General features: G+C 63.5%; 103 protein-coding genes (2 of these 103 cut by a window edge). 54 read left to right on the top strand and 49 right to left on the bottom strand.

Annotated features, from left to right (window positions below; all coding sequences use genetic code 11):
- The 3 genes from pdxR to SA496_RS03820 form a co-directional block, all read left to right on the top strand.
- Positions 1 to 449, top strand: partial view of a MocR-like pyridoxine biosynthesis transcription factor PdxR gene (pdxR, locus tag SA496_RS03830; protein WP_120652679.1) — the end only. The gene continues 1048 nt to the left of window position 1, outside the view; the window shows 449 of its 1497 coding nt (coding positions 1049–1497); its start codon lies beyond the left edge, outside the window; the stop codon is at positions 447 to 449.
- 125 nt (positions 450 to 574) lie between these two features.
- Positions 575 to 1642, top strand: coding sequence for a sugar phosphate isomerase/epimerase family protein (locus SA496_RS03825; RefSeq protein WP_377673004.1), 1068 nt, complete (start codon positions 575 to 577; stop codon positions 1640 to 1642).
- Between the two features lie 49 nt (positions 1643 to 1691).
- Positions 1692 to 2951 (top strand): MFS transporter, encoded by a 1260-nt coding sequence (locus SA496_RS03820; RefSeq protein ID WP_120652680.1) that lies wholly within the window; start codon positions 1692 to 1694, stop codon positions 2949 to 2951.
- Between the two features lie 60 nt (positions 2952 to 3011).
- Here SA496_RS03820 and pbpG read toward each other — a convergent pair whose 3' ends face one another.
- The 3 genes from pbpG to SA496_RS03805 all read right to left on the bottom strand — a co-directional run bounded on the left by pbpG (position 3012) and on the right by SA496_RS03805 (position 4976).
- Complete coding sequence (gene pbpG, locus SA496_RS03815; RefSeq protein ID WP_120652681.1) at positions 3012 to 3959, bottom strand: D-alanyl-D-alanine endopeptidase; 948 nt, start codon at positions 3957 to 3959, stop codon at positions 3012 to 3014.
- 177 nt (positions 3960 to 4136) lie between these two features.
- Complete coding sequence (locus SA496_RS03810; protein ID WP_330115064.1) at positions 4137 to 4523, bottom strand: DUF488 domain-containing protein; 387 nt, start codon at positions 4521 to 4523, stop codon at positions 4137 to 4139.
- A 12-nt stretch (positions 4524 to 4535) separates the two neighbouring features.
- Complete coding sequence (locus tag SA496_RS03805) at positions 4536 to 4976, bottom strand: thioesterase family protein (protein ID WP_330115063.1); 441 nt, start codon at positions 4974 to 4976, stop codon at positions 4536 to 4538.
- 96 nt (positions 4977 to 5072) lie between these two features.
- Between SA496_RS03805 and SA496_RS03800 the strand changes: the two genes are divergently transcribed.
- The gene (locus tag SA496_RS03800) at positions 5073 to 6032 is read left to right on the top strand and encodes a GlxA family transcriptional regulator (protein WP_120652683.1); all 960 of its coding nucleotides are present in this window, start codon (positions 5073 to 5075) and stop codon (positions 6030 to 6032) included.
- Between the two features lie 96 nt (positions 6033 to 6128).
- Positions 6129 to 6884 (top strand): SDR family NAD(P)-dependent oxidoreductase, encoded by a 756-nt coding sequence (locus SA496_RS03795; RefSeq protein WP_330115062.1) that lies wholly within the window; start codon positions 6129 to 6131, stop codon positions 6882 to 6884.
- A gap of 52 nt (positions 6885 to 6936) precedes the next feature.
- On the opposite strand, the gene SA496_RS03790 is transcribed toward SA496_RS03795, so the two are convergent.
- Complete coding sequence (locus SA496_RS03790) at positions 6937 to 7815, bottom strand: SDR family NAD(P)-dependent oxidoreductase (RefSeq protein WP_120652685.1); 879 nt, start codon at positions 7813 to 7815, stop codon at positions 6937 to 6939.
- Between the two features lie 112 nt (positions 7816 to 7927).
- The gene (locus SA496_RS03785) at positions 7928 to 9685 is read right to left on the bottom strand and encodes an FAD-dependent oxidoreductase (RefSeq protein WP_330115061.1); all 1758 of its coding nucleotides are present in this window, start codon (positions 9683 to 9685) and stop codon (positions 7928 to 7930) included.
- A 233-nt stretch (positions 9686 to 9918) separates the two neighbouring features.
- Here SA496_RS03785 and SA496_RS03780 point away from each other — a divergent pair, with 233 nt between their 5' ends.
- The 4 genes from SA496_RS03780 to surE all read left to right on the top strand — a co-directional run bounded on the left by SA496_RS03780 (position 9919) and on the right by surE (position 15540).
- Positions 9919 to 11556 carry a DUF1302 domain-containing protein gene (locus SA496_RS03780; protein ID WP_153922420.1) on the top strand — a complete coding sequence of 546 codons (1638 nt, stop codon included), beginning with the start codon at positions 9919 to 9921 and terminating at the stop codon, positions 11554 to 11556.
- A gap of 23 nt (positions 11557 to 11579) precedes the next feature.
- Positions 11580 to 12956, top strand: coding sequence for a DUF1329 domain-containing protein (locus tag SA496_RS03775; protein WP_120652688.1), 1377 nt, complete (start codon positions 11580 to 11582; stop codon positions 12954 to 12956).
- Positions 12957 to 13036: 80 nt separating this feature from the next.
- A complete protein-coding gene (locus tag SA496_RS03770; protein WP_218569238.1) occupies positions 13037 to 14413 on the top strand; it encodes a DUF1329 domain-containing protein in 1377 nt (458 codons plus the stop codon).
- 137 nt (positions 14414 to 14550) lie between these two features.
- Positions 14551 to 15540 carry a 5'/3'-nucleotidase SurE gene (gene surE, locus SA496_RS03765; RefSeq protein ID WP_153922418.1) on the top strand — a complete coding sequence of 330 codons (990 nt, stop codon included), beginning with the start codon at positions 14551 to 14553 and terminating at the stop codon, positions 15538 to 15540.
- 266 nt (positions 15541 to 15806) lie between these two features.
- Here the strand turns inward: surE and SA496_RS03760 are convergent, their stop codons facing one another.
- The 8 genes from SA496_RS03760 to SA496_RS03725 all read right to left on the bottom strand — a co-directional run bounded on the left by SA496_RS03760 (position 15807) and on the right by SA496_RS03725 (position 22805).
- Positions 15807 to 16577, bottom strand: coding sequence for an SDR family NAD(P)-dependent oxidoreductase (locus SA496_RS03760; protein WP_330115060.1), 771 nt, complete (start codon positions 16575 to 16577; stop codon positions 15807 to 15809).
- Between the two features lie 133 nt (positions 16578 to 16710).
- The gene (locus tag SA496_RS03755; protein ID WP_120652691.1) at positions 16711 to 17922 is read right to left on the bottom strand and encodes an NADH:flavin oxidoreductase; all 1212 of its coding nucleotides are present in this window, start codon (positions 17920 to 17922) and stop codon (positions 16711 to 16713) included.
- Positions 17919 to 19004 (bottom strand): 3,4-dihydroxy-2-butanone-4-phosphate synthase, encoded by a 1086-nt coding sequence (gene ribB, locus SA496_RS03750; RefSeq protein WP_330115059.1) that lies wholly within the window; start codon positions 19002 to 19004, stop codon positions 17919 to 17921. Before ribB ends, SA496_RS03755 begins: the two co-directional genes overlap by 4 nt.
- Positions 19005 to 19015: 11 nt before the next feature.
- Complete coding sequence (locus SA496_RS03745; RefSeq protein ID WP_120652693.1) at positions 19016 to 19942, bottom strand: alpha/beta hydrolase; 927 nt, start codon at positions 19940 to 19942, stop codon at positions 19016 to 19018.
- A 10-nt stretch (positions 19943 to 19952) separates the two neighbouring features.
- Entirely contained in the window at positions 19953 to 20768 is an 816-nt protein-coding gene (locus SA496_RS03740; protein WP_120652694.1) for an SDR family NAD(P)-dependent oxidoreductase, read from the bottom strand.
- Between the two features lie 88 nt (positions 20769 to 20856).
- A complete protein-coding gene (locus SA496_RS03735) occupies positions 20857 to 21831 on the bottom strand; it encodes an NADP-dependent oxidoreductase (RefSeq protein WP_153922412.1) in 975 nt (324 codons plus the stop codon).
- A gap of 13 nt (positions 21832 to 21844) precedes the next feature.
- The gene (locus tag SA496_RS03730; RefSeq protein ID WP_120652696.1) at positions 21845 to 22483 is read right to left on the bottom strand and encodes a Dabb family protein; all 639 of its coding nucleotides are present in this window, start codon (positions 22481 to 22483) and stop codon (positions 21845 to 21847) included.
- Entirely contained in the window at positions 22473 to 22805 is a 333-nt protein-coding gene (locus SA496_RS03725) for a hypothetical protein (protein WP_120652697.1), read from the bottom strand. The genes SA496_RS03730 and SA496_RS03725 overlap by 11 nt, the downstream gene beginning before the upstream one ends.
- Before the next feature lie 180 nt (positions 22806 to 22985).
- On the opposite strand from SA496_RS03725, the gene SA496_RS03720 reads away from it, so the two are divergent.
- From SA496_RS03720 to SA496_RS03685, 8 genes are all read left to right on the top strand, one after another.
- Positions 22986 to 24032 (top strand): Rieske 2Fe-2S domain-containing protein, encoded by a 1047-nt coding sequence (locus SA496_RS03720; RefSeq protein ID WP_120652698.1) that lies wholly within the window; start codon positions 22986 to 22988, stop codon positions 24030 to 24032.
- 108 nt (positions 24033 to 24140) lie between these two features.
- The gene (locus tag SA496_RS03715; protein WP_120652699.1) at positions 24141 to 25271 is read left to right on the top strand and encodes a LuxR C-terminal-related transcriptional regulator; all 1131 of its coding nucleotides are present in this window, start codon (positions 24141 to 24143) and stop codon (positions 25269 to 25271) included.
- A 192-nt stretch (positions 25272 to 25463) separates the two neighbouring features.
- On the top strand, positions 25464 to 26048 hold the full coding sequence (gene nudE / locus SA496_RS03710) for an ADP compounds hydrolase NudE (RefSeq protein WP_153922408.1): 585 nt from the start codon (positions 25464 to 25466) through the stop codon (positions 26046 to 26048).
- 44 nt (positions 26049 to 26092) lie between these two features.
- Positions 26093 to 26266, top strand: coding sequence for a hypothetical protein (locus SA496_RS03705; RefSeq protein WP_153922406.1), 174 nt, complete (start codon positions 26093 to 26095; stop codon positions 26264 to 26266).
- 246 nt (positions 26267 to 26512) lie between these two features.
- A complete protein-coding gene (ccoG, locus tag SA496_RS03700; RefSeq protein WP_120652701.1) occupies positions 26513 to 27928 on the top strand; it encodes a cytochrome c oxidase accessory protein CcoG in 1416 nt (471 codons plus the stop codon).
- 81 nt (positions 27929 to 28009) lie between these two features.
- The gene (gene mapR, locus SA496_RS03695; protein WP_153922445.1) at positions 28010 to 29431 is read left to right on the top strand and encodes a GntR family transcriptional regulator MpaR; all 1422 of its coding nucleotides are present in this window, start codon (positions 28010 to 28012) and stop codon (positions 29429 to 29431) included.
- Positions 29432 to 29733: 302 nt separating this feature from the next.
- Positions 29734 to 29931 carry a hypothetical protein gene (locus SA496_RS03690; RefSeq protein ID WP_028628576.1) on the top strand — a complete coding sequence of 66 codons (198 nt, stop codon included), beginning with the start codon at positions 29734 to 29736 and terminating at the stop codon, positions 29929 to 29931.
- A gap of 154 nt (positions 29932 to 30085) precedes the next feature.
- Positions 30086 to 31558, top strand: coding sequence for an inorganic phosphate transporter (locus SA496_RS03685; protein WP_120652702.1), 1473 nt, complete (start codon positions 30086 to 30088; stop codon positions 31556 to 31558).
- Between the two features lie 112 nt (positions 31559 to 31670).
- Here the strand turns inward: SA496_RS03685 and SA496_RS03680 are convergent, their stop codons facing one another.
- Complete coding sequence (locus tag SA496_RS03680) at positions 31671 to 33164, bottom strand: helicase HerA-like domain-containing protein (protein ID WP_153922402.1); 1494 nt, start codon at positions 33162 to 33164, stop codon at positions 31671 to 31673.
- Positions 33165 to 33288: 124 nt separating this feature from the next.
- Here SA496_RS03680 and SA496_RS03675 point away from each other — a divergent pair, with 124 nt between their 5' ends.
- Entirely contained in the window at positions 33289 to 35166 is a 1878-nt protein-coding gene (locus SA496_RS03675) for a methyl-accepting chemotaxis protein (protein ID WP_120652704.1), read from the top strand.
- A gap of 58 nt (positions 35167 to 35224) precedes the next feature.
- Here the strand turns inward: SA496_RS03675 and SA496_RS03670 are convergent, their stop codons facing one another.
- From SA496_RS03670 to purU, 3 genes are read right to left on the bottom strand one after another with little or no spacing between them, the layout of a single operon-like run.
- A complete protein-coding gene (locus tag SA496_RS03670) occupies positions 35225 to 35401 on the bottom strand; it encodes a hypothetical protein (RefSeq protein ID WP_330115058.1) in 177 nt (58 codons plus the stop codon).
- An 11-nt stretch (positions 35402 to 35412) separates the two neighbouring features.
- The gene (locus SA496_RS03665; RefSeq protein WP_120652705.1) at positions 35413 to 35838 is read right to left on the bottom strand and encodes a CBS domain-containing protein; all 426 of its coding nucleotides are present in this window, start codon (positions 35836 to 35838) and stop codon (positions 35413 to 35415) included.
- Between the two features lie 48 nt (positions 35839 to 35886).
- The gene (gene purU, locus SA496_RS03660; RefSeq protein ID WP_120652706.1) at positions 35887 to 36738 is read right to left on the bottom strand and encodes a formyltetrahydrofolate deformylase; all 852 of its coding nucleotides are present in this window, start codon (positions 36736 to 36738) and stop codon (positions 35887 to 35889) included.
- A 325-nt stretch (positions 36739 to 37063) separates the two neighbouring features.
- Here purU and mvaT point away from each other — a divergent pair, with 325 nt between their 5' ends.
- Positions 37064 to 37444, top strand: coding sequence for a histone-like nucleoid-structuring protein MvaT (mvaT, locus tag SA496_RS03655; protein ID WP_120652707.1), 381 nt, complete (start codon positions 37064 to 37066; stop codon positions 37442 to 37444).
- A gap of 80 nt (positions 37445 to 37524) precedes the next feature.
- Here mvaT and sbcB read toward each other — a convergent pair whose 3' ends face one another.
- A complete protein-coding gene (sbcB, locus tag SA496_RS03650) occupies positions 37525 to 38955 on the bottom strand; it encodes an exodeoxyribonuclease I (protein ID WP_120652708.1) in 1431 nt (476 codons plus the stop codon).
- A 320-nt stretch (positions 38956 to 39275) separates the two neighbouring features.
- Here sbcB and SA496_RS03645 point away from each other — a divergent pair, with 320 nt between their 5' ends.
- Genes SA496_RS03645 through SA496_RS03620 form a run of 6 tightly spaced genes read left to right on the top strand, consistent with a single transcriptional unit; the run spans position 39276 to position 46145 of the window.
- Positions 39276 to 40010 (top strand): RDD family protein, encoded by a 735-nt coding sequence (locus SA496_RS03645; RefSeq protein WP_330115057.1) that lies wholly within the window; start codon positions 39276 to 39278, stop codon positions 40008 to 40010.
- On the top strand, positions 40007 to 40987 hold the full coding sequence (locus tag SA496_RS03640) for a stage II sporulation protein M (RefSeq protein WP_153922400.1): 981 nt from the start codon (positions 40007 to 40009) through the stop codon (positions 40985 to 40987). The genes SA496_RS03645 and SA496_RS03640 overlap by 4 nt, the downstream gene beginning before the upstream one ends.
- Positions 40974 to 42557, top strand: coding sequence for a DUF4129 domain-containing protein (locus SA496_RS03635; protein ID WP_120652710.1), 1584 nt, complete (start codon positions 40974 to 40976; stop codon positions 42555 to 42557). Before SA496_RS03640 ends, SA496_RS03635 begins: the two co-directional genes overlap by 14 nt.
- On the top strand, positions 42554 to 43795 hold the full coding sequence (locus tag SA496_RS03630; protein WP_120652711.1) for a DUF4350 domain-containing protein: 1242 nt from the start codon (positions 42554 to 42556) through the stop codon (positions 43793 to 43795). The genes SA496_RS03635 and SA496_RS03630 overlap by 4 nt, the downstream gene beginning before the upstream one ends.
- Complete coding sequence (locus SA496_RS03625; protein ID WP_120652745.1) at positions 43792 to 44817, top strand: AAA family ATPase; 1026 nt, start codon at positions 43792 to 43794, stop codon at positions 44815 to 44817. The genes SA496_RS03630 and SA496_RS03625 overlap by 4 nt, the downstream gene beginning before the upstream one ends.
- Positions 44814 to 46145 (top strand): DUF58 domain-containing protein, encoded by a 1332-nt coding sequence (locus tag SA496_RS03620; protein ID WP_120652746.1) that lies wholly within the window; start codon positions 44814 to 44816, stop codon positions 46143 to 46145. Before SA496_RS03625 ends, SA496_RS03620 begins: the two co-directional genes overlap by 4 nt.
- 99 nt (positions 46146 to 46244) lie before the next feature.
- Here the strand turns inward: SA496_RS03620 and rhlB are convergent, their stop codons facing one another.
- The 5 genes from rhlB to SA496_RS03595 all read right to left on the bottom strand — a co-directional run bounded on the left by rhlB (position 46245) and on the right by SA496_RS03595 (position 52900).
- On the bottom strand, positions 46245 to 47720 hold the full coding sequence (gene rhlB / locus SA496_RS03615) for an ATP-dependent RNA helicase RhlB (protein WP_120652747.1): 1476 nt from the start codon (positions 47718 to 47720) through the stop codon (positions 46245 to 46247).
- Between the two features lie 98 nt (positions 47721 to 47818).
- Complete coding sequence (locus SA496_RS03610; RefSeq protein WP_120652748.1) at positions 47819 to 48976, bottom strand: dipeptidase; 1158 nt, start codon at positions 48974 to 48976, stop codon at positions 47819 to 47821.
- A gap of 84 nt (positions 48977 to 49060) precedes the next feature.
- Entirely contained in the window at positions 49061 to 49999 is a 939-nt protein-coding gene (locus SA496_RS03605) for a GGDEF domain-containing protein (RefSeq protein ID WP_120652749.1), read from the bottom strand.
- A 310-nt stretch (positions 50000 to 50309) separates the two neighbouring features.
- Entirely contained in the window at positions 50310 to 52211 is a 1902-nt protein-coding gene (locus SA496_RS03600) for an acyl-CoA synthetase (RefSeq protein WP_120652750.1), read from the bottom strand.
- A gap of 29 nt (positions 52212 to 52240) precedes the next feature.
- Positions 52241 to 52900, bottom strand: coding sequence for an alpha/beta hydrolase (locus tag SA496_RS03595; RefSeq protein WP_120652751.1), 660 nt, complete (start codon positions 52898 to 52900; stop codon positions 52241 to 52243).
- A gap of 478 nt (positions 52901 to 53378) precedes the next feature.
- On the opposite strand from SA496_RS03595, the gene SA496_RS03590 reads away from it, so the two are divergent.
- The 4 genes from SA496_RS03590 (at position 53379) to SA496_RS03575 (ending at position 57584) form a co-directional block, all read left to right on the top strand.
- Positions 53379 to 54407 (top strand): amino acid ABC transporter substrate-binding protein, encoded by a 1029-nt coding sequence (locus tag SA496_RS03590; protein WP_120652752.1) that lies wholly within the window; start codon positions 53379 to 53381, stop codon positions 54405 to 54407.
- Positions 54408 to 54516: 109 nt separating this feature from the next.
- Positions 54517 to 55704, top strand: a complete 1188-nt coding sequence (locus tag SA496_RS03585; protein ID WP_120652753.1) for an amino acid ABC transporter permease — start codon at positions 54517 to 54519, stop codon at positions 55702 to 55704.
- A gap of 10 nt (positions 55705 to 55714) precedes the next feature.
- Complete coding sequence (locus SA496_RS03580) at positions 55715 to 56812, top strand: amino acid ABC transporter permease (RefSeq protein ID WP_120652754.1); 1098 nt, start codon at positions 55715 to 55717, stop codon at positions 56810 to 56812.
- Between the two features lie 10 nt (positions 56813 to 56822).
- Positions 56823 to 57584, top strand: a complete 762-nt coding sequence (locus SA496_RS03575) for an amino acid ABC transporter ATP-binding protein (protein ID WP_077522538.1) — start codon at positions 56823 to 56825, stop codon at positions 57582 to 57584.
- 219 nt (positions 57585 to 57803) lie between these two features.
- Here SA496_RS03575 and SA496_RS03570 read toward each other — a convergent pair whose 3' ends face one another.
- The 5 genes from SA496_RS03570 to SA496_RS03550 form a co-directional block, all read right to left on the bottom strand.
- Positions 57804 to 58580: an ABC transporter substrate-binding protein gene (locus tag SA496_RS03570; protein ID WP_120652755.1), complete on the bottom strand. Its 777-nt coding sequence runs from the start codon at positions 58578 to 58580 to the stop codon at positions 57804 to 57806.
- Positions 58581 to 58942: 362 nt separating this feature from the next.
- Positions 58943 to 59392 (bottom strand): molybdopterin synthase catalytic subunit MoaE, encoded by a 450-nt coding sequence (gene moaE / locus SA496_RS03565; protein ID WP_120652756.1) that lies wholly within the window; start codon positions 59390 to 59392, stop codon positions 58943 to 58945.
- 1 nt (position 59393) lies between these two features.
- Positions 59394 to 59642: a MoaD/ThiS family protein gene (locus SA496_RS03560; protein ID WP_120652757.1), complete on the bottom strand. Its 249-nt coding sequence runs from the start codon at positions 59640 to 59642 to the stop codon at positions 59394 to 59396.
- Positions 59643 to 59644: 2 nt separating this feature from the next.
- A complete protein-coding gene (gene moaC / locus SA496_RS03555; RefSeq protein ID WP_280359425.1) occupies positions 59645 to 60115 on the bottom strand; it encodes a cyclic pyranopterin monophosphate synthase MoaC in 471 nt (156 codons plus the stop codon).
- A gap of 81 nt (positions 60116 to 60196) precedes the next feature.
- Positions 60197 to 61588 carry a PhoH family protein gene (locus tag SA496_RS03550; protein WP_120652759.1) on the bottom strand — a complete coding sequence of 464 codons (1392 nt, stop codon included), beginning with the start codon at positions 61586 to 61588 and terminating at the stop codon, positions 60197 to 60199.
- A gap of 418 nt (positions 61589 to 62006) precedes the next feature.
- Here SA496_RS03550 and yaaA point away from each other — a divergent pair, with 418 nt between their 5' ends.
- The 15 genes from yaaA to SA496_RS03475 all read left to right on the top strand — a co-directional run bounded on the left by yaaA (position 62007) and on the right by SA496_RS03475 (position 81486).
- Complete coding sequence (gene yaaA, locus SA496_RS03545; protein WP_120652760.1) at positions 62007 to 62786, top strand: peroxide stress protein YaaA; 780 nt, start codon at positions 62007 to 62009, stop codon at positions 62784 to 62786.
- A gap of 785 nt (positions 62787 to 63571) precedes the next feature.
- Positions 63572 to 64882, top strand: a complete 1311-nt coding sequence (algD, locus tag SA496_RS03540; RefSeq protein WP_120652761.1) for a GDP-mannose 6-dehydrogenase — start codon at positions 63572 to 63574, stop codon at positions 64880 to 64882.
- Positions 64883 to 65138: 256 nt separating this feature from the next.
- Entirely contained in the window at positions 65139 to 66620 is a 1482-nt protein-coding gene (gene alg8, locus SA496_RS03535) for a mannuronan synthase (protein WP_120652762.1), read from the top strand.
- A 29-nt stretch (positions 66621 to 66649) separates the two neighbouring features.
- Positions 66650 to 67810, top strand: a complete 1161-nt coding sequence (locus SA496_RS03530; RefSeq protein WP_120652763.1) for an alginate biosynthesis protein Alg44 — start codon at positions 66650 to 66652, stop codon at positions 67808 to 67810.
- Between the two features lie 13 nt (positions 67811 to 67823).
- Entirely contained in the window at positions 67824 to 69197 is a 1374-nt protein-coding gene (algK, locus tag SA496_RS03525) for an alginate biosynthesis TPR repeat lipoprotein AlgK (RefSeq protein WP_330115056.1), read from the top strand.
- Between the two features lie 15 nt (positions 69198 to 69212).
- Positions 69213 to 70658, top strand: coding sequence for an alginate export family protein (locus SA496_RS03520; protein ID WP_120652765.1), 1446 nt, complete (start codon positions 69213 to 69215; stop codon positions 70656 to 70658).
- 29 nt (positions 70659 to 70687) lie between these two features.
- The gene (gene algG / locus SA496_RS03515; RefSeq protein ID WP_442965073.1) at positions 70688 to 72247 is read left to right on the top strand and encodes a mannuronan 5-epimerase AlgG; all 1560 of its coding nucleotides are present in this window, start codon (positions 70688 to 70690) and stop codon (positions 72245 to 72247) included.
- Positions 72248 to 72258: 11 nt separating this feature from the next.
- Positions 72259 to 73683, top strand: coding sequence for an alginate O-acetyltransferase (locus SA496_RS03510; protein WP_120652766.1), 1425 nt, complete (start codon positions 72259 to 72261; stop codon positions 73681 to 73683).
- 14 nt (positions 73684 to 73697) lie between these two features.
- Entirely contained in the window at positions 73698 to 74795 is a 1098-nt protein-coding gene (locus SA496_RS03505; protein ID WP_153922381.1) for a mannuronate-specific alginate lyase, read from the top strand.
- 175 nt (positions 74796 to 74970) lie between these two features.
- Positions 74971 to 76464, top strand: a complete 1494-nt coding sequence (locus SA496_RS03500) for an MBOAT family O-acyltransferase (protein WP_330115055.1) — start codon at positions 74971 to 74973, stop codon at positions 76462 to 76464.
- 12 nt (positions 76465 to 76476) lie between these two features.
- Positions 76477 to 77625 (top strand): alginate O-acetyltransferase, encoded by a 1149-nt coding sequence (locus SA496_RS03495; protein WP_120652769.1) that lies wholly within the window; start codon positions 76477 to 76479, stop codon positions 77623 to 77625.
- Between the two features lie 67 nt (positions 77626 to 77692).
- Entirely contained in the window at positions 77693 to 78337 is a 645-nt protein-coding gene (locus SA496_RS03490; protein ID WP_120652770.1) for an alginate O-acetyltransferase AlgF, read from the top strand.
- 134 nt (positions 78338 to 78471) lie between these two features.
- The gene (locus tag SA496_RS03485; RefSeq protein WP_120652771.1) at positions 78472 to 79914 is read left to right on the top strand and encodes a mannose-1-phosphate guanylyltransferase/mannose-6-phosphate isomerase; all 1443 of its coding nucleotides are present in this window, start codon (positions 78472 to 78474) and stop codon (positions 79912 to 79914) included.
- A 119-nt stretch (positions 79915 to 80033) separates the two neighbouring features.
- Positions 80034 to 80498, top strand: coding sequence for a multidrug transporter (locus SA496_RS03480; protein WP_330115054.1), 465 nt, complete (start codon positions 80034 to 80036; stop codon positions 80496 to 80498).
- A gap of 157 nt (positions 80499 to 80655) precedes the next feature.
- Entirely contained in the window at positions 80656 to 81486 is an 831-nt protein-coding gene (locus SA496_RS03475; RefSeq protein WP_120652773.1) for an SDR family oxidoreductase, read from the top strand.
- Between the two features lie 26 nt (positions 81487 to 81512).
- On the opposite strand, the gene SA496_RS03470 is transcribed toward SA496_RS03475, so the two are convergent.
- Genes SA496_RS03470 through bufA2 form a run of 3 tightly spaced genes read right to left on the bottom strand, consistent with a single transcriptional unit; the run spans position 81513 to position 83424 of the window.
- Positions 81513 to 82280 carry an HvfC/BufC N-terminal domain-containing protein gene (locus tag SA496_RS03470; RefSeq protein ID WP_120652774.1) on the bottom strand — a complete coding sequence of 256 codons (768 nt, stop codon included), beginning with the start codon at positions 82278 to 82280 and terminating at the stop codon, positions 81513 to 81515.
- Positions 82271 to 83116, bottom strand: coding sequence for an MNIO family bufferin maturase (bufB, locus tag SA496_RS03465; RefSeq protein ID WP_120652775.1), 846 nt, complete (start codon positions 83114 to 83116; stop codon positions 82271 to 82273). Before bufB ends, SA496_RS03470 begins: the two co-directional genes overlap by 10 nt.
- 47 nt (positions 83117 to 83163) lie before the next feature.
- Positions 83164 to 83424, bottom strand: a complete 261-nt coding sequence (gene bufA2, locus SA496_RS03460; RefSeq protein WP_028628621.1) for a BufA2 family periplasmic bufferin-type metallophore — start codon at positions 83422 to 83424, stop codon at positions 83164 to 83166.
- A gap of 174 nt (positions 83425 to 83598) precedes the next feature.
- Here bufA2 and SA496_RS03455 point away from each other — a divergent pair, with 174 nt between their 5' ends.
- From SA496_RS03455 to SA496_RS03445, 3 genes are read left to right on the top strand one after another with little or no spacing between them, the layout of a single operon-like run.
- On the top strand, positions 83599 to 83967 hold the full coding sequence (locus SA496_RS03455; protein WP_120652776.1) for a hypothetical protein: 369 nt from the start codon (positions 83599 to 83601) through the stop codon (positions 83965 to 83967).
- 21 nt (positions 83968 to 83988) lie between these two features.
- Positions 83989 to 84525: a GNAT family N-acetyltransferase gene (locus SA496_RS03450; RefSeq protein WP_218584192.1), complete on the top strand. Its 537-nt coding sequence runs from the start codon at positions 83989 to 83991 to the stop codon at positions 84523 to 84525.
- 60 nt (positions 84526 to 84585) lie between these two features.
- A complete protein-coding gene (locus tag SA496_RS03445; RefSeq protein ID WP_120652778.1) occupies positions 84586 to 84819 on the top strand; it encodes a hypothetical protein in 234 nt (77 codons plus the stop codon).
- Here SA496_RS03445 and SA496_RS03440 read toward each other — a convergent pair.
- Together SA496_RS03440 and SA496_RS03435 are read right to left on the bottom strand one after the other, a co-directional pair.
- A complete protein-coding gene (locus SA496_RS03440) occupies positions 84816 to 85136 on the bottom strand; it encodes a cupin domain-containing protein (protein WP_120652779.1) in 321 nt (106 codons plus the stop codon). The genes SA496_RS03445 and SA496_RS03440 overlap by 4 nt on opposite strands.
- Positions 85133 to 86038, bottom strand: a complete 906-nt coding sequence (locus tag SA496_RS03435) for a DMT family transporter (RefSeq protein WP_120655266.1) — start codon at positions 86036 to 86038, stop codon at positions 85133 to 85135. The genes SA496_RS03440 and SA496_RS03435 overlap by 4 nt, the downstream gene beginning before the upstream one ends.
- Before the next feature lie 147 nt (positions 86039 to 86185).
- Between SA496_RS03435 and SA496_RS03430 the strand changes: the two genes are divergently transcribed.
- Positions 86186 to 87058 (top strand): AraC family transcriptional regulator, encoded by an 873-nt coding sequence (locus SA496_RS03430; protein ID WP_330115053.1) that lies wholly within the window; start codon positions 86186 to 86188, stop codon positions 87056 to 87058.
- On the opposite strand, the gene SA496_RS03425 is transcribed toward SA496_RS03430, so the two are convergent.
- The 3 genes from SA496_RS03425 to purL all read right to left on the bottom strand — a co-directional run bounded on the left by SA496_RS03425 (position 87059) and on the right by purL (position 91872).
- The gene (locus SA496_RS03425; protein ID WP_120652781.1) at positions 87059 to 87376 is read right to left on the bottom strand and encodes a Nif3-like dinuclear metal center hexameric protein; all 318 of its coding nucleotides are present in this window, start codon (positions 87374 to 87376) and stop codon (positions 87059 to 87061) included. It abuts the gene before it with no gap.
- A gap of 170 nt (positions 87377 to 87546) precedes the next feature.
- Entirely contained in the window at positions 87547 to 87807 is a 261-nt protein-coding gene (locus SA496_RS03420; protein WP_330115052.1) for a CDGSH iron-sulfur domain-containing protein, read from the bottom strand.
- A 168-nt stretch (positions 87808 to 87975) separates the two neighbouring features.
- The gene (gene purL / locus SA496_RS03415; protein WP_330115051.1) at positions 87976 to 91872 is read right to left on the bottom strand and encodes a phosphoribosylformylglycinamidine synthase; all 3897 of its coding nucleotides are present in this window, start codon (positions 91870 to 91872) and stop codon (positions 87976 to 87978) included.
- 166 nt (positions 91873 to 92038) lie between these two features.
- Here purL and mltF point away from each other — a divergent pair, with 166 nt between their 5' ends.
- Positions 92039 to 93502, top strand: coding sequence for a membrane-bound lytic murein transglycosylase MltF (mltF, locus tag SA496_RS03410; RefSeq protein WP_120652784.1), 1464 nt, complete (start codon positions 92039 to 92041; stop codon positions 93500 to 93502).
- A gap of 99 nt (positions 93503 to 93601) precedes the next feature.
- Here mltF and tadA read toward each other — a convergent pair whose 3' ends face one another.
- Together tadA and SA496_RS03400 are read right to left on the bottom strand one after the other, a co-directional pair.
- Positions 93602 to 94093: a tRNA adenosine(34) deaminase TadA gene (gene tadA, locus SA496_RS03405; RefSeq protein WP_120652785.1), complete on the bottom strand. Its 492-nt coding sequence runs from the start codon at positions 94091 to 94093 to the stop codon at positions 93602 to 93604.
- A 7-nt stretch (positions 94094 to 94100) separates the two neighbouring features.
- Positions 94101 to 95465, bottom strand: a complete 1365-nt coding sequence (locus SA496_RS03400; protein WP_330115050.1) for a multicopper oxidase family protein — start codon at positions 95463 to 95465, stop codon at positions 94101 to 94103.
- 215 nt (positions 95466 to 95680) lie between these two features.
- Here SA496_RS03400 and SA496_RS03395 point away from each other — a divergent pair, with 215 nt between their 5' ends.
- A complete protein-coding gene (locus SA496_RS03395) occupies positions 95681 to 96334 on the top strand; it encodes an intradiol ring-cleavage dioxygenase (protein WP_330115049.1) in 654 nt (217 codons plus the stop codon).
- A 131-nt stretch (positions 96335 to 96465) separates the two neighbouring features.
- Here SA496_RS03395 and guaA read toward each other — a convergent pair whose 3' ends face one another.
- The 3 genes from guaA to SA496_RS03380 form a co-directional block, all read right to left on the bottom strand.
- Positions 96466 to 98043, bottom strand: coding sequence for a glutamine-hydrolyzing GMP synthase (guaA, locus tag SA496_RS03390; RefSeq protein WP_120652788.1), 1578 nt, complete (start codon positions 98041 to 98043; stop codon positions 96466 to 96468).
- A gap of 80 nt (positions 98044 to 98123) precedes the next feature.
- A complete protein-coding gene (guaB, locus tag SA496_RS03385) occupies positions 98124 to 99593 on the bottom strand; it encodes an IMP dehydrogenase (RefSeq protein ID WP_120652789.1) in 1470 nt (489 codons plus the stop codon).
- Positions 99594 to 99791: 198 nt separating this feature from the next.
- Positions 99792 to 100343: a sugar ABC transporter ATPase gene (locus tag SA496_RS03380; protein WP_153922356.1), complete on the bottom strand. Its 552-nt coding sequence runs from the start codon at positions 100341 to 100343 to the stop codon at positions 99792 to 99794.
- Positions 100344 to 100444: 101 nt separating this feature from the next.
- Here SA496_RS03380 and xseA point away from each other — a divergent pair, with 101 nt between their 5' ends.
- The 4 genes from xseA (at position 100445) to leuA (ending at position 106005) form a co-directional block, all read left to right on the top strand.
- Positions 100445 to 101824, top strand: a complete 1380-nt coding sequence (gene xseA / locus SA496_RS03375) for an exodeoxyribonuclease VII large subunit (RefSeq protein WP_153922354.1) — start codon at positions 100445 to 100447, stop codon at positions 101822 to 101824.
- A 2-nt stretch (positions 101825 to 101826) separates the two neighbouring features.
- Complete coding sequence (locus SA496_RS03370) at positions 101827 to 102648, top strand: peptidoglycan DD-metalloendopeptidase family protein (protein WP_120652792.1); 822 nt, start codon at positions 101827 to 101829, stop codon at positions 102646 to 102648.
- A 108-nt stretch (positions 102649 to 102756) separates the two neighbouring features.
- The gene (locus SA496_RS03365; protein ID WP_330115048.1) at positions 102757 to 103980 is read left to right on the top strand and encodes a mechanosensitive ion channel family protein; all 1224 of its coding nucleotides are present in this window, start codon (positions 102757 to 102759) and stop codon (positions 103978 to 103980) included.
- Between the two features lie 354 nt (positions 103981 to 104334).
- Positions 104335 to 106005: a 2-isopropylmalate synthase gene (leuA, locus tag SA496_RS03360; RefSeq protein ID WP_330115047.1), complete on the top strand. Its 1671-nt coding sequence runs from the start codon at positions 104335 to 104337 to the stop codon at positions 106003 to 106005.
- 127 nt (positions 106006 to 106132) lie between these two features.
- On the opposite strand, the gene SA496_RS03355 is transcribed toward leuA, so the two are convergent.
- From SA496_RS03355 to ispG, 8 genes are all read right to left on the bottom strand, one after another.
- Positions 106133 to 106498 (bottom strand): winged helix-turn-helix transcriptional regulator, encoded by a 366-nt coding sequence (locus tag SA496_RS03355; RefSeq protein WP_120652794.1) that lies wholly within the window; start codon positions 106496 to 106498, stop codon positions 106133 to 106135.
- A gap of 13 nt (positions 106499 to 106511) precedes the next feature.
- Positions 106512 to 107306 carry an amidohydrolase gene (locus SA496_RS03350; RefSeq protein ID WP_330115046.1) on the bottom strand — a complete coding sequence of 265 codons (795 nt, stop codon included), beginning with the start codon at positions 107304 to 107306 and terminating at the stop codon, positions 106512 to 106514.
- Positions 107294 to 108442, bottom strand: a complete 1149-nt coding sequence (locus tag SA496_RS03345; RefSeq protein WP_330115045.1) for a pyridoxal phosphate-dependent aminotransferase — start codon at positions 108440 to 108442, stop codon at positions 107294 to 107296. The genes SA496_RS03350 and SA496_RS03345 overlap by 13 nt, the downstream gene beginning before the upstream one ends.
- Positions 108443 to 108562: 120 nt before the next feature.
- A complete protein-coding gene (gene der / locus SA496_RS03340) occupies positions 108563 to 110041 on the bottom strand; it encodes a ribosome biogenesis GTPase Der (protein ID WP_120652797.1) in 1479 nt (492 codons plus the stop codon).
- 78 nt (positions 110042 to 110119) lie between these two features.
- On the bottom strand, positions 110120 to 111262 hold the full coding sequence (gene bamB / locus SA496_RS03335; protein ID WP_120652798.1) for an outer membrane protein assembly factor BamB: 1143 nt from the start codon (positions 111260 to 111262) through the stop codon (positions 110120 to 110122).
- A gap of 1 nt (position 111263) precedes the next feature.
- Positions 111264 to 111902, bottom strand: coding sequence for a YfgM family protein (locus SA496_RS03330; RefSeq protein WP_120652799.1), 639 nt, complete (start codon positions 111900 to 111902; stop codon positions 111264 to 111266).
- Between the two features lie 31 nt (positions 111903 to 111933).
- Positions 111934 to 113223, bottom strand: a complete 1290-nt coding sequence (gene hisS / locus SA496_RS03325) for a histidine--tRNA ligase (RefSeq protein ID WP_120652800.1) — start codon at positions 113221 to 113223, stop codon at positions 111934 to 111936.
- Between the two features lie 14 nt (positions 113224 to 113237).
- Positions 113238 to 113929, bottom strand: the 3' portion of a protein-coding gene (gene ispG / locus SA496_RS03320; RefSeq protein ID WP_120652801.1) for a flavodoxin-dependent (E)-4-hydroxy-3-methylbut-2-enyl-diphosphate synthase. 421 nt of this gene lie beyond the right edge of the window; 692 of the gene's 1113 nt are visible here — the last part of the coding sequence; its start codon lies off the right edge, out of view; the stop codon is at positions 113238 to 113240.

The raw sequence follows: 113929 nt of genomic DNA, 5'->3' as shown, positions 1-113929 counted from the left end.
TTCTTCCCGAGGCGCTGGTCGAACCCTTCTGCGCCATCCGCGCGGTGATGGACCGCAGCCCCTCCACACTGCATCAGGCCACCACCGCCGACTTCATGCAGGACGGGCACTTTCTAGGCCACATCCGCCGCATGCGCAGTCTGTACCAGGCACGCCAGGCCAGCCTGGTGGAGGCACTGCAGCGCCACCTGGGTGGGTTCCTCAGGGTGGACCCGGTAGAAGCCGGCCTGCACCTGATCGGCTGGCTGGACGAATCGGTGGACGACGACGCCCTGGCACGGGGGCTGGCCGATCACCAGGTCTACACCTACGCCCTGCGCGACTACTGCATCCGCCGATACCTGCCACCGGGACTGCTGCTGGGTTTCGCCGCCACCCCGGAGGAGCAGGCGGAGCAGCGCGTCCGTGAGTTCGCCAGCGCCTTGCGCGCCCTCGGGATGAAGGTTTGAGCATCGCCACACGGGCTACCAAAGTGGTCATAACAACAAAAGGAAAATGGCTATAGGGATAGCACCATTCCGGAGCGATAAAGGCATCGCCGGCCACCCCGGCGTCGCTATCAGGAATGACAATAATGAATGCTATCCAAGCCCGATTCGCCGCCCTGCTGAGCCATAACGCAGGGGCTGGTTCCGAGCCTCCGCCGCTCACCCCCGACCTCGCCCGCCGTCTGCTGCAGCGCCTCGACAGCCTGCGCCTGTTCGCCCACGGCTATCCCCTGCTGACCAACCTTACCCAGGGCCGGGTCAGCCCCGAAGACATGCTCGACTTCGCCTATCGGCACGAACTCGATGGGCTCTCCCTGCACCTGCTGGATGGCGAACACAACAGCCTCTCGCAGATGTCGTCTGAGCGCCTCGCCGCCTTCGCCGCCAAGGCCCGCACCTTGGGTCTGGACGTCCACGTGGAGATCAGCAGCACCCTGCCTGAAGATGTCGACCAGGCCGTGGCCGTGGCCCGCGCCATCGGCAGCCGCAACATCCGTGTCTATTCCCGCTACGAGGGTCACCTTTCGCGGGTCATGGACCTTATCGAGGACGACCTGCGGCGCCTGGCACGACTGGCCGACGAACATGATCTCAACTTCGATTTCGAGCAGCACGAGGAACTCAAGAGCGACGAGATCGCCACGCTGCTGCGCCGCGTCGGACACCCGCGGCTAAATGCCCTGTTCGACTTCGGCAACATGATCAACGCGTGCGAACAGCCGTTGCCGGCACTCGCCAACCTCGCGCCCTTCATCCGCCAGGTTCACCTCAAGGGCGTACGCGTGGTGCCCGAGCAGAAAGGCTTCGGCCACTACGGTGTGCTCCAGGGCAGCGCCGAGGACCAGCTGCCCGGCGCGCGCATGCTGCTGGAACTGCTGCTGTTGGGTGAATCGGCACCGCAGGTGGTGGCCTTCATCCTGGAGCAGGAAAACCACTACATCGCCCCGGCCTTCCGTCAGACCAGCGAAGACGCCGACCCCTTCATTCCCTATCGCGAGATGAGCGAAACGCCGCTGCCGCCGGGCTACAGCCTGGAGCGAATGCTGGCCGACGAGCACCGCTGGGCCAACAACCAGGTGCGCCATGTCCGCGGCCTGCTGAACGAACTCCGCCTGCTGGCCGAGCTGACCCTGGCCGACGCCGAACGAACCTGACCGGCCGTCCCGACGGCTCCCCGTAACCCGGAAACTGTGGAGAACAACAATGACAGCACAGGCTAAAGCCAAGTGGCTCCGCTTCCTGGTCCTCGTCCTTGGCGGCGGGACCATCTACAAACTGTCCAGTCTCAAGGACGCGTTCTATATCCCGATGCAGGAGCACATGGGGCTGACCCACACCGAGATCGGCACCCTGCTCAGCGCCAACGCCATCGTCGCCACCGCCCTGTTCGTGGTAGGCGGCTTCCTCGCCGACCGTTTCGAAACCCGCAAGCTGATCCCACTCGGGCTGGTCGGCACCGGCGCCCTGGGCCTGTACCTGGCCAGCTTCCCCGGCTACAACCACCTGCTCATCGTCTTCGCGCTGCTGGCGGTGTGCGCCGACTGCCTGTTCTGGCCGTCGCTGCTGAAAGCTGTTCGCAATCTCGGTGACGACGGCGAACAGGGACGCATGTTCGGTTTCCTCGAAGGTGGCCGCGGCGTGGTCGACACCCTGGTGGCGTTCGCCGCCTTGGGCGTATTCATCGCCCTGGGCTCCGGTGCCGCCGGGCTGAAAGCGGCGATCCTGTTCTACTCCGTCATCGACATCAGCGTCGGCCTGCTCACCCTGTTCCTGTTGCGCGGCGCTCGTCAGGACAACACCGCGCGTGACCCCGTCGGTCTCGCTGGTCTGCTGGAGGCGGTGCGCGTGCCGGGCATCTGGCTGGTGAGCCTGAATGTCTTCATGGTCTACATCGTCTATTGCGGCCTGACCTACTTCATCCCCTACCTGAAGGACATGTACCAGTTGCCGGTAGCCCTGGTCGGTGCCTACGGCATCATCAACCAGTACTTCCTCAAGGTATTGGGCGGACCGGCTGGCGGCTTCCTGGCCGACAAGGGCCTGAAGAGTCCGAGCCGCTACCTGAAGTGGGCCTTCCTCGCCCTGCTGCCACTGATGGCGGTGATCCTCAGCATTCCGCGTGGCGAGAGCTTCATCTATGCCGGTATGGCCGCGACCCTGAGCTTCGCCCTGGTGGTCTTCACCATGCGCGGCGTGTTCTGGGCCCCGATGAGCGAAGTGGGTATCCCATCCCGCATCACCGGGTCCGCCTTCGGTATCGGCTGCCTGATCGGCTACGCCCCGGGGATGTTCGCCTACGTCATCTACGGTGCACTGCTCGACCACTACCCGGGCGAACAGGGCTACACCTACGTGTTCAGCCTGATGAGCGTGCTCGCGGTAATCGGCTTCCTTGTTTCCAGCCTGCTGCACCGTGCGGTGAACAAGCGTGCCACCGTCACTGCCGGCGAGGCCCTGGCCTAACGATTGCGCAAAACGAAAAAGCCAGCCTCACGGCTGGCTTTTCCATGGTCCCGCAGAACCTCAGTTCTTCACCTCCGTCTGCACCGTCGCCTCGCGAATCTGACTGTCCTTGTACTGACGGTAGTTCTTCGCCGCCGCCGGCACCGGGCCGCTCTTGCCGGTTTCCAGCCAGCGGCGCATGCGCGTGGCATCGGCCACGTGGGTGTATTTGCCGAAGGCATCCAGCAGTACCATGGCCACCGGGCGGCCATTCATCTGGGTCAGCATCACCAGGCAGTGGCCAGCCTCATCGGTAAAGCCGGTCTTGGTCACCTGGATGCTCCAGCCAGGCTTGCGGACCAGGTTGTTGGTGTTACGGAAACCCAGGCTGTAGCGCGGTTTGACGAAAGTGATGGTCTTTTCCGGGGTAGTGCTGAGCTTGCTCAGCATCGGGTACTTGCGCGCTTCCTTGAGCAGCAGCACCAGATCGTGGGCGCTGGACACGTTGTGCAGCGACAGGCCGGTGGGTTCGACATAGCGGGTGCTGCTCATACCGAGGGCACGGGCCTTGGTGTTCATCGCCTTGATGAACGCCGAATAGCCGCCCGGATAGGCCGCGGCCAGGGCAGTGGCAGCACGGTTCTCCGAAGACATCAGGGTCATCAGCAGCATGTCGTGGCGATTCACCTGGCTGCCCACACGCACCCGTGAATACACGCCCTTCATGTCCGGGTTGTCGCGGATAGTCACGGTGATGACTTCGTCCATCGGCTGCTTTGCATCCAGCACGACCATGGCAGTCATCAGCTTGGTCACCGAGGCGATGGGGGCAACCAGATTGGAATTTCGGGAATACAGAATCTTGTCGGTATTCAGGTCAAGCAGCATCACGCTGCCGGAAGCCAGGTGCAACTGTGCCGGGTCGCGAACCGGCAGAGGCGCCTCCTGGGCTTGAACTGGCGAGCCTGCAAGCACGAACAGGCAGGAACCGAGGACGAACAGCTTGGCGATCGAACTGCGAATTTTCACGATGCGTCCAGTAACGAAAATGTAGGAAATGAGAGAGATGAAAAGTAGGACCCATACCGGCGAAGTATAGGAACGGAGGCGCCAAATACTCAGCGCCTTCCGTCGTCGGGGCGCGATTTTGCGCCTTTGGTCGAATGACTGCCAGCGGGAAATGCTCGCCGAAAATCGCCGCCAGACTCAGCGAATCGAGGCTCCGCGCTCGGCCAGCAACTGACGCAGCACGGAGCGATGGCAACGTGCCTCATTTTCGCAGTAGCAGCCCACCGCAAAGTGGCTGCTGTGGGAGAGCGCTGACAGCAGGTCAAGCACCCGCGCCCCTTCCCCGCCCTCCATCTCGGCGCGGTAGCGCTTGGCGAAGCGGGCCCAGTCGGCATCGCTTTCAGCGGCCTTGCCCTCGGCCATCAACTCGGCGCTGGGCGCCAGCAGCGGCAACCAGGTGTCGTAGTAGTCGCGGCTGGCGAATTCGGCCTTGGGTACCCCCCGTGGAGGTCTGCGCACGGTGCCGATGCGCAGGCCTTCGCCGTCCGCCCGCGCGGTTCCCAGCTGAACGATGCTGATGCTCATTTCCACTCCTCCTCAGCGGTTGCTGCCAGGCAGTACGCGGAAATCCTCGCTCTCTTCCAGGGCCTGAAGCGCCTCCAGCAGTGCGGGTGGCGGAACCACCAGCTTGCGTTGCTCCAGGTCGAACCAGCCGGCCGTGGAGGTGACCCGCGCCGCCAGCGTACTGCCTCGATAGAACTCGTTGCGCAGCATCATTCGGCTGCCGTCCTCGGACAGGCCGGACAAGCGCATGCTGATGTCCATTTCGTCCAGCAGATGGAATTCGCGGAAGTACTCGATCTCGTCCTTCATGACCACCGGCCCCAGGCGCAGACGGCAAAACTCCGACATGGGGAAGCCGCGATCGGAGAAATACATCATGCGCACGTCGGCGGACTTGTCGAGGTAGGCGGTGTTGCGCATGTGAGAGTTGAAGTCCATGTCGCCCCAACCGGCGATAAGGGTCTTCCGGTACATGATGAGTCTCCGCAGCAAGGTGGGTGGAGCTCACTTTATGGCCTGTCGGGCCTCTGCAATACTGGCGCGATTGACAACTTTGGTAGCGATCTCGCCATGAAGATCACCGTCCTCGCCCTTGAAGGGGTTTTCGATACAGGTCTGGCCGCCGTCCTCGATGCACTGACCACCGCCAACGAGCTGGCCACCTTGCATGGTCTGCCCTGCCCGCAGTTCGAGGTGGCCCTGGCGGGCGTGCGGCCCCAGGTGAACAGCTCGCTGGGGTTCGGCGTTCCCGTGCGCCTGGTGACGGACTGTCCGGTACCGGAATGGGTGATCGTTCCGGCCATGGGCTACAAGATGCCCGACCCGTTGCAACAGGCCCTGGCGCGTCCAGACGTAGCCGATGCGGTCGCCGCCCTGCGCGCCTGGGCCGAAGGGGGGGCGCGCATTGCCGCTGCCTGCATCGGCACCTTCGTGCTGGCGGAAACCGGCTTGCTGGACGGCCATGAGGCCACTACCACCTGGTGGCTGACGCCGCTTTTCCGGCAACGTTATCCACAGGTGCAACTCGATGCCGGGCGAATGATCGTCAGCTCCGGGCAGTGGGTCACCGCCGGCGCCGCGCTGAGCCATCTGGACCTGACCCTCTGGCTGATTCGCCAGACCAGCCCGGAACTGGCCGCCCTGGTGGCGCGCTACCTGATCGTCGACTCACGCCCGTCGCAATCGGCCTATGCCCTCTCCGACCACTTGGCTCACGCCGACCCGCTGGTGCAGCGCTTCGATCGCTGGGTGCGCGACCGCCTGGCGGAAGGGTTCAACCTCGACGTCGCCGCTGGCGAACTGGCCACCAGCAAGCGCACCCTCGCCCGGCGCATCCACGAAGTGCTGGGCAAAACGCCCCTGGCCTATGTGCAGGACCTGCGCATCGAACGCGCCGTGCATCTGCTGAAGACCAGTGAGCACAGCGTCGACCAGGTCGCCGGACTGGTGGGCTACGCCGACGGCGTGACCCTGCGTACCCTGCTGCGCAAGCGCCTGGGCAAGGGCATTCGCGAACTTCGCGCCGGCTGACGCGATCGCTAGTCCCTGCGGACGATGCAACCTCCTGGTATCGGTGGGAGGTTCCCCTGTGCAGTCCCCATTGAAGACTCTCAGGAGAGACAACCGATGAAAATGCTGGAAGGCAAGGTCGCATTGGTGACCGGTGGTGGCCAGGGCGTCGGCCAGGGTATAGCCCTGGCACTGGCAGCCGAGGGCGCGCGCGTCGCAGTGGCAGGACGCACCATCGCCGCACTGGAGCAAACCTGCGCACAGATCGCGCAGCGCGGAGGTACGGGATTGGCGGTGACCTGCGACGTAACGGATCCCGCTGATATCGAACGCTGTGTCGCCCAGGTAGTGGACGCTTTCGGCGGCCTGAACATCCTGGTGAACAACGCGCAGATCATTCCGCTGGGCCGTATTCTGGAGGTCACAGACGAGGACTTCAGCAAGGGACTCGACTCTGGTCCGATGGCAACCGTGCGCCTGATGCGCGCCTGTTACCCGCATCTGAAGGGCGACGGCGCAGTGGTCAACCTGGCCTCTTCCGCCGCCGTCCGCTGGGATGCCTCCGGCTACGGACATTACGCCGCGACGAAAGAGGCCATTCGCGTGCTCAGCCGTGGTGCCGCCTGTGAATGGGGGCCGGATGGCATCCGCGTCAATGTCATCGCGCCGCTTGCGTTGTCGCCCGGTCTGCGCGGCTGGATGGACGCCTACCCGGATGAAGCGGCAGCGTTCGTTCACAGCATTCCCCTGGGCCGGGTCGGCGATTGCGAGAACGATATTGGCCGCACCGTGGCCTTCCTGGTCAGCGACCAGGCCCGCTACCTGACCGGTGCAACCATTCCGCTGGATGGTGGCCAGGCGCACTGGGGCTGAGCCACTGGAAGAAAAAAGGGGCGGCCTCGGCCGCCCCTTTTGCAATCCCGCTTCAAATCACCCGCGCCGGATGTTGCACACGAGGGCTGCCGAGCATCTCCCGATAGGACGGCGGTTGGCGCCCTTCGGCTTCACTGATGCCATAGCCCTGCGCCAACTCCGCCGTCACCAGGGTCTGTCCGGAGAGGCTGGAAAGCTGCGGGTCGTTCAGCAAGGCATGGATCACCTGGCCGTTGAACTCAGGGGTTTCCGCCACGGCCAGGAAGGCTTCGTACTGGTCGGCCCGTTCGGCACCGGCGATTGCGGTGCGCTCGGTTCGCTGCGGCCCGAGCCACAGGGAAACCGCGCTGACGCCCGTGCCTTCGAGATCCACCGCCATATCTGCCGCGAACTTGTCCACACCCGCCTTCTGCGCGCCATAGGCCGGGCCGTGCATATAGCAGCCGGCGCCGTAGGACGAGACGAAGGCGATCAGGCCGTGGCCGTTCTTCACCAGTAATGGCGCCGCGTGGTAGCTGGCGATGTAGGCGGAGCGCAGGCCGACATCGAGGATGTCCACCAGTTCCAGGGGCTTTTCCCAGAAAGGGCCGGGGTCGATCAGGTTCTCGTGGAGGAAAGCGGCGTTGTTCACCAGCAGGTCGAGACGACCCTGCTCCCGTTCGATACGGGCGAAGAGTGCGTGCACCTGTTCGTCATCGCGATGATCGCAGGGCACGGCGATGCCCTGGCCGCCAGCCCGGGTCACTGCTTCGGCGGTTTCCGCCAGGCTGCCGGGCAACAGCTGGCCGCGCAGGCGGCTGGCGCTTTCGGTACTGGAGCGACCGCTGAGGTAGACGGTCATACCGGCGGCGCCCAGGGCGATGGCGATGCCCTTGCCGACGCCACGGCTTGCGCCGGTGACCAGGGCGATACGGGGTTTGCTTGCAGTCATGGGATTCTCCCGAATGGGTAGGGTGCGCCATGCGCACCGGAAGCCCCGTGCGGATGTTTCGGTGTGCGCAGCACACGCTACGGGGAGTAGTGAGAATTCGTTCTTCCCTGAATCAGGAGGGCAGACCCGCGGCCTGTTTCGCGAATGAATTCGCCCCTACAGCCTCCTGCTCCGCATCGTGGATATGACTGGCGGCGAGGAAGCCGAACACCATGGCCGGGCCGATGGTGGAGCCGGCACCGGGATAAGTGCGGCCCATCATGGAAGCGGCGGTGTTGCCGATGGCATAGAGCCCGGCGATGGGGCTTCCATCCTCTCGCAGCACACGGGCGTGCACATCGGTGAGCAAGCCGCCCTTGGTGCCGATGTCGCCGGCGTCCACTTTCACGGCGTAGTAAGGCGCTTGCAGCAGCGGCGCCAGGCAGGGATTCGGTTGCACAGTTGGGTCACCGTAGTAGCGATCGAACAGCGAGTCGCCCTTGTGGAAGTCCTCATCCCGCCCGGCCTCGGCCATCGGGTTGAAGCGCTCAACTGTTCGCAACAGCCCGGCGGGATCGACGCCGATCTGCCCGGCCAGTTCCACCAGGCTATCGGCCTTGTAGAAATAGCCCTGCAAGTGCTTCGGCAAACGGCTATCCGGCATCGCGTAGCCCGGCAACAGCGCACCGCAGGGGTACTTGCGACGGAACTCGGCATCGAATACCAGCCAGCAAGGCACGCTGCGGGCGCCTTCACTGTCGTGCTCGTACATCGCATAGACGATGTCGGTGTAGGGCGCGGCTTCATTGACAAAGCGCTGCCCCGCCGCATCCACCATGATGCAGCCAGGCAGAGTGCGCTCGACGAACAGCGCACGCTGCTTCTCCTCGCCTTCGACATGGGTGGTGGGCGCCCACCAGCTGTGGTCCATCAACGCGGTGGCGGCGCCGAGTGCCTGCCCAGCACGAATGGCATCGCCGGTGTTGTACGGCGGCGTGGCGCTCCAGGCACTGCGGGAGGGTTGCGGATGATGCTGGCTGCGCATCTCCTGGTTGCGCTCGAAACCACCAGCGCCGAGCACCACACCACGACGGGCACGAATCAGCAGGTGGCGGCCATCACGGATCACTTCGGCGCCCAGCACGCGGCCGTCTTCCTCGATCAGGCGCTCGAGCCGGCAGTTGAGCCAGAGCGGTACGTCGCGGTCCAGCAGGGAACGGCGCAAGGCGGCAACCAGCGCGTTGCCAAGAGTCAGGAAACGGTCGCGCTTCGAGCGCAGTCGTCCCGGCAGGTCGCGCCAGTAGCGCCAGAGAATCTTCAAGGTCAGGCCGAACCAGCCAGGGCCGCGGCACAACAGCACCTGCGCTTCCTTCATGGTCATGGCCATGCGACCCATCATCAGGGTGCCGGGAGAAGGCTCGCGCATACGGGCGAACTCGTCCCCCAGCAGGCGTGCGTCGAAGGGTAGCGGGTCCATGGAGCGGTAGCCTGGCTTGCCGCCGGGGACTTCCGGGTAGTAGTCGGCGTAACGTGGCTGGGCCTCGAATCGCACCCGCGAATTGGCTTCGAGGTAGCGTACCACCTGATGCCCCTGTTCCACGTAGGCCTCGATGCGTCCGTCATCGATCTCGCCATGGGTCACGGCGCGGATGTAGGCGATCGCTTCTTCGGCCGAGTCTTCACCGCCGAGGGCCTCGATGCGGTGGTTGCAGGGTATCCAGATACCACCACCGGATACGGCCGAGGTGCCGCCGTAGCGGTCGCTCTTCTCCACCACCAGCACCTTCGAACCGAGGTCTCGGGCACGGAGCGCAGCGGTCATGGCGCCGGCTCCTGACCCAACCACCAGTACGTCGCAACTGTCGTCCCACTGCAGGCTGTTGGCGTTCATCGGGTTACTCCCTTGTTGTTCTGTATGCGCAATCCAGCCGGATTCTCGACAGCCCTCCTTGCAGCAACATCGTCCGTTGGGACTAGCGGTAGACACCTTGTGCCGGGCCGTTCCGCTTAGTCTTTTCGGACGATGTTGCGCCCTCTCGGTGACCACATAGTCAGCCCGCCACACTCAACTCAATCTTGGGCCTGGCGGAACGAGCTGTGCCCAGACACGCCGAGAGCGACATCATGATAAGAACAACAAAGGGGCATCCCCTTGCGCCGCTTCACTCCGCGATCCGCTTTGCCTGCCTGGGCCTTGCCCTCGGCCATGCTGGCCAGGGTCACGCTCTGGCTTTCCAGCCCAACGATGACCTGAAAATCTCCTGGGACACGACCCTCACCTACGCCCTCGCCTGGCGTACCGAGTCCCGCGATCACGCGCTGTCCAACGGTTTCCCGAACCCGAACATCGCCAACATCGACGACGGCAACAACGCTTTCGACAAGGGCAGCCTGATCACCAACCGCGCCAGCTTCCTCACCGAGGCCAACTTCAACTGGCGCAGCGATTTCGGCCTGTTCATGCGCGCCAGCGGCTTCTACGACGATGTCTACAACCGCAGCAATGACAACGGCACCGGCACCTCCAACTGCCTCGCTGGCGGCGGCTGCTCCCAGGCCAACCACTTCCCCCATGACACCATCGACCAGCACGGCAAGGACGTCCGCCTGCTCGACTCCTACCTCTACGGCGCCTGGGACATGGGCGGCCACGACCTCAACCTGCGCCTCGGCGACCAGGTGGTGAGCTGGGGCGAGAGCCTGTTCATCGCCAACGGCATTTCCTCAGCCATGAGCCCGGCCGATGGCACCAAGGTGAATACCCCTGGCGTGGAGGTGAAGGAAATCTTCCTGCCGGTCGGCCAGCTCTTCGGCCAGCTCAGCCTCACCGACAACCTCGGCCTGCAGGCCTACTACCAGTACGACTGGGACAAGACCGAGATCGATGGTGTCGGCAGCTTCTTCTCGGTCACCGACCAGATGGATAAAGGCGGTTTCACCGACGCCTTCGGCCTGACCCGCCGGATCGGCGACGACAAGCCGAGCGACAGCGGCCAGTACGGCGTGGCCATGACCTACGTCGCCGAGTCGCTGAACAACACCGAATTTGGTCTCTACTACATCCGCTTCCACGACAAGGCGCCGACCCTGGACTTCCTCACCAACTGGAACTCCGCCCAGTACCAGGTGCGCTACTTCGACAACATCGACCTCTATGGCGCCAGCTTCTCCACTGTGCTCGGCGAGACCAACGTGAGCGGTGAAGTGAGCTACCGCGATGGCCAACCGGTGCTGGTGGATACCGGCCTGACACCGCACGCGGTGCGCGCCGAGACCCTGCAGGCGCAGGTGTCGTTCATCCATTCCTTCGGTGACCAGCCCTTCGCCGACAACACCACCCTGACCGGTGAGGTTGGCTACAACGAGGTGCTCGACAACGACCGCGCGCCCAGCTTCAACGTCTTCGTACCGGACGGCTTCGGCGGCGCCGTGCCCATCACCACCAACAACACCGACGAGCTCTACAACGACAAGAAGGCCTGGGGCTACACCCTCAACCTGTCGCTTGAGTACCTGAACATCTTCGAAGGCTGGGACCTAACCGTTCCGCTCATCTACAGCCAGTCGCTCGGCGGCGACTCCTCCATGGCCGGCAGCTTCGGCATGGGCGAAGGCGACGACCGCCTCGGCATCGGCACCACCTGGCGCTACCTCAACAACTTCACCGTCGAGGCCCGCTACAACGCCTTCCTCGGCGACGCCGGCGACACCCCTCTGGCTGACCGCGACAACTTCGGCCTCAGCGCCAAGTACAGCTTCTGATCCACCGCAGCAGGAGAGACGAGATGCAAGCGCACAACAACAAACCGCTCCTCATCGCCCTCTTCGCCGCCAGCCTGGCCAGCACTCCCGTGCTGGCCAAGGTCAGCCCCGAAGAAGCCGCCCGCCTGGGCAAGGACCTGACCCCCATGGGCGCCGAGATGGCCGGTAACGCCGATGGCAGCATTCCCGCCTGGAGCGGAAAATGGCTGGGCGCCCCACCCCATGTGAAATTCGACGGCACCGGCAGCAAGCGCCCCGATCCCTATGCGGGCGAGAAGCCGCTGTTCACCATTACCGCGGCCAACGTGGAGCAGTACAAGGACAAGCTATCCGACGGCCAACTGGCGCTGTTCAAGCGTTACCCGGACACCTACCGGATCGTGGTATATCCCAGCCATCGCGACTTCCGCTTTTCACCCGTAGTGGAAGCCAACATCAAGCAGAACGCGCTCAGCGCCGAACTGGTCAACGACGGCAATGGCGTGGCCAATGCCTTCGGCGGTTCGCCCTTCCCGATCCCGAAGAATGGCTACGAGTTGATGTGGAACCAGAACCTGCCGGCGCGTGCCTGGAAGGAAGAGGCCACCTACAACATGTCGCTGGTGCTGGCCAACAACAGCCGCGTGAACGAGAAGGTCGGCTACCAGATCCTGTCGCTCTGGGATGATCCCAGGGGTTCCGTCCAGGGCTTCGACGGCACCCAGGCGTGCGCGATGATCAGCACCCAGGAGCCGGCCCGCAAGAAGGGCGAAATCATCCTCAGCTGCGACTTCACCGATCCGCTGGCCAAGCCGCGCCAGGCCTGGCAGTACCTGCCCGGCAACCGCCGTGTACGCCGCGCACCCACCATCGGCTACGACACGCCCTACGGTGCAGGCGGCTTCCGCGTGATGGACGAGGACCGCCTGTTCAACGGCGCCCCAGACCGCTACGACTGGAAGCTGGTGGGCAAGAAGGAGATGTACATCCCCTACAACAACTACGTCCTCGACGACCCGGACCTGCCCGCCAGTGAAATCACCGGCGCCACCGGCCACATCAACCCCGACTACGTGCGCTTCGAACTGCACCGTGTCTGGGTACTGGAAGCGACCCTCAAGCCGGGCAAGCGCCATGTCTATGGCAAGCGCGTGTTCTATCTCGACGAGGACAGCTGGGCGGCCGCGCTGGGCGACAACTACGACGGCAAGGGCCAGCTCTGGCGCACCAACACTCAAACCTCCGTGTACGCCTACGAGATCCAGGCCTTCCACGCCCGCGTGGCGGTGTACCAGGACCTGATCGCCGGTTCTTACCTGGCCGACCGTCTGGTCAATGGCCTGACGCCGGCAAAGCTGAACGACGCGGCCTTCGACGCCAGCTACTTCACCGCCGCCAACCTGCGCAAGCTCGGCAAATAAGCCGAGCCCCTCCCTGGCACCCGTGCCGCGCAAGACGGCGGGGCCAGGGCTTCCCCGCAACCCTCACGGAAGCCTTGCACATGTTCATGAAAAACCCCGCCCCTCTGTTGGGCGCCCTGCTCGTTGCCAGCATCGCCAGCGCTCCTGCCCTGGCCAAGGTCGGTCCGGAAGAAGCCGCACGCCTGGGCCAGGAGCTGACCCCCACCGGTGCAGAGAAAGCCGGCAACGCCGACGGCAGCATTCCCGCCTGGAGCGGCAAGTGGCGCGGTGCACCGCCCCAGGTGCAATTTGCCGGCAGTGGCAACAAGCACCCTGACCCGTACGCTGGCGAACAGCCCCTGTTCACCATCACCGCGCAGAACATGGCGCAGTACGCCGACCAGCTTTCGGACGGGCAGAAGGCGCTGTTCCAGCGTTATCCACAGAGTTTCAAGATGCCGGTCTACCCGAGTCACCGGGACTTCCGCTACGCCCAGTGGGTGGAAGATGCGATCAAGCAGAATGCCTTGAACGCCGAGCTCGTGAATGACGGCAACGGAGTGGCCAACGCCTACGGTGGTGCGCCATTCCCCATCCCGAAGAATGGCTACGAGCTGATGTGGAACCACAACCTCCACACCGTGGCCTGGAAGGAAGACGCTACCTACAAGATGGCCCTGACCCTGGCCAACGGTAACCGCCAGTTCGAGTTGGTGAACTACAAGATCCTCTCGCCCTGGACCGATCCCAAGGGCAACGCGACCGGGTTCAACGGCATCCAGGCGCACTTCATGATCACCACCATGGAACCCACCCGGAAGCGGGGAGAGATCTTCCTTGGCAACGAGTTCACCGACCCCCTGGCCCAACCGCGCCAGAGCTGGCAGTACTTGCCCGGCAACCGCCGCGTGCGCCGCGCACCCACTGTGGCCTATGACACCCCATACGGCGCCGGCGGCTTCCGCGTGATGGACGAGGACCGCCTGTTCAACGGTGCCCCCGACCGCTACGACTGGAAGCTGGTGGGCAAGAAGGAGCTGTACATCCCCTACAACAACTACCGGCTCGATGACCCGGCCGTGAAGCTCGACCAATTGCTGTCCACCAGCGGCCACATCAACCCGGAATACATGCGCTATGAGAAGCACCGTGTCTGGGTGCTGGAAGCCACCCTCAAGCCCGGCAAGCGCCACGTCTACGGCAAGCGCGTGATGTACCTCGATGAGGACACCTGGGCCGCCGCCCTGGCCGACAACTACGACGGCAAGGGCCAGCTCTGGCGCACCAACATGCAGGCTTCGATCTACGCCTATGAGCTGCAGGGCTTCCACGCCCGCGTCGCGGTCTATCACGACCTGATCGCCGGCTCCTACCTGGCCGATCGCCTGATCAACGACCAGGACGCGCCGAAGCTCAACGCCAGCGACTTCGACGCCAGCAACTTCACCGTCGCGAGCCTGCGCAAGCAGGGTCGCTGATCCCAGGCATGCCGGGTGGCGGAGCCGCAATGGCGCCGCCGCCCGGCAGCAGTTGCAACAGCACCCTCGAAAGCCTGTAACAAATCGACCCTAGGGTCAGCTTTTTCCAAACAGCCCCACCTCACGAGGAAACAACAATGAAAACGCTGTTGAGCGCCGGCATCTGCCTGGCCGCCCTTGGCCTGTCCGCACAGGCCAGCGCCCTGAACATCCTCCTGACCAACGACGACGGCTGCCGCGCGCCCGGTATCGACGCCGTCTACCAGGCGCTGGTCGCCGCCGGCCACCAGGTAACCCTCGTCGGTCCGCAGAACGACAGCAGCGGCATCGGCGCTGCCAGCGTCGTGGTACCAGGCCAGCCGGTCGCCATTACCCAACTTGCCCAGGACAAATACTGCGTCGGTGCTCCGGCCGGCTATGTCCCGCCAGCCGGAAAGACCTCTGCAATTGGTACGCCTGTGGACGCGGTGAACGTCGGCCTTGACCTGCTGCTCAAGGACAACCGCCCTGACCTGGTGGTGTCCGGCACCAACTTCGGTGACAACGTCGGACCGCTGACGCAGATGTCCGGCACCGTCAACGCCGCCGTCCGTGCCATGTTCAAGGGTGTGCCAGCAGTAGCCGTGTCCACCGCCATCGACCTGCAACTGATCGCCCAGAACCCGCAGGCCGGCTACCAGAAAACCCTGAACGCCATGGACGACACCGCACGCTTCGCGGTCCGCGTGATCAACCGCGCGGCCGCCATCGGCGCCGAGGCGAAACGCATCTGCGACAAGAGCCATGGCAAGGCCAAGCCCTACTGCGAAACCAACGTGATTGGCCTGCCGGGCAATACCGGGTTGAACATCAACTACCCGGCGCTGGAGTCAGGCGAGGTTACGGGCGTGGCCTTCGCCCCGATCAGCGACTGGGGAAATGTGGTCTTCGCCCCCCAGCAGGGCGCTGACGGCGTCGTACGGGTAAACCTCGTGCCGCCACCCGCACCGACTACCGAACAGAAGCAGGGCGACTCTTACCAGCTGTCCCTCGGCAAGGCGGTGATCACCCCCATCGACGGCAACTACACCGCCTCGCCGCTGGTACAGGCTCAGGCGAAGCTGATGCTGGGCGGGTTGAAGCCTTGAGATTCCAGTGATCGAAAAGAAGCCCCGCGAATGCGGGGCTTTTTTGTACGACCCGTAGGTTGTGGCTGAGCTACGCGAAACCCAACGGTGCGGACCTGATACCGAGCCACGTTGGGCTTCGCTGCGCTCTGCACCAACCTACGTACACTCGCAACGTGCGTAAGGTGGATGTCGCCGTACACATCCACCAGCGGAGTCCGGATGAATCACGAATGGTGGACCGGTAGAGCGTGGCCCACCCTACAGCAAGCCCAACGCCTCAAGCGTCAGACCCCGTATCCCCCATCCACCGCCAGCACCTGGCCTGTGGTGTAGCCGGCACGATTGGAGGCGAGGAAAGCCACTGCCTCGGCCACCTCCTCTGCCATGCCCCAGCGTTTGACGCAGAGCTTGCCCTGTACCGCGTCCTTCCACTGCTCGTCAAAGGTGCCGTCCGCCCAGAGACGGTGGAAGATTCCCGCGTCTATCACGCCGATGGCCACGCTGTTGGCGCGGATGCCATGACGGCCTTCTTCCTTGGCGATCCCCTGGATCAACGACTCGATGGCAGCCTTCGGCGCCACCGACAACACGTCACCCTCAGGCCAGCGGAACAGCCCGGCGGAGCTGATATGCACGATCGAACCACCGCCCTGATCGCGCATATGCGGCAGCAGGCAGAGCACAAGGTTGAGGAAACCGCTGAGGTCGGCGTCAATCACTCGTTTCCATTGCGCGAGGTCGAGATCACCGATGCGCGGCTGACTGATGTCGGAGCCGGAGGCGATCACCAGGGTATGAATACGCCGGCCGGCGGTGAGCTGCCGCAGCGTCGCGGCAACGGCCGCTTCATCGCCCAGGGTCAGTTGCACCGCCTCGGCACGACGACCGCGCTCCATTACCGCGCCTACCACGGACTGCGCGCGTTCGGCGTTGCGGTGGTAGGTGAGCACCACATCGCTTCCGGCCTCGGCGAGGCGCTCGCAGATCGCCTGGCCCATGCCACCACTGCCGCCCACTACCAGGGCGACGCCATCGGGGAATGCTTCACGAGTCATGGGTGTTCCTTCTGGTTGGATACTTGATGGGCACACGATCCCTGTAGGGGCGAATTCATTCGCCAAGGGATGCGAAGCGTCCCCGGAAAGTACCGGGCCGGTCCTAAGGACCGGTTGGCGAATGAATTCACCCCTATAGGAAGGCTGCCGACTGGTTCAGCACGCAGCGAATCCCACCCGGCAACGCCATGCTGGCTACGCACTGGTTGCAGTGGGTGCAGGCGCTACGCCAGTTCGAGCCTTCATGCCGAAGGCGCTGCGGCAGGTGCGGGTCATTGAGCAAGGCACGTCCCAGGGCGAGGAAGTCGAATCCCTCCTGCGCCGCCTGAGAGATGCCTTCGCCACTTGTGACGCCGCCGAGATACACCAGTGGCATGCTCACCGCGCTTCGCATCTGCCGGGCCAGCTCGAGGAAGTACAGCTCTTCGAATGGCAGGTCCGGGAAGCTGGCGCCACCGAACCACTTCATCGCTGTGCGCTGCAAAGGGTTCTTCTCCAGCGGCACCATCTGCGGCAGCGGGCTCGCGCCTCGAAAGAGGAACATCGGTGTGCGACTGACCAACCCGCCGCTCATGACAATGGCGTCCAGTCCCGCCTCCTCCAGCAGACGCGCCGCCTGGCAGGACTCTTCGATCTGCAGGCCACCGGCAAATCCGTCGCTGAGATTGAGCTTGGCCAGAATTGGGAAATCGCGTCCCACCTCGCCACGCACCGCCGCCAGCACCTGCAGTGGCAGGCGCATGCGGTTTTCTAGCGCGCCGCCGTATGCGTCGCGACGCTTGTTCAACGCTGGCGAGATGAACTGGCTGAGCAAGTAGCCATGCCCCATGTGGATTTCGATGGCATCGAAGCCGGCATCGCGGACCAACCCGGCTGCCGCGGCATACTCAGCGACCGTTCGGCCGATGTCGACGATGCCCATGGCACCTCCGAAGGGAATGCCGGAGAACAGGCCGTACTGGTTGATGCAGGCGCTCGGACCGCGAGGCCGGGGAATGTTGAGCGGGCGATTGCGGCTGAAGTAGCCACAGTGGGCGAGTTGGGCGGAAATCGCGCCACCTTCGGCATGCACCGCCGCGGTCAGGCGCTGCAGCTGCGGGAAGATGCCGGCGTGCATCCACATCTGGTCGTGAAAGGTGAGTCCGTCGGGCGAGACACCGCAATAAGCCACGGTGGTCAGGCCGACACCGCCGCGAGCCATGGCCGCGTGATGCTCGATCAGGTCGTCGCCGGGAATCCCGCCGGGGCACATGCCTTCGAAGGTGGCCGTCTTGATCAGTCGGTTGCGCAGTTGAAGCCCGGCAAGCCGGGCCGGTTGCAACACACAGTCGAGGTGCGGGTTCATGCCTGCTCCTGATCCAAGGAAACGAACTCGACGACTTCAAGCTCGAAGCCAGACACCGCCTTGTAGTTCACCGGGAAACTCAGCAGGCGCATCTTGCGAACGCCCACATCCCGCAGGATTTGTGCACCGATTCCCAGCGTGCGCTGGGGAAAGCTTGGCGGGCGGGGCTTGTGCGTGCCCTGCTGGAGCTGTTCGATCAACGCGGCCGGCGTTTCCTGCTGTGCCAGCAGTACCACGACGCCGGCGCCCTCTTCTGCCACCCTCGCCAGCGAACGGTCAAGGTTCCACTGCCCAGGGTGGCTATCGAGCAGGTCCCTCAGGGTTTCCGCGGCCTGTACCCGCACCAGTGCCGGTCGGTCGCGGTGGACTTCGCCGCGTACCAGGGCCAGGTGCAGTTGCCCCTGGTAGTCGTCCAGGTAGGTGATGACGCGGAACTCGCCATGACGGGTCTGGATTGGGTATTCGCCCGAGCGGCGAATAGTGCCTTCGTGGAGGATGCGGTAGTGGATCAGGTCGGCCACGCTGCCCAGCGGCAGACCGTGCCGTTGCGCGAACTCACGCAGGGTCTGGCCACGCGCGGGCTCACCGTCTTCGTCGAGGATGCCGACCAGTACGGCGGCCGGGATCAGGCCGGCGAGGCGCGCCAGGTCGCACGCGGCTTCGACATGTCCGGCACGCTGCATCACCCCGCCCGGCTGGGCACGCAGGGGGAAAATGTGGCCGGGCTGCACCAGGTCGCTGGCGCTGCTGGCCGGGTCCACCGCGACCTCGATCGTGCGTGCACGGTCGGCAGCGGAGATACCGGTGGAAACCCCAGTACGTGCCTCGATGGACAGGGTAAAACCCATGCCGTGGCGGGCGCGTGAGTTGGGCACCATGAGTTCCAGGCCGAGGGTCTTGCAGCGCTCCTCGGTGAGCGCTAGGCAGATCAGCCCACGCGCTTCGCGGGCCATGAAGTTGATGGCAGCGGCATCGGCCCGGCCGGCAGAAATTACCAGCGAGCCTTCACCTTCATCGTCATCGGTCACCACGAGCATTGCGCCGCTGGCCATGGCCTCGATCAGTCGCTGTGGGCTGTCCATGGGCGCTCCTTCTAGTTCAATGCGCGACGCAGGTCGGCACAGGCGGATTCCAGCGCGGCCTGGGCCCGTCCGACGAACGCGGCCATGCTGATGAACCCGTGGATCATGCCTTCGCAACGCTCCATGCGGACCTGCACCCCGGCCTGTTGCAGGCGCTGGGCGAAGGCTTCGCCTTCATCACGCAGCGGGTCGTACTCGGCGCTGATCAGCGTGGTAGGCGGCAGGCCGACCAGGTCCTCGGCGCGCACTGGGGATGCCAGGGCGTCGTCGACCAGTTCGGCGCGCGGCAGGTATTGGCTCCAGAACCAGCGCATCTGTTCACGGGTGAGGAAGAAGCCCTCAGCGAAGGCTGCATGGGACGCGCTATCGCAACGGGCATCGGTGGCCGGATAGAACAGGCACTGCCAGGCGATACGCGGGCCCTTGCGAATCTGGGCCAGGCGACTCACGGCGATGGCCAGGTTGGCCCCTGCGCTGTCTCCGGCCAGGGCCAGGCGACTGGCATCGAAGCCCAGTTCGCGGGCCCGTTCCACCAGGTCGCAGGTGGCGCGGTAACAGTCGTAGGGCGCCGCCGGGAAGCGGCTTTCCGGTGCCAGCCGGTACGCCACCGACACCACCACCGCGTTGCACAGGCGCGCCAGGCTGCGGCACAGGTTGTCGTGGGTATCGAGGTTGCCAATGACGAAGCCGCCGCCATGGAAGAACACCAGCAGCGGCAGATCATCGCGGTCTTCAGGTCGGTAAAGGCGCGCGTCCAGCTCGCCCTCGGCCCCGGCCAGGCCCAGGTTGCGCACCTCGAACAGGCGCTCGCCGGGAATCGGCGGCATCAGGTTGTCGCAGAACTGCCGGTACTGGACCGGATCGAGCTGGCTGTAGTCCGGTTGCGGCATGCCGCTGAATTGCTGGAGTACGGCGGCGATCTGAGGATCGAGGGGCATGATGCGGTCCTTAGGCTTCGGCCATCTGGAAGACCGGGTTGGTCTCGTCGAGGATGCTGGTGAGGCGCCGTTCCAGCGCCGGTTTGAAATTCTTGTGGGGCAGCAGCCAGAAGCGTCCGGCCTCGATGCCGGCGAAGACTTCGCGGGCAAGATCGCGCGGGTCCATGCCCTGGCGGATGCTGCTGTCGAGCAACGCATCGAGCTGGCCACTAGCGGCACCGGCAGTCCGGTTGGACGCCATGATGTCGCTGGCTACCGGGCCCGGACAGAGCACGGCCACGCTGACCTGTGACTGCAACGCAGCCAGTTCGTAGTGCAGGGTTTCCGACAGCGCCACCACCGCCTGCTTGCTCACGGTGTAGGGGCCGAGCATGGGGCTGCAAACCAGTCCGGCCAGGGACGCGGTGTTGACCACCTGAGCCGGGCGCTGCTGGCCAAGCAGCAGGGGGACGAAGCTGCGGATGCCGTTGATCACGCCCCCCAGGTTGATATCCAGCAGGCGTTGCCAGCGACTGGCTTCGATCTCCCAGCTGAAGCCGGTCTGAATGACGCCGGCATTGTTGAACAGCAGATCGACGCCGCCGAAGCGTTCGACGGCGAGATCGCGCAAAGCATCCACCTGGGACGCATCGGCTACGTTGGCCTCGCGGCTGACTACTTCGACGCCTTGCGCCTGAAGTTGTCCGGCCAGGGCCGCTAAACGCTGCGGGTCCACGTCGCTCAGCACCAGGCGCAGGCCGCGCGCGCCCCCTTCTTCCGCCAGGCCGCGGCCGATGCCGCCGGCCGCACCCGTGATCACCGCCACCTGGCCCTGTTCGATTCGCATGGCTGACGCCCCTCGCTCTAGTTGTTGTCGGAGCCAGTAGAGCCGCTTCGGCTGGCCAATCCATCGTCCGAGCGGACGAGGGCGTCACTCACTCGGCGACTTGCAGAACCTGCTTGCGCCGCACGCGGCCCTGCTTGAGGCGCTCGTGGGCATTGGCCACCTCCGCCAGCGGTAGCAGGTCCAAGGCCGGGGGCCGCACCCGTCCAGCGGCCAGCAGGCTGGCGATGCGCCCCAGCAGTTCGCCGCTGGGCATGCGGCTGTAGGCCACCGCGGTGCGAAGCCCACGCCGGGCCGCTTCGGTATGGTCGGGACCGGCATCGCCCGGCGCCAGGGTGAGGATGGCGACGAGGGCACCACCAGGGCGCAACAGGTCGAGCGCGCCTGTCAGGCTGCCGCCGCCAATGCAGTCGAGTACCAGATCGACCCCTTCCGGTGCCCACCGCCCAAGTGCCTTGTGGATATCTTCAGCGCGATAGTCGATGGCGACCTCGGCACCCAGGGCGCATGCCTGGCTGGCGTTGGCTGCGCTGCAGGTAGTCGCGATGCGGGCCCCGGCACAGCGGGCGAACTGGATGGCAAAGCCACCTACCGCGCTTCCGCCACCGTGGATCAGCACAGTCTGGCCCGGACGCAGGGCGCCCTCTTCGAGCAGGCCGGTCCAGGCCGCCAGTGCCGGCGTGGGCACGGCCGCCGCAGCGGCGAAACCGAGATTTTCGGGCATGGGTACCAGGGACGCGCGGGATACGCAGGCGTACTCGGCGTAGGAACCCCACTTGCCCGCGCCGACATCACTCTGGGCAAACACCCGACTGCCCGGCGTCAGGTCGCCCACGCCCTCACCCAGTTCAGCGACTGTTCCTGCGAGGTCGAAACCAAGGATGAAAGGGAAGCGATAGTCGAGGAATCCTCCCAGGTAGCCCTCGCGGCACTTCCAGTCCGCCGGGTTGACGCCAGCGCAAACCACCCGCACCAGTACCTCGCCGGGACCGGGCCGGGGGCGTTCGACTTCCATCATTTGCAGCACCTCGGCTCCACCAAGGCGTTCGATGACCACTGCGCGCATGCGAGTCTCCCGGTCAGTTGTCTGTAAAAGGGGCAACCCTGCCAAGCAGGCTTGCCTGGAAGGGACAGAAGACATGGGCGATGGCGTCTACCGTCCAGTCCGGGCAATCCGGATCGAACCAGCGATCCACCCAGGCCCAGTGATAGGGGTGGCTGAGGTACTCCCCGAGCAGATCGTCGACCCGGGCGAATTCCTGCTGCCAGACGTGGGTCCAGCGTCCCGGAGACTGCACTCGTGAAAGCTGCCAGTTACGGATGCCGGGCATGTAGGCAGGCATCCGCAGCAAGTCCTGCTCCAGCGCCGCACGCTGTTGCGTGGTTGCCTGCGGCCGCACCCGAAGTAGCAGCGTGCGCCAGATGCCGCTGGCCATGGTCGGCTTCCTGAGCCCGCCACCGATGCGCTGGTAGCGAACACGCTGGACGCCAGCCAAGCCGGGAACACGCCCGAGGATATCGTCGAGGTCAGTGGGGGCCGACTCGGAGAACGCCAGGTCGAGGGTGCAATCGGCGGCGCCCCAGCTACCGGGCAGGTTCGCACCAAAGCCCAGATGCAGCAGGCCGGGCAACGCCTGGAGACTCTCGCGCAGATGGTATTCGACGGCAGCCGGATCAGAGTCCTGAGCCAGGGTCAGTTGCAGGGTCTCACTCCACATCGGGCGCCTCCAGGGGGTGCCCCGCCGGGCCGAGTACGTGACGGCGCCGTCCATCGCAATCCGCTTCCACCAGGTCCCAGAAGGCACGCACCTCATCGCCGGCCGCACTGCGCATGGCGTAGTAGGCCCACACGTCGGCCACCTGCCAGAGCAGCCAGATCGTATTCATCTGCCCCGGCACCACCACCGGCGGCGAAACCCAGCGCTGTTCCAGGGTCAGACCACGTGCGGCGCAGGCCGGCAGGTAGAGACGCTCAAGCGCTTCCAGCACCGGCGCGAGACGCGCCGCGGCCAGCGGAATTTCATCGAGTATGTGGATCACCCTCGGGTACTCCTGGTCGTTGCTCCCGCCCGCAGTAAAACCGTGGCGCCGGCCAGGGCCATCGTCCGATCAGACGATGCCGGGAAATGCTGGCACCGCAGAATCCGGTCAGTGCATCCGCTGCGCCGGTCTGCCTGAGCCGCAAGCAGCCCTCGAGAACCCCGATGGGAGAACAAGAAGATGAGTACCCTGCACCGAATCGAAGCCAAGCAGCTGGAACCCCGCTTCGCACGCGGCTGGCATTGCCTGGGCCTGGCCGCGCAGTACCGTGATGGCAAGGCGCATCGTCTGGATGTGTTCGGCACCCGCCTGGTGGCCTTCGCCGGGGAAGATGGACAGATCCGCATCCTCGACGGCTTCTGCCCGCACATGGGGGCGGACCTGAGCCAGGGCTGTGTCGAGGGCGACGCGATCCGCTGTCCCTTCCACGAATGGCGCTGGCGCGCCGACGGCGTGTGCGATGACATTCCCTACGCCAAGCGCATTCCCCCGCGGGCGAAGATCAAGTCCTGGCCGGTGTCGGAGCAGAACAACCTGGTGTTCGTCTGGAACGACCCGGAAGGCAATGCGCCGATCGAAGAACAGGCCATCCCGCGCATCGACGCCTGCTTCAGCGAAGAATGGGCGGACTGGGAAGTAGCCGAGCTGAAGATCGACACCAACTGCCGCGAGCTGATCGACAACATCTCCGACATGGCTCACTTCGACTCGGTGCACGGCACCGACCTCAACCACTTCAGCAACACCTTCGAGCGCCACATGGCAGTGCAGGTGATGCGCGGCAGCAGCGCACGCCTGTCCGGCGACAGCGAGCTGACCACGGTGGCCACCTACTACGGCCCGGCCTACCAGATCACCGAGATGACTGGGGCCATGGACGGCGTGCAAATCCACTCGATCCTGCTCAACTGCCACGTCCCTATCGACCTGAACAGCTTCACCCTGCGTTACGGCGTACTGGTGAAGAAGGTTCCCGGCCTGACCGACGAGCAGAACCGCGAAATGGCCAAGGCCTACGTGCAGCAGGCCCAGGCCGCCTTCTATGAAGACGTGGCCATATGGCACAGCAAGACCCGTGTAGATAACCCGCTGCTGTGCGACGGCGACGGCCCGGTCTATCAGCTGCGCAAGTGGTACGACCAGTTCTACACCGACATCGCCGAGCTGCCCGCAAGTCTCGTCGAGCCACGCTCCTTCGTTGTTCTGGACATCACCGAGACCGCCTGAGTCCGGTAGGGATCGATCGTCTCCCGATCAGTGGGAGACGATCAGTCTTGATGAATGATCCCGTTAGTCTGTAAGAAGCTCCCTACAAAAATAAAAAGCGGTTCAGACATGGCACACAATCTCACGCTCGATGAATTCAGCGGGATGCTCGGCAACCTCTATCAGGGACCGCTGGAAGACATCCCCTGGGCAACCTTTCTCAATCAGCTGAACCAGTACCTGCAGAGCAAGTACGTCACCTTTATCCTGCGGCCACCGAGCGAGAACGCCGAAGGCCTGATGGTCAACACCACGGGCAGCTCCTCCGAGGTCACCGCGTCCTACAACAAGCACTTCTTCGCACTGGACCCCTTTGTCGGTCTGCCCAACCGGCAGGTAGTGACCAATAGCGAATTCCTCTCGCGCACGGAGTGGGAAGAGTCGGAATTCTTCAAGAGCTTCCTGGAGCCAGTGGGGGTGTTCCACATCCTCGGCGCCGATATCCGGACCAGTGACGGTGCGCAATGCCGCATCCGCGTCAGCCGGGGCCGCGAGGACGCGGAATTCACTGAAGACGACAAGGCGCTGGTGGCACAGTTCATCCCGCACCTGGAGCGCTCGATCAAGATCCACATGCAGCTCAACCGCATCGAGACCGAGCGCAACCTGTACGCCGGCGCGGTGGACCAGCTCGCCGTGGGCACCATCATCCTCGACGAGGACGGCAAGGTGCTGCAGACGAACCGGGTGGCCGAACGCCTTCTGCAGGACAAGGACGGCCTCAAGCTGGTCAACGATGGTTTGCAGGTGGGCAACCCACGGGATACCCAGGAGTTCCGCCGCCTGGTCAAGCAGGCCCTGCAATCGCAGAAAAACAACCTGCCATCGGTGGTAGAGGCCTTGCGGGTGCAGCGGCCGTCCGGCAAGTCGGACCTCGGCATCATCGTGCGTTCGGTGCCGCTGTCGGCCTGGAACGAAGGCAAGCAGTGCCCGTCGGTAGTGATCTTCATCAGCGATCCGGAACAGGAATCCAGCGCACCCCAAGAGATCGTCAAGGCACTGTTCGACCTGACCCCGGCCGAAGCCCAACTGGCCATGCTGCTGGCCAACGGCCTGACCCTGGATGAGGCCTCCGACGCCCTGGGCATCAGCCGCAACACGGCACGGGCGCACCTGCGCTCCACCTTCTCCAAGACCGGAGTGACGCGCCAGACCATGTTGGTACGACTGATTCTGCGCAGCGTGGCGACGCTGGGGTGAGCGGTCGGGCCCATGCCCTTTCGTAGGAGCGAGCTTGCTCGCGAACACTCCCGCTCGCGGCCGTTCGCCAGCAAGCTGGCTCCTACAGCACCACCCGCAACCCCTCGCCCTGGCTGTGACTTAGTCCATCCAGACGATGCCCTTAGCACCGATGCGCGCGACGCTCTATTGGGTCCGCCACGGGAGCCCGCCATGCGCAGCCTACCCACTATCGTCAAAACCGAACTGCTGGCCAGGAGCGACTGGTTCCAGATCGAAGCCCTGCACCTGGAATTCGCCAACGGCCAGCAGCGGGTGTACGAGCGCCTGCGCGGCTCCGACTATCAATCGGTACTGGTGGTGGCACTGCCCGATCCCCACCACGTGCTGCTGGTTCGCGAATATGCCGTCGGCGTCGAACAACGCGTGCTTGGCCTGCCCAAGGGCGGTGTCGAGCCCAGCGAAACCACGCTGCAAGCTGCTAATCGCGAACTGATGGAGGAAGTCGGCCTACGCGCCGGACGCCTCCGCGAGCTGGGCGTACTGACCCTGGCTCCCGGGCACCTGTGCCATAGCTGCAGCGTGGTGCTGGCGGAGGAGCTGCAACCTTGCATGGCCACAGGCGATGAACCGGAACCCCTGGAGGTCATGCAGGTACCCCTGTCACGGCTGCCGGCACTGGTGGCGTCGGGTGAGCTGCAGGAAGCGCGCGCCATTGCCGCGCTCTTCATGGCACTCAGCAGTTCGTCCCAGCATCTAGTCCATTCGGACGAGGCGGTTTGTCGCAGCGGTTCCTAGTCTTGCCCCATAACAAGATGTCCCTCCGTTGCAGAGGCATGACCATGAAAACAAGAAGAAAGCTGTTTCTCGCCGTCATCATCTGCGCCTTCGGTGCTGCCTACGCCGCAATACTGATGCGCCCCCTGCCACAACCTCTGGCCGTGACCCAGTACTGTCCGCCCGCTTACCCAAGCTGCGCCATACCGGTGGCAAGCATCGGTTCGATGTTGCATTGACAGTACAGCCCGGGCGTCCGTGCGGATCAGAATCACGCACGGCGCTGGACTCCCCCAACGGCCCGCGACTGGATGTCGCACAGCTGCAACGCATTCCGTCGCAAGGTGCCCATGCCACGCGCCTTGCGGCCTGGCGTCCCCTTACGGCCAATCTGATATGGTTTTTACCGGCTGATCTGAATCTGTTTTGCCCATCAGTGCATTCCTATAGTCCGTCTCGCCGTAACAGCCTGATGGGCACTGATCATGAGCGAGAGAATTCCAGCGCAGGTAATAGAGGTCACCCCTAACCTGCCGCCGATAGCAAGCAAACCCCTTTCTGCCTCCAACGGACCTGTCCACACACGTAGCTTCACCGGTTTCTACCGTGACCTGCGCCGCCTCGGCGCGGGCCTGCTGTGCCTGCTCTTCTTCGGCACCCTGTGGCTCGACTGGGACGGTCGCCAGGCGGTGCTGTGGAGCCTGGAAGACAGCAAGTTCTATATCTTCGGCGCTACGTTCTGGCCCCAGGATTTCATCCTGCTCTCGGGGCTGCTGATCATTTGCGCCTTCGGCCTGTTCTTCATCACGGTATTCGCCGGTCGCGTCTGGTGCGGCTACACCTGCCCGCAGAGCGTCTGGACCTGGATCTTCATGTGGTGCGAGCAGATCACCGAGGGCGACCGCAACCAGCGCATCAAGCTGGCCGCCGCGCCCTGGAGCGCCGGCAAGTTGCTGCGCCGCTCCGCCAAGCACGGTCTCTGGCTCGCCATCAGCCTGGCTACTGCCATTACCTTCGTCGGCTACTTCACCCCGGTACGCGATCTGGTGGCGAACCTGGCGACCTGGGAGGTCGGCGGGACTGCGCTGTTCTGGGTAATCTTCTTCACCGCCGCCACCTATATAAATGCAGGCTGGATGCGCGAGCAGGTGTGCATCCACATGTGCCCCTACGCCCGCTTCCAGAGCGTGATGTTCGACAAGGACACGCTGATCGTCTCTTACGATGCCACTCGCGGCGAGTCCCGTGGCCCGCGCAAGAAAGGCAGCGACCCGAAAACCCAGGGTCTGGGGGATTGCATCGATTGCCAGATGTGCGTGCAGGTCTGCCCCACCGGCATCGATATCCGCGACGGCCTGCAGATCGCCTGCATCGGCTGCGCCGCCTGCATCGACGCCTGCGACTCGATCATGGATCGCATGGGCTACGCCCGCGGCCTGGTGGGCTACAGCTCGGAGCGCGCGCTGGAAGGTGGCAAGACCCACCTGCTGCGCCCGCGTCTGATCGGCTATGCCATTGCCCTGATGCTGATGATCATCGCCCTCTTCTGGCTGGGTGCCACTCGTCCACAACTGTCGGTCGACGTGATCAAGGACCGCGGCATGTTCCGCGAGAACGCCGTCGGCGAGATCGAGAACATCTACAACCTCAAGCTGATCAACAAGACCCAGCGGGAGCAGCGCTATGTGGTGGAGCTGGCGGATGCCCCTGGTTTCCGCCTGCAAGGCGAGCATCAGGTAAGCATCGGCGCTGGCGAGATTCTCTCGCTACCTGTCTCGGTGGCGCACACCGACGATAGCGGCCCGGCCGGTTCTCGCCCGCTGCGTTTCGTGGTACGCAGCCTGGACGACCCGACCACCGAGACCAGCGCCAACAGTACCTTCGTCAGTCCGAGGCGCTGAAGCATGGCCTGGGATCATGGCGGCGCACGCGCCGAGCGCTTAGAGTTGGGCACCAACTGGCCGCTGCCCAACCAGGAAAAGATGAAGCGCTACGAGAAATTCGCCGACGAGATCGCCGAACTGATCCGCACCGGGGTGCTTGCCCCGGGACAGAAAGTGCCCTCGGTGCGCCACGCCAGCCGCACCTACGGTGTGAGCGCTTCCACCGTGTTCCAGGCCTATTACTTACTGGAGAGTCGCGGGCTGATCATGGCCCGTGCACGCTCCGGTTACTTTGTCTGCGAGCACGTGCGCCGCCCGCTTCCGGAGCCCCAGCCCGGGCCGAGGGAAGCCGCGACCACCGAGGTGGACGTCAGCGAACTGGTGTTCTCGGTACTCAGCTCCATCAAAGACCCGGACACCGTGCCTTTCGGCTCGGCCTTCCCCAGCCCGGAACTGTTCCCCCTGCAACGCCTGGCCCGCTCCATGGCTCACGCGGTGCGGGAGATGGACCCGCGCTCGACGGTGGCCGACATGACGCCGGGCAACCATGCCCTGCGTCGGCAGATCGCCTTGCGCTACATGGTCGGCGGCCTGCCGTTGCCCATCGAGGAGTTGGTGATCTGCAATGGCGCACTGGAAGCGCTGAACCTCTGCCTGCAGGTGGTGGCGCGTCCAGGCGATCTCGTCGCCATCGAGGCACCGGCCTTCTATGCGAGCCTCCAGGTGCTCGAACGGCTGAAGCTGAAAGCAGTGGAAATCCCCGTCCACCCACGCGATGGCATCGACCTGCAAGTGCTGGAAGACAGCCTGGAGCGGCTGCCGATCAAGGCCTGCTGGTTCATGAGCAACTTCCAGAACCCTCTGGGGGCAAGTCTTTCCGAAGACAAAAAGCGCCAACTGGCGGCCCTGCTGGCCAAACATCAGGTACCGATGATCGAAGACGACGTCTACGCCGAGCTGTACTTCGGCCAGCACGCACCCAAGCCGGTCAAAGCCTTCGACAGCGAAGGCCTGGTGATGCATTGCAGTTCCTTCTCCAAGAGCCTGGCTCCCGGCTACCGGGTGGGCTGGGTGTCAGGCGGACGCTTCGCCGGACAGATCGAGCGACTGAAGCTGATGACCAGCATCTCCGCCTCGGTGCCGGCCCAGGCCGCCATCGCCGACTACCTGCAACATGGCGGCTATGACCGCCACCTGCGCAAGTTGCGCTATGCCCTGGAAAGCCAGCGCAATGCGATGCTTGCGGCGGTGGCACGGCACTTCCCCGAGGAGACCCGCGTCAGCCGCCCGGAAGGTGGCTACTTCCTCTGGCTGGAATTCCCCGAACAGGTGGATTCACTGCGCCTGTTCCAGCTCGCCCTGGCGCAGGGCATCAGCATCGCGCCGGGGCCGATTTTTTCGGCAACACGGCGTTTCGGCCATTGCGCCCGCCTCAACTATGGCCATCCCTGGAGCAATTCCAGTGAACAGGCAATGGAAACTCTCGGCAGGATAATCAGGTCTCTACTAGGCAACTCCTGATTCCGCAAACGCAGATATCTCTCACTCGAACGGGAACTCCAATAATGGAGCTTTCCCGTTTGCTTGTTATACTCGGGAATGTTCCGTCTGGGCCTTTACAGAAATCGACTTCTATTCCCAGAACATTCGCAGGGTCTTTCCGTAGTGCGTAGGTAAGTCCCCAGTAGTTGCGAGAACCGAACATTGTCCTACAAGAAGACCGCTACGACGGTCTCTATCGGGTGACCGACGCTTAGGAGGCAGACGCCTCTAGATCGCCCGCTGCAGCTGAAGACCATTAATCAGAGAAACGGATTAACCACGTGACGAAAGACGAACTGCGCGCCGAACTCGAGCGCCAGGCGCAACGTTACAAGGATGTATACGGCGGCGAAGTAACCACCTATGCCGCGCAAAGGGACCCCGAACGCAAGCCCTGGCGCAAGAAGCCCAGCCTGCTCGACAAGAGCTTCGAAAAAGAGTTGGAGAAGATCGAGAAAGAGCTCAGAGAGGAACCCTGACAAATTGTCGCACCCGGCCAGCCGAGGGAACTTTCGTATTGATTTGCGACAACTTCTGCCAGGGATACCAGGGACCGCTCGACGCCCGGGTCTGGGCGACGACCGGTTTTCTGGCATAATCGCGGCCCCTTCATGAGCCAGTCACACAACTTTCATGTTCGATCTCTTCAGCGGGCTAGATGCCTGGCTGGTGCTGAGCCTCTGTCTCGCCCTGGCATTCGTCCTGACCTTCGAGTTCATCAACGGTTTCCATGACACCGCCAACGCGGTGGCCACTGTCATCTACACCAAGGCCATGTCGCCCTACCGGGCGGTGTTCCTCTCGGGAGTCTTCAACTTCCTCGGTGTGTTGCTGGGCGGCGTCGGCGTGGCCTATGCCATCGTCCACCTGCTGCCTGTGGAACTGCTGATCAACGTCAATACCGGCCATGGCCTGGCCATGGTGTTCAGCCTGCTCACCGCGGCCATCGCCTGGAACCTGGGCACTTGGTACTTCGGTATTCCGGCCTCCAGCTCCCACACCCTGATCGGTTCGATCCTCGGTGTCGGTCTGGCCAACGCGGTGCTCACCGATGTGCCGCTGGCCGAAGGCGTGAACTGGGGCAAGGCCATCGACATCGGCCTGTCGCTGATCTTCTCGCCGGCAGCGGGCTTCCTGGTCGCCGCCCTGGTACTGCTCAGCCTGAAATGGCTGTATCCGCTGTCGAAGATGCACAAGACGCCGGAAACCCGTAAGGAACTTGACGAGAAGAAGCACCCGCCCTTCTGGAACCGCCTGGTACTGGTGCTTTCCGCAATGGCTGTGAGCTTCGTGCACGGTTCCAACGACGGCCAGAAAGGTGTTGGCCTGATCATGCTGGTGCTGATCGGTATCGTGCCGGCCAAGTTCGTCCTGGACCTGAACAGCACCACCTACCAGATCGAGCGTACCCGCGACGCAGCAACCCACCTGAGCCAGTTCTACCAGCGTCATACCAACACCCTTGGTGAAATGCTGGCCCTGGGCAAGAGCAATGGCAGCGAGATGCCGCAGCTCTATCGCTGCGATCCGAAGCAGACCGAGCCGACCATCGCCGCCCTGCTGGACAAGCTTAACGGCGTTGCCAACTACCGGGACCTGAGCGACGAAACCCGCGTGGAAGTACGCCGCTACCTGCTCTGCCTGGACGACACCGCGAAGAAAGTGGGCAAGCTTTCCGAGCTGCCGGCCCGTGAAAAGGCCGACCTGGAGAAGCTGCGCAAGGACCTGACCGCCACCACCGAGTACGCGCCGTTCTGGGTGATCCTGGCCGTGGCCCTGGCGCTCGGCATCGGCACCATGGTGGGCTGGAAGCGTGTGGTGCGCACCGTCGGTGAGAAGATCGGCAAGCACGGCATGACCTACGCACAGGGCATGAGCGCGCAGATCACCGCTGCCTGCGCCATCGGCCTGGCCAACGTCTACAGCCTGCCGGTGTCCACCACCCACGTGCTGTCGTCCGGAGTCGCCGGCACCATGGTCGCCAACAAGAGCGGCCTGCAAGGCGGTACCGTGCGCAACATCCTGATGGCCTGGGTACTCACCCTGCCGACTACGATCGTGTTGTCCGCCGCCCTCTTCTGGCTGGCCATCACCTTCATCGTCTGATTCGGACGAGCATGAAAAACGGGCGCCTTGTGGCGCCCTTTTTCGTTCCTGATTCTTCAACTACGGGAGCGAATTCATTCGCGAGTAAATTCGCTCCCACAATGAGTTCCCTTCAACGGCGCTTGCTACTACCCAGCAACGATCCCATCAGGCCGCGCACCAGTTGCCGGCCGAGCTGATTGGCCGCCTGGCGCACCGCCGTCTTCATCGCCTGGCTGGCGAAGGAACCCAGCAGCTCACCGGCGAGGTCTCCCACGCCAGGCTGGCTGGCCGAAGCCTTGCCGCCCGTCTGCTCCGGCTCTTCGACGGGCGCCTGGGCTGCGCGGGCGGTGAGCATTTCATAGGCGGACTCGCGATCGATCGGCTTATCGTAACGACCGGCCTGGGGCGAACTCCGCACCAGTGCGGCGCGTTCGCTGTCATTCAACGGACCGATTCGCGACTGCGGCGGAGCGATGGCTACGCGCTGGACCATGGCCGGCGTGCCCTTTTCTTCCAGGGTGCCCACCAGGGCCTCGCCGATACCCAGTTCAGTGAGCACAGCCAACGCGTCGAACGCCGGGTTGGGGCGGAAACCATCGGCCACTGCGCGTAGCGACTTCTGTTCCTTGGCGGTGAAAGCGCGCAGGCCATGCTGGATGCGCAAGCCGAGCTGCGCCAGCACATCATCCGGCAGATCGCTGGGGGATTGGGTGACGAAGTACACGCCAACGCCCTTGGAACGAATCAGTCTCACCACTTGCTCCAGGCGCTCCTGGAGGGCCTTCGGGGTACCTGTGAAGAGCAGATGCGCTTCATCGAAGAACAGCGCCAGCACCGGTTTGTCGGCATCGCCACGCTCGGGCAGTTGCTCGAAAAGTTCGGCCAGCAGCCAGAGCAGGAAAGTGGCGTACACCTTGGGAGCCTCATGGACGAGACGACTGGCATCCAGCAGATGGATGCGCCCACGGCCGTCTCGATCCGGCTGGAGGATGTCCTCCAGTTGCAGTGCCGGCTCCCCGAACAGTGCCTCGGCGCCCTGCTGTTCCAGGGTGGCCAGGCGCCGCAGGAGTGCCTGGGCAGAGGAACCCGCGAACAGGGCGCGGTCCTCTCCCAGCAGCTCCGGGTGATCCTTGAGGTGGTTGAGCAGGGCTTTCAGATCCTTCAGGTCGAGCAGCAGCAGACCCTCACGATCAGCCACCTGGAAGGCTGCATAGAGCGCGGCCTGCTGGCTGTCGGTCAGTTCCAGCAGGTTACCCAGCAGCAGCGGCCCCATCTCGCTGAGCGTGGTACGCAGCGGATGGCCGGACTGCCCGGCAACGTCCCAGAGCGTTACCGGGTAGGCCTGGGGCCGGTGGCCCAGCCAGGGCATGGAGGCGATGCGCTCGGCCACCTTGCCCTGGGGGTTGCCCATTGCGCCAAGACCGCACAGATCACCTTTGATATCCGCCGCGAACACCGCCACACCGGCATCGCTGAAGACTTCGGCCAGATGCTGGAGGGTCACGGTCTTGCCGGTGCCAGTGGCGCCAGCGATCAGCCCGTGGCGATTGGCCAGTTTCATGGCCTGGGATACGGCATTGCCCTGTGGGCCAGCGCCGAGAATCAGGGAACTTTGATCGGGCATTTCGCCTTCCTCGGTTAAAGCTTTCATTGATTCCCGCCGATATATAAACCGACGTTTCTACTCAGTTTTTCAGCACTCGCGTGCCATAAAGACTGGTGCCTGACCCAACCGGACGCAAGCAAACATGATCAAAAACCTCAGGTTCAGCCACAAGATTCTGCTCGCCGCCTCGCTGGTGGTCATTGCAGCCTTCTCGCTGTTCACCCTGTACAACGATTACTTGCAAAGGAATGCGCTCCGAGACGATTTGGAAAACTACCTGCAGGAAATGGGCGATGTCACCGCCAGCAATATCCAGAACTGGCTATCGGGCCGGATTCTGCTGGTGGAAAGCGTGGCCGAATCCCTGGCTGCCAACTCTTCACCTGAGGCCGTACCTGCGTTGCTGCAACAGCGGGCACTGAGCTCGACATTTGCGTTCACCTATTTCGGTACCCAGGACGGGCAATTCACCATGCGCCCGGACAGCGCAATGCCTGAGGGCTACGACCCGCGCACGCGTCCCTGGTACCAGGGCGCCAAGAGCGCTGGCGGCACCACCCTCACCGAACCCTATGTGGACGCAGCCACCGGCCAGCTGATCATGACCATTGCCACACCGGTCCAGTCCCTCGGCGTAGCCGGTGGCGACCTGAGCCTGCAGACGCTGGTGCAGATCATCAACGCGCTGGACTTCGACGGCATGGGCTACGCCTTCCTGGTTAGTTCCGACGGCAAGATCCTGGTGCATCCGAACAAGGACATGGTGATGAAAAGCCTGCGGGACATCTATCCGCAGAACACGCCTGCCATCAGCACCGGTTTCAGCGAAGTCGAACTGGATGGCAGCACCCGCATCCTCACTTTCGCCCCGGTAAAGGGCCTGCCTTCTGTTAACTGGTACATCGGTGTCTCGGTGGACAAAGACAAGGCCTACAGCATGCTCAGCGAGTTCCGTGCATCGGCCATCATTGCCACCGTGATCGCAGTGGTGATCATCATGATCCTGCTCGGCATGCTGATCCGTGTGCTGATGCAGCCCTTGCACATCATGGGTCGCGCCATGCAGGACATCGCCCAGGGTGAAGGCGACCTGACTCGCCGCCTGGCGATCCATACCCAGGATGAGTTCGGCGAACTGGCCAGTGCTTTCAACCGCTTCGTCGAGCGTATCCACGGCTCCATCCGCGAAGTGTCCTCGGCCACCAATCAGGTGAACCAGGTGGCCAAGCTCGTGCTCAACGCCTCCAACTCATCCATGAGCAACTCCGACGAGCAGGCCAACCGCACCAACAGCGTCGCCGCGGCGATCAATGAACTGGGCGCCGCCGCCCAGGAAATCGCCCGCAACGCCGCCGATGCCTCGCACCAGGCGTCCTCCGCACGCACCCTCGCCGAGGATGGCCGTCAGGTGGTGGAGCGCACCATTTCCGCGATGAACGAACTGTCCGGGAAGATCCGCGCCTCCTGCGGCAACATCGAGACGCTGAACAGCAAGACGGTGAACATCGGCCAAATCCTCGAAGTGATCAAAGGCATTTCCGAACAGACCAACCTGCTGGCACTCAACGCCGCCATCGAGGCCGCCCGCGCCGGGGAAGCCGGCCGTGGTTTCGCCGTGGTGGCCGATGAAGTGCGCAACCTGGCGCATCGCACCCAGGAGTCGGCGCAGGAAATCCAGCAGATGATCGAGGAACTGCAGGTCGGCGCCCGCGAAGCGGTCACCACCATGACCGAGAGCCAGCGCTACAGCGAGCAGAGCGTGGAAATCGCCAACCAGGCCGGCGAGCGCCTGGGCAGCGTGACCCATCGCATCGGCGAGATCGACGGCATGAACCAGTCGGTGGCCACCGCCACCGAGGAACAGACCGCCGTGGTCGACTCGCTGAACATGGACATCACCGAGATCAACACCCTCAACCAGGAAGGCGTGGAAAACCTCCAGGCCACCCTGCGCGCCTGTGCCGACCTCGACCAGCAGGCTGCGCGTCTGCAACAACTGGTGGGCAGCTTCCGGATCTGACCCCAACTCTCTCCTCTTCGGAGAGAGGGCGATTAACGCCCCAAACGAAGAAGGCGCCCTATGGCGCCTTCTTCGCTTCTTCTTCCACTTCCTGCGTCTTTCGCCATAACTCGGCGGCCCCTGGGAACTCGGTGCCGTTTTCCTCGCTCAGCTCATCGGGGTCATAACGCCGCACGCAGCCTTCGCCAAGCGTAGGCGGTGGACTGGAGGTGGCTCGGTCACGTGGGTCAGCCATGGCAGCGATCCTCAGACTTCCGGTGGTTGTTCAGGGTCATGCTGAGCAAAGCCCTTCACCGCGCGCAGCACATCGCGGCGACTGATCTGGCCGACCAGAACCCCCTCCTCGACTACTGGAAAACGCCGTCGCTTGTCGCGCAGGAAGCGCTGGCAGACATCAATGATGTCGGCTTCGGGCGAAACGCTCTCCACCTGGGTGGACATATATCCGCCGACATTGCCAATCGCCGCTTCGTAATACGCGCCGGAAAGTATGCCACGCAGGCAATCGCCCTCCGAGAGCATGCCAATCAGGTGGCCCTGCGAGTCCACCACGGGCGCACCAGATACCCGATGCTCCAGTAGCCGCTCGATGGCGAGGAGAAGATCGGTGTCGGGCCTGAAGGTCACCAGGTGGCGGGTCATGTAGTCGCGCACCTTTATGGATTTGAGCATGGGCGGGCTCCTGTTCCGGTTGACCGGAGCGGATGCCCGCCAAGGTCGTCAGTTGAACACGACGGTCTTGTTGTCGTGCACCAGTACCCGGTCTTCAAGGTGATAGCGTAGTCCACGGGACAGCACCATCTTCTCCACGTCCTTGCCGAAGCGAACCATGTCTTCAACGCTGTCGCGATGGGTCACTCGCACCACGTCCTGTTCGATGATCGGGCCGGCATCCAGCTCTTCAGTGACGTAGTGGCACGTGGCGCCGATCAGCTTCACACCACGCAGTGAAGCCTGGTGGTAAGGCTTGGCCCCCACGAAGGACGGCAGGAAGCTGTGGTGAATGTTGATCACCTGATGGGCATAACGCTGGCAGAGTTCCGGCGGGAGAATCTGCATGTAGCGGGCAAGCACGACGGTATCGGCATTGTGCTCCTCCACCAGGCGCGAAACCTCATCGAAGGCCGGCTGCTTGTTCTTCGCATCCACCGGTACGTGGAAATAAGGAATGCCGTGCCACTCCACCATGCTGCGCAGGTCATCGTGGTTGGCGATCACGCAGGGTATCTCGCAATCCAGCTCACCGCTGTGCCAGCGGTGCAGCAAGTCGGCCAGGCAGTGGGACTCGCGACTGGCCATCAGCACGACGCGCTTCTTCACTTCGGAGTCGGTCACCCGCCAGTCCATGGCGAACTCACGGGCTATGGGCGCGAACGCCTGGCGGAAACCATCCAGATCGAAAGGCAGGGAATCGGCACGGATTTCATGGCGCATGAAGAACCAGCCGCTCTGATTATCCGAATGATGGCTGGCCTCGGTAATCCAGCCGTTGTAGGTAGCCAGGAAGTTACTGACCTTGGCTACGATGCCGACGCCGTCCGGACAGGCAATCACCAGACGAAATGTGCGCATTTGGGAACACTCCAGAGACTTCACAAAGGCGGCCATTCTAGCCACTACGCGCAAAAACTTCAGTAACCACGTGGGTTACAGCGGATTGCCGGCCATCGTAAAAAAAGCGCGACGCACAACTAAGGGGCGTAAGCGGACATCGATATAGCGAGTGTACGAAGCGCAATTACGCACTTGAGCGACCGGCGGACTAGTATGAAAGAAGAAGTCGCCGACAATGCGTACAAAAGTTTTCCTGCTTATTTACTTGCAGATAATCGCTGTCTATTATTGATGACACTTCGCAATCGCAAGTCAACGTACGATTCCAACAAGGGACGCCGACATGTCGCTGATCAACGAATACCGGGCAACGGAAGAAGCCATCAAGGAGCTCCAGGAGCGCCTGAAGAACCTGTCCCAGGACGACAAGCTGAAAAAAGAACTTGAGTTCGAAGGCAAACTGCGCACTCTGATGGGCGAATATCAGAAGTCCCTGCGCGACATCATTGCCCTGCTCGATCCCGATGCCCGCTCCACCAAGGCCCCGCGCGCCGCGAAAGCTTCTGCCACCGGCAGCAAGCGCGCCCGCAAGGTCAAGCAGTACAAAAACCCGAACACCGGTGAAGTCATCGAAACCAAAGGCGGCAACCACAAGACTCTGAAAGAGTGGAAAGCCAAGTGGGGCGCTGACACCGTTGAAAGCTGGGCCACCATCCTGGGCTAAGCCTTCAGCAATAAAGAACGCCAGCATCTGCTGGCGTTTTTTATTGGCGCGGGTAAACCCCGGAAGTACCCGGGGCGTTTTCACAACTGATAGCGATGCCGCAGTTCCGTGGCATATCGACGCCACTCCAGCAACACCACCTGTTGTGCCGGATCAGCTTTGAGCTGGAACTCATCCAGCGCCTTGAAAAAACTCTCCATGGTATTAGGCGCCCCGAATTCCGGGCTATTCAGCCGATTCCTGCAAAACGCCTCCCATCGTGAGCGGTCGGATTCCGACAAAGTTTCAGGGAAGTTTCTTGCACGGTAACGGAACAGCAACTCAGGCAGGCGCGGGTCATCGAACGGCCAATTCTCGCGAGACAAACGTTGCGGATCGGCGAGCCGCACTTGTTCACACAGGCGACGATCACGGTCACCGAGGAATCCGTCATACAACTGCTGCTCCGGATCATCCGGCGAAGAGAATTCCTCTTCCGCATAAATAACCGGCAACTTCTCTTGCCAGATGACAGCCTGCTCGGTGAGCAACGCGGCACGACGTTGGCAGAGTTCCAGATCAACGCCCAGGCGCTGCCGATCAGCTTCGCGCAGCACCGCTAGGGGAGCGACTACCGGACAACGATTGATATGCAGCAATTTCAGTGGCACCGGCAGTTCGCCTTCAGCCAGGTCATCGCGTCGGGTATAGAGGCGCTGGCGCAGCACTTCCGCATCCAGTTCGAGCAGCGGGCCCGGCTCCGACTGCAGGTCCAACACGATCAGCGCGTTGCGGTTGCGCGGATGCCAGGCAAGGGGTAGCACCACTGCCAGGTAATGTCGCTCACCGGAGAAGCGCCCGGAGATGTGCACCAGAGGTTGCAGCAGCCGCACCTGCTCCTGGACCTTGTGCTTGCTGCGCAGCTGGTAGAGATAGTCGAACAGCTTCGGCTGGCGCTCGCGCAGGAGGCGTGCCAGGGCAATGGTCGCGCGGACGTCGGAAAGTGCATCGTGGGCCTGACCATGGTCGATGCCGTTGGCCGCAGTGAGCAGCTCCAGCCGCAGGCTGACGCGACCGTCCTGTTGCGGCCACTCGATGCCCTCTGGACGCAGTGCATAGGCAGTACGTACCAGGTCGATCAGATCCCAGCGGCTGTTACCGCCCTGCCACTCGCGAGCGTAAGGATCATAGAAGTTGCGATAGAGGCTGTAGCGGGTGACTTCATCATCGAAGCGCAGGGTGTTGTAGCCGGCGCCGCAGGTTCCTGGCAGGGCCAATTCGGCATGTACCCGATGCATGAACTCGGCTTCGCCCAACCCTTTCGCCGCCAGGGTAGCGGGCAGGATGCCGGTGACCAGGCAAGCGGCCGGATGGGGCAGGATGTCATCGCTGGGCTTGCAGTAGAGGTTGATCGGCTCGCCGATCTCGTTGAGCGCCTCGTCAGTCCGAATTCCGGCTACCTGCAGTGGCCGGTCGCACCGCGGGTTGATGCCGGTGGTTTCGTAGTCGTGCCAGAAAATGCTGGAAGTCACGGCGTCCCCCTTGTTCGTGAGCTGGGCAGTCTATCACCGGGACGTGTATGGCAAAGGCGCTGAACGGGCGGTGAAACTTCGCCATCCAACGACTTGCTGGGCGGTTTCCGGCGTGCCTAGAATCGCCGCCACTGGACGATCGCCCCCCGCCAAGGACTGCCCCATGCCCGTGCCTCTCGCACTTCGCGCACGCACCTGCGTGCCATGCGCTCCGTCGAAAACTCCAAATCTTTCACAGCATGCGGGCTGAGTCTTCTCGGCCAGGTTGCCTGGATACCGGCCGCTCGCTAGCATCTGGCTTTCCCCTTGGCGCCCAGCCGATGCCCGCAAACCGAGCCAGTCCCCAACCTGCCGACTCCCAGGCCCAACCGCTGGACACCCGCTACCAGGTGGAAACACCGGAAGGCATCGACCTGATTCTGCGTCCGGCCGGCCTGTTGCCACGCGCTCTTGCCTATGCCATCGACCTGGCCATTCGTGGCGCCATCATGCTGGTGCTGTTCATTGCCCTGGCCCTGCTCGGACAACTCGGTTTCGGCCTCGGCCTGATCCTCATGTTCCTGCTCAACTGGTGGTACATGGTGCTGTTCGAAGTACTCAACCAGGGCCGCTCGCCCGGCAAGCAGATAATGGGGCTGCGTGTCGTGCATGACGACGGTACTCCCATTGGCTGGTCCGCCTCCCTGGTGCGAAACCTGTTGCGCTTCGTCGATCTGCTGCCCTTCGCCTATACCCTGGGCGCCCTCAGCTGCCTCCTGCATCCAACGTTCAAGCGCCTGGGTGATATCGCCGCCGGCAGCCTGGTGGTCTATCGCGACGAGAAGACCCAGCGTCCCGAACTACCAGATGCCGAGCCTGAGCGCGCACCATTCGACCTGACCCTCGCCGACCAGCGCGCCCTGCTGGGATTCGCCGAACGCCAGGCCGACTTATCACCGGCCCGCCGCGCTGAACTCGCCGGCATCCTCGCCGCGCCGCTGAACGTGTTGCCGCAGCAGGCCCAAGCCCGCATCAACGGCATCGCCCCTGGTCTGCTGGGATCGAGCACGCCATGAAACAGAATCTCTTCGAACGCCAGCATCAGGCTGGCTGGAAAGCCTTCGCCGATCTGCTCGATCGCCTCGAACGTGGCAAGGCCGATGCTCGCGCCTGCGAAAGCTTCTCCGCCGACTACAGGCAGGTCTGCCAACAGCTGGCACTGGCCCAGGAGCGCGGTTATAGCAGCCACCTGGTGGAGCACCTGCACCAACTGGCCATGCGCGGCCACCAGCAGTTCTACCGCCATCGCAGCCACCTCGGCGCGCGCCTGCTGGGCTTCCTGCTGGGCGGATTCCCGCGCCTGGTGCGCAGCCAGTGGCGCAGCATCGCTGCCGCCTGCCTGCTGTTCTATGGCAGCCTGCTGTTGATGGGCCTGCTGGTGCACAACTGGCCGGATCTGGTCTACAGCGTGCTGGATCCGGAGCAGGTGTCGTCGATGGAGTCCATGTACGACCCTGACGCCCGACGCATCGGCCCCATGAGCGAACGAGACTCCGGGGACGACTGGATGATGTTCGGCCACTACATCATGAACAACATCGGCATCGCCTTTCAGACTTACGCAGGCGGCCTGCTCTTCGGCGTCGGTAGCCTGTTCTTCCTTTTGTTCAACGGCCTCCACATAGGTGCGGTGGCCGGGCACCTGACTCAGATCGGCTTCGGCGAAACCTTCTGGTCCTTCGTCATCGGTCACGGTGCGTTCGAACTCACCGCCATCGCCTTCGCCGGTGCCGCCGGCCTGCAACTGGGCTGGGCCCTGCTCGCGCCAGGCCGTCTGCCCCGCGGCGAAGCGCTGCGCCTGGCCGGTGCACGCAGCGTACAGCTGGTAGCCGGAGTGATACTGCTGCTGGTGATCGCTGCTTTCATCGAAGCCTATTGGTCCTCCATGACCCTGGTCACGCCCCAGGTGAAATACTGGGTTGGCGCCTGCCTCTGGCTGCTGGTCGCGCTCTATTTCGGGCTGGTGGGCAGGAGGACTCATGCGCCTGACTGACGCCAGCGTCACTATCCGTCCGCGTAGCGCCTGGGAGGCCATGGACCTCGGCGTACTGCTGGCGCGTCGCCATGCCGGCCTGCTGATGGCCAGTTGGGCACTGGTGACCCTGCCGGTGTTCGGCCTCCTCACGCTGGTTTGCTGGAAGTATCCGGGCCTGGCGGTCTTCCTTTTCTGGCTGCTGAAGCCCGCCTATGAACGGCTGCCGCTGTACATTCTCTCCCGCGCCCTGTTTGGCGACACACCGACCCTCAGGCAGGCCCTGCGCGCATACCCGCGACTGCTCAAGCCGCAGTTGCTCGCCAGCCTGACCTGGCGGCGCCTCAGCACCACCCGAAGTTTCGATCTGCCGGTGCTGCAACTGGAAGGACTTTCCGGGCAGGCACGCAGCCAGCGCCTGGTGGTCCTGGGGCAACGCAACGCGGGCGGTGCCACTTGGCTGACGGTGATCGGCGTGCATCTGGAATCCGCCCTCTGGTTCGGCTTCATCACACTGCTCTACCTGATGCTGCCCCAGCAGGTGGTGATCGACTGGGACTGGCAGAAGCTTCTGGAAATGGCCTCGGGCGAGTGGCTCTGGCTGGAGCACCTGTCCAACAGCCTCTATGCCTTGGTACTGGTGATCTGGGGACCGGTCTACGTCGCCTGCGGTTTCACCCTGTACCTGAACCGTCGAACGTCCCTGGAAGGCTGGGACATCGAATTGCAGTTCCGCCGCATGCGCCAGCGCCTGACCGGTACCGCTTACGCGCTTCTGCTGGGCCTGGGATTGCTGCTAAGCCAGCTGCCGCAACCGGCCATGGCAGATGACGCGCCGGCCCTGTGCCTTGCACCCCAGGCCTTCCTCGATGGCCCCGATGCCGAACGCCTCACCCACCAGTCGCTGACCGGCAAGGCCGCGAAGGAAGACATTGGCGCCCTGCTGGACAATCCGCCCTTCCAGAACCGGGAAACCGTCACTCGCTGGCGTCTGGGCGAGGAGGCCGCCGACAAGGAACTGAAGCCCGAAGACGTCGAAGGCTGGGCCGAGTTCATCCGCAGCCTGTTCAAGCTGGCCGAGTACGCCAAGAGCCTGGACACACTTGCCCTGGTCATCAAGGTACTGCTCTGGGGTGCGCTGATCAGCCTTCTGGCCCTGCTGCTCTGGCGCTACCGCGACTGGCTCAGCACCTTCGCCGGACGACTGGGACTGCCCCAGCACCGCACACGCGTAGCGCCTTCAGTGCTGTTCGGTCTGGAGCTGGCGCCGGAAAGCCTTCCGGACGATGTCGCTGCGGAGGCCGAGCGCCTCTGGTCCAGCCAACCCCGCGAAGCCCTCGGTTTGCTCTATCGCGCCCTGCTGAGCCGCTTGCTGCACGACTTCCGCCTGCCGCTCAAGCAATCCCATACCGAAGGTGAAGTGCTGCAACTGGTGCGTCGCCTGGACAACACCGAGCTGGAAGGTTTCAGCCAGGTCCTCACCGGGCACTGGCAGAACCTCGCCTACGGCCACCGCCTGCCCGCAAGCGAATTGCGCCAAGGCCTCTGCGATGGCTGGCGTCGCCTGTTCAACGCCGGAGCCGCAACATGAAACCGCGCCTGCGCTTCCTGATCTGCGCCGGCCTGTTCCTTTTACTGGGCCTGCTGGCGATCCATCTCGGTGGGCGTCTGCAGCCCTATCAGGACATCGTCGAACACGGCCCCGCGCCGGAAGTGCTGGGCAATCCGTACCTCGCCGCCGAGCACTTCCTGCGCAAGCAGGGCCTGCAAGTAGTGCGGGCGAACGGCCTGGAAGTACTCGACAATCTGCCCAGTGCCGGCCACAGCCTGTTGCTGCTCGGCAGCCGCTCACGCATGACGCCACGCCAGGCCGACCGCCTGCTGGAGTGGGCGAGCAAGGGCGGACACCTACTGTTCATCGCCGAGCGCATCTATGACGAAAGCGACGGCAAGAGCGGCGACCTGCTGGCGGATCGGCTGGGCATCCAGCAATTCGAAGCCAAGGAGCTCGACGAAGACAAAAGCACTGAGCCCGAGGCGCCTGAGGACAACCGCACCGAGGAACAGGCTGCGGCCTCTGTCTCTCCCCAGGACGACCAGGAGCTCGCAGAGGGAGATCCGTTCCCCGAGCTGACCAAGCTCTATCTGGAAAATGAACAGGCACCGGCCTACGCCGGCTTCGACCCTGAATTCCACCTCTACGACAGCCAGAACCGCGCCCATGCCTGGGCCAACAGCGCCAAGGCCACGCACATGCTGCAGCTGGACCACGGCGACGGTCTGGTCACCGTGCTTACCGACGGCTGGATCTGGCAGAACCGCGATATCGACGAGTACGACAACGCCTGGCTGCTCTGGTATCTGACCCAGGACAGCACCGTCACCCTGCTCTACCGCGCCGAACGCGACAGCCTGGTCACCCTGCTCGGACAGAACTTCCCCGAAGCCCTGGTGGCCCTCGCCCTGTTCGTCGTCCTGCTGCTTTGGCACGTTGGCCAACGCCAGGGGCCGCTGCAGGCGCCAGCCAGCCGCGCGCGCCGGCAACTGCAAGAACACCTGCGCGGAAGCGCCGACTTCCTGCTCCGTCGCAGTGGCCAGTCCAGCCTGCTGCAAGGCCTGCAACGTGATATCCAGCGCCGCGCCCGTCATCGTCACCCCGGATTCGAACGGCTCCCCGTGGCCGAGCAGTGGCAGGTGCTGGGCCGCCTGACCCGTCTGCCGCCCAGCGCCATTAGCCAGGCCATGCGGCCGCTGCCCAAGCAACGGCTTACCGCCGCCGACTTCACCCGCCAGGTCGCCCACCTGCAAACCCTCAGGAATGCCCTATGAGCGAAGAGATTTCCGATCCGTCGCAAACCGAAGCCAGCAGCGCTTCCGCGCCCTCGGCCGCCATCCAGCGTCAGCGCGCCAGCCAATTGGCCCAGGCGTTGCGCGTGGAATTGCAGAAGGCCGTGATCGGCCAGGTCGCCGTAATCGACGATGTGCTCACTGCCTTGCTGGCTGGCGGCCACGTATTGGTGGAAGGTGTGCCGGGCCTCGGCAAGACGCTGCTGGTCCGCGCCCTGGCCCGCTGCTTCGGCGGCGAGTTCTCGCGTATCCAGTTCACCCCCGACCTGATGCCCAGCGACGTGACTGGCCACGCCGTGTATGACATGCAGAGCGAGCAGTTCAAGCTGCGCAAGGGACCGGTGTTCACCAACCTGCTACTGGCGGACGAGATCAACCGTGCCCCGGCCAAGACCCAGGCCGCGCTGCTGGAAGTGATGCAGGAACGCCAGGTGACCCTGGAAGGCCGCGCCCTGCCGGTACCCCAACCCTTCCTCGTGCTGGCGACGCAGAACCCTATCGAGCAGGAAGGTACCTATCCCCTGCCAGAAGCCGAGCTGGACCGCTTCATGCTCAAGCTGCGCATGGATTACCCGGCCGCTGATGAAGAACTGAACCTGGTACGCCAGGTCACCCGCTCGGCTCGCGCCGATATGCTCGAAGTGGCGCCGTTGCGCACCCTGTTGCAAGCCCGTGACGTCCTGGCTCTGCAGAGGATCGCCAGCGATCTGCCGGTGGACGACCAGGTGCTGGACTACGCCGTGCGCCTGGCCCGCGCCACACGTAGCTGGCCTGGCCTGGCCATGGGGGCCGGACCGCGCGCTTCCATCGCCCTGGTCCGCGGTGGCCGTGCCCGCGCACTGCTGCGCGGCGGCGATTTCGTGCTGCCGGACGACATCAAGGGCTGTGCCCTGGCGGTACTGCGCCATCGCGTACGCCTTTCGCCGGAACTGGATATCGAGGGCCTGTCGGTGGATCAGGTACTCCAGCAACTCCTAGATCAGGTACCGGCGCCGCGCCTATGAAGCCTTCCCGCGCACTGCTGGTGCTGGTGGCCGGGCTCTTCGGCCTGGCCCTGCTGCTCGGCACGCTGCCAGCGTTGGGCATCAAGCTGCCCGAGCAGTTGAACCTGCTCTGGTGGGGTCTACTCTGCGCCCTCATCCTGCTTGGCCTGTTGGATTGCGCCTGGCTGCGCCGCCTGCCATCACCGCGCCTGGAGCGTAACCTTCCGGGGAATCTGGCACTGGGACGCTGGAGCGATGTCCGACTGACCCTCCATCACGGCTATGGCCGCTCCGTGGAAATCGATCTGTTCGACCAGGTCCCGGCCGCCATGGAGTTCGAGCCCCTGCCCCAGCGCGTAGCTCTGCACCCGGGTGAGCACACCGACTTCGGCTATCGGGTGCGCCCAGTCAAGCGCGGCCATTTCCACTTCCCAGCCTGCGAAGTGCAACTGCCCAGTCCGCTGGGCCTGTGGCGGCACAAGCGCGTGCTCGACCTGCCCGGTGAAGCACGCGTCTACCCGGACTTCGCGCGCCTCTATGGCGCGCAACTGAAGGCCGTGGACGACTGGCTCAGCCAACTCGGCGTGCGCCAGCGACCGCGCCGCGGCCTGGGCCTTGAATTCCACCAGCTTCGGGAGTTCCGCGACGGCGACACCTTGCGCCAGATCGACTGGAAGGCCACCGCGCGCAAACGCACGCCGATCGCCCGCGAGTACCAGGACGAGCGTGACCAGCAGATCGTCTTTTTGCTCGACTGCGGTCGCCGCATGCGTAGCCAGGACGGCGATCTCTCGCACTTCGACCACGCCCTCAACGCAAGCCTGCTGCTCAGCTATGTGGCGCTGCGCCAGGGCGATGCGGTTGGCCTGTCCACCTTCGCTGCCGAACGTGATCGCTTCGTGGCGCCGGTGAAGGGGCCGGCGCAGTTGAATGTGCTGCTCAATGGCGTCTACGACCTGGACAGCACCCTGCGCCCAGCCGACTACAGCGCCGCTGCGGACGTGCTGCTGGCACGCCAGCGGCGCCGCGCACTGGTGGTACTGGTGAGCAACTTGCGCGATGAGGACGACACTGAACTGTTCAACGCAGTGAAACGCCTCGGTCGCCAACACCGACTGCTGGTAGTCAGCTTGCGTGAGGAAGTCCTCGACAGCCTGCGCCATACCCCGGTCCAGGGCTTCGATGACGCCCTCGCCTATTGCGGCACAGTGGACTACCTGAATGCCCGCAACAGCCTGCATGAACGCCTCGCAGCCCACGGCGTGCCGGTACTGGACGCGCGCCCCAGCGAGCTGGGACCCCAGCTGGTGAGCCGCTACCTGGCGTGGAAGAAGGCAGGAGCGCTGTAGGGGCGAATTCATTCGCCAAGGAGAACGCAGGTCTCCCCCTCCCTCCCCCAAAGAAAAAGGCGAAGCACCTGGCTTCGCCTTTTCCCACTCCACTGAACCTCAGTGGTGCTTGCGCGGCACCGACTTGAGCAGTTCGGCCGGAGGCATCTCACAGTTGATCTTGCGCCCCAGCAGCTCCTCGATCGGCGGCAGTGCGAAGGCATCGTCCTCACCAGCGAAGCTGATGGAGGTGCCGCTGGCGCCAGCGCGGCCGGTACGGCCGATGCGGTGGACGTAATCGTCCGGATCTTCCGGCAAGGTGAAGTTGATCACGTGGCTGATGCCGTCGATGTGGATACCACGGCCGGCGACATCGGTGGCCACCAGTACGCGGATCTTGCCTTCACGGAAGCCTTCCAGGGTCTTGATGCGCTTGTGCTGGGGCACGTCACCGGACATCTGGGCGGCGCTGATGCCGTCCTTCGTCAGACGTTCCTCGATACGGCGCACTTCGTCCTTGCGGTTGGCGAAGACCATGACGCGGGTCCAGTCGTTCTGGGCGATCAGGTTGTAGAGCAGCTTGTACTTGTCGCTGCCAGCCACGGCGTAGACGTGCTGTTCAACGGTTTCGCTGGCAACGTTTTCCGGCTCGATCTCGACGATGGCCGGGTCGACGGTCCACTGCTTGGCCAGATTCATCACGTCTTCGGTGAAGGTGGCCGAGAACAGCAGGGTCTGGCGCTCCCCCTTGAACGGAGTCTGGCGGATGATCTGGCGCACTTGCGGAATGAAGCCCATGTCCAGCATTCGGTCGGCTTCGTCCAGCACCATCACTTCGACCATGTCCAGGTGCACTTCGCCGCGCTGGTTGAAGTCCAGCAGCCGGCCGGGGGTGGCGACCAGGATGTCGCAGAAGCGCGATTCCAGTTGCTTGAGCTGCTTGTCGAAGTCCATACCGCCGACGAAGCTCATCACGGTCAGGCCGCTGTGCTTGGTAAGTGCCTGGGCATCCTTGGCGATCTGCACTACCAGTTCGCGGGTCGGCGCGATGATCAGCGCGCGCGGCTCGCCCATGTAGCGCTCTTTCGGTGGCGGGGTCTGCAGCAGCTGGGTAATGGTGGAAATCAGGAAGGCGGCGGTCTTGCCGGTACCGGTTTGGGCACGGCCGATTGCATCCTTGCCCTTCAGGGTGTGGCCGAGGACCTGTGCCTGGATCGGGGTGCAGTAGGGGAAGCCCAGATCGTGGATGGCGTGCATAAGGCTCGGATCGAGGTTGAAGTCGTGGAAGCGGGTTTTGCCTTCCTGGGGCTCCACCACGAAGTCTTCGAGCTTCCAGTTATCCACAGGGCGCGCAGCCTTGGTCGGGCGCTCACGACGCGGCTTGTCGGATTTGGGTTTGTCGCTGCGGGGCTTTTTCTCGCCACGGGGCGGGCGTTCGCTGGAGCCTTCGGCCTTTTCGCCTGCTTCGTGAGGCGCTTTCTTCGGTTTGGCCGGACGCTCTTCCTTGTCGGTACGGGCGGGGGCTGGAGCGGTTGGGGTGGGGCCGGCCTGCGGCTCTTCACCCTTGCTGAAAATCTTCTTGAGTGCTTTGAGCACGGTGGTCTCGTCGATTGATTAAGGAATGAACGGCCGCCAGTGTAAAGCAAGATGCCCGCAGGGCGAAGAGCTGCGGGCATTCAAGGGCTTGACTTGGACTACGGAAGCGTCTCCAGCAGCAACCTGCGAACGTTTCCGCCCATGATGAGGGCAATGTCCGCTTCGCTGAATCCGGCGTCCTTGAGGCCTTGGGTCAGTTGCGCCAGGCCACTGGTGTCGAACGGGGTGTGCACGGCGCCGTCGAAGTCCGAACCCAGCGCTACGTGTCGCACGCCCACCTTGTCGGCGACATAGCGAATCGCCGTGACGATGGCTTTCACCGAGGTCTCGCACACTGCGGTGTCCCAGTAGCCGATGCCGATCACCCCGCCGGTGGCGGCAATGCGCTGAACATGTGCGTCACTGAGGTTCCGGGTGCCCGGGCAGGTGCCTTCGACACCGGTGTGGGACACCAGCACCGGACGCTCGGCCATGTTCAGCACGTCGTCGATCAGCGCACGGGACGCATGGGCCAGGTCCACCAGCATCTTCTTCTCTTCCAGGTGGGCTATGACCCGGCGGCCGAAGGGGGTCAGACCGCCCTTCTCCAGGCCGTGGGCGGAACCACCAACCTCGTTATCGAAGAAATGCGTCAGGCCCATGATGCGGAAACCCGCGTCATACATACGGTCGACGTTCTCCAGCCTGCCCTCCAGCGGATGCAGGCCTTCGGTCGCAAGGATGGCGGCCGTCTGGTTCGAATCCTTCTCCCATGAGGCGAGGTACCTGGCGAAATCATCGCGGCTGCGCACCAGGGTCAGCTTGCCCTGGCTGCCGGCTGCGGCTTCTTCCAGCTTCTTGCCTTGATACAGGGCACGTTCCAGCAGGCTGTGCCAGGTCGCACGGGGCCAGCGCTGGGCCATGACCAGCAGGGTGATGTCGTCGGTGTCCGAACCATTGCGCTCGTAGTTGAGGCCGCGCGGGGTCTTGGTGACGGTGGAGAACACCTGCAGGCCGACATGGCCTTCGAGCAGGCGGGGCAGATCGCTGTGGCCGAAGTCATGGCGCTCCAGCAGGTTGCGGTTCCACAGCAGCGCATCGTCGTGCAGGTCGGCGACGAACAGGGTCTTGTGCAGTTGCTCGGCCTCGTCCGAGGCGCGATAGGGTGGCGGCGCGGCTACCGTGTTCATTTCACGGTCGAGGAACCCCGGCAGGTAGAAGAAGATCCCCAGGCCAGCGGCCGCCAGCAATAGCAAAGCGATAAGGAGTTTACGCATGTCCAGCTTCCCGGCTGTCTTGTAGTGAACGGACTCTAGCAAACAGACGTTTGAAGGAAGCGGAAATGTAATGCAGGGATGAAATTACCCGTTCAGCCGGTTACGCCCATCCTGCTTGGCCTGGTAGAGCGCGTTGTCGGCCCGTGAAATCATGCCCTGCAGGCTGTCCGGACGCTGCATCTCCGCGAGACCGATTGAGATGGTCACGCCGGGCAATACGCCCAGCGGTGAATAGAAGGAAGGGATCTGCTCCAGGCTGCTCCGCAGCCGCTCGCCGATGGTGCGGGCCTCTTCGCCGCCCATTTCCGGAAGCAGGATGACGAACTCCTCGCCGCCGTAGCGCGCCATGCTGTCCTTGGGTCGCAGCTGGTTGCGCAGGGTGTGGGACACCAGGCAAAGCGCGTAGTCCCCTGCCAGGTGCCCGTGGCGGTCGTTGTATGACTTGAAGTGGTCGACATCCAGCATGAGCATCGACATTGGCTGCTCATTGAAGGAACAGCGCGTGCTTTCGCGCTGGTAGATCTGCTCCAGCCAGCGCCGGTTGAAGAGCCCGGTCAGGGTGTCGATCTTGGCGTTCTGCTCGGTGTCGAGAATGATCCGGTTGCCCTGACGCACACGGTCGCAAAGCACTTCCAGCAGGTTCTGCATCAACTGCGGCGACTGCTGGAACAGGCTGACGAGCGATTGCCGATGCAGACGCAACACGGTAGTGGGTTCTGCGGCCACCACGTAGGCCGAAGGATGGTCGTTGTCGATGAAGCTGATCTCACCGGCGCACTCTCCCGGCCCTATGGAGCTGACGGGATTGTTGTCCAGCGAGCCGAGGTAAACCTTCAACCTCCCGCTCACAACGAGATAAAGGTACTGGTTGCGGTTGAACGGACTCAGCACAATCTCGCCGGCATCCAGGTCGCAGGCGCGGAACTCCTTGAGCAATTGCCCGAGGCTGCTCGCCGTGACGTTCTGGAACAGACGCAGTCGGCCCAACAGGGCCATGTCTTCTTGCCAGTGGACATGCTTCATGGCTGCAACGGCCTCGGATGGCAGTCGAAGCGGACGGCACCGCTAACGATCCCTGTCTCAGTTGTTAACCCAGTGCGACAGTATTCCCGCACTTTTGGACTGACAATGCCCGCCCAAAGTTGGGCCGACGGGCGGCAGGATATCGGTAAGGAACGCGACAATTCCTGATATTCGCCACAATTTCGCAACAGTTTTATGGACGCACGGAAACGCCCCGGACAACTACCCAGGGCGCTGGCGCCAAACAATCAATGTTGCAGTGACCAGAAGGCCGCCCGGAGGCGGCCTTCTGAGGACAGTGTAGATGGCCTCAAGCCATCAGTCGGAACTTCACCGAGTAGCCCGCCATGCGTGCTTCCAGCAGCGCCCGCAGTGACGCATCCAGCCCCGGTACGCGGATCTCGGCGACCTGACCGTGGCGATCATCGTTCACCATCTCCACCGTCACGCCTTGGGCGATAGCCCCCAGTACTTCTTCCAGCACTCGGCGAGTGGCGTCCAAGCGCAGCGCCGGCTTGAAGGTCTTGCCTACCGCGGTCACCGGGATGGCCTCGATGATCCACACATCCTTGGGCACTGCCGCGCGCTCGGGCACATGAAGCGATGCGTGCGCCAGCAACTCGGCCTCGCTGACGACGGCACCAGGCTTGAGCTGCACATAGGCCACAGGCAGTTCACCAACCTTGTCGTCCGGCTTGCCCACAGCAGCGGCCATGGCCACGCCAGGGTGACGATGCAGGGCTTCCTCGATCATCTGCGGATCGATGTTGTGCCCGCCGCGGATGATCAGGTCTTTGCTGCGGCCGGTGAGCCAGATGTAGCCGTCGGCGTCCATGCGGCCAAGATCACCGGTGTTGAACCAGTCGCCATCGACCCAGATGTCCTTGTTCTTGCTCGCCTGCAAGTAGCCCTTGAACACGGTCACGCCACGCACGCAGAGGTTGCCGATCTCATCGGAGGCAGCATCGCGCAGGTACTGGCCCTGCTCGTCGAGTACCGCGATCTTCACCTGGCAATAGGGCATGCGCATGCCGATGGAGCCTGGCCGGCGCTCGCCGTGGGCCGGATTGCCGCAAGTGCCGCAGGTGGCCTCGGTCAGGCCGTAGCCTTCGATCAGCTTGAGGCCGGTCTTGGCCTCGAACTGGCGGATCAGCTCGACCGGCATGGGTGCAGCGCCGCACAAGGCGTAGCGCAGGCTGGACAGGTCGTGCCCCTCGCTGGGTACCTGCAGCAGGCCGGCATAGATGGTCGGCACACCACTGAAGAAACTCACGCGATAGCGTTCGATGACTTTCCAGAAGTTCTGGATCAACCGTGTGTTGCGATAGCCCTGTGGCGTGGCGATGAGGATTTCCGCTCCAGCGAAGAATGGGGCAAGTCCGGTGACCATCACGCCGTTGACGTGGAACAGTGGCAGCCCGCAGAGCGTATTGTCGCCCTCACCCAGGTTGATCGCGTAAGCGAGGATCATCGCCATGGCCACTTCGTTGCGGTGGCTGTGGGGCGCCAGCTTAGGCGTTCCGGTGGTGCCACCGGTGTGGAAATAGGAGGCCACATCATCCGGCGCAATCACCCGACCGCTCTGCAAGTGGTCGGAGGGAAAGCGGTCGAGCAGCTCATCGAAATCCAGCACACCTTCGGGCAACGCTCCGCGCTGAGCCTTGACGGCACTGCGCTGCGGCTCAGGCAGCAGATTGGCCAGGTCGACCGTGACGATGGCTTCCAGTTCGGGCAAACGGTCACGCAGGCTGGCAACCTTGTCCCAGAGATCAGTACCGGGGAACGGCGCCAGGGTCACCAGCACCTTGGAGTCGGCGGCATGGACCAGCTCGGCGATGTGCTCCGGCTCCAACAGCGGGTTGATGGCATTGACCACACCAGCCGCCTCCCCGCCCCAGATGGTGAAGTGCGTATGGGGCAGGTTCGGCAGCAGGAAGGACACCGCCTTGCCCGGACGCACACCCAGATGGTGGAAGGCGTTGGCGGCCTGGGTCACCCGCGCCAGCAGCTCCCCATAGGTCAGCTCGACGGGCGTCTCTTCAGCGTCGCCCTGAAGCAGGAAGGTCATGACTCGCTTGCTTGGGTAACGCTCGGCGCTGCGACGGATCAGCTCGTAGGTGCTGTCCGGCATGCCGCGCTGTTCCAGTGAAAGACGCTCGAGTTCTTCGATATCGCGCAGGTTGGCGATGGGCGGAGCTAAGGTCTGGGCCATGGTCGCTTCTTGTTCTGAAGGGTTGCAGTTCAGCTGTGCAGCCGTTCCACCAGCCAGGTGCCGATGTCGCGGATCTGCTGCGGCAATACTTCGTGGGCCATTGGATAGTCGCGCCACTCCACGGGGACCCCGGCGGCCACCAGGCGATCGTGGGCGGAGCGCCCCATCGCGGGAAGCACCACATCGTCGAAAGTGCCATGCAAGCAAAGGACTGGCAGTTGTCGTTTTGTATCCGACAGTGTCATTTCATCGCTGAAGGTCGGTGCGTAGGTGGAAAGCGCCAGCACACCACCCAGCTCATCCGGCCAGCGCAGAAAGGCCGTGTGCAGGACGACTGCGCCGCCCTGGGAGAATCCGGCCAGGAAGATGCGGCGCGGCTCGATGCCACCGTCGACCTGTGCCTGCGCCAGGGCCATGACCTGTTCCGCCGACTCTTCCAGCTGGGCCTCGTTGATGGCGCGCTCCGGACTCATGGCGAGGATGTCGTACCAGGAGGGCATGGCCCAACCGCCATTGATGGTCACGGCGCGAGTCGGTGCCTGCGGTAGCACGAAGCGGGTTGTACCCAACACTTCCTGCAGGGCCTCGGCCACTGGCAGGAAGTCATAGCGATCCGCGCCGAGGCCGTGGAGCCAGATAATGCAGGCATCGGCACGATGTGGGGGCTCGAGGATCAGTGTGTCGCTCATGTGTGGCTCCGTTGTGGTGCATCTGCACAGTTGTGGGGCGATGACATTGGAAGGGGTGGTTTGATAACTGAAAAAGATGTCGCACCGCTAAAACTTTACCTATTGACCTATCGGAATAGGCCTACTGGCACCTGGCTGGTACGTCCTTTGCTAACGAGCTCCAGACTGAATATTGCGCCCGGGTTCGGTAACACTTGCCCTGGCGTGCAGCGGGTTGGGTAGCAACTCAGGTTGCTACCTTGCAGGCGATCACCTGGTGCCATTCGTGGTGCGAGGGTGGCGCAATCCGTCTCCAGCCCATTTGACCAATGGGCGAGGAAAGGTCTGGTGGCGAGCGGAGCAGCGCCAACTAGACTCCTTCCTTAGGTCTGACACCCCGGTTGACCTTTTCCAGTGCATGAAAGGTTGAACCTGCCTCACGAGGGTACGGCGGTGGGACCGAGACTCCAACACCAATAAAAGCAACTGGAGGTTTTTGATGAAGATGGTGAAATCCACCCTGGCCGTGCTGACCGCGGCAACCGTTCTCGGTGTCAGCGGTTTCGCGCAGGCGGGCGCTACCCTGGACTCGGTGAAGAAGAAAGGCTTCGTACAATGCGGCATCAGCGACGGCCTCCCGGGCTTCTCGTATGCCGATGGCAAGGGCAACTACAAAGGCATCGACGTTGACGTTTGCCGTGCCGTTGCCGCCGCCGTGTTCGGCGATGCCAGCAAGGTCAAATTCAGCCCGCTGACCGCCAAGGAACGTTTCACCGCGCTGCAGTCCGGCGAAGTCGACGTCCTTTCGCGCAACAGCACCTGGACCAGCTCCCGTGACGCAGCCATGGGCCTGAACTTCACCGGCGTGACCTACTACGACGGTCAAGGCTTCCTGGTGAACAAGAAGCTCGGCGTTTCCAGCGCCAAGGAACTCGATGGCGCCACCGTCTGCATCCAGGCCGGTACTACCACCGAGCTGAACCTGTCCGACTACTTCCGCGCGAACAACCTGAAGTACACCCCCATCACCTACGACACTTCCGACGAGAGCGCCAAGTCGCTTGAGTCCGGTCGTTGCGACGTGCTGACCTCCGACCAGTCCCAGCTCTATGCACAGCGCATCAAGCTGGCTGCCCCGGACGAGTACGTGGTACTGCCGGAAGTCATCTCCAAGGAGCCCCTCGGCCCGGCCGTACGCCAGGGTGACGAGGAGTGGTTCGACATCGTGCGCTGGTCCCTGTTCGCCATGGTGAACGCCGAGGAACTGGGCATCGACTCGAAGAACGTCGAGGAAATGGCCAAGTCCACCAAGAACCCCGACATTGCTCGTCTGCTGGGCACTGAAGGCGAATTCGGCAAGGACCTGAAACTGCCGAAGGACTGGGCGGTGCAGATCGTCAAGCAAGTTGGTAACTACAGTGAAATCTTCGATCGCAATATCGGTGCCGGTAGCGAGCTGAAGATCGAGCGTGGTCTCAACGCCCTGTGGAACAAGGGCGGTCTGCAGTACGCACCGCCGGTGCGCTGACCGTCGCCCGGCGGCCACATGACGTGGCTGCCGGGTTTGAGTTCCGTTTCAACGCGAACCCTGGCCGCCGTCCCCCATCCGGTCGGCCAGTGGTTCCCAGAGGGCTGTCATGCAAAAACCTGCCAACGCCCCGCGTGCCCCGAAAGGTTCGGTCTGGACCGATCCCAAGGCACGTGCGTGGCTATTCCAGATCATCGCCGTCGTCGCAGTCGTGGCACTGGGCTGGTATCTGTTCCAGAACACCCAGCACAACCTGCAACAGCGCGGCATCCTGTCCGGCTTCGATTTCCTCGAACAAAGCGCCGGCTTCGGGATTTCCCAACACCTGATCGACTACAACGAAAGCCACAGCTACGGCCGCGTCTTCGTCATCGGTCTGCTTAACACGCTGCTGGTTTCGGTCATCGGTATCATCTTCGCCACCATCCTCGGCTTCATCCTGGGCGTGGCGCGCCTGTCGCCGAACTGGCTGGTGCGCAAGCTGGCGACCGTCTACATCGAGACCTTCCGCAACATCCCGCCGCTGCTGCAGATCTTCTTCTGGTACTTCGCGGTCATGCTGCCCATGCCGGGGCCGCGCCAGAGCATGGCCATCGGCGAGCATTTCTTCCTCAACAACCGCGGCCTGTACATGCCGGCGCCAACCATCGCCGATGGCTTCTGGCCGTTCCTGATCAGCCTGGTACTGGTACTGGCGGCGATCGTCGGGACTGCCCGCTGGGCCAAGGCCAGGCGTGAGGCCACGGGCCAGCGCTTCCCGGTGCTGCTCACTGCCCTGGTACTGCTGGTAGTGATTCCGGGCCTGGTGTCGCTGGTGTTCGGCGCGCCTTTCGAGTGGAGCATGCCGGTACTGCAGGGCTTCAACTTCCGTGGCGGCTGGGTGGTGATTCCGGAACTGATCGCCCTGACCCTGGCGCTCACCGTGTACACCGCGGCATTCATCGCCGAGAACGTGCGCTCCGGCATCCAGGCGGTCAGCCACGGCCAGACCGAAGCCGCGCGATCCCTGGGCCTGCCCGCCGCCAAGACCCTGCGCCTGGTGATCATTCCGCAAGCCCTGCGCGTGATCATCCCGCCGCTTACCAGCCAGTACCTGAACCTGACCAAGAACTCGTCCCTGGCGGCCGGCATCGGCTACCCGGACATGGTCTCGCTGTTCGCCGGTACGGTGCTGAACCAGACCGGCCAGGCGATCGAGGTGATCACGATCACCATGAGCGTCTACCTGGCCATCAGCATCAGCATTTCCCTGCTGATGAACTGGTACAACAAGCGCATTGCGCTAGTCGAGCGGTGAGGTCCGAACCATGACGACACACGTATTCAAGCCCGACCAGCCGCCACCCCGGATGAGCGTCGGCGCAGTGGGCTGGCTACGCGCCAACCTGTTCTCCAACTGGTTCAACACTCTGTTGACCCTGTTCGCCATCTACCTGGTCTGGCTGATCCTGCCGCCGCTGATCAAGTGGGCTTTCCTCCAGGCCGACTGGAGCGGCACCACCCGTGCCGACTGCACCAGCGAAGGCGCCTGCTGGGTCTTCATCAAGGTGCGTTTCTCGCAGTTCATGTACGGCTTCTATCCCGAAGCCCTGCGCTGGCGCGTGGACCTGGCGGTGTGGATCGCGATCATCGGCGCTGCGCCGCTGTTCATCCCGCGCTTCCAGCAGAAGGCCAAGTACGGACTGGCATTCCTGGTGATCTATCCGCTCGTCGCCTACTGGCTGCTGCATGGCGGCTTCCTCGGTATGTCCACCGTCTCCACCAGCCAGTGGGGCGGCCTGATGCTGACCCTGGTGATTGCTGCCGTGGGTATCGTCGGTGCACTGCCGCTGGGCATCCTGCTGGCGCTGGGACGGCGTTCGAACATGCCGGCGATCAAGGTCATCTGCGTGACCTTCATCGAGTTCTGGCGCGGCGTGCCGCTGATCACCGTGCTGTTCATGTCTTCGGTGATGCTGCCGCTGTTCCTGCCTGAAGGCCTGTCCTTCGACAAGCTGCTGCGAGCGCTGATCGGCGTGATCATGTTCCAGTCGGCATACATCGCCGAGGTGGTGCGTGGCGGCCTGCAAGCCATCCCCAAGGGCCAGTACGAAGCCGCTGCGGCCATGGGCCTGGGCTACTGGCGGATGATGGGCCTGGTGATCCTGCCGCAAGCCCTGAAGCTTGTGATTCCCGGCATCGTCAACACCTTCATCGCGCTGTTCAAGGACACCAGCCTGGTGATCATCATCGGCCTGTTCGACCTGCTCAACAGCATCAAGCAAGCCACCACCGACCCGGCCTGGCTGGGTATGGCCACCGAAGGCTACGTCTTCGCCGCCCTGGTGTTCTGGATCTTCTGTTTCGGCATGTCCCGCTACTCCATGAGCCTGGAGCGCAAGCTGGACACCAGCCACAAGCGTTAGGAGTCATTCCATGACTGAAGCAAGCAAGAAAACCGCCGGCGAGCCGATCATCCGACTGCAGGGCGTGAACAAGTGGTACGGCCAGTTCCACGTCCTGAAGGACATCAACCTCGACGTGCAGCAGGGCGAGCGTATCGTCCTCTGCGGCCCGTCCGGTTCCGGCAAGTCCACCACCATTCGCTGCATCAACCGCCTGGAGGAGCACCAGCAAGGTCGCATCGTCGTCGACGGCACCGAGCTGACCAACGACCTCAAGCACATCGAGGCGATCCGCAGCGAAGTGGGCATGGTGTTCCAGCACTTCAACCTGTTCCCGCACCTCACCGTGCTGCAGAACTGCACCCTGGCCCCCATGTGGGTTCGCAAGATGCCCAAGCGCCAGGCCGAGGAAGTCGCCATGCATTACCTGGAGCGCGTGCGCATTCCGGAGCAGGCGCACAAGTTCCCAGGGCAGCTTTCCGGCGGCCAGCAACAGCGCGTTGCCATCGCTCGTGCACTGTGCATGAAGCCGAAGATCATGCTGTTCGACGAGCCCACCTCGGCGCTCGACCCGGAGATGGTGAAGGAAGTGCTCGACACCATGATCGGCCTGGCCCATGACGGCATGACCATGCTTTGCGTGACCCACGAGATGGGCTTCGCGCGCACCGTGGCCAACCGGGTGATCTTCATGGACAAGGGCGAGATCGTGGAACAGAACGAGCCCAACGCGTTCTTCGACAACCCGCAGAACGAGCGGACCAAGCTGTTCCTCGGGCAGATCCTGCACTGAGGATGGGACGCTGAATGAAAAAGGGAGCCTTCGGGCTCCCTTTTTCGTTGGCGTGTGGAAGCTCCCCGTAGGAGCGAATTCATTCACGAAATGGCCAGGCACCGAGCCAACCGGAGGCAACCCTCACCCCAGTCCTGAGGTAGCCCGTGCAGCGCTCTGACTGCTTTCTTCCAGACAAAAAAAGCCGCGCAGATGCGCGGCTTTTCACAGCGGCAGGACTCAATCGCCGTAGATATCGAAATCGAAGTACTTGGCCTGGATCGCCTGGTACTTGCCATTCTCACGCAGGGCCTTGATTGCGCCATTGAACTTCTCGCGCAGCTCGTTATCACCCTTGCGCACGGCGATCCCGGCGCCTTCGCCGAAGTACTTCGGATCGTTCAGGACCGGCCCAACAAACTCGTAGCCCTTGCCGTTATCGGTCTTGAGGAAGCCTTCGTTGAGCGGGAAGACGTCAGCCAGCACACCGTCCAGGCGGCCGGAAAGCACGTCCAGGTAGATCTCGTTCTGGGTGCTGTAGCGCACGATCTTGATGCCCTTGGGCTCCAGGACCTCGGTGGCGAAGCGATCGGTGGTGGTAGAGCGCTGGGTACCGATGGTCTTGCCCACCAGGCTCTTGAATTCCGGGTCGACCGCGGTGCCCTTCTTCATCACCAGGCGCGCCGGGCTGTAGTAGTACTTGCCGGTGAAGTCGACGGACTTCTTGCGCTCATCGGTGATGGTCATGGAGGACAGCACCGCGTCCACCTTCTTCACCTTCAGGGAAGGGATCAGGCCATCGAATTCCTGCTCGATCCACTGGCACTTCACCTTCATTTCCTCGCACATGGCATTGCCAATGTCATAGTCGAAGCCGGCGATCTGCCCTTCCGGGGTCTTGAAGGCGAAAGGTGGATAGGCCGCCTCGATGCCGATGCGCAAGGGCTTGTCAGCAGCGAAAACGCTGGAGGCCAGCAGGCTCAGGGCAAGGCTGCCCAGCAGAACGAGTTTCTTCATGGTGCGACTCCCGCATTACGGATGGAGGCTCGCCACATTGCAGGGCAAGCCGGTTCGGAATGGATATTCGAGGCAGAAGAAGGCGCCGCCAGGGCTGGCCGGCATGGGAATGGAATGAGTAGCTGGCTGTGGATCATCGTGGATGCCGCTAACTTGTACTTGTGAGTCCATACTGGACTCAAATGTACATATCGTCAATCACCTATGAAAAAGCCCGGCAAAGGCCAGGCTTGTTCGAACCTTGTAGGAGCGAATTCATTCGCCAAACAGGCCGCAGGCCTGCCATTGGGAGCCCCCCGTGGGCAGCTACGCTGCCCTTCGCGAATAAATTCGCCTCACAGGAAAAGCAGCCCCGGCCGGGATCATTTCCAGCGCTCGGCAGCGGCCTTGTCGCTGCACCGCCCTTCCACCCAGCGCGGGCCTTCGGCGGTGTCTTCCTTCTTCCAGAAGGGTGCGCGGGTCTTGAGGAAGTCCATGATGAAGTTGCAGGCGTCGAACGCCGCCTGACGATGGGCGCTGGCTGTACCGACGAAGACGATCGGCTCGCCCGGCTCCAGGCGGCCGATGCGGTGGAGGATATCCACATTGAGCAGCGGCCAGCGTCCCCGGGCTTCGGCCGCGATTTTCTCCAGGGCTTTCTCGGTCATGCCCGGATAGTGCTCCAGGAACATGCCAGCCACATCCTGGCCATCATTGAAATCGCGCACATAGCCGACGAAGCCGACCACCGCGCCAATGCCAACATTGGCCGCGTGCAGCGCGTTGAGTTCAACACCGGGGTCAAAGGCGGTTTCCTGCACGCGAATGGCCATCTCAGCCTCCGGTGACCGTCGGGAAGAAGGCGACCTCGTCACCGTCGCTGAGGGCTTCGTCCAGGCTGCAGAGCTCCTGGTTGCGGGCGCACATCAGGTTCTGTTCGGCGAGGACTTCCCAGACGCCGCCACGGGCCAGCAAGTGCTGGCGCAGATCATCCAGTTTCGCGAACGCCGGGTCACAGTTGAGCTGCTCGCCTTCGATGCCGAGCGCTTCACGGTAACGGGCGAAATACTGCACGCGAATCATCATTACTCCCCGGCCTGGTAATGGCCGCTCTTGCCGCCCAACTTTTCCAGCAGGCGTACGTTTTCAATGGTCATGCCGCGATCGACCGCCTTGCACATGTCGTAGATCGTCAGGGCGGCCACGCTGGCGGCGGTCAGCGCTTCCATTTCCACGCCGGTCTGCCCGGCCAGTTTGCAGCGGGCGACGATACGCACGCAGTCTTCCCCTTCCGCTGCCAGCTCTACCTTGACGCTGGTGAGCATCAATGGGTGACACAGTGGAATGAGATCGGAGGTCTTTTTTGCCGCCTGGATGCCGGCAATGCGCGCCACGGCGAACACGTCGCCCTTGGGGTGGCCGCCGGACTGGATCATGGCGAGGGTTTCCGGGCGCATGCGCACACGGGCTTCGGCCGTCGCTTCACGGGAGGTCACCGCCTTGTCGGTGACGTCGACCATGTTGGCGCGGCCCTGGGCATCGAGATGGGTAAGCACTAAAAGTCTCCTTGGACAGGAGACAGATTGTATACAGAAATCCCCGCCGGGCGGCAGCTGCCGCCCGGCGGGAGTCGAGGGTCACATATGAGCTTCGGCGTACTCGGCCAGCACGGAACGCGGCACGCCCTGGAGGGTGATGTGCACGCCGTGGGGGAAGTCCTTGAAGCGTTCGGTCAGGTAGGTCAGGCCCGAGCTGGGGGCGGAAAGGTAAGGGGTATCGATCTGCGCCAGGTTGCCCAGGCAGATCACCTTGGACCCGGTGCCCGCACGAGTGATGATGGTTTTCATCTGGTGCGGCGTCAGGTTCTGGCACTCGTCGATGATGATCAGGCTTTGCTGGAAGCTGCGGCCACGGATGTAGTTCAGGGATTTGAACTGCAGTGGCACCTTGCTGAGGATGTAGTCCACGCTGCCATGGGTGTTCTCATCATCCATGTGCAGGGCTTCGAGGTTGTCGGTGATCGCACCCAGCCAGGGCTCCATCTTCTCCGCCTCGGTACCGGGCAGGAAGCCAATTTCCTGGTCCAGTCCCTGCACGCTGCGGGTGGCGATGATGCGCCGGTAGCGCTTGCTGACCATGGTCTGCTCGATGGCAGCGGCCAGCGCCAGGATGGTCTTGCCCGAACCCGCCGCGCCGCTGAGGTTGACCAGATGGATATCCGGGTCAAGCAGCGCGTAGAGCGCCAGCGCCTGGTACACGTCGCGCGGACGCAAGCCCCAGGCTTCCTGGTGTAACAGCGGTTCCTGATGCAGGTCGAGGATCAGCAGCTCATCGGCCTTGATGCCCTTGATCCAGCCCACGAAACCCTGCTCGTCGACGATGAACTCGTTGACGTGCACTGCCGGCAGGTTGTCGGTGAGCTGCACACGATGCCAGGTACGTCCATGGTCCTGGCGCGTCTCCACCTTGCTCACACGATCCCAGAACGACCCGGGCATGTCGTGGTAGCCACGGGACAGCAGGGAGACATCATCCACCAACTGGTCGGTGTGGTAGTCCTCCGAGTCGATCCCGCAGGCGCGCGCTTTCAGGCGCATGTTGATGTCCTTGGTCACCAGCACCACGGACATGCCCGGCCTGCGGCTCTTCAGCTCCACCAGTTGGTTGATGATCTTGTTGTCGTTGAGGTCTTCAGGCAGCCAGGTGATGGGAGCTGCGTGTTTGCTCATGAGAATCGAGAGGAAGCCGCAGGGGCCGCTTTTCTCTCGCTGGATGGGTACTCCGTGCTCCACTTCCTCAGGGGTGGCACCGCTGAGGATCTTGTCGATGTTACGGATGGCCTGTCTGCATTCAGCGGCAACACCCTGCTTGCCAGTCTTCAGCTTGTCCAGTTCCTCCAGCACGGTCATCGGAATGGCCACGTGGTGTTCCTGGAAATTGAACAATGCGTTGGGATCGTGGATCAGGACGTTGGTGTCGAGCGCGTACAAGGTTGGAGCGGTAGGGCGGGAGCGTCCGTGGTCATCCATACTCGGTCACCTTCTTATAGGGCCAGGCGACGGAATGCCAAGGAGGCGCTCCGCCGCGGAGGGCCGCCGACCTCCCCGCTCCGGGTCGTACCGGTAGGGAGAAGGTGCCAACAAGGTGAGGGCCGATGGCCGCCACCTGTCTGCAGGGTTCGGCGGTCTGATTTGTTAATACTCCATTCGGGATGACAGAAAAAAGAACTTTTTTGCCTGTACGAGTCTTTTTTCACAGCAAGACAAAAAGCCCTTGGCGTGTAGGAAAGCGCCCGTTAAAGTCGAAAGTCCCCTCCCCCGAATTTTCCCGATTTTTCTGACCTTGGCGGCGAATCCGCGCCTGCATCCAACCTGCCTATCGGCGGGATAGGTGGAGCCAACCGACGCAAATCCCTAGAATCGTCCCGTTCCCGAAGGAGACGATTCAATGCTGTTGGTGATTTCCCCCGCCAAGACCCTGGACTACGAGACCCCACCGGTCACTTCGCGCTTCACTCAGCCGGAGTACCTCGATCACGCCCAGGAGCTGATCCAGCAACTGCGCGAACTCAGTCCCGCGCAGATCGCCGAGCTGATGCACCTGTCCGACAAGCTCGCCGGCCTCAACGCCGCGCGCTACGGCAGCTGGCACCCGGACTTCACTCCAGGCAATGCCAAGCAGGCCTTGCTGGCCTTCAAGGGCGACGTCTACACCGGCCTCAACGCCGAAGACTTCGTTGAGGCCGACTTCGACTTCGCCCAGCAGCACCTGCGTATGCTCTCCGGCCTCTATGGCCTGCTGAGGCCGCTGGACCTGATGCAGCCCTATCGTCTGGAAATGGGCACCAAGCTGGCAAACGCCCGCGGCAAGGACCTCTATGCCTTCTGGGGTGAGCGCATCAGCGGCTGGCTGAATGAAGCCCTCGCAGCCCAGGGTGACGACATCTTGCTCAACCTCGCTTCCAACGAGTACTTCAGCTCGGTGAAGCGCAAGGCCCTGAACGCCCGCATCATCGATACCGAGTTCAAGGACCTGAAGAACGGCCAGTACAAGATCATCAGCTTCTACGCCAAGAAGGCCCGCGGCCTGATGGCCCGCTACGTGATCAAGGAGCGCCTGCAGGACCCCGCCGGCCTGAAGGACTTCAGCTATCAGGGCTACCGCTACTCGGCGGAGCACTCCAAGCCTGACAGCCTGGTGTTCCTGCGAGACCAGCCCCAGGACTGACCCCACGAACCCCGCCATCCGGCGGGGTTTTCGTTTGTGCCTCGCGCATTCCCAGGGGCGCCATGCGCACCGCTCCCATTCCCTCGCGGCGCAAGATCCGCTGATGTGCGCAGCGCACCCCTACCTCTGCGCGATGCCATTCAATGGCCATCGCAATTTCAATATCACTTCAAGATCATATGCGTGGCACAAGTTTGCCTTTGATACTGGCCAACTTGTTTTCTTGATAGTGGCCAAGTTGCCCCGCGATAGTGGCCAAGTTGCAAAATGCAATCACCGATAAATTGCAAACTGCATGATTGGAACTTTTCCCGGGCGCGCCAACTCTGAGAATGCCACGAGCCTTACACGGGGCGTAGTCAAAAAACTGCAATAAGCAAAATCAGGGACGAACGGTAGGAACTATCCGAAAAGATGGACACTCATACCCCCGTGACTTAATTCTTCACACCATATTTCGGTGTGATCTCAAACTGCCTTGAAAACTATCGGCGCGAGCCGAGGGGTAGTTTTTATCTGGCGAAAGCCAAATAAGTTAGTTAAGGAGAAGCGCAACAAACTCGACCTACTGGACAAAACCAACGAGCCAGAGCCCACGCGGCGATCAGCTCAGGACTCTACCCGGGCAAGCAATACGACATGCCCAGTTCAGGCGCCCTAACTTTGGCGTCCGGTATTACTCATGCCTGTGCACTTTAAAGTTGCAACTGCGACATAAAGGTGCAAACGGAAGTGACACTAACGTCACATATTAAACAGCGTGCTTAAAGGACGAGGTGAATACGATGCGAATCAGCATCTTCGGTTTGGGCTATGTTGGTGCAGTGTGCGCCGGCTGCCTCTCTGCTCGTGGTCATGAAGTTGTCGGTGTCGACGTTTCTCAGACCAAGATCGACCTGATCAACAATGGCAAATCGCCCATTGTCGAACCGGGTCTGGAAGAACTTCTGCAGCAAGGCGTGAAGAGTGGCCGCCTGCGCGGAACTACCGATGTCGCCGGTGCCGTTCGCGATACCCAGGTTTCCTTCATTTGCGTCGGCACTCCGAGCAAGAAGAACGGCGACCTGTCGCTGGACTACATCGAGGGCGTCTGCCGCGAGATCGGCTTCGCCCTGCGCGACAAGGCCGATCGCCACACCGTGGTAGTCCGCAGCACCGTGCTGCCGGGCACCGTGAAGAACGTGGTGATCCCGATCATCGAAGACTGCTCCGGCAAGAAGGCCGGCGTGGACTTCGGCGTAGCGGTGAACCCCGAGTTCCTGCGCGAGAGCACCGCGATCAAGGACTACGACTACCCACCCATGACCGTCATCGGCGAGCTGGACAAGGCTGCTGGCGACGTCCTGGAAACCCTGTACCGCGAGCTCGACGCCCCGATCATCCGCAAGGACATCGAAGTGGCGGAAATGATCAAGTACACCTGCAACGTATGGCACGCGGCCAAGGTCACCTTCGCCAATGAGATCGGCAACATCGCCAAGGCGGTTGGCGTCGATGGCCGCGAGGTAATGGACGTGGTCTGCCAGGACAACAAGCTCAACCTGTCCAAGTACTACATGCGTCCCGGCTTCGCCTTCGGCGGTTCCTGCCTGCCCAAGGACGTGCGTGCGCTGAACTACCGCGCCACTTCGCTGGACGTGGAGTCCCCGCTGATCGGCTCGCTGATGCGCAGCAACGCCGGCCAGGTACAGAAAGCCTTCGACATCATCTCCAGCCATGACAAGCGCAAGGTCGCTCTGCTCGGCCTGTCCTTCAAGGCGGGTACCGATGACCTGCGCGAAAGCCCCCTGGTGGAGCTGGCCGAGATGCTGATCGGCAAGGGTTTCGACCTCAGCATCTACGATCGCAACGTCGAGTACGCCCGCGTCCACGGCGCCAACAAGGACTACATCGAGTCGAAGATCCCCCACGTGTCCTCGTTGCTGGACAGCAACTTCGACTCGGTGGTCGACAAGGCCGACATCATCGTCCTGGGCAACCGTGACGAGCTGTTCGCCCCGCTGGCCCAACAGGCTCCAGCCGGCAAGCAGGTGATCGACCTGGTGGGCTTCATGCCCAAGGGCACCCAAGGCAACGCCGAGGGGATCTGCTGGTAAGAACCTGCTTGCGATCCGCTGCGCGTCGGAATAACTGCGTTGAAAATGGCTTCGGAAAGCCGCTTGCGGCTAACGCGCTTTAGCGCGGCCCGAAGGGCGAGCAGAGCGAGTAATGCTCATTTACCACTCGTAAATTCCGCTTCCTCACCCATTTTCGCCTTGTTCTTCTCTAGCTCGCGAGATCGTAAACAGGTTCTGAGCGCCCTGCCCCCTTCCCTCGGGAAGGGGGCATCCGCAACGATCCCAGGACGACTCTATGGACAAGATCAAGCATGGCCTGCTCGAAGCCTCGGGCTGGCTGTTCTACCTCCTCGCACTGATGCTGCTGGCACTGGCACTGCCGAAGTCCGTATTCGACCCCGATTCGAAGCACTTCCTGCTGCTGATCGGGGCTGTGGGCATCTGGCGCTATTCCATGGGCGCCCTGCACTTCGTGCGCGGCACGCTGTTCCTCTACTTCGTCTACCCCTGGTACAAGCGGCGCCTGGCCAAACTCGGCAACGCAGCGGACCCGTCCCACGTATTCCTGATGGTGACGAGCTTCCGCATCGAGGCCCTGACCACCGCCATGGTCTACCGCTCGGTGATCCAGGAAGCCATCGACTGCGGCTACCCGACCACTGTTGTCTGCTCCATCGTCGAGCTGTCCGATGAGCTGCTGGTGAAGAACCTCTGGACGAAGCTCGCACCGCCGCCGCGAGTCAAGCTGGACTTCGTGCGTATTCCCGGCACCGGCAAGCGCGATGGCCTGGCCTACGGTTTCCGCGCCATTTCGCGGCAACTGCCGGACTCGAACGCGGTCGTGGCGGTGATCGACGGCGACACGGTGCTGGCCGAAGGCGTTGTGAAGAAGACCGTGCCCTGGTTCAAGCTCTTCCCGAATGTCGGCGGCCTGACCACCAACGAGTTCTGCGAGGTACGCGGCAGCTACATCATGAGCGAGTGGCACAAGCTGCGGTTCGCCCAGCGCCACCTCAACATGTGCTCGATGGCACTCTCCAAGCGTGTGCTGACCATGACCGGGCGGATGTCGGTCTTCCGTGCCAGCGTGGTGACCGATCCGGACTTCATCGCCGACGTGGAAAGCGATCACCTGGACCACTGGCGTCTGGGTCGTTTCCAGTTCCTCACCGGTGACGACAAGTCCAGTTGGTACAGCTTGATGCGCCTGGGCTACGACACCTTCTACGTTCCGGATGCCGCCATCAACACCGTCGAGCACCCGCCGGAGAAGAGCTTCATCAAGGCCAGCCGCAAGCTGATGTTCCGCTGGTACGGCAACAACCTGCGGCAGAACTCCCGCGCCCTCGCGCTCGGCCCACGTCGCCTCGGCTGGTTCACCACCGTGGTGCTGGCCGACCAGCGTGCGTCGATGTGGACCTGCCTGCTGGGTCTGGCCGTGGCCATCATCGCCAGCCTGAAGTACAGCATCGCCTACCTGCTGGTGTACCTCCTGTGGATCGGCCTCACCCGTTTCGTCCTGACCCTGCTGCTCAGCATTACGGGGCACCGGATCGGACCGGCCTACCCCTTGATCCTCTATTACAACCAGATCGTCGGGGCCCTGGTGAAGATCTACGTCTTCTTCCGCCTCGACCAGCAGTCCTGGACCCGCCAGAACACCAAGCTCAACCGTGACCTCGCGAGCTTCTCGCGCTGGTTCAACACCTGGTCCTCACGCGCCATGACCTTCTCCGCAACCAGCGTATTCATCGCCACGTTGCTGGCGATCGTGTGAGCACAAGGAACCTGACAGGAATCGAAGCCATGAATACAGCCGTCAATCTCAATGTGGTGCATGAATCCGAAGCCCAGCGCCAGCACGCGCGGGTGAAAATCCCCGGCAAGATCCGCTACATCGCCCGTGGCGAACGCTTCGAAGCGTCGCTGCTGGACGTGTCCGCCGGAGGTTTCGCCTTCACCGCCGGCCGCGCCAGCGCCAACATCGGCGACCACCACAAGGGCCGCCTGATGTTCCAGATCGACGGCCTCAGCCTGGGCCTGGACGTGGAGTTCCAGGTACGCGCCGTGGATTCGCGCAACGAGCGCGTCGGCTGCGTCTTCCATGGCCTTCAGCCGCGCGACATCGCCACCCTGCGCTACCTCATCAGCTCGCACCTCTCGGGCGAACTGGTCAGCGCCGGCGACCTGCTCAACACCCTGCAGCGCGAGAACTTCACTAAACCGCGCAAAGGTGGCGCCGGTGGCGGCATGGGCCCCCTCGCCCGCCTCAAGGCAGTCGGCCTGAGCGCCGGCATCTTCGTCGTTGGCGTCGGTGCCTTCGCCTACATCCTCAACTCACTGTACGGCCTGTACTTCGTCACCCACGCTGACTCGGCGATGGTGGCAGTGCCCTCCATGCAGGTCACCATGCCCCGCGAAGGCACGGTACAGAGCCTGGTAAGCGCCGACGCCAGCGTGGAGAAAGGCGCGCCCATCGCATCCTTCAACGCCACCATGCTGGAGATGCTCAAGGGCCACCTGACCGACGACCAGCTCACTCCGAAGAACGTCGAAGAACTGTTCGGCAAGCAGATGAAGGGCACCCTCACCAGCCCCTGCAACTGCAAGATCGCGCGCCAGCTCGTGGCCGACGGCCAGTTCGCCAGCAAGGGCGACGTGATCTTCGAACTGGTGCCCCAGGACACCCAGGCCACCATCCAGGCGCGCTTCCCCTTCCGCAACATCGCCCAGGCCAAACCGGGTGCCCGCGTCACCTTCCAGGTCGCCGGCGAAGATCAGGTGCGCCACGGCAAGATCCTCAGCAGCAACCTGCATGACGGCAGCATGTCCGCCGACATCCGCGCCACCATCCAGCCCGACGAGCCGCTGCCCAGCACTTTCGCCGGCCAGCCGGTGGAAGTCAGCATCGATCGCGGCCCGTCCCTCGACTGGCTGATCGACCGCGCCCTGGCCGCGGGCTTCTGAGGAGGGCGCGACCATGGCCCATCACGCCACCCCCGTCCTGCTGCTGGCCGCGGCTATCGCCCTGGCCGGCTGCGCGGGACTTCCGGACGAACGCCTCGCCCGCGAGGCCCTGAAGCGCGGCGACAGCACCACTGCCGAGCAGAACTTCCGCCAGTTGGCCGATCTCGGTTATGCCGATGCCGCGGTCGGTCTGGCCGACATGCAGGTCGCCAGTGGCGATCCGGAGCAATTGCAGAAGGCCGAGCAGACCTATCGCCAGGCCATGGACCAGTCGCCCCGCGCCAAGGCCCGCCTTGGCAAACTGCTGGCGCGCAAGACTGCGCTGAGTCAGGCCGAGCGCCGCGAAACCGCGCAACTGTTGGAGGAGTCCTTCGAAGCCGGTGAAGAAAGCAGCCTGCTACCGCTGGTGATGCTTTATCTGCAGTACCCGCAGGACTTCCCATCCGTGAACGTCCCAGCACGTATCGCCAAGTGGCGCGCCGAAGGCCACATCCAGGCAGACCTGGCGCAGATCCTCGTCTATCGCACCCAGGGTACCTACGATCAGCACCTGGGCGAGATCGAACAGATCTGTGCCCGCAACCTGGCGGTCGCCGACGTCTGCTACGTCGAGCTGGCCACGGTCTATCAGAAGCAAGGCAATGCCGAAGCCCAGCAGAAACTGCTGGACCAACTGATGGCCGGCTACAAGGCCGGGCGCATTCCCGCCCAGCGCGTGGAATCAGTGGCTCAGGTACTGGCCGACGCCGATATCGGCAAGCCCGATGAAGGCAAGGCCCAGGAAATGCTCGAAGCCGTGGCACCGACCTACCCCGCTGCCTGGGTAAGCCTGGCCAAGCTGCTGTACGAGTACCCCGGCCAGGGCGATACCGAGCAGATGCTGGGCTACCTGGAGAAGGGTCGCGCCGCCTCCCAGCCCCGCGCCGAACTCCTGCTGGGCCGCCTCTACTACGAAGGCAAGCTGGTGCCCCTGGATCCGAAGAAGGCCGAGGAACACCTGCTCAAGGCGGCCCCGACCGAGCCCACCGCCAACTATCTGCTGGGCCAGATCTACCTGCGCGGCTACCTGGGCGACATCGCCCCGGACAAGGCCCTGGAGCACCTGCTCAGTGCCGCACGCAACGGCCAGATCAATGCCGACTTCGCGCTGGGCCAGATGTACGCCCAGGGCAAGGGCATCCAGCCGAACCTGGTCAATGCCTACGTCTTCAGCCAACTGGCCCTGCCCAAGAACACCCCGCAGGCCCTGGAACTTGCCCAGCGCGTTGATCAGCAGCTGCCGCCCGCCGAACGCGCCCGCGCCGAACAACTGCTGCGTGAAGAACGCGCAGCACGTGGCGCCGCCGCACCTGGCACGCCCCAGATGCAGGCCATGCAGACCCAATAAGGACCCGTACCGACGATGAACAACAAACCCTGGATCCGCGCAGGCCTCGGCCTGTCCCTGCTGGCCGCGAGCATCGCCCACGCCGCAGAGCCCAACGGCAAGAACTACGGCCTGGACGTGAAGATCACCGCGCAATCCGAAGACGACCGCGACCTCGGCACCCGCGACGGTGGCGACGTCAACGGTATCGGTCTCGACCTGCGTCCCTGGGTCTATGGCGAGCGTGGCGACTGGAGCGCCTTCGCCATGGGCCAGGCCGTTACCGCCACCGATATCGTCGAAACAGACACCCTGGAATCCAGCGACATCGAAGCCGATGCCGGCCAGCGCAACAACGGCCGCGAGCCGGACAAAAGCTACCTGGCCATGCGCGAGTTCTGGGTCGACTACGGCGGCCTGACCGCTTACCCGGGCGAGCACCTGCGCTTCGGTCGCCAGCGCGTGCGCAGCGAAGAAGGCACCTGGTGGGACACCAATATCGAAGCCCTGCGCTGGAGCTTCGACACCACCCTGCTGCGTGCCCATGCCGGAGTCGCCGAGCGCTTCAGCGAGTACCGCACCGACATCGACGAACTGGCCCCTGAAGACGAGGACCGCCAGCACTTCTTCGGCGACATCTCCACCCAGTGGCAACCAGGCCACTGGGTCGGCGCCAAACTGCACCACAGCCGTGATAACGGCGACCTGCCCAACGTCGGCGAGGAAGTCGATGAACTCGACAAGCGCACCACCGGCGACCTGACCTGGCTGGGCCTGGAAGCCGACGGCGGCTTCTTCGATCGGCGCTCCACCCTGCCGCTGAACTACTGGGCCCAGGCCACATGGCTGACCGGCGATGTAGACGAACTGCAACAGACCACCGTCGGCAATCAGAACGTCGCCAGCGGCAAGCGCAACGTCGACGTCGACGCCTGGGCACTGGATCTCGGCCTGCGCTGGAATATCGATGACCAGTGGAAGGTCGGCGGCGCCTACGCCCGGGGCAGTGGCGGCGGCGATGACGACAGCTCCGAGCAGTTCCGCCAGACCGGCCTGGAAAGCAACCGCTCCAACTTCACCGGTACCGAAGCCCGCATGCACCGTTTCGGCGAGGCCTTCCGTGGCGAGCTGAGCAACCTCCAGGTGGCCACTGCCTTCACCTCCTGGCAGATGGGCGAGGACTACGACGCGAGCGTCGTCTACCACCGTTTCTGGCGCGTGGACGACAACCAGGACGTGGGCCAGAGCGGAATCATCGCGCCCCTGGAAGACGGCGAGAAAGACATCGGCCAGGAGATGGATCTGGTGGTCACCCGCTACTTCAAGCAGGGCCTGCTGCCGGCCTCCATGGCCGAACACCTGGACGAGCGCTCCGCCCTCGTGCGCTTCCGTGGCGGCGTGTTCAAGCCGGGCGATGCCTATGCCAGCGGCACCGACTCGCTCATGCATCGCGCCTTCGTCGACTTCATCTGGCGCTTCTGATGAGCATCCGGCGCAAGGGAGGAACAGCCATGAAACGCAGCATGGGAACCACAATGCTGATGGGCGGCGTCGTGCTCGGCGCCCTGCAGTTCGCCGCACCCTGGGTACAAGGTGCGGAACCGACCCAGGAGCTCAAGGAAACCAAGAACTACACGGTTTCCACCGCGCCGGTGGAACAACTGCACATGGATACGCCGAAGGCGCCAGACCTGTCTGGCTACACCGCCGCAGCGGTGGAAGCGAAGATCGATCGCGCCACCCGCGGCCACGTAGCGGTCAGGCGCATGCTCCAGCAGGATGCGCTGAAGGACTTCATCGGCGGCGACGAGCGTCTGCGTGAGTGGGTCAAGCGCCAGCAGAACATGCCGCAGGCGATCTTCGTCGAAGGGGGCTACGTGACCCCGGAAGACCTTGCCAAGGCGCTTCCCGAGAGCCAGTTCAGCGAAACCGAGCCGGGCGTCTACATCGCCCGCCTGCCAATCGTGGTGGCCCAGGGCGCGAGCCTGCAGATCGGCAAGGAGACCCGGGAATTCCGCATGTCCCAGGAGCGCGGCGCGTTCCTGGTCAACGACGGCAAGCTGTTCATCACCGGCACCCAGCTCACCGCCTGGAACGAAAAGAACAATTCCCCGGCCTGGTTCCAGAAGCCCGAGGAGTTCCGCCCGTTCCTGGTGTCCTGGGGCGGCAGCGAGCTGTACATCGTCGGCAGCAAGGTCACAAGCCTCGGCTACGACAACTCCAAGTCCTACGGTGTCTCCATCACCCAGTACACGCCAGGCCAGGCCAAGCGCCTGAAGCGCCCTGCGCCGACCGGCTGGCTGCTGGATTCGGAGTTCGTCGACCACTGGTACGGCTTCTACTGCTTCGAAGCGGAGAACGTGGTCATCAAAGGCAATACCTACCGCGACAACATCGTCTACGGCATCGACCCGCACGACCGATCGAGCGGTCTGGTCATCGCCCACAACACCGTCTTCGGGACCAAGAAGAAGCACGGCATCATCATTTCCCGTGAGGTGGACGACAGCTGGATCATCAATAACAAGAGCTATGACAACAAGCTCTCCGGCATCGTGATCGACCGTAACTCGGTGAACAACCTTGTCGCCTGGAACGAGGTGTACCAGAACCACTCCGACGGCATCACCATCTACGAAAGCTCCAACAACCTGCTCTGGGGCAACAAGATCCTCAGCAACCAGCGCCACGGCATCCGCGTGCGCAACAGCGTGAACATCCGTCTGTACGAGAACCTCTCCGCGGCCAACGGCCTGACCGGCGTGTATGGCCACATCAAGGACCTCTCCAACACCGACCGCAACATCAAGCTCGACCCCTTCGACACCAAGGTCTCGCTGATCCTGGTCGGCGGCAAGCTCGCAGGCAACGGCTCCAGCCCCCTATCCATCGACTCGCCCTTGTCGGTCGAGTTGTACCGCGTCGAGCTGCTCGCGCCGAGCAAATCCACCGGTATCAGCTTCGCCGGCATCCTCGGCGAAAAGCAGGACGAAATCCTCGACCTGATGGTGCGCCGCAAAAAAGCGGTGCTGATCGACCCCGTCGAAACCCAGGCCGAACTCCAGGATTGAGGTACCCGATCATGCCCAGAATTTCCCGCAAATGGTTCACCCCTTCGGCCCTTGCAGCCGCCCTGCTGGCCGCCGCCCAAGGTGCGCACGCCGCGCCCGAGTTCAGCGTGCAGCGCACCGGGCCGCTCTGCGCCGCAGCGCAGAATCCGGCCAACTACAACACCAAGTACCTCAGCTTCTTCACCACCCTGGTTCAGGGTCAGGGCGACTGGCTGTTCCGGACCCAGTACGATCTGCGTACCGACTTCGGTACCACCCCCTTCGGTTGGAGCCAACTGAAGCGTCTGCGCGATGCGCTCAAGGCCAAGGGTGTGGAGCTGATGGTGGTCTACCAGCCCACCCGTGGCCTGGTGAACCGCGAGAAGCTCACGCCCGAAGAGAAGGCCCACTTCAACTACGAGCTGGCAAAGAAGAACTACCTGGCTGCCGTCGACCATTTCCGCAAGGCCGGCATCTGGGTCACCGACCTGTCGCCGCTCTTCGATGAGAAGGGCGTGGGCACCGACTACTACTTCAAGGCGGACCACCACTGGACGCCGGCCGGCGCCGACCGTACCGCCGCGCTTGTCGCCGAAACCCTGAACCAGATTCCCGGCTTCAGCGACATTCCGAAGAAGGACTACCAGAGCAAGGTGGTGGGCCTGCTGTCCAAGGCCGGCACCCTGCACAAGACCGCGGCCCAGTTCTGCGGCACCGGCTATGCCACCCAGTACGTCGACCGCTACGAAACCGAGGCGGCGGGCGATGGCGGCGACAGCCTGTTCGGCGACGAATCCAACCCGAAGGTGACCCTGGTGGGCACCAGTAATAGCGGTCCGGCCTACAACTTCGCCGGATTCCTGCAGCAGCACACCGGTGCCGAGGTGCTCAACATGGCGGTCAGTGGCGGCGGTTTCGAAAGCGCCCTGATGCAGTACATGAGCAGCCCGGAGTTCCATCAGAACCCGCCCAAGGTCCTGGTCTGGGAATTCGCCACCCACTACGACATGGCCGAAGCGAGTTTCTACCGCCAGGCCGTGCCCATGGTGAACAACGGCTGCGAAGGCCGGACGGCGGTGCTGAAGAACAAAGTCACGCTCAAACCTGGCGCCAACGAGGTACTGGTCAATGGCAAGGGCGCGCCACTGCGTGACCTGCGCGGAGGCGATTACCAGGTGGACCTGCGACTCAGCGATCCGTCCATTCACGACCTCAAGACCACCATCTGGTACCTCAACGGCCGACGCGAGAACTTCAAGCTGGAACAGAGCGACCGCATCGATACCGGTGGTCGCTACGCCTTCGAGCTGCGCAACGACCCCGACTGGGCCGATCTGAACATGCTCGCCCTGGAAATCCACAGCCCCGAACAAATGCCCCAGGATCTCAGCGTCGAGGTCAGCCTCTGCGCGCGTTCCGGCAAGGGCGGGGACAACCTCACGGCCAAGGCCGAGTGAGGAAGGAGGTACCCATGACTACCAGACCCTGGCTGATCGCTCCGCTGCTCGCGGGGATCCTGCTCGCCGGGCAAGGCCACGCCGCAGACCTGGTGCCGCCCAGGGGCTACTACGCCCCTGTGGAAATCGACGCCAAGTCCGCCGGCACCTGCAAGGCGCCACCCACGCCCTATACCGCGAAGCTGGAGTTCCGCAGCAAGTACGAAGGCTCCGACAAGGCCCGCGCGACGCTCAACCCGAACGCGGAAAAGGCCTTCCGCGAGAAGACCGCTGACATCACAGAGATGGAGCGTGGCATCAGCAAGATGGTCATGGAGTACATGCGCAAGGGCCAACGCACCCAGCTCGAATGTTCCCTGCAGTGGCTGGGCAGCTGGGCCCAGGCGAATGCGCTGCTGAGCCCCCAGTACAACCACACCGGCAAGTCGATGCGCAAATGGGCGCTGGGCAGCATGGCCTCGGCCTACCTGCACCTGAAGTTCTCCGAGTCGCAGCCCCTGGCGCCCTACCGCGCCCAGACCCGGATGATCGAGTCCTGGTTCTCGCGCCTTGCCGACCAGGTCGTCCACGACTGGAGCGACCTGCCGCTAAAGAAGATCAACAACCACTCCTACTGGGCCGCCTGGTCGGTGATGGCCACCGCCGTGGCGACCAATCGCCAGGACCTCTTCGACTGGTCGGTGCAGCAGTTCCGCGTCGCCGCCGGCCAGGTCGACCAGGACGGCTTCCTGCCCAACGAACTCAAGCGCCGCCAGCGCGCGCTCGCCTACCACAACTACAGCCTGCCACCGCTGGCGATGATCGCGGCCTTCGCCCAGGCCAACGGTGTGGACCTGCGCGAAGCGAACGACGGCGCCCTGCGCCGCCTCGGCGAGAACGTGATCGCCGGCGTGGATGACCAGGAAGCCTTCGATGAGAAGACCGGCGACGACCAGGACATGAGCGAGCTGAAGAAACACGCCAAGTTTGCCTGGCTGGAGCCCTGGTGCTCGCTCTACCAATGCTCGGCCGCGACCCTCGAACGCAAAGAGGAGATGGGGCCCTACAAGACCTTCCGCCTCGGCGGGGATGTGACCCAGGTGTTCCATCCGAAGAAGGAGGGTGGGAGCTAAACCCCCGCTCGGACAGCCCCCTCTCCCCCTGGGAGAGGGTTGGGGTGAGGGCGGACGGACTCCACGCGGAGCTCAACATCCCTTACCCCTGCCCCTCCCCAATGGGAGAGGGGAGAAAAACGCCCCCGCCCCAACGTGGCGGGCCAGAAATCAAACGTTCAACGGAGAGACTCGGATGGTCTTTTCTTCAAACGTGTTCCTGTTCCTGTTCCTGCCGATCTTCCTCGGCTTGTACTACCTGGTCGGGACACGCTATCGAAACCTGTTGTTGCTGGTCGCCAGCTACATTTTCTACGCCTGGTGGCGCATCGACTTCCTGGCACTGTTCGCTGCGGTGACGGTGTTCAACTACTGGATCGGCCTGCGCATCGGCGCAGCCGGGGTGCGCACGAAAACAGCGCAGAAATGGCTGCTCCTCGGCGTAGTGGTGGACCTCTGCGTCCTCGGCTACTTCAAGTACGCCAACTTCGGCGTCGACAGCCTCAACGCCATCATCACCTCCTTCGGCCTGGAGCCCTTCGTGCTCACGCACATCCTGCTGCCGATCGGGATTTCCTTCTACGTCTTCGAATCCATCAGCTACATCATCGACGTGTACCGAGGCGACACCCCGGCCACGCGCAACCTGGTGGACTTCGCGGCCTTCGTGGCGATCTTCCCGCACCTGATCGCCGGCCCGGTACTGCGCTTCAAAGACCTGGTGGACCAGTTCAACCACCGTACCCATACGGTGGACAAGTTCGCCGAGGGCTGCACGCGCTTCATGCAGGGCTTCATCAAGAAGGTCTTCATCGCCGACAGCATTGCGCCCATCGCCGATCACTGCTTCGCACTCTCCGACCCGACCACGGGCGATGCCTGGCTCGGCGCACTGGCCTATACCGCGCAGCTGTACTTCGACTTCTCCGGCTACAGCGACATGGCCATCGGCCTAGGCCTGATGATGGGCTTCCGCTTCATGGAGAACTTCAACCAGCCCTACATCAGCCAGTCCATCACCGAGTTCTGGCGGCGCTGGCACATCAGCCTCTCCACCTGGCTGCGCGACTACCTGTACATCAGCCTGGGCGGTAACCGTGGCACCACCTTCCAGACCTACCGCAACCTGTTCCTCACCATGTTGCTGGGTGGCCTTTGGCACGGCGCCAACTTCACCTACATCATCTGGGGCGCCTGGCACGGTGCCTGGCTGGCCATCGAACGCGCGCTGGGCGTGAACGCCGCGCCCCGCGCGATCAACCCGCTGAAGTGGGTCTTCACCTTCCTGCTGGTGGTGATCGGCTGGGTGATCTTCCGCGCCGAGAACCTGGATGTTGCCTGGCGCATGTATGCCGCCATGTTCAGCTTCGGTGACTGGCAGCTCTCCGAGCTCAACCGCGCGCAACTCACCAGCCTGCAGATCGCCACCCTGGTGCTGGCCTACGTCGTGCTGGTCATCTGCGGCATCCGTCAGTTCTATGCCCAGCCACTGGCTGGCGCGCCAAAGGCCAAGGCCCGTGAGGACGACGACGGCCTCGCTATCAATGCCGACGGCAGCGCCACCCTGCCCCGCGCCCGCATACAGATCGGCGCCCTGGCCTTCCACGCCGCTGTGCTCCTGCTGTTCGCCGCCTCGGTGCTGAAGCTCTCGGCGCAGAGCTTCTCGCCCTTCCTGTACTTCCAGTTCTGAGTGGAACCGACCATGAACAGAACCCTGAACCTGCTCTACATCCTGCTCTTCTGCGGCCTGCTGCTGGCGCTGAGCCTGTGGTCCATGCGCTCGATCCTCGGTTTCTCCGTGGCAAAGGAAACCAGCGTGCTGGATGGCAAGCTGGCCCTGGCCTTCGAGAAGCGCTACGACGAGGAATTCCCGGTCAAGCAACTGGGCACCAACCTCTGGGCCCTGGTGGACTACAAGCTGTTCGGCGAAGGCCGCCAGGGCGTAGTCATCGGCCAGGACGGCTGGCTCTACTCGGACGAGGAGTTCGACCCGGTAGCCGACGGCTCCCGTCAGGTCCGCGACAACCTTGCGCTGATCCAGGGCGTGCGCGACGAGCTGGCGCGGCACAACGTGGAACTGGTACTGGCGATCATCCCGTCCAAATCGCGCCTCTACCCCGAGCACGTCGGCGAGGTCACCCCCACTGCCCTGCGCCAGGACCTCTATGAGCGCTTCCGTGGTGCCGCGCGCAAGGCCGGGATCACCGCCCCGGACCTGCTCGCCACGCTGGAAGACGCCAAGAACCAGGGCCAGGTCTTCCTGCGCACCGACACCCACTGGACCCCGCTGGGCGCCGAAGTGGTGGCCGGTCGCCTGGGCCAGGCGGTGGGCCAGGCCATGAGCCTGCGCGGCACTCCGCAGCAGTACGTCACCGAGGTGGTGGGGAATGAGGACTACAAGGGCGACCTGACCCGCTTCCTGCCCCTGGACCCGCTGTTCGAAAACCTGATGCCGGCCCCGGACCAGTTGCAGAAGCGCGCCACCCGCAGCCAGGACGAAGCGAACGCCGGCGACGATGCCCTGTTCGCCGAGAACGATGTACCGGTCGTGCTGGTGGGCACCAGCTACAGCGCCAACGACCGCTGGAACTTCGCCGGCGCCCTGCGCCAGTCACTGCAGCGCGACCTGGTGAACCACGCGGAGGACGGCCACGGCCCGATCCTGCCGATGCTCAAGTACCTCAGGAGCGACGAACTGAAGGACGCCCCGCCGCAGCTGGTGATCTGGGAGTTCCCGGAACGCTACCTGCCGATGCTGAGCGACCTGTCCGAATTCGACCCCGAATGGGTCGCCAGCCTGCGCAAGGGTGTGGGTTCCGACGAACGCCTGGCTTCGCGCTCGGGCAACTGAATACCCCGTGAACGGGAACACAGGGCCGGACACGGCCCGATCAAGAGAGAAGATGGAGGTACACCTCATGAACCGACAGAACAACCGCAGCTGGACGTCTTATGCCTGCGCCCTGGTGCTCGGCCTCGGTGCCCTGCACGCCCAGGCCAACGAAGGTGGACTGTACGGCCCCCAGGCGCCCAAGGGCTCCGCCTTCGTCCGCGCCTACAACGCCGCCAGTAACGAGCTCAGCGTCAACGTCGGCAACACCGCACTGACCGACGTTCCGCCGCTCGGCTCCAGCGACTTCAAGTTCCTCCCGCCAGGCAACTACAGCGCCCAGGTCGGCAGCAGCAACCTCTCGGTGAAACTCGAGGCCGACCGCTACTACACCCTGGTCAACCAGACCGGCAAAGACCCGCAGCTGGTGGAAGAGCCGCCGTTCCGAAACAAGCAGAAGGCCCTCCTGCGCGTACAGAACCTGTCGGACGCCAAGCTCACCCTGAAGACTGCCGACGGCAAGACGCCAGTCGTGGCGGACGTAGCCCCGCAGGGTCGCGGCGAGCGCGAGATCAATCCGGTGAAAGTCGGCCTCGCCCTGTTCGACGGTGACAAGAAGGTCAGCGACCTCAAGCCCGTCTCGCTGCAGCGCGGCGAAGTGGTCTGCCTCTACATCACCGGCAGCGGCGGCAAGCTCTCTCCTGTCTGGGTCAAGCGCCCGGCGGAGTCCTGATTAGCAACGAAGAAACAACCGGCGCGGATTGAACCACGCCGGTACCTACCCGCCCCGCAGAGGGTGGGAAAAGAAAGAAATGTGATTTGTGGAAGCAGCGCCTACAACCCATGACTGAGTTAGGAGAAACACCCATGATTCCCGTGATCCTCTCTGGCGGTAGCGGCTCTCGCCTCTGGCCTCTTTCGCGCAAACAGTATCCCAAGCAGTTCCTCGCCCTCGCCGGCGACCAGACCCTGTTCCAGCAGACCCTTCAGCGCCTGAGCTTCGAAGGCATGCAGCCGGCCGTGCTGGTGGCCAACCAGGATCACCGCTTCATCGTCCAGGAGCAGCTCGATGCCATCGGCCTGCAACCCCAGGCCATGCTGCTGGAGCCCTTCGGCCGCAACACCGCGCCGGCAGTAGCGATCGCCGCCATGCAACTGGTCGCCGAGGGCCGTGACGAGCTGATGCTGGTGCTCCCGGCAGACCACGTACTGCGCGACCAGCAAGCCTTCCAGCAAGCCCTGGAACTGGCCACCAGCGCCGCCGAGAAGGGCGAGATGGTGCTCTTCGGCGTACCCGCCGAGCGCCCGGAAACCGGTTACGGCTACATCCGCAGCAAAGCCGACGGCGCCCTGCCGGAAGGCATCAGCCGCGTGGCGCAGTTCGTCGAGAAACCGAACGAAGACAGGGCCCGCGAGTACGTGGCATCCGGCGACTACTTCTGGAACAGCGGTATGTTCCTGTTCCGCGCCAGCCGCTTCCTGGAAGAACTCAAGCAGCACGATGTGGACATCTACGACACCTGCCTGCTGGCCCTGGAGCGCAGCAAGCGCGACGGCGTCGCGGTGAGCATCGACTCGGCCACCTTCGCCTGCTGCCCGGACAACTCCATCGACTACGCGGTAATGGAGAAGACTGCCCGCGCCTGCGTGGTACCGCTCTCCGCCGGCTGGAACGACGTGGGTAGCTGGAGCTCCATCTGGGAAGTGCACGAGAAGGACAAGAACGGCAACGTCACCAAGGGCGACGTGGTAGTTCAGGACAGCCACAACTGCCTGGTGCACGGCAACGGCAAGCTGGTCTCGGTGATCGGCCTGGACGACGTGGTGGTGGTCGAGACCAAGGACGCCATGATGATCGCCCACAAGGACCGCGTGCAGGACGTGAAGAAACTGGTCAACAAGCTGGACGCCGACGGCCGCAGCGAGACCCAGAACCATTGCGCCGTGTACCGCCCCTGGGGCTCGTACGACTCGGTGGACATGGGCGGCCGCTTCCAGGTCAAGCACATCACCGTGAAGCCCGGTGCGCAGCTTTCGCTGCAGATGCACCACCACCGCGCCGAGCACTGGATCGTGGTTTCCGGCACCGCCCAGGTGACCTGCGACGACAAGGTGTTCCTGCTGACCGAAAACCAGTCCACCTACATCCCGATCGCCTCGGTCCACCGCCTAGCCAACCCCGGCAAGATCCCGCTGGAGATCATCGAGGTGCAGTCCGGCAGCTACCTGGGTGAAGACGACATCGAGCGTCTGGATGACGTCTACGGTCGCGCCCCGCAGTCCGCTACCGTACACAGCATCGCCCGCTGACCTGTAAGAGCCGGCTTGCTGGCGAAGGGGCAACCTTTCGCGAGCAAGCTCGCTCCTACATCGCCCTCGGCGGCCGTGGGCGCTCTTGCTAGCATGGAAGGCCTCACGGAGGTCTTTCCATGCTCATTGGCGCTGTTCTCTTCCTGACCTGGCTGGTCCTGCTGCTGCGCTACCCGGCCAAGGCCCTGCCGCTGTCCCTGGCGGCCGTGCTTGGCGTCGCCCTGATCGCCGTCTGGGTGCTCTGGGAAGAACGCGGCGAGGAACACCGCTTCGCCCGGCTCGATATCCAGCTCACCTACGCCCCGCAAACCTGCCCCGCCGACCGTCCACTGGAAATCCGCGTGCGCAACGGCGACGACGCGGTGCTGCGCGATTTCGCCTGGCAGGTCCAGGCCTTCCGCCCCGGCGATACCATCAACCTGGCCCAGCCCAGCTACGACCATCCACGCTACCTCGGCCCGTCCGAACTGCAGCCCGGTACCCTGTGGCAGGACTGCCTGGCCCTGCCGCCCATTCGCCAGGGTTATCGCGCACAATCCCTGGAGTTTCGCGCCGCCAATTTGCGTGGCAAATTCGTCGACTGAACTGACAGCGCCCCCTCCCCCGGCCCCTCTCCCGCTTGCGGGAGAGGGGGACAAGCAATCCGCGCAGACCTCGACGGTGGCACGGACGGCCCCCTCTCCCTTCAGGGAGAGGGCTGGGGAGAGGGCGAACCGGATGCCCCCCAGCAAAGGACTCGAGATGCCCAATCCCACCGCCCTGATCACCGGTTGCTCCAGCGGCATCGGCCGCGCCCTGGCCGACGCCTTCAAGGCCGCCGGCTACAGCGTCTGGGCCACCGCCCGCAAGCCGCAGGACCTGGCCACGCTGGAAACCGCCGGCTTCGTCGCCGTGGCGCTGGACGTGAATGACCAGGCCGCCGTCGCCGCCCTTGCCGAGCGACTGGAACGGGAGGAAGGTGGTCTCGACGTGCTGGTAAACAATGCAGGCTTTGGCGCCATGGGGCCGCTGCTGGACGGCGGCGTCGATGCCTTGCGCAAGCAGTTCGACACCAACGTCTTTGCCCTGGTGGATGTGACCCGCGCCTGTTTCCCGCTGCTGCGTAAACGCCGGGGCCTGGTGGTGAACATCGGCAGTGTATCGGGCGTTCTGGTCACGCCCTTCGCCGGTGCCTATTGCGCCTCCAAGGCCGCGGTCCATGCACTCTCCGACGCCTTGCGCCTGGAGCTGTCGCCCTTCGGCATCGAGCTGATGGAGGTGCAGCCAGGCGCCATCGCCTCCAGCTTCGGTGCCAGCGCCACTCGCGAGGCCGAAGCCCTGATCGCCGAAGATTCCCCTTGGTGGCCGGTGCGCGAAGGCATTCGCGCACGAGCCCGCGCCTCCCAGGACAACCCCACTTCAGCCACAGACTTCGCCCGCACCTTGCTCGCTGCCGTACAACGCAAGCCCCGTCCGACGCTGGTGCGCATCGGCAACGGCAGCCGCGCCCTGCCGCTGCTGGCGCGCTGGGTGCCAAGAGGCGTGCTGGAACGGGTGCTGAAGAAGCGCTTCGGACTGGGCGTCGAACTCTAGGAAAAGCCGGTCGGACGGCGCCAGACTCAGCCTGCGCGCCTGACCACACCCTCACTTATCCACAGTTTCAGCCAGCCAGCCGCCAGCATCGGATCGCCGAGCTCCGCGCACAGGCCAGCAAAGCTCCAGCCCTGCGCCACCATGCCCAGCAATGCATGGCCTTCTTGCTCGGCAAGGCTGCGGTATTGCCCCACCAGCCCCTGACGCCAGACCAGGCACAGTTCGGCTCGCTCCAGCAGCTCGCTGCCAGGGAACTCGCGACCATCCTTCACCGCCCGCCACAGGGCTAGGCTGTTATGCCGACAAGGCACCCGCTGCACACTGGGCACCAGCGCCAGCTGCAGCTCGGGCCAGTCTTCAGCAGGCAAATGCGCCATCTGCTCCAGGGTCAGCGGCTCATCCGCCGGAGCATCGAAGGCCAGGGTGAAGGCCCACTCAAGCCGCGCCAGCTCGGCCAAGGGCGCGGACTGATCCGGCACCAGCCAGGACTCGATGAAATCGGCGAGACTCGCCCCCAGCCAGCGCAGGCTAAAATGCCGCGACGGATGGGCACGCAGGTAGGCGTGGGCCAAGGCCTCGAACTCATCGTCGCCGAGCCAGTGATGCAGTGTCGGGTAGTCGCCACGCAACGCCTCGACCAGCCGTGCGCGGAAGGCATGATGGTAAATCTGCAAGCCCTCCAGCGCGCCCAGTTCCGGGCCGCCACGAATGGCTGCGAGCAGTTCGGCGTCGGCTAGGTCGCATTCATCCAGCAAGTAGGCCTCGAAGCGCTGCTGAAATTCGCTCAAGCGCATACCACCTCCTTTCCCAGGGTGACGTCCGCCAGTTCCCGTGCCTTGCCCAACTCGGCCAGCAGCTCATCCAAAGGCGGCAGGTGGTCGTCACGCTCCAGCAGGGTGGCAACCGGCCCCAGGTGTTCAAGGGTGCGCTGGTAAAGCTGCCAGACCGGATCACAGATCGGTGCATCGTGGGTATCGATCAGGTAGTGGCCGTAGTCGCTATGACCGGCCAGGTGCAACTGGCGGATGGCGGTTTTCGGCAGTGCGCGGATGAAGTCCCAGGGCTCGAAACCCTGGTTACGCGCGCTGACGTACACGTTGTTCACATCCAACAGCAGTTCGCAGCCGCTGAGTTCCACCAGGGCGGCGAGGAATTCCCATTCGCTCATCTCGCTGTCGGCACAGCGCAGGTAACTGGAAACGTTCTCCAGCACCAGCGGCCGGCCCAGCGCGTCCTGCACCTGCCGGACCCGTTCGGCCACATGGGCCAGGCTCTCTTCGGTGAAGGGCAGCGGCAGCAAGTCATGGAGCTGGTGGGCGTTGCCACGGCTCCAGCAGAGATGATCAGAGACCCAGCGAGGCCTGATGCGCTGGGCAAGTGCCTTCAACTGCAGCAGATGATCGCGGTCCAGCGGGTGCGGGCCGCCAATGGACAGCGACACCCCGTGCATTACCAGCGGATAGCGCTCGGCAATGGCGTCCAGGTAGTAGAGCGGCTTGCCGCCGCCTACCAGGTAGTTCTCGGAGATCACCTCGAACCAGTCCACCGTGGGCTGTCGTTCGAGAACCTCCTGGTGATACTGGCTTCGCAAGCCCAGGCCGAAACCCAGGCTGGATGGGTGCTCATGCATGGCAGGTCTCCCTGGATCGGGGTGGCCCGCAGGCCACCCCAGCCTCATCAGGGACCGACCTTGCCGCCGGCGGAATTGCACTCGGCCAGCGTGGTGCTCTTGAAGCCCTGGCCTTTACAGGCACCCTGTCCCTTGCACGAGTTGTTAGCGGTCTTGCAGTCGTTCTGACCTTTGCAGGCGTTGATGCCGTAGCAGTGCACCATGGCTTCTTCGGCCATGACCTGGGTCGGCAGGCTGGCGAACAGACCGGCAGCGGCGAGGGCCAGGGCGACGCCGGCAGCGGTGGTGGTGGAAGTCTTGGTAGTCATTTTGTGCATCCTCGGGATGGTTGTCTTTGGCCGGCTTGCTGCGCCGGACATAGAGATAGAGAACGCAGCCGAGCTAGCGTTACAGGCGTGGAAAAAAATTTGCGATACCACCTGAATCGGTTGCCCGGATAGCATTCGGCTACAGTTGCCACAGCCCAACAACGAGATCCCGTCATGTCGCTTACCTTGCGCTACGCAGTCGGCGGCGTGGCCCTGGCCATCGTCCTGAACCTGCTCCTTCGCAGCTTCGTGAAAATCGGCGGCATCTTCGCCACGCTGTTGATCGCTGCCGCCACGGCCGCCCTGCTGGCCCTCGCGTTCCGCCTCATCCAGCGCCGCTTACCCGAGCCCGGTGAGCGTTGGCGCATCGTGCTCACCTACGGCGGCCTGCTTGGGCTGCTATACCTAGGACTGCTAGCGATGATGACTCTGCAGGACACGCCCAGCCCCATGGGCGTACTGCTGTTCCTGGTCCATTACCTCTGTTATCCGGTGATGGCCGCATTGCTGCTGTCGGAGCGGGTATTCACGAAGGTCCGCTGACGGCCAACAAGGATGTCCACCATGAACTACCGCCCCTTGCGCGTGCCGGCCGATAGCGAGCGGCTCGCCGCTTTCGATGCCTCCTACATCACCTCGCACATCTGGCGCGTCGAGGCCGATGGCCTTGCACTGCGACTGGTCGAGGAGAAACTCGCCGAGCCCTTCCACAAGGCCTATGACGCCGCCGGGTTTCCCGATGATGTAGCCGATGCCGACTTCGCCCTTGCAGCCGAAGCCCGCGACGGCAGCCTCGCCGGTTTTGCATGCGTGCGCCTGGTGCCGTGGAACCGCAGCGCTGAACTGAGTGCGCTGTTCGTTGCACCGGCGCACCAGGGCCAGGGCATCGGTCGTGCACTGCTGGAAGGGGCTATGGCCTATGCCCGCAGCCAGGCGATGCGCTGCCTGTGGCTGGAGACCCAGACCAGCAACTACCCTGCCATCGGTTTCTACCAGCGCGCCGGTTTCACCTTCTGCGGGTTGAACACCATGCTTTACGATCCGACGGAAGTGGCGGCCGAGGAAATCGCCCTCTACCTGAGCCACCCGCTCGACGGCTGATTCGATGGAACCGCCGCTGCATCGCTCGCCACTAAGCAGAAGGCGTGCGAGGAATTGGCGATGGACTACCTGGACCTGCTGCAATGGCCGGCGATGCTTGTGACCGTCCTGGCTGCCTGGCTGATCGGCTCCAATCAGGAGTCACGACGCAATGTAGGTTTCTGGGTGTTCATGACGAGCAATGCGCTCTGGATCGCCTGGGGGCTGTACGCCCACGCCTATGCGCTGATCGTGCTGCAGCTCTGCCTCGCGGCGATGAACATGCGAGGGGTGAAGAAGACCCAGAACGACTAGATGCTCCCCTCCCGCTCGATCACCAGGACTCGGGCGGCGCCAATCGGATGGGCGACATGTTCGCAACCTACCTCGGCGAAGAAGATATCCCCTGCCCCTAGCAGTACCCGCAATTCATCGCCTTCCTCGCGATAACGCATCTCTACCTCGCCATCGAGTACGGCGAAGACTTCAGGCCCGTCGTTGACGTGCCAGACATAGGGCTGGTCGGTCCAGTGCAAACGCACTGTGGTGCCGCCCATATTAACCAGATCCATCGCGCCCCACGCCCGCTCCGCGGTGAAGTCTCGGCTGCGTACCACGCGCCCGGCGCTCATGCGCGACCCGCCGTGGCAGCAGCCGGCATGGACGTCTTGGGCTTGCGGAACACCAGTACGTTACCCGCCATCACGAGGCCCAGCCCGAACAATGCGGGCAAGGTCCATTGGTAGCCTTCGACGAAGGCCGAGATGTTCAGCGCCACCACCGGGAACAGCACGGTGCAGTAGGCGGCGCGCTCCGGGCCCATGCGTCCCACGAGGGTCAGGTAGGCGGTGAAGCCGATCACCGAGCCGGGAATCGCCAGGTAAAGCAGAGAGCCGACGTAGCGGGTGTTCCACTCCATGCCGAAGGGCGTACCGCTGACCAGGCACCAGGCGGCCAGCATCAGGGCACCGTAGAACATGCCCCAGGCGTTGGTGGTCAACGGCTTGAGTCCGGCTTTCTGCTGCAGGCTGGAGAGCATGTTGCCGGCGGAGAAACACAGTGTGCCGAGCAGCGCCAGGCCAAGACCGATGAAAGTTTCACGGCTGGCGGTGTGGTGAGACAGCTCTGGCCAGAACAGCAAGCCCAACCCCAGCAGGCCAAGGCCGCCGCCACCGAGCACGTTGGGTGCAATGCGCTGGCCAAAGAAGATTCGTGCATTAAGGGCGTTCCACAGGGTGGCGGTGGAGAACACTACGGCGATCAGCCCGCTGGGTATCCACTGGCTTGCGGTGTAGAAGCACATGAAGTTGACACAGAACAGGCACAGGCCCTGGGCCAGGCAGATCATCTGCGCTCGACCATCGAGCTTCTGCAGGCGCCGGCTGATCAGGAGCAGGGCGAACAGCACCGCGGCGGCCAGGGCGAAGCGGTAAGCGATCGACGCAGGAATGGCGACGCTGCCCATCTGCAGCTTGATGGCGATCCAGGTAGTGCCCCAGATCAGGACGGTGAGCAGGTAGAGGGACAGGTTCATCACGGCGACTCCGGTTTCGACGGAACCAGTCTCCATCCACCACCTGCCACCCGCTTGCACAAACTTGCGCTTATCTCGTCGGATGGCTGCCCGTCGGTTTACACGCGCGCTAGGATGAACTCCATTCGTACACCGGCCGCTCCGTCCATGTCGTTACTCGAACAGAATCAGGTCTTCCAGTCCCTCAGCAGTTCGCCTCATGCTCGCCTTGAGCACAGCGCGGAGCTGGGTGACGGCCTGGGCGCGGCACTCTGGAGCAACCACCACGACGCGCGGGAATACCAGGGGCCGAAAGTCCACACCCTGTCCTGCTACCTGGAGGGCGGCACCGGCACCTACCGCCGCGAGCGGCCGGATACCAAGGGCGCACCGGGCAAGCTGTGCATCCTGCCGGCCGGCCACGAATCATCCTGGGTGATCAACGGCGAGATCCGCCTGGCGCATCTCTATTTCAGCGCGGAGCACTTCGCCCAAGCGGCGGTGACCCTGCTGGACCGCGAACCCCGCGAACTGCAATTGTGCGAGCGCACCTTCCTCGATGACCCACAGCAGGCGCAGAACTTCCATCAGTTGGTCCGCCTGGACTGGGACGAACCCGGCGAGCGCCTGCGCGCCACCAGCCTGGCGCACGAGATGATCCATCACAGCCTGCTGACTCAGGTGGGAATGCGTGAAGGGCTGCGACTGAAAGGTGGATTGGCGCCGGCCTTGCGCAAGCGCCTGACGGACTACATCGAGACCCGCCTGGCCGAGCCCATCAGCCTGGGCGAGTTGGCGACCTTCTCGGCGCTGTCGGAATATCACTTCGCGCGGATGTTCCGCGAAAGCTTCGGGATGCCGCCGCACCAATATGTGCTGGCGCGACGCCTGGAGCGGGCGCGCAAGCTGCTGCGTGAGACCGAGCTGCCCCTTGGCGAAATCGCCCTGGCCTGCGGCTTCGCCAGTGCCAGCCACTTCAGCAATCGCTTCCGCTCGGCGGTTGGTGGCACGCCAGGAGCTTTCAGGGCCGCATTTCGCTGATCAGAACACCAGGTCGGACAGGCGCCACACTTCGAAGGCCGGCGTTTCGTATGGGTGAGCCTTCTTCAGTGCCTTGACCGCATCGTGGATGAGCTCATCGGCCACCACCATTTCCACTTTCCATTCCGCCACCTGCTCGACGATTCCGGACTGGCCCAGGTAGGGATTGCTACCCTCCAGCGGACGGAACTGTCCCTGGCCGAGCGCCTGCCAGCAACAGCTGTCATAGGCGCCGATACGCCCGCCGCCAGCGGCGAAGATGGACTTTTTCACAGGTTCCAGATGGCTCTCCGGAACGTAGAAACACAGCTTGTACATCGGGTCCTCCGCGTGGCTCCGAATACGGGTTCATGCCAGGAAATGATGTCACGAATGATGGCATTTTGACGTCATATTGCCGAGGCACGGTTCACATACGGCGATTTGGACCCGTAGCGCAGCAATGCGTTCTGCGTGGGGATAGTGCGTCTGGTGATAAAGGTGAAGTGCTACTCACCTTTCCAGAAGCGCCGCCAGCGCTGGCCGAGGCTGGGTGTGTGCGGGCTGTGACTGCCATCGCACCACGGCAGCCGCGCGGACAGGCCACAGCGGCAGAGCAGTAACCGCTGCTCGCGACGAGCGGTCAGGTCGAAGCCGCCAGAGCAAGAGGAAGGACAATCAGGCAGCTGTGGCGAACGACCACAGCGGCAGAGCCGGCAGCGATCGCCGGGTTGGAGCAGGCGGACTTCAGGAAGAATCGGGTCCGGCATGGGTGAGGCTCGAAAACAAAAAAGGCGGGAGAAGATTGCCTTCTCCCGCCTTTCACTGTCGATGTCCGAGTGGGCCAATCATGCGGAGCTGGCTGAAACGCCCTCTCCCGCCCTTCGGGCACCCTCTCCCCGGGGGAGAGGGTCATCAGAACGGCCTGCAGCCGGCTATCAATCCACCCAGACGCGGGCGTTGCGGAACATGCGCATCCAGCCGCCGTCTTCCTGCCACTCGTCCGGGCGCCAGGAGTTCTGCACGGCACGGAACACGCGCTCCGGGTGCGGCATCATGATGGTCACACGGCCGTCACGGCTGGTAAGGCCGGTGATGCCACGGGGCGAGCCGTTCGGGTTGGCCGGGTAGGTCTCGGTGACCTTGCCGTGGCTGTCGACGAAGCGCATGGACACGCAACCGGACAGGTCGGCTTCCAGCAGTGCTTCTTCGCTTTCGAACTCGGCGTGGCCTTCGCCGTGGGCGATGGCGATCGGCATGCGCGAACCCGCCATGCCACGCAGGAAAATCGAGGACGACTCCTGAACCTGAACCATGGCCACGCGCGCTTCGAACTGCTCCGAGCGGTTGCGCACGAAGTGCGGCCAGAACTCGGTGCCGGGAATCAGCTCGTGCAGGTTGGACATCATCTGGCAACCGTTGCACACACCCAAGGCGAAGCTGTCCTTGCGCTCGAAGAACGACTGGAAGCCATCACGGGCACGGGAGTTGAACAGGATCGACTTGGCCCAGCCCTCACCAGCGCCGAGTACGTCGCCGTAAGAGAAGCCACCGCAGGCCACCAGGCCCTTGAAGTCTTCCAGGCTGACGCGGCCGGCAAGGATGTCGCTCATGTGCACGTCGATGGCAGCGAAACCGGCGCGGTCGAAGGCGGCGGCCATTTCCACCTGGCCATTGACGCCCTGCTCGCGCAGGATCGCCACCTGCGGACGCGCGCCCTTCTTGATGTAGGGCGCGGAGATGTCCTGATTGACGTCGAAGCTGAGTTTGACGGACAGACCGGGGTTGTCTTCCTCCAGCAGCGAGTCGAACTCCTGATCGGCGCAATTGGCGTTGTCACGCAGGCGCTGGATGCGATAGCTGGTCTCGGACCATTGGCGCTGCAGCATGCGGCGCTCACCGCCGAACACGGCTTCACCATTGAAGCTGATGGCAACGTTGGCGCCATTGACCGGCTGGCCGATTACCGCGACGCAGTCGCCGAGGCCGGCGGCGCTGAACTGGGCCAGCACTTCCGGCGTGGCGTCCTGGCGAATCTGGATGACCGCACCCAGTTCTTCGTTGAACAGCACGGCAGCCAGGCCTTCACGGTTGTCCGCCAGGGCGTCCAGGTAGATGTCCAGACCGCAGTGGCCGGCGAAGGCCATTTCCAGCGCGGTGGCCAGCAGGCCGCCGTCGGAACGGTCGTGATAGGCCAGCAGGTGGCCATCGGCGTTCAGGCCCTGGATCACGGCAAAGAAGGCTTTCAGGTCTTCGGCGTCGTCTACGTCCGGGGTCTGCTGGCCGAGCTTGCTGTAGACCTGGGCCAGGATGGAACCGCCCATGCGGTTCTGGCCACGGCCGAGGTCCACCAGAATCAAGTCGGTTTCGCCCTTGTCCAGACGCAGCTGCGGGGTCAGGGTCTGGCGCACATCGCTGACTGGCGCGAAGCCAGTAACGATCAGCGACAGCGGCGAGGTGACGGACTTGTCCGCACCCTCGTCCTGCCAGCGGGTCTTCATGGACATGGAGTCCTTGCCCACCGGGATGGTGATGCCCAGTGCCGGGCACAATTCCATGCCAACGGCCTTGACGGTGTCGTACAGACGGGCGTCTTCACCCGGGTGGCCGGCAGCGGCCATCCAGTTGGCGGAGAGCTTGATGTCACCCAGCTTCTCGATCTTCGAAGCAGCCAGGTTGGTGATGGTCTCGCCAATGGCCATGCGGCCGGACGCAGGGGCGTTCAGCAGGGCCAGCGGGGTGCGCTCGCCCATGGCCATGGCTTCACCGGTGTAGACGTCGAAGCTGGTGGCGGTGACAGCGCAGTCGGCTACCGGAACCTGCCAGGGGCCGACCATCTGGTCGCGGGCCACCAGGCCAGTGATGGTGCGGTCGCCGATGGTGATCAGGAAGTTCTTGCTGGCCACGGCCGGGTGATGCAGTACACGACTGACGGCGTCATCGATGTCCAGCTCGGCGGCGGCGAAATCATCGCCCAGCTCGGCTTCGCGGCTGACCGAACGGTGCATGCGCGGCGGCTTGCCGAGCAGGACTTCGAGCGGCATATCCACCGGTTTATTGCCGAAGTGGCTGTCGGCCACGGTCAGGTGCGGCTCCTCGATGGCCTCGCCGACCACGGCGAACGGGCAGCGCTCGCGTTCACAGATGGCCTTGAAGCGCTCGAAGTCGGCGGCGTCCACGGAGAGCACATAGCGCTCCTGGGACTCGTTGCACCAGATTTCCAGCGGGCTCATGCCCGGCTCGTCGTTGGGCACGGCGCGCAGTTCGAAGCGACCGCCACGGCCACCGTCGTTGATCAGCTCCGGCAGGGCGTTGGAAATACCGCCGGCACCCACGTCGTGGATGAACTTGATGGGGTTTTCCGAACCCATCTGCCAGCAACGGTCGATCACTTCCTGGCAGCGACGCTCCATTTCCGGGTTGTCGCGCTGTACCGACGCGAAATCCAGGTCGGCGGAGCTGGAGCCGGTAGCCATGGAGGAAGCAGCGCCACCGCCAAGGCCGATGAGCATGGCCGGGCCGCCGAGGACGATCAGCTTGGCGCCGATGGAGATTTCGCCCTTCTGCACGTGCTCGGCGCGGATGTTGCCCATGCCGCCGGCGAGCATGATCGGCTTGTGATAGCCGCGCACTTCTTCACCGTGGGGGGTGTCGATGGCTTGCTCGAAGGTACGGAAGTAGCCGGTCAGGGCCGGACGGCCGAACTCGTTGTTGAACGCGGCGCCGCCCAGCGGGCCTTCGATCATGATGTCCAGCGGGGTGACGATGCGCTCGGGCTTGCCATAGGGCTTTTCCCAGGGCTGCTCGAAACCGGGGATCTGCAGGTTGGAAACGGTGAAGCCGGTCAGGCCCGCCTTGGGCTTGGCACCACGGCCGGTAGCGCCTTCGTCGCGGATCTCGCCACCGGAGCCGGTGGAGGCGCCGGGGAACGGGGCGATGGCGGTCGGGTGGTTGTGGGTCTCCACCTTCATCAGGATGTGCACGGGCTCCTGGGTGGCACCGTACTGACGGGTTGCCGGGTCCGGGAAGAAGCGGCCGGCGGTAGAACCCTCGATCACCGAAGCGTTGTCCTTGTATGCGGACAGAACGCCTTCACGGTGCATTTCGTAGGTGTTCTTGATCATGCCGAACAGGCTCTTCTCCTGCGCCTGGCCGTCAATGTCCCAGCTAGCGTTGAAGATCTTGTGGCGGCAGTGCTCGGAGTTCGCCTGGGCGAACATCATCAGCTCGACGTCGTGGGGATTGCGACCCAGATCGTTGAAGCTCTTCACCAGGTAGTCGATTTCGTCCTCGGCGAGCGCCAGGCCCAGTTCGACGTTGGCCCTTTCCAGCGCAACGCGGCCACCACCGAGAATATCCACAGCGGTCAGCGGCTTGGGCTGGGCGTGGCTGAACAGGCCGGAAGCCTCTTCCGCGCCGGCCAGCACCAGCTGGGTCATGCGGTCATGCAGGCTGCTGGCGATGAGCTGCGCGTCGGCGTCGCTGAACTCGCCTGTCACGTAGTAGGCGATAGCGCGTTCCAGGCGCTCGATCTTGGCCAGGCCGCAGTTACGAGCGATGTCGGTGGCCTTGCTCGACCAGGGCGAGATGGTGCCGAAGCGCGGCACTACCAGGAACAGGCGGCCGCTGGGCTCCTGAACCGGGACGCTGGGGCCGTACTTGAGCAGGCGGGCCAGGACTTGCTCTTCCTCCCCGCTGAGTACGCCAATCACTTCGGCGAAGTGGGTGAACTCGGCGTAGAGTCCGCTGACGGCGGGGACCTTCTGGGTCAGTTGCTCGAGCAGTTTGCCGTGGCGAAAAGCGGAAAGGGCGGGAGCACCGCGCAGGATCAACATCTTCGGGACAGCCTCTGGGGAAGGGGTGTGCTTGGAGGCCGTGCATTCTAGCGCAAAGCGCCGCTTTCCGGCACCTCTGAAGGTGCCTCGCGTCGCCCGACAGCTAGCAGAGAAGATGCCCGCTGTCGAGATATGGCGCCCGCCAGGCTTTGCGTATACTCCGTGGATGCTAAATAACCACGTGTTCGGCACACGTCGGGCGTTCTGGGCCCTGGCCACCGGATTCTTCCTGATGCTCGTCGGCTGCAAACAGCCCACCACCCTCGAGCGCGTTCAGGAGGAGGGTGTGCTACGCGTGATTACACGCAACAGCCCCGCCACCTACTTCGAAGATCGTAACGGCGAAACCGGATTCGAGTACGAACTGGTCAAGCGATTCGCCGACGACCTGGGCGTCGAGCTCAAGATCGAAACCGCCGACAAGCTGGATGATCTGTATTTCCGCCTGGGCCAGGCCAACGGCCCGGTCCTGGCCGCCGCAGGTCTGGTGGCCAGCGACGCGCGCAAGAACGACGTGCGCTTTTCCCACTCCTACCTGGATGTCACCCCGCAGATCATCTACCGCAACGGCGAGCGTCGCCCTACCCGTCCAGAAGACCTGGTGGGCCGCCGTATCCTGGTACTCAAGGGCAGCAGCCATGCAGAGCAACTGGCGGCGTTGAAGGCCACCCTGCCGGGACTGAAGTACGAGGAATCCGACGAAGTCGAAGTGGTCGACCTGCTGCGCATGGTCGACGAGGGGCAAATCGACCTGACCCTGGTGGATTCCAACGAGCTGGCGATGAACCAGGTCTACTTCCCCAATGTACGCGTGGCCTTCGACCTGGGTGACGCCACCAGCCTGGCCTGGGCCATGGCGCCAGGCGAAGACGACAGCCTCTACAACGAGGTCAACGCCTTCCTCGGCAAGGCTCGCAAGGACGGCACCCTGCAGCGCTTGAAAGATCGCTACTACGGCCATGTCGATGTACTCGGCTACGTCGGCGCCTACACCTTCGCCAAGCATCTGCAGCAACGCCTGCCCAAGTACGAGCAACACTTCCGCCTGGCTTCGCAGAAAAACGACGTGGACTGGCGCCTGCTGGCGGCCATCGGCTATCAGGAATCCCTCTGGCAGCCCACCGCCACCTCCAAGACCGGTGTGCGCGGCCTGATGATGCTGACCGAGGGCACGGCCAAGGCCATGGGCGTGTCCAACCGGTTGAATGCCCAGCAGAGCATCCATGGCGGCGGCAAGTACTTCACGCTGATCAAGGACGGTCTTTCCGAGGATCTCAAGGAGCCGGACCGTACCTGGTTCGCCCTGGCCGCCTACAACATCGGCATCGCCCACCTGGGTGACGCCCGCAAGCTGGCTGAGGCCGAGGGCCTGAACCCGAACAAGTGGCTGGACGTGAAGAAGATGCTGCCGCGCCTGTCGCAGAAGCAGTGGTACCGCAAGACCCGTTATGGTTATGCCCGCGGCGGCGAGACCGTGCACTTCGTACAGAACATCCGCCGCTACTACGACATCCTCACCTGGGTAACCCAGCCGCAAATGGAAGGCAGCCAGTTGGCCGAGAATGCCAGCCACCTGCCTGGCATCAACAAGACTCGTCCGCCGGAAGACCAGCAGGACGAGAAGCTCTGAGCCGCCCCTTCCGGCCAAGAAAAAGCCCGCATCAAGCGGGCTTTTTCATGTCGGACCATCACCTGACCTTGGCCGGACCGCCTGTCGCAAGCTTCCGCCTCAGGCGTCCTTGCGTGCAGCTCGACGGGCCTGGAAGAAACCGGAGAGCATCTCGCTGCACGCCAGCGCCAGCACGCCACCTTCAACCAGCACACGGTGATTGAGAAATTCCTGGTCGAAGAACTGGCCACGGCTGACCACCACGCCCGCCTTGGGTTCTGTGGCGCCGTAGACGACGCGGGTTATCCGCGAATGGACAATGAGCCCGGCGCACATGCTGCAGGGTTCGAGCGTAACGTACAGCGTGCTGCCTACCAGACGATAGTTCTCCAGGCGGCTGGCAGCATCGCGCACCGCCACCATCTCGGCATGGGCACTGGGGTCATGGCCGGAGATCGGGCAATTGAACCCGCGCCCGACGATCTCGCCGTCCTTGACCAGCACCGCGCCTACCGGCACCTCCCCCAGCGCCGCGCCCTGCTGGGCCAGGGCGAGGGCTTCGCGCATGAAGTGTTCGTCGCGGCTGCGGTCGATGATCTGGGGCTGGCGCATGGCAGGTTCAGACAACCTCGATGGCGGCCATCAGGCCGGTTTCCATATGGTCGATGACGTGGCAGTGGAACATCCAGACACCCGGGTTCTCCGCCACCAGCGCGATGCGCGCGGTCTCGTTCTTGCCCAACAGGTAGGTGTCGGTGAAGTAGGGAATGATCGACTTGCGGTCCGAGTCCAGCACCTTGAACGCCATGCCGTGCAGGTGAATGGGATGCAGGTACTGAGCCATGTTGCGCAGCTCGAAGATGTAGTGGCCATCCTTCCTCAGCCTGGCAATGGGACGATCCGCGCAAGTCTTGTCGTTGATATCCCACGCCTTGCCGTTGATCTGCCAGTAGTTGCTCGGCCGTCCGGCGGCGCTGGCCAGGGTGGCGGCCCACTCGAAGTTGAAGCGCAGCACCTGGGCTTTCTCCAGGTCGGGCTCGGGTACCGGGTTGTCCGGTAGCGGCGCCGGCCAGTCGCCCGGTGCTTCACTGCTGGCCACGCTCTTCAGCGTCGCCAGGCGCAACGGACCATTGCGCAGGGGCAGTTCGGTACCTTCAGCCGGCACCTTGATCGCCAGCTCGATGCGCATGCCCGGCCCCAGCCAGTACTCCTTGCCCAGGTCGCGCGGCTTCACCGGATGGCCGTCGAGGGAATAGATGCGCGCTTCCGCCCCCGGCATGTTGAGCCGATAGGTAACGGTGTTGTCCAGGTTCAGGATACGCAGACGCACCACTTGCCCCGCGGGCAGCTCGATGGTCGGGAGCGACTTGCCGTTGATGGTACTCAGGCGACCACGGGTACCTTCACGGGCAGCCTCGCGGGGAACGCTGAAGGCGGTGAAGGCGCCTTCCTGGTCCACATGCCAGGTCTTCAGGCTGAGCACTTTTTCGTGTTTGAAGCCAGAAGGTTCACGCTCCTCGACGATTAGCGGGCCAACCAGGCCGCGCCCCAACTGATGGGCACTGGACAAGTGCGGGTGGTACCAGAAGCTGCCCGCGTCGTCGGTCTTGAAGCGATAGTCGAAGTACTCGCCGGGCAACACCGGCAACTGCGAAACGTAGGGGACGCCGTCCATCTCCAGGGGCACACGGATGCCATGCCAGTGGATCGTGGTTGGCTCTTCGAGCTTGTTGATGAAGCGCACCCGCAGCCAGTCCCCCTGGCGCGAGCGCAGTTCCACTCCAGGCGCCTGCCCGCCATAGGCCCAGGCAGGCGTGGTGTGGCCGGGAACCAGTTCGAGGTCCAGCGGTGCGGCGATCAGTTCGTAGTCGTGGGTCTTTGCATCCAGGGTGCGGCCCAGCCAGTAGCGGGCACCACCGGCGCCAAGGCCAACAACGCCGAGGCCGGCCAGGCCGCCGAGAATCTGTCTGCGAGTGAAGGACATGGGGGTCAGGCTCCTCTGGGGAAGAACAGGGCTGTCCCATCGGCTAATCGAACCAGCCTCTGTCGGGCTGGCTTTGGGGCGCACAAGATACACCCGGGAACTGTGAAAGATAAGTGAAAGCATCTCCATTGGCCGCGACCGATGGGCGCAGCAGTCGTTTCGTGCCAGGTCTAGGATGAAAGAGATGTCCCGACTCTCTTCAGAGGAGCGTCTCCGTGCATCCTACCCGCCGCCAACTGATTCAATTCGGTCTTGGCGGCCTGGTGTTGTTGAGCTGGCCGAGATTCAGCCTGTCCGATAACACCAGGGCCTGCCATCTCAGCCCGGAGCAGACCGCCGGGCCCTTCTATCTGGAAGATGCGCTGTTGCGCCAGGACATCACGGACGGCAAACCAGGCACTGCGTTGCGACTGCAGTTCGAGGTGCTGCAACTGGACGGCTGCCATCCCCTGGGCGATGCCGCCCTGGAAATCTGGCACTGCGATGCGCAGGGCGCCTATTCGGGCGCAGGAAGCGACTCTGCGAGCCGCTTCCTGCGTGGCGTACAGATCACCGACGACGACGGCCGCGCAGAATTTCGCAGCATCATCCCTGGCTACTACCCCGGCCGGACCAACCATGTTCACCTCAAGGTGCATCTCAGTGAACGGGATATCCACACCGGCCAGCTGTACTTCCCCGAGTCGGTCATCCGCCCGGCGATGGCGAAAGCGCCCTACTCCCTCCCCGGCCAGGACTGGACGCGGCTGGAGCAGGACTACATCTTCCGACGTCAGCAGGGCGAGCAGTCAATGGCCGAACTGGTCGCGGACGGCGACGGCTTCATCGCGCGCCTGACTCTGGTGGTCGATACCCACGCCAATGCGTAGGTTGGGCAGCTCCGCAGGGTGCGCCATGAGCACCAGGATTCCCATGCGGACAAAAGCCGACGCCCAAAACAAAACGGCCAGGCTTTCAGGGCCTGGCCGGTCGCTTTACCGCATGGACGCCGAAGCGCCCATCATTCCCACTCGATGGTCGCTGGCGGTTTGCTCGACACGTCGTAGGTGACGCGGGAGATGCCTTCGATCTCGTTGATGATGCGGTTGGAGACGGTCTCCAGCAGCTCGTAGGGCAGGTGCGCCCAACGGGCCGTCATGAAGTCGATGGTTTCCACCGCACGCAGGGCCACGACCCAGGCATAACGACGACCATCGCCAACCACGCCGACAGACTTCACCGGCTGGAACACCACGAAGGCCTGGCTGGTCTTGTGGTACCAGTCCGCCTTATGCAGCTCTTCGATAAAGATGTGGTCCGCACGACGCAACAGGTCGGCATATTCCTTCTTCACTTCGCCGAGGATGCGCACGCCCAGGCCCGGGCCGGGGAACGGGTGGCGATAGACCATGCTATAGGGCAGGCCCAGTTCCAGACCGATCTTGCGCACTTCGTCCTTGAACAGTTCGCGCAGCGGCTCGACCAGTTCGAATTGCATGTCTTCCGGCAGGCCACCGACGTTGTGGTGGGACTTGATCACGTGGGCCTTGCCGGTCTTGGCGCCGGCCGACTCGATCACGTCGGGGTAGATGGTGCCCTGGGCGAGGAACTTGATGCCCTGCAGCCGGGTGGCTTCCTCATCGAACACTTCGATGAAGGTACGACCAATGATCTTGCGCTTCTCTTCCGGATCGGCAACGCCGGCCAGGCGGGAGAGGAACTTCTCTTCAGCGTTGGCACGAATCACACGCACGCCCATGTTCTCGGCAAACATGGCCATCACGTGATCGCCCTCGTGCAGGCGCAGCAGGCCGTTGTCGACGAAGACGCAGGTCAACTGGTCGCCGATGGCGCGGTGCAGCAGCGCCGCGACCACGGAGGAGTCGACGCCGCCGGAAAGGCCCAGCAGCACCTTGGACGAGCCCACCTGGGCACGCACGGTGGCGATGGCGTCTTCGACGATGTTGGACGGGGTCCAGAGGGCGGCGCAGCCGCAGATGTCCAGCACGAAGCGGGAGAGGATGCGACCGCCCTGCTTGGTGTGGGTCACTTCCGGGTGGAACTGCACGCCGTAGTAGGCGCGGTGATCGTCAGCCATGGCGGCGATCGGGCAGCTCGGGGTGCTGGCCAGGATATGGAAGCCCGCGGGCATGTCGGTGACCTTGTCGCCGTGGCTCATCCATACGTCTAGGCCGAGTACGCCGTCGTCATCGATATGGTCTTCGATGCCGTCAAGCAGGCGGGCCTTGCCCACCACGTCGACGCGGGCGTAACCGAACTCGCGCAGGTCGGAGCCTTGCACCTTGCCGCCCAGTTGTTCGGCCATGGTCTGCATGCCGTAGCAGATGCCGAACAGCGGCACATTCAGGTCGAACACGGCCTGCGGCGCGCGCGGGCTGTTGGCTTCATGCACCGACTCGGGACCGCCGGCGAGGATGATGCCGCGCGGAGCGAAGGCGCGAATCGCCTCGTTGCTCATGTCGAACGGGTGGATTTCGCAGTACACGCCGATCTCGCGCACACGGCGGGCGATCAGTTGGGTGTACTGGGAACCGAAGTCGAGGATCAGGATCCGGTGGGCGTGAATGTCTTGGGACATGGCCATCTCTCGTTACGGAATTCACAAACGACACGGGGCTGAATCAGACAGCCCCGTGACGCATTAGCTTTCAGTCAGCCTCAACCAACGCGGTAGTTCGGGGCTTCCTTGGTGATCTGCACGTCGTGGACGTGGGACTCGGCCATCCCCGCGCCGGTAATGCGCACGAACTGCGGCTTGGTACGCATTTCTTCGACGGTGGAGCAGCCGGTGTAGCCCATGGAGGCACGCAGGCCGCCCATCAGCTGGTGAACGATGGCGGTCAGGGTGCCCTTGTAGGGAACGCGACCCTCGATGCCTTCCGGAACCAGCTTCTCGGCACCCGCCGAGGAGTCCTGGAAGTAACGGTCGGAGGAACCCTGGGACTGGGCCATGGCACCCAGCGAGCCCATGCCGCGATAGGCCTTGTAGGAACGGCCCTGGAACAGTTCGACTTCGCCCGGCGCTTCTTCGGTACCAGCGAACATGGAGCCCATCATCACGCAGGAGGCGCCCGCCACGATGGCCTTGGACAGGTCACCGGAGAAGCGGATGCCGCCGTCGGCGATCAGCGGGATGCCGGAGCCGGCCAGAGCGGCGGCAACGTTGGCAATGGCGGAAATCTGCGGTACGCCGACACCGGCAACGATACGGGTGGTGCAGATGGAGCCCGGGCCGATACCGACCTTGACCGCGTCAGCGCCAGCCTCGGCCAGGGCCTTGGCGGCTTCGCCGGTAGCGATGTTACCGCCGATCACCTGTACGTGCGGGTAGGTGTCCTTGACCCAGCGCACGCGCTCGATCACGCCCCTGGAGTGGCCGTGGGCGGTGTCAACCACCACCACGTCGACACCAGCGGCAACCAGTGCGGCAACGCGCTCGCCGGTATCGGCGCCGGTACCTACGGCAGCACCTACGCGCAGGCGACCCAGGTCATCCTTGGAAGCCAGGGGGTAAGTCTTGGCCTTTTCGATATCACGGAAGGTCACCAGGCCGCGCAGGTGGAAGTTGTCGTCGACCACCAGCATCTTTTCGATGCGGTTTTCGTAGAGCTTGACCTTAATCTCTTCCAGCGGGGTGCCTTCGCGGGAGGTCACCAGATTGTTCTTCGGCGTCATGATCGCGGCGACGGTGTCACCGACGTTCGGTTTGAAGCGCAGGTCGCGACCGGTCACGATGCCGACCAGCTCGCCTTCATCCACCACCGGGAAGCCGGAGAAGCCGTATTCACGGGCGATCTGCAGCAGCTCGATGATCTTGGTGGAGGGGGTTACGGTCACCGGGTCACGGACGATCGCGGTCTCGTGGCGCTTGACCTTGCGCACCTCGGCAGCCTGCTGCTCGATGGTCATGTTCTTGTGGATGATGCCGATGCCGCCTTCCTGCGCCATGGCGATGGCCAGACGCGCTTCGGTCACGGTATCCATGGCCGCGGAGACCAGCGGGATGTTCAATTCGATGCCGCGGGTCAGGCGGGTCTTGAGGCTGACATCCTTCGGCAGAATCTCGGAATATCCCGGAATCAGGAGAACGTCGTCGAAGGTCAGGGCTTCTTGGCTGATGCGCAGCATGGCGGGGGCTCCCAGGCGGGAAAATTGGAAGCGCGCCATTATAACGAGGCCACGGCCTCTGCTCAACGCGGCCGACGGTCTGTAGATCGGGTTTCTCGCCGCGGAAGCGAATTTATTCGCGAAAGTACCTTGTCGCGACCCCATAAGAGACGAATGGCAGGTGCTCGACCTGTTTCGCGACTGCAATCCGTTCTACGGTCAGCCGCCCGTTCGTACCTGCCGCACGGCGTACCCCAGCCGATCGCTGAAAGCATCGAGAAATGCCTGAGTGAAGCGGGTTTCGCCCCAGCCGTTGAAGATGAAGCCCAGGTTGGAGAACCCGCACGGCTGCGGGAAGAGGAATCCATTGATGTCGTCCTCGAAGCCGCATTCGGGGCAGCTGAAATTGTCTGTGTGCCCCGGCCACCAATCCTCCAGGCTCTCGAACAGCGGCTCGCCCACTTCCTGGCGGCATTCCGGACAACCCGCTTCGTTCAGGAAATCGCGGGTGGGTGTATAGATGCATCGTTTGTCCACCAGTTCGAGACCATTCACCGGCTGGCCGAACGGCAGACGCTCCGGATTTTCCACCACCTCGCGCGCGCCGGCGGCGATGGCGTAAGCCATGCGATTGCCTCGCAGGCCACAGGTGCTCGGCAGTGCCTCAACCACGTCACGCCGCGCCAGCCAGCGCAGCATGCGCCCTGCCAGGGCCTGATGGCCGGGCACGCTGGATACCTGCGGCACAATGATCAACTGGCTCGATTCCATCTCTGGCCTCCTGCTTGGGTGGGAAAGGGCGCGCAGCTTAACCGTCGCCCCTCACTCGTCAACTATGGCGCATGGCGACAAAGCCATTATCATTTCCCCCCATGCTCAAAGACCCTTTCCAACGGCTCGGCCTCGATCGTGAGGTGCTGACCGTCAGCCAGCTCAACCAACGCGCCCGCCATCTGCTCGAGGACGTGTTTCCGCAGGTCTGGGTGGAAGGCGAGATTTCCAACCTCGCCCGCCCCGCATCCGGCCACCTTTATTTCACCCTCAAGGACGCCCAGGCCCAGGTTCGCTGTGCCCTGTTCCGCCAGAACGCTCAGCGCGTTCGCCAGGCCCTGCGCGATGGCCTGGCCGTGCGCGTACGCGGCAAGGTTTCGCTGTTCGAGGGACGTGGCGACTACCAACTGATCGCCGATACGGTCGAGCCGGCTGGCGATGGCGCCTTGCGCCTGGCCTTCGAAGCGCTGAAGGAGAAGCTCGCCGCCGAGGGACTGTTCGCCGCCGAACGCAAGCGACCGCTGCCCGCCCACCCACAGCGCATCGGCATCATCAGCTCGCCTACAGGCGCGGTGATACGCGACATCATCAGCGTGTTCCGCCGCCGCGCGCCGCAGGTGCAACTGACCCTGATTCCCACTGCCGTACAAGGCCGCGAAGCCACCGCGCAGATTGTCCGCGCCCTGGCCCTTGCCGATGCCCAAGGCTTCGACGCGCTGATACTCGCCCGTGGCGGTGGCTCGCTGGAGGACCTCTGGTGCTTCAACGAAGAAGCCGTCGCGCGCGCCGTGGCTGCCTGCCAGACGCCCATCGTCAGCGCCGTGGGTCATGAGACAGACGTGTCCATCAGCGACTTCGTCGCCGATGTGCGCGCCCCTACCCCCTCTGCCGCCGCGGAGTTGCTGGCTCCGGACGCGAGCGAACTGCAGAAGCGCCTCGACAGCCTGCACCGACGCCTCGTCCTGCGCCTGCGGGAGCACCTGACCCGCGAACGCCTGCGTCTGGATGGCCTGTTCCGACGCCTGCGTCACCCGGGCGAACGCCTGCGCCAGCAAGCGCAGCGCCTGGACGACCTGGACATGCGCCTGCGCCGCGCGTTCGAACGCCAACAGCAGATTCGCCATGAGCGCCTGGTGCGCCTGGACACTCGCCTCGGCGCACAACATCCAGGGCGCGCCCTGGCTCTGCTGCGGCAAAAGCTCGACAGCCTGTCCGAGCGTCTGCCTCGCGCCGCTCGCGACGTCCTCAAGGACCGCCGCCAGCGCCTCGACGCCCTGGCCCAGACGCTGCACGTGGTCAGCCCGCTGGCCACACTCGGGCGCGGTTACAGCATTCTCCTCGACGAACGCGGTCAGGCCGTCCGCGCCGCCAGCCAGACTCGCCCAGGCCAGCGCCTGAAGGCCCGGCTCGGTGAAGGCGAGCTGGACGTGCGGGTCGAAGACAACCATCTCACACCCGTGAACCTCTCCCTGCTGGATTGAACATGCGACTGCTTGCTGCCCTGCTCCTCTGTCTCGCCCTACCCGCCCATGCCGAAGGCTTCATCACGCGCCTGCTGAACAAACCGGTGCCGGGTGGCGTGGCGGTGGTCCAGCTCGGCAGCAGTGCCCAGGCCCCCACCGCGCGCTACCAGGGCAAGCCGGTGCTGGTAGTGAAGGAAGACGGCCGCGACTGGATCGCCATCGTCGGCATTCCGCTGGGTACCAAGGTCGGCCAGCAGCAGATCCAGGTCAGCGACGGACGCAAGCTGGCCTTCGCCGTTGGTGCGCGTACCTATCGCGAACAGCACATCAAGCTGGCCAACACACGGCAGGTGAACCCACTGCCTGAGGACCTCAAGCGCATCGACCGCGAACTGGCCGAGCAGACCACTGCCTACCGCCGCTTCAGCCCCGGCTCGCCAAGCAACCTGCTGTTCGACAAGCCGGTGAACGGTCCGCTTTCCAGCCCCTTTGGCCTGCGCCGCTTCTTCAATGGCGAGGAGCGCAACCCTCACTCCGGCCTGGACTTCGCAGTGGGTGCCGGTACGCCGATCAAGGCTCCGGCTGCGGGCAAGGTAATCCTGATCGGCGACTACTTCTTCAATGGCAAGACAGTGTTCGTCGACCATGGCCAGGGCCTGATCAGCATGTTCTGTCATATGTCGAAGGTAGAGGTGAAGCTCGGCCAGCAACTGCCCCGCGGCGGTGTGGTCGGCCGCGTCGGCGCCACCGGCCGCGCCACCGGACCGCACATGCACTGGAATGTCAGCTTGAATGATGTGCGAGTGGACCCGGCCATTTTCATCGGTGCCTTCAAACCCTGAGAGACATCCGCGCTTACAGCCTGGGTTTGGGCCAGTGGGACGGATTTGTTATGGTCCGGCGCTTTCCGGGACCCGCCCTGTGCAGCGGATAGATAAAGGGAGCAGCCCATGCAAGAAGAAGTCACCCACTGGCTGATGTGGCTAAGACAGCACAACGAATTGCACACCGTCGTCTCCGTCAGTGTCCTCATCCTCCTGGCCTGGGTTTCCAACTGGATTGTCCGGCGCATCCTCCTGCGCGGCTTGTTTCGCCTTACCGGCGCGCAGATACAGGACCACGGCCTGATCAAGCGCCTTGCCAACGTGGTACCCGCACTGGTGCTGGCATTCGGCGTCAAGGTAGTACCGAACCTGCCCAGCGAGTTGGTGGAAGTGATCACCAACGTCTGCGCCGCTTTCATCATTCTCACCATCGCACTGGCCCTGAGCGCGGCGCTGAACATCGTCAGCAGCCTCTACCAGCGCCGCAAGGACGCCCACCTGCGCCCCATCAAGGGTTACGTGCAGGTGCTGAAGATCGCCATCTTCGCCATCGCCACCATCCTGATGATCGCCAGCCTGATCGACCGCTCGCCGCTGATCCTGCTCTCCGGCCTGGGCGCCATGGCTGCGGTGCTGCTGTTGATCTTCCAGGACACCCTGCTGTCCCTGGTGGCCAGCGTGCAGATAACCTCCAGCGACATCATTCGCGTCGGCGACTGGGTGGAAATGCCGCAGCTCAATGCCGACGGCGACGTGATCGACATCGCCCTGCATACGGTGAAGGTGCAGAACTGGGACAAGACCATCACCACCATACCCACCAAGCGCTTCATCACCGACTCGTTCAAGAATTGGCGTGGCATGCAGGAGTCCGGTGGCCGGAGGATCAAACGCTGCCTGTACCTGGACCAGAACAGCGTGCATTTCCTCAGCGCGGATGACATCGACCGCCTGCACCGATTCCGTCTGCTGGACGGCTACCTGAAAGCCAAGGAAAGCGAGCTGCTCAGCTGGAATAGCCAACTGGATGAGCCCCTTCGGCTGCCCGTCAACAGCCGCCAGTTGACCAACATCGGGACCTTCCGCGCTTACGTCGAGCACTACCTGCGGGAGAACCTGGACATCCGCAAGGACATGACCCTGATCGTGCGGCAGTTGGCCCCCACCGCCGACGGCTTGCCCCTGGAGCTGTACTGCTTCACCAATACCACCGCCTGGGCGAGTTATGAGGCCATCCAGTCCGACATCTTCGACCACCTGCTGGCGATCCTTCCCGAGTTCGGCCTGCGGGTGTTCCAGCACCCCAGTGGCGCAGACATGCGCGCGTTACGCCTGCCAAAGGCGGAGTGACCTGGGCGCTGTCCGCGAATTGCCCGGTAATGAGCCTTTCGCGGGCTGGCTGTCTCGCCCCAAAAGAGCGACGCAATCATCTATAGAAAATCGCGACGATCACGCAATAAATAACCCAATTGCAGATTCTTGCGCTCTTTTTCACCATTTTTTCCACAATGCTTGCCATATTCACTCACGATGAATAGGGTTAGCCCCTATGAAAACCGCACACACCCTCATCCTTCTGCGTCAACACGCCTGCCTGCGACTGGTCAGCCCACGACTGCGTGGCTGAATCCCACCTCCGCCGCAATCGCCGACTTCAATGCCTGGCCGACCACCACACGGCCCGCAGTAAAAAGGATTTGCCCCATGAGCATGCTGAAAGACCCGTCCCGCAAGTATCGCGCCTTCCCCGCAATCAACCTGCCGGACCGTACCTGGCCGTCGAAGACCATTACCGAAGTGCCGATCTGGTGCAGCTCCGACCTGCGTGACGGTAACCAGTCGCTGATCGAGCCAATGGATGCGCAGAAGAAGATGCGCTTCTTCAAGACCCTGGTGCAGGTAGGCCTGAAGGAAATCGAGGTGGCCTTCCCGTCCGCCTCCGATACCGATTTCAACTTCGTCCGCGAGCTGATCGAAGGCGGCCACATCCCGGATGACGTGACAATCCAGGTGCTGACCCAGGCACGCGCGGACCTGATCACCCGCACCTTCGAATCCCTGAAGGGTGCGAAGAAGGCCATCGTCCACGTCTACAACGCCACCGCGCCGTCCTTCCGCCGCATCGTCTTCAACCAGGACAAGGCCGGCGTGATCGAGATCGCCACCAGCGCCGCCAAACTGATCAAGAAGCTGGCTGCCGAGCAGCCAGGCACCGACTGGACCTTCCAGTACTCGCCGGAAATCTTCAGCTCCACCGAGCTGGATTTCGCTGTGGAAGTCTGTGATGCGGTAATCGACGTCTGGCAACCGACTCCCGAGAAGAAGATCATCCTCAACCTGCCGGCCACCGTGGAATGCGCCACGCCGAATGTGTACGCCGACCAGATCGAATGGTTCGGTCGCCATGTCAGCCGCCGCGACTCGGTCATCATCAGCCTGCACACCCACAACGACCGCGGCACCGGCGTCGCCGCCACCGAACTGGGCCTGATGGCCGGTGCTGACCGCGTCGAAGGCTGCCTGTTCGGCAACGGTGAGCGCACCGGCAACGTCGATCTGGTGACCCTGGCGCTTAACATGTACACCCAGGGCCTGCACCCGCAACTGGACTTCTCCGACATCGATGCCGTGCGCAAGGTCGTCGAAGAATGCAACCAGCTGCCGGTCCACCCGCGTCACCCGTACGTGGGTGACCTGGTGCATACCGCATTCTCCGGCTCCCACCAGGACGCCATCCGCAAGGGCTTCTCCCAGCAGAAGGACGACGCCGTTTGGGAAGTGCCCTACCTGCCGATCGACCCGGCCGACATCGGTCGCAGCTATGAGGCAGTGATTCGCGTCAACAGCCAGTCCGGCAAGGGCGGAATCACCTTCCTGCTGGAGCAGGAATACGGTATCAGCCTGCCACGCCGCATGCAGATCGAGTTCAGCCAGGTGGTGCAGAAGGAAACGGATCGCCTTGGCCTGGAAATGACTGCCGATCAGATCTACAAACTGCTGGACGCCGAGTACCTGCAGGCCACCGCACCATTCACCCTGAAGGGCCATCGCCTGCAGGAGGAGAACGGCACCAGCGCCGTGGATATCGAGGTCCAGTTCAAGGGTGAAACCCAGCACATGCGCGGCATGGGCAAGGGCCCGCTGGAAGCCCTGGTGGCCAGTCTGCCGGTGAAGGTGGAGATCATGGATTACTCCGAACACGCCATCGGCGCCGGTACCAATGCCAAGGCCGCGGCCTACATCGAACTGCGCGTCAACGGCGGCCGTGCCCTGCACGGTATCGGCATCGACGAGAACCTCACCACCGCGAGCTTCCGTGCCCTGTTCAGCGCCCTCAACCGCGCCCTGAGCCAGGCCGAGGCCGAAGCGGCCTGAAGCCGATAGCGCAATAAAAAACCCCGCCATTCGGCGGGGTTTTCTTTTTCGGAGACGCTGTGGAAGCCAACTCATTCGCGAATCAATTCGCTCCCACAGTGGCCAGGGATTCGGCTCCAGAAAGCGCCTACCCCTGCTGCTGCCAGTGACACTTGCCCCAGGCACACATGGAATCCAGCACCGGTTTCAGGCTCAAGCCATGTTCGGTGAGGCGGTACTCCACCCGTGGCGGCACTTCTGCATAGACCGTGCGCGTGACGATACCGTCGCGTTCCAGCTCACGCAGTTGCTGCGTCAGCATCTTCTCGGTGATGCCCGGCACCAGCCGCTTGAGTTCGGAGAAGCGCCGGGACTCTGGGATCAGGTGGTAGACCAGCAGCGACTTCCACTTGCCGCCGATCACCGCCAGGGTGACTTCCACGGGCGTGTTGTAGACCTTCTCTCCCGCCACGAGCAGGTTACCCCCGGCAGGTAGCGGCTTGTGCTCGCTCATGGTTCCCCCGGGCTCAAAGGTGCAGGTCGAAGGTGTCCGCGTCGCGCATCGCAGGGAAGCGCTCGCGGTAGGCCGCCAGTTGTGAAGCGGACAGATCAGTGATGAAGACGCCATCGATATCGCCGGCATCCAGCAGGTTCTCTCCCTGGAAATCCAGCACCTGGCTATCGCCACTGTAACCATGCCCCTTGCCATCGGTGCCGACGCGGTTTACCGCCGCCACGTAGCAGAGGTTCTCGATGGCGCGTGCCGGTAGCAGGCGGTTCCAGTGATGGCGCCGGGCTGCTGGCCAGTTGGCCGTGTACAGGAGCAGATCAGTATCGTTGGCGTCGCGGCTCCACACCGGGAAGCGCAGGTCGTAGCAGATAAGCGGGCGCACTCGCCAGCCTTTCAGCTCGAACAGCGCCTGCGTTTCGCCTGGGGTGTAGTGCTTGTGCTCACCGGCCATACGGAACAGGTGGCGCTTGTCGTAATGCAGGACTTCGCCATCGGGACGCGCCCAGAGCAGGCGGTTGCGATGGCTACCATCGGCGGCCTGGATGATGACGCTGCCGGTGATCACGGCATCCAGACGTCGCGCCTGCTCACGCAGCCAGGAGTAGGTCGGCCCGTCTTCAGGCTCTGCGAGGGCTGCCGAGTCCATGGAAAAACCGGTGGTGAACATCTCCGGCAGGACAACCAGGTCCGCGCCTTTCACCTGTTCCAGCAGGGTTTCGAAGTGGGCATGGTTCGCGGCGCGGTCGTGCCAGGCCAGAGTGGTCTGCACCAGGGCCAGCTTGAGATCAGGCAGGGAAGTCAGATCGCGCATAGCTTTTCCGCCGCCTGGCGCAGCGTCTCCTCACGTTTGGCGAAGCAGAACCGTACCAGGCGCAGTTCTTTTGGCGCTTGCTGGTAGAACACCGAAACCGGAATGGCGGCCACGCCGTGCTCGCGGGTCAGCCACTCGGACATGGCCACGTCATCCAGGTCGTTGCGAATGCCGCTGTAGTCGACCAATTGGAAATAGGTGCCAGCGGCACGGGTGAAGCGGAAGCGCGAACCGGCCAGCAGATCGCAGAACAGGTCGCGCTTGGCCTGGTAGAAGGCCGGCAACTCGGCCAGGTGCTCCGGGTGCGCAGCCATGAAGTCGGCCAGCGCCCACTGCAACGGGGTGACGCCGCAGAAATTCACGTACTGGTGGACCTTGCGCAGCTCGGCAGAAAGCGCGGGCGGCGCCACCACGTAGCCAGTCTTCCAGCCGGTAACGTGATAAGTCTTGCCGAAGGAACTGACCACGAAGGCTCGGGCGTAGAGTTCGTCATGGGCAAGCACGCTGACGTGGCCAACGCCGTCGAATACCAGGTGCTCGTAGACCTCGTCCGATACCAGATAGATGTCACGGTCACGAATCAGCTCGGCCAATTGGTCCAGTTCCGCGCGGGAAATCAGCGCGCCGCTGGGGTTGTGCGGGCTGTTGAGGATGATCATGCGTGTACGCGGACTGAGGGCGTCGCGCATGCGCTGCCAGTCGATGGAGAAGCCCGGCAGCGCCAGGGGTACGTGCACGCAGCGGCCGCCGGCAAGTTCCACCGAAGGTTCATAGCTGTCGTAGCAAGGGTCGAGGACGATCACTTCGTCGCCGGCCCGGACCACCGCATGGATCGCGCAGAAAATAGCTTCAGTGGCGCCGGGGGTGACGGTCACCTCGCTGTCGGCGCTGACCTGGCGACCATAGAACGTGGCTACCTTGGCGGTCACCTGTTCGCGCAGGGCCGGCAAGCCGGTCATGGGGGCGTACTGGTTGTGTCCGCTGGCGATATGCCGCCCAACCGCGTCGCACAGGGCGCCAGGCGCGGGGAAATCCGGAAAGCCCTGGGACAGGTTGATGGCGCCGACTTCAGCGGCGAGCTGGGACATGCGGGTGAAGATGGTGGTGCCGACGTTGGGCAACTTGCTGGCGATCATTTCATCAGGCTGCTGGCGACTGGGAAGTGGGCCATAGCTTAACGCGGGACCACAGCGAGGCACACTCGGCAATGGCCAAGAAAAAGGGCGCCCCAGGGCGCCCTCTTCCGTTCCGATGAATCAGCGCTTCTTGTCGCGGCGCTTCTTCTCGGATTTCTTGTGGTGCGACATGAGGCGTCGCTTCTTGTTCACCTGGCGCTCGGTCAAGGTGTTCTTCTTGCCCTCGTAGGGGTTCTCGCCGCCCTTGTACTCGATGCGGATCGGCGTACCGACCAGCTTCAGCACGCGCCGGTAGGTGTTTTCCAGGTACCGAGAGTACGACTTGGGAACCGACTCGACCTGATTGCCGTGGATCACGATCAGCGGCGGGTTGGCACCACCCAGGTGGGCATAGCGCAGCTTGATGCGGCGGCCGTTGACCAGCGGCGGCTGGTGCTCCTGCACCGCGCCCTCGAGGATCTGGGTCAGGCGACTGGTGGGCCAACGGGTGATCGCCGAGCGGAAAGAGTCCTGAACCGACTTGTACAGGTGGCCGACGCCGGTGCCGTGCAAGGCGGAAATAAAGTGGATATCGGCGAAATCGACGAAGAATAGCCGGCGTTCCAGCTCGGTCTTCACATAGTCGCGCTCACTCGGCTCCATGCCGTCCCACTTGTTCAGGGCAATGACCAGCGCGCGGCCGGTTTCCAGCACGAAGCCCAGCAGGTTGAGGTCGTGCTCGACCACACCTTCGCGGGCATCCATCACGAAGACCACCACGTTGGCGTCCTGGATGGCCTGCAGGGTTTTCACCACCGAGAACTTTTCCACAGCCTCGAAGATCTTGCCGCGACGGCGTACACCGGCGGTGTCGATCAGCGTGTACTTCTCCTCGTTGCGCTCGAAGGGGATGTAGATGCTGTCACGGGTAGTCCCCGCCTGGTCGTACACGATCACCCGCTCTTCGCCGAGCATACGGTTGACCAGGGTGGATTTACCGACGTTGGGACGGCCGATGATGGCGATCTTGATGCCATCCTTCTCGCTCGGGCCGGGGATGCGCTTGGCTTCCTCGCCTTCCGCAACCACTTCGGCCTCGGCGGCTTCCTCTTCGTCGGCCTGGTCATCGCGGGGAAACTCGCCCAGTGCTTCCTGCAGCATCTGGCTGATGCCGCGGCCATGGGCGGCGGCGATCGGTAAGGCGTCACCCAGGCCCAGGGGGCTGAACTCGGCGCGGGCGATATCCGGATCGACGGTATCGACCTTGTTGGCCACCAGGAAGCTGCGCTTGTTCCGCTTGCGCAGGTGCTCGGCGATCATCTGATCGGCTGCGGTCATTCCGGCGCGGGAGTCGACCATGAACAACACCGCATCGGCTTCCTCGATGGCCTGCAGGGACTGCTCGGCCATTTTGGCGTCGATACCTTCCTCATCCCCGGAGATACCCCCGGTGTCGATGACGATATAGGTGCGGCCCTGCCACTTCGCCTCGCCGTACTGGCGGTCACGGGTGAGACCGGCGTACTCCGCGACGATCGCGTTGCGGGTCTTGGTCAGGCGGTTGAACAGGGTGGACTTGCCGACGTTTGGCCGACCCACCAGGGCGATTACGGGAACCATGAGGCTCTCCACTCGTTATTTCAGAAAACACAAAGGCCGCTGCCGATTGACGGCAGCGGCCGGGTATCAAGCTTCAGCTTAGCGGATGGTCAGGCCGACCAGCTTTCCGCCGTTGCCGTAGGCATACATCCACTCGCCGACCACCAGCGGACGGGCACGCAGGCCGTCGCCGTCGATCTTCACGCGGCCGACGAAGTGACCGTCCACCTGGCTCAGCAGGTGCAGGTAGCCTTCGAAGTCACCGACAGCCACATAGCTGGAATACACTTCCGGAGCCGACAGCTGGCGACGGGCCAGGGAGTCGTTGCTCCACAAGGCGGAGGCGGAACGCTCGTCCACGCCTTCCACGGTGCCATTGGCCAGGCTCACGTAGACGTTACCGAAACCCTGGGCGACGCCGGCATAGCTGGACGCCTCACGCTGCCAGAGCACACGGCCGCTTTCCAGGTCCAGTGCCGCGACGCGTCCCTGGTAGGTGGCCATGTAGATGGTACCGCCAGAAAGCAGCAGGCCACCGTCGATGTCCACCACACGATCCAGCTCGGAGCGGCCCTGGGGCACGGCCACGCGCTGTTCCCAGACCGGGATGCCGCGCTTGATGTCCAGAGCGAGCACCTTGCCGGTGGAAAGTCCGGCCACGGCCAGGTTGTTGGTCACGATGGGCGCGCCGGTACCACGCAAGGTCAGCACGGCCGGGGTGTTCTCGTAGATCCAGAGCTGATTGCCGGTGGCGGCATCGAAACCGAACAGGGTGTCGTTCTGGGTCTGCACGACCACCACGTCACCGTTGTTGGCCGCCGGCGCCAGCACTTCGCCGTTGACGCGAGCGCGCCATTTTTCTTCACCGTTGGTGGCGTCCAGGGCAACGACTTCACCCTTCAGGGTGCCGACCATCACCAGGCCGTAGCCGACACCCACAGCGCCGGATACCGGCAGTTCGAGATCCTGCTTCCAGATCACGTCGCCATTGAAGCGATTGAGCGCCATGACCTCGCCGTTCACGTCCGAGGCATAGATGGTGTCGCCATCGACGGCGGGCACCAACAGGTTGTAGGTTTCACCCTGGCCATCACCAATCGAACGGCTCCAGCCCTTGTCCAGCGTCACTTCTTCAGTGATGTCGGGCAGCTCGGCCGGCGGCAGTTCCTTCTTGCTGTTGCTGCTGCAGCCCACGGCCAAAACGGCCAGAGCCAGCACTGCGGCATTCTTCCAACGCATCACGTCACGCGTCCCCTTTTGCCAGGTCGTCGAGCTTCATCTGCAGGCCACCCACGGCGGCGTCTTCGGGCAGTGCGGCCTTGGCTTTCAGGTAGGCGGCATGCGCGTCGTCGGTGCGACCCAGCTGAACCAGCAGGTCGCCCTTGAGTTCTTCGCGGCTGGCGACAAAGGCCTTGTCGGCATCGCCATCAAGCAGCTTGAGGGCTTCATCGGCCTTGTTCTGCGCGGCCAGCACACGGGCCAGGCGCTGGCGAGCCAGCTCGCCCAGGGTCGCATCGGCAGGCTTGTCGAGCACGGACTTGAGTTCGGCGGCGGCGTCATCCAGCTTGCCAGCCTCGACCGCGACCTTGGCCACGAACAGGCTGCCGTACTGCGCGTAATGAGTACCGCCGAAATCGCTTTTCAATTTGCCGGCGAGCTCGGCAACCTTCGCCGAATCCGGGGTGCCACTCGGGTTCAGAGCGGTTTCCAGCAGTTGCTGGTAAACGATCGAGGCGCCTTGGGCCTGATTGGATTCGTACTTTTGCCAGGCCTGCCAACCAAAGACCACCGCCAGCGCCAATGCGCCGCCAGTGAGCATGGGTTTGCCGTTGCGCTGCCACCAGTCCCTGAACTGCGCAATCTGTTCTTCTTCAGTCTGCATGCTTAACCCCGTACTCCTGATCTTTAGTTGCTCAAGCCTGCTTCAGGCAGGCTGCGAGATGCTCAGCCAGAGCATCCCAGGCAATGCTTTGTTGTTCGCTGTCGTCGCGAAGCGGCTTGCAACCTACCACGCGCTTGGCCAGTTCGTCGTCCCCCAGGATCAGCGCATAACGGGCGCCGCTCTTGTCCGCCTTCTTGAACTGGCTCTTGAAGCTGCCGGCACCAGCATTGACCAGCAGGCGCAGGCCCGGAACGGCATCGCGCAACTGCTCGGAAAGACCGAGCGCAGCCAGTTCAGCGGCTTCGCCGAAGGCGCAGATAAAGACGTCGGCGGGGCTGTTCAACTCTTCCGGCACCAGACCGAGGGTTTCCAGCAACAACACGAGACGCTCGACGCCCATGGCATAACCCACGCCCGGAGTCGGCTTGCCGCCGAACTGAGTGACCAGGCCATCGTAACGGCCACCGGCGCAGACGGTGCCCTGGGAGCCGAGCTTGTCGGTCACCCACTCGAAGACGGTGCGGCTGTAGTAGTCCAGGCCGCGCACCAGCTTCTGGTTGATTTCGTAGCGAATGCCCACGGCGTCCAGTCGTGCCTTGAGGCCTTCGAAGTGGACCAGCGACTCCTCGTCGAGGTAATCGTGCAGGGTCGGTGCGTCCACCAGCAGAGCCTGGGTGCCGCCATCCTTGCTGTCGAGAATGCGCAGCGGGTTGGTGGTCAGACGGCGCTGGCTGTCTTCGTCCAGCAGGTCGTAACGCTCCTGCAGGTAGGCGACCAGGGCATCGCGATAGCGGGCACGGGCCTCGCTGGAACCCAGGCTGTTCAACTGCAGGGTTACCGCTTCGGCAAGTCCGAGCTTTTTCCACAGGCGCCAGGTGAGCACGATCAGCTCGGCATCGATGTCCGGGCCGGGCAGGTTGAAGACTTCGACGCCCATCTGGTGGAACTGGCGATAGCGGCCTTTCTGCGGCTTCTCGTAGCGGAACATGGGGCCCGCGTACCAGAGTTTCTGCACCTGACCACCGCCGGTGAGGCCATGCTCGAGCACGGCGCGCACGCAGCCCGCGGTGCCTTCAGGACGCATGGTCAGGGACTCTTCGTTGCGATCGAGGAAGGTGTACATCTCCTTGTCGACCACGTCGGTGCCTTCGCCAATACCGCGCGCGAACAGCTCGGTGAACTCGAGGATCGGAAGACGGATTTCCTTGTAACCGTAGGCATCTAGCAGATCGGCCACGGTATTTTCCAGATAACGCCAAGCAGGCGTCTGCTCCGGCAGGATGTCGTTCATGCCACGAATGGCTTGCAGAGTCTTGCTCACGTGGATTCCTTGTTTCAGCTACGGGCGATCAACGCCGCGTCAGCTTCGGCCTTTGCGGCCGCCTTCTCGCGAATGAGCCGCTCCAGCTCATCCACCAGGTTGTCGTTATTCAGCTTCTGCGCCGGCTTGCCGTCGATGTAGACCAGGTTGTTCGGGGTGCCACCGGTAAGGCCGATATGGGCTTCCTTGGCTTCTCCCGGACCATTGACCACGCAACCGATCACAGCCACGTCCATTGGCACCAGAAGGTCTTCGAGACGGCCTTCCAGCTCGTTCATGGTCTTGACCACGTCGAAGTTCTGCCGCGAGCAGCTCGGGCAGGCGATGAAGTTGATGCCACGGGAACGCAAGTGCAGAGACTTGAGGATGTCGAAACCGACCTTTACCTCTTCGACCGGGTCCGCCGCCAGGGAGATGCGGATGGTGTCGCCGATTCCCTCGGCAAGCAGCATGCCCAGACCCACCGCGGATTTCACGGTACCGGAACGCAGGCCACCAGCTTCGGTGATGCCAAGGTGCAGGGGCTGCACGATCTGCTTGGCCAGCAGGCGATAGGCTTCGACGGCCATGAACACGTCGGACGCCTTTACACTGACCTTGAAGTCCTGGAAGTCCAGCTTGTCGAGATGCTCTACATGGCGCAGCGCAGACTCGACCAGAGCCTGCGGAGTGGGCTCGCCGTACTTCTTCTGCAGGTCCTTCTCCA

The sequence above is a fragment of the Pseudomonas sp. JS3066 genome, from assembly GCF_036328175.1.
Lineage (GTDB): Bacteria > Pseudomonadota > Gammaproteobacteria > Pseudomonadales > Pseudomonadaceae > Metapseudomonas.
Note: the sequence above shows the minus strand (reverse complement) of the source record. Positions and strands in the feature narration are given on the sequence as shown.

What these genes read in the sequence shown, in the direction of transcription:
- SA496_RS03730 (WP_120652696.1), bottom strand. Translation starts at nt 22,483, where the DNA reads ATGTGGAGTGAGACCCTGCAACTGACCCTGGCTCAGGACTCTGATCCG.
- SA496_RS03370 (WP_120652792.1), top strand. Translation starts at nt 101,827, where the DNA reads ATGCGACTGCTTGCTGCCCTGCTCCTCTGTCTCGCCCTACCCGCCCAT.
- SA496_RS03675 (WP_120652704.1), top strand. Translation starts at nt 33,289, where the DNA reads ATGATCAAAAACCTCAGGTTCAGCCACAAGATTCTGCTCGCCGCCTCG.
- SA496_RS03645 (WP_330115057.1), top strand. Translation starts at nt 39,276, where the DNA reads ATGCCCGCAAACCGAGCCAGTCCCCAACCTGCCGACTCCCAGGCCCAA.
- ribB (WP_330115059.1), bottom strand. Translation starts at nt 19,004, where the DNA reads ATGGACAGCCCACAGCGACTGATCGAGGCCATGGCCAGCGGCGCAATG.
- SA496_RS03825 (WP_377673004.1), top strand. Translation starts at nt 575, where the DNA reads ATGAATGCTATCCAAGCCCGATTCGCCGCCCTGCTGAGCCATAACGCA.
- SA496_RS03355 (WP_120652794.1), bottom strand. Translation starts at nt 106,498, where the DNA reads ATGAGCGAGCACAAGCCGCTACCTGCCGGGGGTAACCTGCTCGTGGCG.
- SA496_RS03760 (WP_330115060.1), bottom strand. Translation starts at nt 16,577, where the DNA reads ATGACTCGTGAAGCATTCCCCGATGGCGTCGCCCTGGTAGTGGGCGGC.
- SA496_RS03560 (WP_120652757.1), bottom strand. Translation starts at nt 59,642, where the DNA reads ATGATTCGCGTGCAGTATTTCGCCCGTTACCGTGAAGCGCTCGGCATC.
- SA496_RS03590 (WP_120652752.1), top strand. Translation starts at nt 53,379, where the DNA reads ATGAAGATGGTGAAATCCACCCTGGCCGTGCTGACCGCGGCAACCGTT.
- SA496_RS03510 (WP_120652766.1), top strand. Translation starts at nt 72,259, where the DNA reads ATGCCCAGAATTTCCCGCAAATGGTTCACCCCTTCGGCCCTTGCAGCC.
- SA496_RS03600 (WP_120652750.1), bottom strand. Translation starts at nt 52,211, where the DNA reads ATGGCCCAGACCTTAGCTCCGCCCATCGCCAACCTGCGCGATATCGAA.
- SA496_RS03630 (WP_120652711.1), top strand. Translation starts at nt 42,554, where the DNA reads ATGAAACCGCGCCTGCGCTTCCTGATCTGCGCCGGCCTGTTCCTTTTA.
- purU (WP_120652706.1), bottom strand. Translation starts at nt 36,738, where the DNA reads ATGCGCACATTTCGTCTGGTGATTGCCTGTCCGGACGGCGTCGGCATC.
- mapR (WP_153922445.1), top strand. Translation starts at nt 28,010, where the DNA reads ATGAAGCGCTACGAGAAATTCGCCGACGAGATCGCCGAACTGATCCGC.
- SA496_RS03480 (WP_330115054.1), top strand. Translation starts at nt 80,034, where the DNA reads ATGCTCATTGGCGCTGTTCTCTTCCTGACCTGGCTGGTCCTGCTGCTG.
- SA496_RS03500 (WP_330115055.1), top strand. Translation starts at nt 74,971, where the DNA reads ATGGTCTTTTCTTCAAACGTGTTCCTGTTCCTGTTCCTGCCGATCTTC.
- guaA (WP_120652788.1), bottom strand. Translation starts at nt 98,043, where the DNA reads ATGTCCCAAGACATTCACGCCCACCGGATCCTGATCCTCGACTTCGGT.
- SA496_RS03350 (WP_330115046.1), bottom strand. Translation starts at nt 107,306, where the DNA reads ATGCGCGATCTGACTTCCCTGCCTGATCTCAAGCTGGCCCTGGTGCAG.
- SA496_RS03625 (WP_120652745.1), top strand. Translation starts at nt 43,792, where the DNA reads ATGAGCGAAGAGATTTCCGATCCGTCGCAAACCGAAGCCAGCAGCGCT.
- SA496_RS03755 (WP_120652691.1), bottom strand. Translation starts at nt 17,922, where the DNA reads ATGAACCCGCACCTCGACTGTGTGTTGCAACCGGCCCGGCTTGCCGGG.
- SA496_RS03810 (WP_330115064.1), bottom strand. Translation starts at nt 4,523, where the DNA reads ATGAGCATCAGCATCGTTCAGCTGGGAACCGCGCGGGCGGACGGCGAA.
- SA496_RS03445 (WP_120652778.1), top strand. Translation starts at nt 84,586, where the DNA reads ATGGACTACCTGGACCTGCTGCAATGGCCGGCGATGCTTGTGACCGTC.
- SA496_RS03430 (WP_330115053.1), top strand. Translation starts at nt 86,186, where the DNA reads ATGTCGTTACTCGAACAGAATCAGGTCTTCCAGTCCCTCAGCAGTTCG.
- SA496_RS03820 (WP_120652680.1), top strand. Translation starts at nt 1,692, where the DNA reads ATGACAGCACAGGCTAAAGCCAAGTGGCTCCGCTTCCTGGTCCTCGTC.
- SA496_RS03775 (WP_120652688.1), top strand. Translation starts at nt 11,580, where the DNA reads ATGCAAGCGCACAACAACAAACCGCTCCTCATCGCCCTCTTCGCCGCC.
- SA496_RS03715 (WP_120652699.1), top strand. Translation starts at nt 24,141, where the DNA reads ATGGCACACAATCTCACGCTCGATGAATTCAGCGGGATGCTCGGCAAC.
- SA496_RS03720 (WP_120652698.1), top strand. Translation starts at nt 22,986, where the DNA reads ATGAGTACCCTGCACCGAATCGAAGCCAAGCAGCTGGAACCCCGCTTC.
- SA496_RS03520 (WP_120652765.1), top strand. Translation starts at nt 69,213, where the DNA reads ATGAACAACAAACCCTGGATCCGCGCAGGCCTCGGCCTGTCCCTGCTG.
- SA496_RS03530 (WP_120652763.1), top strand. Translation starts at nt 66,650, where the DNA reads ATGAATACAGCCGTCAATCTCAATGTGGTGCATGAATCCGAAGCCCAG.
- SA496_RS03680 (WP_153922402.1), bottom strand. Translation starts at nt 33,164, where the DNA reads ATGCCCGATCAAAGTTCCCTGATTCTCGGCGCTGGCCCACAGGGCAAT.
- SA496_RS03620 (WP_120652746.1), top strand. Translation starts at nt 44,814, where the DNA reads ATGAAGCCTTCCCGCGCACTGCTGGTGCTGGTGGCCGGGCTCTTCGGC.
- SA496_RS03450 (WP_218584192.1), top strand. Translation starts at nt 83,989, where the DNA reads ATGAACTACCGCCCCTTGCGCGTGCCGGCCGATAGCGAGCGGCTCGCC.
- SA496_RS03440 (WP_120652779.1), bottom strand. Translation starts at nt 85,136, where the DNA reads ATGAGCGCCGGGCGCGTGGTACGCAGCCGAGACTTCACCGCGGAGCGG.
- algG (WP_442965073.1), top strand. Translation starts at nt 70,688, where the DNA reads ATGAAACGCAGCATGGGAACCACAATGCTGATGGGCGGCGTCGTGCTC.
- purL (WP_330115051.1), bottom strand. Translation starts at nt 91,872, where the DNA reads ATGTTGATCCTGCGCGGTGCTCCCGCCCTTTCCGCTTTTCGCCACGGC.
- SA496_RS03475 (WP_120652773.1), top strand. Translation starts at nt 80,656, where the DNA reads ATGCCCAATCCCACCGCCCTGATCACCGGTTGCTCCAGCGGCATCGGC.
- SA496_RS03705 (WP_153922406.1), top strand. Translation starts at nt 26,093, where the DNA reads ATGAAAACAAGAAGAAAGCTGTTTCTCGCCGTCATCATCTGCGCCTTC.
- algD (WP_120652761.1), top strand. Translation starts at nt 63,572, where the DNA reads ATGCGAATCAGCATCTTCGGTTTGGGCTATGTTGGTGCAGTGTGCGCC.
- SA496_RS03795 (WP_330115062.1), top strand. Translation starts at nt 6,129, where the DNA reads ATGAAAATGCTGGAAGGCAAGGTCGCATTGGTGACCGGTGGTGGCCAG.
- SA496_RS03495 (WP_120652769.1), top strand. Translation starts at nt 76,477, where the DNA reads ATGAACAGAACCCTGAACCTGCTCTACATCCTGCTCTTCTGCGGCCTG.
- SA496_RS03605 (WP_120652749.1), bottom strand. Translation starts at nt 49,999, where the DNA reads ATGAAGCATGTCCACTGGCAAGAAGACATGGCCCTGTTGGGCCGACTG.
- SA496_RS03420 (WP_330115052.1), bottom strand. Translation starts at nt 87,807, where the DNA reads ATGCCGGACCCGATTCTTCCTGAAGTCCGCCTGCTCCAACCCGGCGAT.
- SA496_RS03595 (WP_120652751.1), bottom strand. Translation starts at nt 52,900, where the DNA reads ATGAGCGACACACTGATCCTCGAGCCCCCACATCGTGCCGATGCCTGC.
- SA496_RS03785 (WP_330115061.1), bottom strand. Translation starts at nt 9,685, where the DNA reads ATGAACGCCAACAGCCTGCAGTGGGACGACAGTTGCGACGTACTGGTG.
- ccoG (WP_120652701.1), top strand. Translation starts at nt 26,513, where the DNA reads ATGAGCGAGAGAATTCCAGCGCAGGTAATAGAGGTCACCCCTAACCTG.
- leuA (WP_330115047.1), top strand. Translation starts at nt 104,335, where the DNA reads ATGAGCATGCTGAAAGACCCGTCCCGCAAGTATCGCGCCTTCCCCGCA.
- SA496_RS03665 (WP_120652705.1), bottom strand. Translation starts at nt 35,838, where the DNA reads ATGCTCAAATCCATAAAGGTGCGCGACTACATGACCCGCCACCTGGTG.
- SA496_RS03470 (WP_120652774.1), bottom strand. Translation starts at nt 82,280, where the DNA reads ATGCGCTTGAGCGAATTTCAGCAGCGCTTCGAGGCCTACTTGCTGGAT.
- SA496_RS03800 (WP_120652683.1), top strand. Translation starts at nt 5,073, where the DNA reads ATGAAGATCACCGTCCTCGCCCTTGAAGGGGTTTTCGATACAGGTCTG.
- SA496_RS03790 (WP_120652685.1), bottom strand. Translation starts at nt 7,815, where the DNA reads ATGACTGCAAGCAAACCCCGTATCGCCCTGGTCACCGGCGCAAGCCGT.
- SA496_RS03640 (WP_153922400.1), top strand. Translation starts at nt 40,007, where the DNA reads ATGAAACAGAATCTCTTCGAACGCCAGCATCAGGCTGGCTGGAAAGCC.
- der (WP_120652797.1), bottom strand. Translation starts at nt 110,041, where the DNA reads ATGGTTCCCGTAATCGCCCTGGTGGGTCGGCCAAACGTCGGCAAGTCC.
- yaaA (WP_120652760.1), top strand. Translation starts at nt 62,007, where the DNA reads ATGCTGTTGGTGATTTCCCCCGCCAAGACCCTGGACTACGAGACCCCA.
- SA496_RS03745 (WP_120652693.1), bottom strand. Translation starts at nt 19,942, where the DNA reads ATGCCCCTCGATCCTCAGATCGCCGCCGTACTCCAGCAATTCAGCGGC.
- SA496_RS03670 (WP_330115058.1), bottom strand. Translation starts at nt 35,401, where the DNA reads ATGGCTGACCCACGTGACCGAGCCACCTCCAGTCCACCGCCTACGCTT.
- SA496_RS03770 (WP_218569238.1), top strand. Translation starts at nt 13,037, where the DNA reads ATGTTCATGAAAAACCCCGCCCCTCTGTTGGGCGCCCTGCTCGTTGCC.
- surE (WP_153922418.1), top strand. Translation starts at nt 14,551, where the DNA reads ATGAAAACGCTGTTGAGCGCCGGCATCTGCCTGGCCGCCCTTGGCCTG.
- SA496_RS03635 (WP_120652710.1), top strand. Translation starts at nt 40,974, where the DNA reads ATGCGCCTGACTGACGCCAGCGTCACTATCCGTCCGCGTAGCGCCTGG.
- SA496_RS03735 (WP_153922412.1), bottom strand. Translation starts at nt 21,831, where the DNA reads ATGCGCGCAGTGGTCATCGAACGCCTTGGTGGAGCCGAGGTGCTGCAA.
- SA496_RS03780 (WP_153922420.1), top strand. Translation starts at nt 9,919, where the DNA reads ATGATAAGAACAACAAAGGGGCATCCCCTTGCGCCGCTTCACTCCGCG.
- SA496_RS03610 (WP_120652748.1), bottom strand. Translation starts at nt 48,976, where the DNA reads ATGCGTAAACTCCTTATCGCTTTGCTATTGCTGGCGGCCGCTGGCCTG.
- SA496_RS03570 (WP_120652755.1), bottom strand. Translation starts at nt 58,580, where the DNA reads ATGAAGAAACTCGTTCTGCTGGGCAGCCTTGCCCTGAGCCTGCTGGCC.
- SA496_RS03575 (WP_077522538.1), top strand. Translation starts at nt 56,823, where the DNA reads ATGACTGAAGCAAGCAAGAAAACCGCCGGCGAGCCGATCATCCGACTG.
- SA496_RS03505 (WP_153922381.1), top strand. Translation starts at nt 73,698, where the DNA reads ATGACTACCAGACCCTGGCTGATCGCTCCGCTGCTCGCGGGGATCCTG.
- mvaT (WP_120652707.1), top strand. Translation starts at nt 37,064, where the DNA reads ATGTCGCTGATCAACGAATACCGGGCAACGGAAGAAGCCATCAAGGAG.
- guaB (WP_120652789.1), bottom strand. Translation starts at nt 99,593, where the DNA reads ATGCTGCGCATCAGCCAAGAAGCCCTGACCTTCGACGACGTTCTCCTG.
- mltF (WP_120652784.1), top strand. Translation starts at nt 92,039, where the DNA reads ATGCTAAATAACCACGTGTTCGGCACACGTCGGGCGTTCTGGGCCCTG.
- SA496_RS03425 (WP_120652781.1), bottom strand. Translation starts at nt 87,376, where the DNA reads ATGTACAAGCTGTGTTTCTACGTTCCGGAGAGCCATCTGGAACCTGTG.
- bufB (WP_120652775.1), bottom strand. Translation starts at nt 83,116, where the DNA reads ATGCATGAGCACCCATCCAGCCTGGGTTTCGGCCTGGGCTTGCGAAGC.
- nudE (WP_153922408.1), top strand. Translation starts at nt 25,464, where the DNA reads ATGCGCAGCCTACCCACTATCGTCAAAACCGAACTGCTGGCCAGGAGC.
- SA496_RS03330 (WP_120652799.1), bottom strand. Translation starts at nt 111,902, where the DNA reads ATGCAGACTGAAGAAGAACAGATTGCGCAGTTCAGGGACTGGTGGCAG.
- SA496_RS03580 (WP_120652754.1), top strand. Translation starts at nt 55,715, where the DNA reads ATGACGACACACGTATTCAAGCCCGACCAGCCGCCACCCCGGATGAGC.
- SA496_RS03685 (WP_120652702.1), top strand. Translation starts at nt 30,086, where the DNA reads ATGTTCGATCTCTTCAGCGGGCTAGATGCCTGGCTGGTGCTGAGCCTC.
- SA496_RS03490 (WP_120652770.1), top strand. Translation starts at nt 77,693, where the DNA reads ATGAACCGACAGAACAACCGCAGCTGGACGTCTTATGCCTGCGCCCTG.
- SA496_RS03485 (WP_120652771.1), top strand. Translation starts at nt 78,472, where the DNA reads ATGATTCCCGTGATCCTCTCTGGCGGTAGCGGCTCTCGCCTCTGGCCT.
- xseA (WP_153922354.1), top strand. Translation starts at nt 100,445, where the DNA reads ATGCTCAAAGACCCTTTCCAACGGCTCGGCCTCGATCGTGAGGTGCTG.
- algK (WP_330115056.1), top strand. Translation starts at nt 67,824, where the DNA reads ATGGCCCATCACGCCACCCCCGTCCTGCTGCTGGCCGCGGCTATCGCC.
- SA496_RS03345 (WP_330115045.1), bottom strand. Translation starts at nt 108,442, where the DNA reads ATGATCGCCAGCAAGTTGCCCAACGTCGGCACCACCATCTTCACCCGC.
- SA496_RS03550 (WP_120652759.1), bottom strand. Translation starts at nt 61,588, where the DNA reads ATGGATGACCACGGACGCTCCCGCCCTACCGCTCCAACCTTGTACGCG.
- SA496_RS03740 (WP_120652694.1), bottom strand. Translation starts at nt 20,768, where the DNA reads ATGCGAATCGAACAGGGCCAGGTGGCGGTGATCACGGGTGCGGCCGGC.
- SA496_RS03365 (WP_330115048.1), top strand. Translation starts at nt 102,757, where the DNA reads ATGCAAGAAGAAGTCACCCACTGGCTGATGTGGCTAAGACAGCACAAC.
- tadA (WP_120652785.1), bottom strand. Translation starts at nt 94,093, where the DNA reads ATGCGCCAGCCCCAGATCATCGACCGCAGCCGCGACGAACACTTCATG.
- bufA2 (WP_028628621.1), bottom strand. Translation starts at nt 83,424, where the DNA reads ATGACTACCAAGACTTCCACCACCACCGCTGCCGGCGTCGCCCTGGCC.
- SA496_RS03455 (WP_120652776.1), top strand. Translation starts at nt 83,599, where the DNA reads ATGTCGCTTACCTTGCGCTACGCAGTCGGCGGCGTGGCCCTGGCCATC.
- SA496_RS03380 (WP_153922356.1), bottom strand. Translation starts at nt 100,343, where the DNA reads ATGGAATCGAGCCAGTTGATCATTGTGCCGCAGGTATCCAGCGTGCCC.
- SA496_RS03585 (WP_120652753.1), top strand. Translation starts at nt 54,517, where the DNA reads ATGCAAAAACCTGCCAACGCCCCGCGTGCCCCGAAAGGTTCGGTCTGG.
- SA496_RS03435 (WP_120655266.1), bottom strand. Translation starts at nt 86,038, where the DNA reads ATGAACCTGTCCCTCTACCTGCTCACCGTCCTGATCTGGGGCACTACC.
- alg8 (WP_120652762.1), top strand. Translation starts at nt 65,139, where the DNA reads ATGGACAAGATCAAGCATGGCCTGCTCGAAGCCTCGGGCTGGCTGTTC.
- SA496_RS03805 (WP_330115063.1), bottom strand. Translation starts at nt 4,976, where the DNA reads ATGTACCGGAAGACCCTTATCGCCGGTTGGGGCGACATGGACTTCAAC.
- SA496_RS03400 (WP_330115050.1), bottom strand. Translation starts at nt 95,465, where the DNA reads ATGTCCTTCACTCGCAGACAGATTCTCGGCGGCCTGGCCGGCCTCGGC.
- moaE (WP_120652756.1), bottom strand. Translation starts at nt 59,392, where the DNA reads ATGGCCATTCGCGTGCAGGAAACCGCCTTTGACCCCGGTGTTGAACTC.